This is a genomic window from Peribacillus sp. NPDC055009, assembly GCF_053608705.1.
Map to the genome: position 1 here is coordinate 405,655 of NZ_JBSGVZ010000001.1, position 115,343 is coordinate 520,997.

At 41.9% G+C, this 115,343-nt stretch carries 110 protein-coding genes, 2 pseudogenes, 2 riboswitches and 1 other annotated feature (1 of these 115 running past the window's edge); of the genes and pseudogenes, 85 read left to right on the forward strand and 27 right to left on the reverse strand.

The window, feature by feature from the left end:
* Positions 1-336: 336 nt before the first annotated feature.
* A complete protein-coding gene (locus ACWF5P_RS02060; protein ID WP_452444536.1) occupies positions 337-1,095 on the reverse strand; it encodes a DeoR/GlpR family DNA-binding transcription regulator in 759 nt (252 codons plus the stop codon).
* A gap of 228 nt (positions 1,096-1,323) precedes the next feature.
* Between ACWF5P_RS02060 and ACWF5P_RS02065 the strand changes: the two genes are divergently transcribed.
* Genes ACWF5P_RS02065 through phnX form a run of 5 tightly spaced genes read left to right on the forward strand, consistent with a single transcriptional unit; the run spans position 1,324 to position 6,623 of the window.
* Complete coding sequence (locus tag ACWF5P_RS02065) at positions 1,324-2,076, forward strand: ABC transporter ATP-binding protein (protein WP_101223028.1); 753 nt, start codon at positions 1,324-1,326, stop codon at positions 2,074-2,076.
* The gene (locus tag ACWF5P_RS02070; protein ID WP_452444537.1) at positions 2,069-3,685 is read left to right on the forward strand and encodes an ABC transporter permease subunit; all 1,617 of its coding nucleotides are present in this window, start codon (positions 2,069-2,071) and stop codon (positions 3,683-3,685) included. The genes ACWF5P_RS02065 and ACWF5P_RS02070 overlap by 8 nt, the downstream gene beginning before the upstream one ends.
* 13 nt (positions 3,686-3,698) lie before the next feature.
* Entirely contained in the window at positions 3,699-4,691 is a 993-nt protein-coding gene (locus ACWF5P_RS02075) for an extracellular solute-binding protein (protein WP_452444538.1), read from the forward strand.
* 25 nt (positions 4,692-4,716) lie between these two features.
* Complete coding sequence (gene phnW / locus ACWF5P_RS02080; RefSeq protein ID WP_452444539.1) at positions 4,717-5,811, forward strand: 2-aminoethylphosphonate--pyruvate transaminase; 1,095 nt, start codon at positions 4,717-4,719, stop codon at positions 5,809-5,811.
* Complete coding sequence (gene phnX / locus ACWF5P_RS02085) at positions 5,808-6,623, forward strand: phosphonoacetaldehyde hydrolase (protein WP_434167588.1); 816 nt, start codon at positions 5,808-5,810, stop codon at positions 6,621-6,623. Before phnW ends, phnX begins: the two co-directional genes overlap by 4 nt.
* A 250-nt stretch (positions 6,624-6,873) precedes the next feature.
* Here the strand turns inward: phnX and ACWF5P_RS02090 are convergent, their stop codons facing one another.
* Positions 6,874-8,229 (reverse strand): amino acid permease, encoded by a 1,356-nt coding sequence (locus ACWF5P_RS02090; protein ID WP_434167587.1) that lies wholly within the window; start codon positions 8,227-8,229, stop codon positions 6,874-6,876.
* A 343-nt stretch (positions 8,230-8,572) separates the two neighbouring features.
* Positions 8,573-9,694, reverse strand: a complete 1,122-nt coding sequence (locus ACWF5P_RS02095) for an NAD(P)-dependent oxidoreductase (RefSeq protein ID WP_434167586.1) — start codon at positions 9,692-9,694, stop codon at positions 8,573-8,575.
* A 437-nt stretch (positions 9,695-10,131) separates the two neighbouring features.
* Here ACWF5P_RS02095 and ACWF5P_RS02100 point away from each other — a divergent pair, with 437 nt between their 5' ends.
* Positions 10,132-11,772, forward strand: a complete 1,641-nt coding sequence (locus ACWF5P_RS02100) for a PucR family transcriptional regulator ligand-binding domain-containing protein (protein WP_434167585.1) — start codon at positions 10,132-10,134, stop codon at positions 11,770-11,772.
* Positions 11,773-12,081: 309 nt separating this feature from the next.
* The gene (locus ACWF5P_RS02105; protein WP_434167584.1) at positions 12,082-13,146 is read left to right on the forward strand and encodes an FAD-dependent oxidoreductase; all 1,065 of its coding nucleotides are present in this window, start codon (positions 12,082-12,084) and stop codon (positions 13,144-13,146) included.
* A 51-nt stretch (positions 13,147-13,197) separates the two neighbouring features.
* On the opposite strand, the gene ACWF5P_RS02110 is transcribed toward ACWF5P_RS02105, so the two are convergent.
* The 4 genes from ACWF5P_RS02110 to ACWF5P_RS02125 form a co-directional block, all read right to left on the reverse strand.
* Positions 13,198-15,144: an FtsX-like permease family protein gene (locus tag ACWF5P_RS02110; protein WP_434167583.1), complete on the reverse strand. Its 1,947-nt coding sequence runs from the start codon at positions 15,142-15,144 to the stop codon at positions 13,198-13,200.
* Positions 15,134-15,895 (reverse strand): ABC transporter ATP-binding protein, encoded by a 762-nt coding sequence (locus ACWF5P_RS02115; protein WP_101223495.1) that lies wholly within the window; start codon positions 15,893-15,895, stop codon positions 15,134-15,136. Before ACWF5P_RS02115 ends, ACWF5P_RS02110 begins: the two co-directional genes overlap by 11 nt.
* Positions 15,896-15,995: 100 nt before the next feature.
* Positions 15,996-17,000, reverse strand: a complete 1,005-nt coding sequence (locus tag ACWF5P_RS02120) for a sensor histidine kinase (protein WP_101223018.1) — start codon at positions 16,998-17,000, stop codon at positions 15,996-15,998.
* On the reverse strand, positions 16,997-17,686 hold the full coding sequence (locus ACWF5P_RS02125; RefSeq protein WP_054400643.1) for a response regulator transcription factor: 690 nt from the start codon (positions 17,684-17,686) through the stop codon (positions 16,997-16,999). Before ACWF5P_RS02125 ends, ACWF5P_RS02120 begins: the two co-directional genes overlap by 4 nt.
* Positions 17,687-17,842: 156 nt before the next feature.
* Between ACWF5P_RS02125 and ACWF5P_RS02130 the strand changes: the two genes are divergently transcribed.
* Complete coding sequence (locus ACWF5P_RS02130) at positions 17,843-18,184, forward strand: zinc ribbon domain-containing protein YjdM (protein WP_101223017.1); 342 nt, start codon at positions 17,843-17,845, stop codon at positions 18,182-18,184.
* A gap of 51 nt (positions 18,185-18,235) precedes the next feature.
* On the opposite strand, the gene guaC is transcribed toward ACWF5P_RS02130, so the two are convergent.
* The gene (gene guaC / locus ACWF5P_RS02135; protein ID WP_434167582.1) at positions 18,236-19,219 is read right to left on the reverse strand and encodes a GMP reductase; all 984 of its coding nucleotides are present in this window, start codon (positions 19,217-19,219) and stop codon (positions 18,236-18,238) included.
* Between the two features lie 1,119 nt (positions 19,220-20,338).
* Here guaC and ACWF5P_RS02140 point away from each other — a divergent pair.
* The 13 genes from ACWF5P_RS02140 (at position 20,339) to ACWF5P_RS02200 (ending at position 31,845) form a co-directional block, all read left to right on the forward strand.
* Positions 20,339-21,196: a PHP domain-containing protein gene (locus ACWF5P_RS02140; protein WP_434167581.1), complete on the forward strand. Its 858-nt coding sequence runs from the start codon at positions 20,339-20,341 to the stop codon at positions 21,194-21,196.
* 228 nt (positions 21,197-21,424) lie between these two features.
* Complete coding sequence (locus ACWF5P_RS02145) at positions 21,425-22,126, forward strand: UTRA domain-containing protein (protein ID WP_434167580.1); 702 nt, start codon at positions 21,425-21,427, stop codon at positions 22,124-22,126.
* Between the two features lie 279 nt (positions 22,127-22,405).
* Positions 22,406-22,831, forward strand: a complete 426-nt coding sequence (phnG, locus tag ACWF5P_RS02150) for a phosphonate C-P lyase system protein PhnG (RefSeq protein WP_434167579.1) — start codon at positions 22,406-22,408, stop codon at positions 22,829-22,831.
* Positions 22,832-22,845: 14 nt separating this feature from the next.
* Positions 22,846-23,463, forward strand: coding sequence for a phosphonate C-P lyase system protein PhnH (phnH, locus tag ACWF5P_RS02155; RefSeq protein WP_434167578.1), 618 nt, complete (start codon positions 22,846-22,848; stop codon positions 23,461-23,463).
* Positions 23,445-24,581: a carbon-phosphorus lyase complex subunit PhnI gene (locus tag ACWF5P_RS02160; protein ID WP_434167577.1), complete on the forward strand. Its 1,137-nt coding sequence runs from the start codon at positions 23,445-23,447 to the stop codon at positions 24,579-24,581. The genes phnH and ACWF5P_RS02160 overlap by 19 nt, the downstream gene beginning before the upstream one ends.
* Positions 24,574-25,428: an alpha-D-ribose 1-methylphosphonate 5-phosphate C-P-lyase PhnJ gene (locus tag ACWF5P_RS02165; RefSeq protein ID WP_101223008.1), complete on the forward strand. Its 855-nt coding sequence runs from the start codon at positions 24,574-24,576 to the stop codon at positions 25,426-25,428. Before ACWF5P_RS02160 ends, ACWF5P_RS02165 begins: the two co-directional genes overlap by 8 nt.
* Positions 25,429-26,274 (forward strand): ATP-binding cassette domain-containing protein, encoded by an 846-nt coding sequence (locus tag ACWF5P_RS02170; protein WP_434167576.1) that lies wholly within the window; start codon positions 25,429-25,431, stop codon positions 26,272-26,274.
* A gap of 30 nt (positions 26,275-26,304) precedes the next feature.
* Positions 26,305-27,483, forward strand: coding sequence for a phosphonate metabolism protein PhnM (phnM, locus tag ACWF5P_RS02175; RefSeq protein WP_434167575.1), 1,179 nt, complete (start codon positions 26,305-26,307; stop codon positions 27,481-27,483).
* Between the two features lie 22 nt (positions 27,484-27,505).
* Positions 27,506-28,219: a phosphonate C-P lyase system protein PhnL gene (locus tag ACWF5P_RS02180; protein ID WP_434167574.1), complete on the forward strand. Its 714-nt coding sequence runs from the start codon at positions 27,506-27,508 to the stop codon at positions 28,217-28,219.
* A 128-nt stretch (positions 28,220-28,347) separates the two neighbouring features.
* A complete protein-coding gene (gene phnD / locus ACWF5P_RS02185; RefSeq protein ID WP_452444540.1) occupies positions 28,348-29,382 on the forward strand; it encodes a phosphate/phosphite/phosphonate ABC transporter substrate-binding protein in 1,035 nt (344 codons plus the stop codon).
* A 27-nt stretch (positions 29,383-29,409) separates the two neighbouring features.
* Positions 29,410-30,198: a phosphonate ABC transporter ATP-binding protein gene (gene phnC / locus ACWF5P_RS02190; RefSeq protein ID WP_101223003.1), complete on the forward strand. Its 789-nt coding sequence runs from the start codon at positions 29,410-29,412 to the stop codon at positions 30,196-30,198.
* A complete protein-coding gene (locus ACWF5P_RS02195) occupies positions 30,188-30,973 on the forward strand; it encodes a PhnE/PtxC family ABC transporter permease (protein ID WP_452444541.1) in 786 nt (261 codons plus the stop codon). Before phnC ends, ACWF5P_RS02195 begins: the two co-directional genes overlap by 11 nt.
* Positions 30,974-31,032: 59 nt before the next feature.
* Positions 31,033-31,845, forward strand: coding sequence for an ABC transporter permease subunit (locus tag ACWF5P_RS02200; RefSeq protein WP_434169710.1), 813 nt, complete (start codon positions 31,033-31,035; stop codon positions 31,843-31,845).
* Between the two features lie 177 nt (positions 31,846-32,022).
* Here the strand turns inward: ACWF5P_RS02200 and ACWF5P_RS02205 are convergent, their stop codons facing one another.
* Positions 32,023-32,526 (reverse strand): DinB family protein, encoded by a 504-nt coding sequence (locus ACWF5P_RS02205; protein ID WP_137018093.1) that lies wholly within the window; start codon positions 32,524-32,526, stop codon positions 32,023-32,025.
* Between the two features lie 357 nt (positions 32,527-32,883).
* A complete protein-coding gene (locus tag ACWF5P_RS02210) occupies positions 32,884-33,480 on the reverse strand; it encodes a TetR/AcrR family transcriptional regulator (protein ID WP_157831023.1) in 597 nt (198 codons plus the stop codon).
* Positions 33,481-33,850: 370 nt separating this feature from the next.
* Between ACWF5P_RS02210 and ACWF5P_RS02215 the strand changes: the two genes are divergently transcribed.
* From ACWF5P_RS02215 to ACWF5P_RS02235, 5 genes are all read left to right on the forward strand, one after another.
* Positions 33,851-34,606: an SDR family NAD(P)-dependent oxidoreductase gene (locus ACWF5P_RS02215; RefSeq protein ID WP_101222999.1), complete on the forward strand. Its 756-nt coding sequence runs from the start codon at positions 33,851-33,853 to the stop codon at positions 34,604-34,606.
* 161 nt (positions 34,607-34,767) lie between these two features.
* Entirely contained in the window at positions 34,768-36,030 is a 1,263-nt protein-coding gene (locus ACWF5P_RS02220; RefSeq protein WP_452444542.1) for an MFS transporter, read from the forward strand.
* A gap of 147 nt (positions 36,031-36,177) precedes the next feature.
* Positions 36,178-36,846: a YdeI/OmpD-associated family protein gene (locus ACWF5P_RS02225; protein ID WP_452444543.1), complete on the forward strand. Its 669-nt coding sequence runs from the start codon at positions 36,178-36,180 to the stop codon at positions 36,844-36,846.
* 116 nt (positions 36,847-36,962) lie between these two features.
* Positions 36,963-37,973 carry a permease gene (locus tag ACWF5P_RS02230; RefSeq protein WP_452444544.1) on the forward strand — a complete coding sequence of 337 codons (1,011 nt, stop codon included), beginning with the start codon at positions 36,963-36,965 and terminating at the stop codon, positions 37,971-37,973.
* Positions 37,973-38,737 carry a TIGR03943 family putative permease subunit gene (locus tag ACWF5P_RS02235; protein WP_434167569.1) on the forward strand — a complete coding sequence of 255 codons (765 nt, stop codon included), beginning with the start codon at positions 37,973-37,975 and terminating at the stop codon, positions 38,735-38,737. The genes ACWF5P_RS02230 and ACWF5P_RS02235 overlap by 1 nt, the downstream gene beginning before the upstream one ends.
* 62 nt (positions 38,738-38,799) lie before the next feature.
* On the opposite strand, the pseudogene ACWF5P_RS02240 reads toward ACWF5P_RS02235, so the two are convergent.
* Positions 38,800-38,898: pseudogene (locus tag ACWF5P_RS02240) on the reverse strand (hypothetical protein); the annotation flags it as partial.
* Positions 38,899-39,019: 121 nt separating this feature from the next.
* Between ACWF5P_RS02240 and ACWF5P_RS02245 the strand changes: the two are divergent.
* Positions 39,020-39,460: a ferritin-like domain-containing protein gene (locus tag ACWF5P_RS02245; RefSeq protein ID WP_230176719.1), complete on the forward strand. Its 441-nt coding sequence runs from the start codon at positions 39,020-39,022 to the stop codon at positions 39,458-39,460.
* 162 nt (positions 39,461-39,622) lie between these two features.
* On the opposite strand, the gene ACWF5P_RS02250 is transcribed toward ACWF5P_RS02245, so the two are convergent.
* On the reverse strand, positions 39,623-39,793 hold the full coding sequence (locus ACWF5P_RS02250) for a hypothetical protein (RefSeq protein ID WP_452444545.1): 171 nt from the start codon (positions 39,791-39,793) through the stop codon (positions 39,623-39,625).
* A 137-nt stretch (positions 39,794-39,930) separates the two neighbouring features.
* On the opposite strand from ACWF5P_RS02250, the gene ACWF5P_RS02255 reads away from it, so the two are divergent.
* The 11 genes from ACWF5P_RS02255 to ACWF5P_RS02305 all read left to right on the forward strand — a co-directional run bounded on the left by ACWF5P_RS02255 (position 39,931) and on the right by ACWF5P_RS02305 (position 49,442).
* Positions 39,931-40,386 (forward strand): RrF2 family transcriptional regulator, encoded by a 456-nt coding sequence (locus ACWF5P_RS02255; protein WP_101222993.1) that lies wholly within the window; start codon positions 39,931-39,933, stop codon positions 40,384-40,386.
* A 74-nt stretch (positions 40,387-40,460) separates the two neighbouring features.
* Complete coding sequence (locus ACWF5P_RS02260; protein ID WP_101222992.1) at positions 40,461-41,171, forward strand: DsbA family oxidoreductase; 711 nt, start codon at positions 40,461-40,463, stop codon at positions 41,169-41,171.
* A gap of 131 nt (positions 41,172-41,302) precedes the next feature.
* Complete coding sequence (locus tag ACWF5P_RS02265; RefSeq protein WP_452444546.1) at positions 41,303-41,584, forward strand: hypothetical protein; 282 nt, start codon at positions 41,303-41,305, stop codon at positions 41,582-41,584.
* A gap of 372 nt (positions 41,585-41,956) precedes the next feature.
* Positions 41,957-42,772 carry a uroporphyrinogen-III synthase gene (locus ACWF5P_RS02270; protein WP_101222990.1) on the forward strand — a complete coding sequence of 272 codons (816 nt, stop codon included), beginning with the start codon at positions 41,957-41,959 and terminating at the stop codon, positions 42,770-42,772.
* A 13-nt stretch (positions 42,773-42,785) separates the two neighbouring features.
* Positions 42,786-44,234 (forward strand): uroporphyrinogen-III C-methyltransferase, encoded by a 1,449-nt coding sequence (gene cobA, locus ACWF5P_RS02275; protein WP_452444547.1) that lies wholly within the window; start codon positions 42,786-42,788, stop codon positions 44,232-44,234.
* A gap of 205 nt (positions 44,235-44,439) precedes the next feature.
* Entirely contained in the window at positions 44,440-44,613 is a 174-nt protein-coding gene (locus tag ACWF5P_RS02280) for a hypothetical protein (protein ID WP_157831021.1), read from the forward strand.
* Positions 44,614-44,783: 170 nt separating this feature from the next.
* Positions 44,784-45,197, forward strand: coding sequence for a DUF4064 domain-containing protein (locus ACWF5P_RS02285; RefSeq protein WP_452444548.1), 414 nt, complete (start codon positions 44,784-44,786; stop codon positions 45,195-45,197).
* A gap of 180 nt (positions 45,198-45,377) precedes the next feature.
* Positions 45,378-47,258 carry an immunoglobulin-like domain-containing protein gene (locus ACWF5P_RS02290; protein ID WP_452444549.1) on the forward strand — a complete coding sequence of 627 codons (1,881 nt, stop codon included), beginning with the start codon at positions 45,378-45,380 and terminating at the stop codon, positions 47,256-47,258.
* 438 nt (positions 47,259-47,696) lie between these two features.
* Positions 47,697-48,080, forward strand: a complete 384-nt coding sequence (locus ACWF5P_RS02295) for a DnaJ family domain-containing protein (protein WP_101222986.1) — start codon at positions 47,697-47,699, stop codon at positions 48,078-48,080.
* A gap of 64 nt (positions 48,081-48,144) precedes the next feature.
* On the forward strand, positions 48,145-48,723 hold the full coding sequence (gene lepB, locus ACWF5P_RS02300; RefSeq protein ID WP_101222985.1) for a signal peptidase I: 579 nt from the start codon (positions 48,145-48,147) through the stop codon (positions 48,721-48,723).
* A 233-nt stretch (positions 48,724-48,956) separates the two neighbouring features.
* Positions 48,957-49,442, forward strand: coding sequence for a DedA family protein (locus ACWF5P_RS02305; RefSeq protein ID WP_402898525.1), 486 nt, complete (start codon positions 48,957-48,959; stop codon positions 49,440-49,442).
* A gap of 86 nt (positions 49,443-49,528) precedes the next feature.
* Here ACWF5P_RS02305 and ACWF5P_RS02310 read toward each other — a convergent pair whose 3' ends face one another.
* Positions 49,529-50,263: an SDR family NAD(P)-dependent oxidoreductase gene (locus tag ACWF5P_RS02310; RefSeq protein WP_101222983.1), complete on the reverse strand. Its 735-nt coding sequence runs from the start codon at positions 50,261-50,263 to the stop codon at positions 49,529-49,531.
* Positions 50,264-50,717: 454 nt separating this feature from the next.
* On the opposite strand from ACWF5P_RS02310, the gene ACWF5P_RS02315 reads away from it, so the two are divergent.
* The 8 genes from ACWF5P_RS02315 (at position 50,718) to ACWF5P_RS02350 (ending at position 60,164) form a co-directional block, all read left to right on the forward strand.
* Entirely contained in the window at positions 50,718-52,055 is a 1,338-nt protein-coding gene (locus tag ACWF5P_RS02315; protein WP_452444550.1) for an MATE family efflux transporter, read from the forward strand.
* 325 nt (positions 52,056-52,380) lie between these two features.
* A complete protein-coding gene (gene pepV / locus ACWF5P_RS02320) occupies positions 52,381-53,793 on the forward strand; it encodes a dipeptidase PepV (RefSeq protein ID WP_034309301.1) in 1,413 nt (470 codons plus the stop codon).
* Between the two features lie 20 nt (positions 53,794-53,813).
* Positions 53,814-54,668, forward strand: a complete 855-nt coding sequence (gene dat, locus ACWF5P_RS02325; RefSeq protein ID WP_452444551.1) for a D-amino-acid transaminase — start codon at positions 53,814-53,816, stop codon at positions 54,666-54,668.
* Positions 54,669-54,870: 202 nt separating this feature from the next.
* Positions 54,871-56,109, forward strand: a complete 1,239-nt coding sequence (locus tag ACWF5P_RS02330) for an Nramp family divalent metal transporter (RefSeq protein ID WP_452444552.1) — start codon at positions 54,871-54,873, stop codon at positions 56,107-56,109.
* 458 nt (positions 56,110-56,567) lie between these two features.
* Entirely contained in the window at positions 56,568-57,125 is a 558-nt protein-coding gene (gene thpR, locus ACWF5P_RS02335) for an RNA 2',3'-cyclic phosphodiesterase (RefSeq protein ID WP_230176851.1), read from the forward strand.
* A gap of 19 nt (positions 57,126-57,144) precedes the next feature.
* Complete coding sequence (locus ACWF5P_RS02340) at positions 57,145-58,146, forward strand: NERD domain-containing protein (RefSeq protein WP_434167558.1); 1,002 nt, start codon at positions 57,145-57,147, stop codon at positions 58,144-58,146.
* The gene (locus tag ACWF5P_RS02345) at positions 58,058-59,089 is read left to right on the forward strand and encodes a diacylglycerol/lipid kinase family protein (protein ID WP_452444553.1); all 1,032 of its coding nucleotides are present in this window, start codon (positions 58,058-58,060) and stop codon (positions 59,087-59,089) included. The genes ACWF5P_RS02340 and ACWF5P_RS02345 overlap by 89 nt, the downstream gene beginning before the upstream one ends.
* Positions 59,090-59,381: 292 nt before the next feature.
* The gene (locus ACWF5P_RS02350; protein ID WP_063232868.1) at positions 59,382-60,164 is read left to right on the forward strand and encodes a phosphotransferase family protein; all 783 of its coding nucleotides are present in this window, start codon (positions 59,382-59,384) and stop codon (positions 60,162-60,164) included.
* Here ACWF5P_RS02350 and ACWF5P_RS02355 read toward each other — a convergent pair whose 3' ends face one another.
* A complete protein-coding gene (locus ACWF5P_RS02355; RefSeq protein ID WP_101222975.1) occupies positions 60,165-60,440 on the reverse strand; it encodes a YtzH-like family protein in 276 nt (91 codons plus the stop codon). It lies immediately after the preceding gene.
* 253 nt (positions 60,441-60,693) lie between these two features.
* On the opposite strand from ACWF5P_RS02355, the gene trmB reads away from it, so the two are divergent.
* Entirely contained in the window at positions 60,694-61,332 is a 639-nt protein-coding gene (gene trmB, locus ACWF5P_RS02360; protein ID WP_101222974.1) for a tRNA (guanosine(46)-N7)-methyltransferase TrmB, read from the forward strand.
* Positions 61,333-61,474: 142 nt separating this feature from the next.
* The gene (locus ACWF5P_RS02365; RefSeq protein ID WP_427571704.1) at positions 61,475-62,320 is read left to right on the forward strand and encodes a YtnP family quorum-quenching lactonase; all 846 of its coding nucleotides are present in this window, start codon (positions 61,475-61,477) and stop codon (positions 62,318-62,320) included.
* Positions 62,321-62,362: 42 nt separating this feature from the next.
* Here ACWF5P_RS02365 and ACWF5P_RS02370 read toward each other — a convergent pair whose 3' ends face one another.
* Positions 62,363-62,680, reverse strand: a complete 318-nt coding sequence (locus tag ACWF5P_RS02370; RefSeq protein WP_101222972.1) for a PepSY domain-containing protein — start codon at positions 62,678-62,680, stop codon at positions 62,363-62,365.
* Positions 62,681-62,857: 177 nt separating this feature from the next.
* Here ACWF5P_RS02370 and ACWF5P_RS02375 point away from each other — a divergent pair, with 177 nt between their 5' ends.
* From ACWF5P_RS02375 to ACWF5P_RS02385, 3 genes are all read left to right on the forward strand, one after another.
* Positions 62,858-63,931 (forward strand): M42 family metallopeptidase, encoded by a 1,074-nt coding sequence (locus ACWF5P_RS02375; protein WP_053535952.1) that lies wholly within the window; start codon positions 62,858-62,860, stop codon positions 63,929-63,931.
* A gap of 82 nt (positions 63,932-64,013) precedes the next feature.
* A complete protein-coding gene (locus ACWF5P_RS02380) occupies positions 64,014-64,535 on the forward strand; it encodes a DUF84 family protein (RefSeq protein ID WP_434167556.1) in 522 nt (173 codons plus the stop codon).
* A 119-nt stretch (positions 64,536-64,654) separates the two neighbouring features.
* Complete coding sequence (locus tag ACWF5P_RS02385) at positions 64,655-65,524, forward strand: AraC family transcriptional regulator (RefSeq protein ID WP_452444554.1); 870 nt, start codon at positions 64,655-64,657, stop codon at positions 65,522-65,524.
* Between the two features lie 133 nt (positions 65,525-65,657).
* On the opposite strand, the gene ACWF5P_RS02390 is transcribed toward ACWF5P_RS02385, so the two are convergent.
* The gene (locus tag ACWF5P_RS02390; RefSeq protein WP_101222968.1) at positions 65,658-66,107 is read right to left on the reverse strand and encodes a YtoQ family protein; all 450 of its coding nucleotides are present in this window, start codon (positions 66,105-66,107) and stop codon (positions 65,658-65,660) included.
* A gap of 123 nt (positions 66,108-66,230) precedes the next feature.
* On the opposite strand from ACWF5P_RS02390, the gene ACWF5P_RS02395 reads away from it, so the two are divergent.
* The 6 genes from ACWF5P_RS02395 to murC all read left to right on the forward strand — a co-directional run bounded on the left by ACWF5P_RS02395 (position 66,231) and on the right by murC (position 74,518).
* A complete protein-coding gene (locus ACWF5P_RS02395; protein WP_101222967.1) occupies positions 66,231-66,737 on the forward strand; it encodes a hypothetical protein in 507 nt (168 codons plus the stop codon).
* Positions 66,738-66,846: 109 nt separating this feature from the next.
* Positions 66,847-67,158, forward strand: a complete 312-nt coding sequence (locus tag ACWF5P_RS02400) for a thioredoxin family protein (RefSeq protein WP_101222966.1) — start codon at positions 66,847-66,849, stop codon at positions 67,156-67,158.
* Positions 67,159-67,208: 50 nt separating this feature from the next.
* The gene (locus tag ACWF5P_RS02405) at positions 67,209-68,015 is read left to right on the forward strand and encodes a DUF1444 domain-containing protein (RefSeq protein WP_452444555.1); all 807 of its coding nucleotides are present in this window, start codon (positions 67,209-67,211) and stop codon (positions 68,013-68,015) included.
* Between the two features lie 237 nt (positions 68,016-68,252).
* Positions 68,253-68,359: riboswitch (glycine riboswitch) on the forward strand.
* 122 nt (positions 68,360-68,481) lie between these two features.
* On the forward strand, positions 68,482-69,669 hold the full coding sequence (locus ACWF5P_RS02410; RefSeq protein WP_452444624.1) for an amidohydrolase: 1,188 nt from the start codon (positions 68,482-68,484) through the stop codon (positions 69,667-69,669).
* Positions 69,670-70,087: 418 nt separating this feature from the next.
* Positions 70,088-72,928, forward strand: a complete 2,841-nt coding sequence (locus ACWF5P_RS02415) for a DNA translocase FtsK (protein WP_434167553.1) — start codon at positions 70,088-70,090, stop codon at positions 72,926-72,928.
* A 285-nt stretch (positions 72,929-73,213) separates the two neighbouring features.
* Positions 73,214-74,518, forward strand: coding sequence for a UDP-N-acetylmuramate--L-alanine ligase (gene murC, locus ACWF5P_RS02420; protein WP_101222964.1), 1,305 nt, complete (start codon positions 73,214-73,216; stop codon positions 74,516-74,518).
* Between the two features lie 52 nt (positions 74,519-74,570).
* Here the strand turns inward: murC and ACWF5P_RS02425 are convergent, their stop codons facing one another.
* Positions 74,571-75,683: an aminopeptidase gene (locus tag ACWF5P_RS02425; protein ID WP_260358334.1), complete on the reverse strand. Its 1,113-nt coding sequence runs from the start codon at positions 75,681-75,683 to the stop codon at positions 74,571-74,573.
* A gap of 228 nt (positions 75,684-75,911) precedes the next feature.
* Between ACWF5P_RS02425 and ACWF5P_RS02430 the strand changes: the two genes are divergently transcribed.
* The 5 genes from ACWF5P_RS02430 to ccpA all read left to right on the forward strand — a co-directional run bounded on the left by ACWF5P_RS02430 (position 75,912) and on the right by ccpA (position 80,481).
* Positions 75,912-76,421, forward strand: a complete 510-nt coding sequence (locus ACWF5P_RS02430) for a DUF948 domain-containing protein (protein ID WP_101222962.1) — start codon at positions 75,912-75,914, stop codon at positions 76,419-76,421.
* Positions 76,422-76,469: 48 nt separating this feature from the next.
* Positions 76,470-77,042, forward strand: a complete 573-nt coding sequence (locus tag ACWF5P_RS02435; RefSeq protein ID WP_434167552.1) for a YtxH domain-containing protein — start codon at positions 76,470-76,472, stop codon at positions 77,040-77,042.
* Between the two features lie 129 nt (positions 77,043-77,171).
* A complete protein-coding gene (gene ytxJ / locus ACWF5P_RS02440; protein ID WP_452444556.1) occupies positions 77,172-77,498 on the forward strand; it encodes a bacillithiol system redox-active protein YtxJ in 327 nt (108 codons plus the stop codon).
* A 519-nt stretch (positions 77,499-78,017) separates the two neighbouring features.
* On the forward strand, positions 78,018-79,094 hold the full coding sequence (locus ACWF5P_RS02445; RefSeq protein ID WP_101222960.1) for a bifunctional 3-deoxy-7-phosphoheptulonate synthase/chorismate mutase: 1,077 nt from the start codon (positions 78,018-78,020) through the stop codon (positions 79,092-79,094).
* Positions 79,095-79,476: 382 nt separating this feature from the next.
* Positions 79,477-80,481 carry a catabolite control protein A gene (gene ccpA / locus ACWF5P_RS02450; RefSeq protein ID WP_101222959.1) on the forward strand — a complete coding sequence of 335 codons (1,005 nt, stop codon included), beginning with the start codon at positions 79,477-79,479 and terminating at the stop codon, positions 80,479-80,481.
* A gap of 91 nt (positions 80,482-80,572) precedes the next feature.
* On the opposite strand, the gene ACWF5P_RS02455 is transcribed toward ccpA, so the two are convergent.
* The 3 genes from ACWF5P_RS02455 to ACWF5P_RS02465 are packed head-to-tail and all read right to left on the reverse strand — an operon-like array spanning position 80,573 to position 83,056.
* Entirely contained in the window at positions 80,573-81,754 is a 1,182-nt protein-coding gene (locus tag ACWF5P_RS02455) for an acetoin utilization protein AcuC (RefSeq protein ID WP_101222958.1), read from the reverse strand.
* Positions 81,747-82,397 (reverse strand): acetoin utilization AcuB family protein, encoded by a 651-nt coding sequence (locus ACWF5P_RS02460; protein WP_101222957.1) that lies wholly within the window; start codon positions 82,395-82,397, stop codon positions 81,747-81,749. The genes ACWF5P_RS02455 and ACWF5P_RS02460 overlap by 8 nt, the downstream gene beginning before the upstream one ends.
* 26 nt (positions 82,398-82,423) lie before the next feature.
* Positions 82,424-83,056: a GNAT family N-acetyltransferase gene (locus tag ACWF5P_RS02465; RefSeq protein ID WP_034309235.1), complete on the reverse strand. Its 633-nt coding sequence runs from the start codon at positions 83,054-83,056 to the stop codon at positions 82,424-82,426.
* 338 nt (positions 83,057-83,394) lie between these two features.
* Here ACWF5P_RS02465 and acsA point away from each other — a divergent pair, with 338 nt between their 5' ends.
* The gene (acsA, locus tag ACWF5P_RS02470) at positions 83,395-85,113 is read left to right on the forward strand and encodes an acetate--CoA ligase (protein WP_452444557.1); all 1,719 of its coding nucleotides are present in this window, start codon (positions 83,395-83,397) and stop codon (positions 85,111-85,113) included.
* 132 nt (positions 85,114-85,245) lie between these two features.
* Here the strand turns inward: acsA and ACWF5P_RS02475 are convergent, their stop codons facing one another.
* A complete protein-coding gene (locus ACWF5P_RS02475) occupies positions 85,246-88,272 on the reverse strand; it encodes a transglycosylase domain-containing protein (RefSeq protein WP_452444558.1) in 3,027 nt (1,008 codons plus the stop codon).
* Positions 88,273-88,420: 148 nt separating this feature from the next.
* Positions 88,421-88,637: a binding site (T-box leader), on the forward strand.
* Positions 88,638-88,702: 65 nt separating this feature from the next.
* Here ACWF5P_RS02475 and tyrS point away from each other — a divergent pair.
* The gene (tyrS, locus tag ACWF5P_RS02480) at positions 88,703-89,959 is read left to right on the forward strand and encodes a tyrosine--tRNA ligase (RefSeq protein WP_434167549.1); all 1,257 of its coding nucleotides are present in this window, start codon (positions 88,703-88,705) and stop codon (positions 89,957-89,959) included.
* A 97-nt stretch (positions 89,960-90,056) separates the two neighbouring features.
* On the opposite strand, the gene rpsD is transcribed toward tyrS, so the two are convergent.
* Together rpsD and ACWF5P_RS02490 are read right to left on the reverse strand one after the other, a co-directional pair.
* The gene (gene rpsD / locus ACWF5P_RS02485) at positions 90,057-90,659 is read right to left on the reverse strand and encodes a 30S ribosomal protein S4 (protein ID WP_098369938.1); all 603 of its coding nucleotides are present in this window, start codon (positions 90,657-90,659) and stop codon (positions 90,057-90,059) included.
* A 451-nt stretch (positions 90,660-91,110) separates the two neighbouring features.
* On the reverse strand, positions 91,111-91,590 hold the full coding sequence (locus ACWF5P_RS02490) for a GAF domain-containing protein (protein ID WP_101222953.1): 480 nt from the start codon (positions 91,588-91,590) through the stop codon (positions 91,111-91,113).
* 154 nt (positions 91,591-91,744) lie between these two features.
* Between ACWF5P_RS02490 and refZ the strand changes: the two genes are divergently transcribed.
* Complete coding sequence (gene refZ, locus ACWF5P_RS02495) at positions 91,745-92,383, forward strand: forespore capture DNA-binding protein RefZ (RefSeq protein ID WP_101222952.1); 639 nt, start codon at positions 91,745-91,747, stop codon at positions 92,381-92,383.
* 14 nt (positions 92,384-92,397) lie between these two features.
* Here refZ and hisJ read toward each other — a convergent pair whose 3' ends face one another.
* A complete protein-coding gene (gene hisJ, locus ACWF5P_RS02500) occupies positions 92,398-93,201 on the reverse strand; it encodes a histidinol-phosphatase HisJ (RefSeq protein ID WP_452444559.1) in 804 nt (267 codons plus the stop codon).
* Between the two features lie 168 nt (positions 93,202-93,369).
* Here hisJ and ezrA point away from each other — a divergent pair, with 168 nt between their 5' ends.
* The 7 genes from ezrA to rarD all read left to right on the forward strand — a co-directional run bounded on the left by ezrA (position 93,370) and on the right by rarD (position 103,168).
* On the forward strand, positions 93,370-95,064 hold the full coding sequence (ezrA, locus tag ACWF5P_RS02505) for a septation ring formation regulator EzrA (protein WP_434167547.1): 1,695 nt from the start codon (positions 93,370-93,372) through the stop codon (positions 95,062-95,064).
* A 232-nt stretch (positions 95,065-95,296) separates the two neighbouring features.
* Positions 95,297-96,445: an IscS subfamily cysteine desulfurase gene (locus ACWF5P_RS02510; protein WP_434167546.1), complete on the forward strand. Its 1,149-nt coding sequence runs from the start codon at positions 95,297-95,299 to the stop codon at positions 96,443-96,445.
* A complete protein-coding gene (gene thiI / locus ACWF5P_RS02515) occupies positions 96,442-97,653 on the forward strand; it encodes a tRNA uracil 4-sulfurtransferase ThiI (protein WP_427571727.1) in 1,212 nt (403 codons plus the stop codon). The genes ACWF5P_RS02510 and thiI overlap by 4 nt, the downstream gene beginning before the upstream one ends.
* 82 nt (positions 97,654-97,735) lie before the next feature.
* Positions 97,736-97,942, forward strand: a complete 207-nt coding sequence (locus ACWF5P_RS02520; RefSeq protein ID WP_034309203.1) for an alpha/beta-type small acid-soluble spore protein — start codon at positions 97,736-97,738, stop codon at positions 97,940-97,942.
* An 879-nt stretch (positions 97,943-98,821) separates the two neighbouring features.
* Positions 98,822-100,405 carry an acyl-CoA synthetase MbcS gene (mbcS, locus tag ACWF5P_RS02525; protein ID WP_427571729.1) on the forward strand — a complete coding sequence of 528 codons (1,584 nt, stop codon included), beginning with the start codon at positions 98,822-98,824 and terminating at the stop codon, positions 100,403-100,405.
* A gap of 150 nt (positions 100,406-100,555) precedes the next feature.
* Complete coding sequence (locus ACWF5P_RS02530; RefSeq protein ID WP_260358322.1) at positions 100,556-102,157, forward strand: amidohydrolase; 1,602 nt, start codon at positions 100,556-100,558, stop codon at positions 102,155-102,157.
* Between the two features lie 81 nt (positions 102,158-102,238).
* Positions 102,239-103,168: an EamA family transporter RarD gene (gene rarD / locus ACWF5P_RS02535; RefSeq protein WP_101222945.1), complete on the forward strand. Its 930-nt coding sequence runs from the start codon at positions 102,239-102,241 to the stop codon at positions 103,166-103,168.
* Between the two features lie 70 nt (positions 103,169-103,238).
* On the opposite strand, the gene ACWF5P_RS02540 is transcribed toward rarD, so the two are convergent.
* Positions 103,239-104,066: a protein-glutamine gamma-glutamyltransferase gene (locus tag ACWF5P_RS02540; RefSeq protein ID WP_452444560.1), complete on the reverse strand. Its 828-nt coding sequence runs from the start codon at positions 104,064-104,066 to the stop codon at positions 103,239-103,241.
* Positions 104,067-104,379: 313 nt separating this feature from the next.
* Positions 104,380-104,489: riboswitch (TPP riboswitch) on the forward strand.
* Positions 104,490-104,622: 133 nt separating this feature from the next.
* Here ACWF5P_RS02540 and ACWF5P_RS02545 point away from each other — a divergent pair.
* Genes ACWF5P_RS02545 through ACWF5P_RS02565 form a run of 5 tightly spaced genes read left to right on the forward strand, consistent with a single transcriptional unit; the run spans position 104,623 to position 108,209 of the window.
* Positions 104,623-105,618 carry an ABC transporter substrate-binding protein gene (locus ACWF5P_RS02545; protein WP_402898423.1) on the forward strand — a complete coding sequence of 332 codons (996 nt, stop codon included), beginning with the start codon at positions 104,623-104,625 and terminating at the stop codon, positions 105,616-105,618.
* 11 nt (positions 105,619-105,629) lie between these two features.
* Complete coding sequence (locus tag ACWF5P_RS02550; RefSeq protein ID WP_034309193.1) at positions 105,630-105,914, forward strand: thiamine-binding protein; 285 nt, start codon at positions 105,630-105,632, stop codon at positions 105,912-105,914.
* On the forward strand, positions 105,911-106,693 hold the full coding sequence (locus tag ACWF5P_RS02555; protein ID WP_434167541.1) for an ABC transporter permease subunit: 783 nt from the start codon (positions 105,911-105,913) through the stop codon (positions 106,691-106,693). Before ACWF5P_RS02550 ends, ACWF5P_RS02555 begins: the two co-directional genes overlap by 4 nt.
* Complete coding sequence (locus ACWF5P_RS02560; protein WP_434167540.1) at positions 106,677-107,420, forward strand: ATP-binding cassette domain-containing protein; 744 nt, start codon at positions 106,677-106,679, stop codon at positions 107,418-107,420. Before ACWF5P_RS02555 ends, ACWF5P_RS02560 begins: the two co-directional genes overlap by 17 nt.
* A gap of 18 nt (positions 107,421-107,438) precedes the next feature.
* Entirely contained in the window at positions 107,439-108,209 is a 771-nt protein-coding gene (locus ACWF5P_RS02565; protein ID WP_434167539.1) for a TatD family hydrolase, read from the forward strand.
* A 38-nt stretch (positions 108,210-108,247) separates the two neighbouring features.
* Here ACWF5P_RS02565 and ACWF5P_RS02570 read toward each other — a convergent pair whose 3' ends face one another.
* The gene (locus ACWF5P_RS02570) at positions 108,248-109,048 is read right to left on the reverse strand and encodes an NAD kinase (protein WP_101222940.1); all 801 of its coding nucleotides are present in this window, start codon (positions 109,046-109,048) and stop codon (positions 108,248-108,250) included.
* A gap of 152 nt (positions 109,049-109,200) precedes the next feature.
* Between ACWF5P_RS02570 and ACWF5P_RS02575 the strand changes: the two are divergent.
* The 6 genes and pseudogenes from ACWF5P_RS02575 to tpx all read left to right on the forward strand — a co-directional run.
* Positions 109,201-109,374: pseudogene (locus ACWF5P_RS02575) on the forward strand (4-hydroxythreonine-4-phosphate dehydrogenase PdxA); the annotation flags it as partial.
* Between the two features lie 274 nt (positions 109,375-109,648).
* Positions 109,649-110,650 carry a signal peptide peptidase SppA gene (sppA, locus tag ACWF5P_RS02580; RefSeq protein ID WP_350299709.1) on the forward strand — a complete coding sequence of 334 codons (1,002 nt, stop codon included), beginning with the start codon at positions 109,649-109,651 and terminating at the stop codon, positions 110,648-110,650.
* Between the two features lie 132 nt (positions 110,651-110,782).
* Positions 110,783-111,202 carry an RDD family protein gene (locus ACWF5P_RS02585; protein ID WP_402940135.1) on the forward strand — a complete coding sequence of 140 codons (420 nt, stop codon included), beginning with the start codon at positions 110,783-110,785 and terminating at the stop codon, positions 111,200-111,202.
* Between the two features lie 100 nt (positions 111,203-111,302).
* Positions 111,303-111,995 (forward strand): DUF2953 domain-containing protein, encoded by a 693-nt coding sequence (locus ACWF5P_RS02590; protein WP_452444561.1) that lies wholly within the window; start codon positions 111,303-111,305, stop codon positions 111,993-111,995.
* Positions 111,996-112,011: 16 nt separating this feature from the next.
* Positions 112,012-112,494, forward strand: coding sequence for a GerW family sporulation protein (gene ytfJ, locus ACWF5P_RS02595; protein WP_137018154.1), 483 nt, complete (start codon positions 112,012-112,014; stop codon positions 112,492-112,494).
* A gap of 176 nt (positions 112,495-112,670) precedes the next feature.
* Entirely contained in the window at positions 112,671-113,171 is a 501-nt protein-coding gene (tpx, locus tag ACWF5P_RS02600) for a thiol peroxidase (protein WP_101222931.1), read from the forward strand.
* A 207-nt stretch (positions 113,172-113,378) separates the two neighbouring features.
* Here the strand turns inward: tpx and ACWF5P_RS02605 are convergent, their stop codons facing one another.
* A complete protein-coding gene (locus ACWF5P_RS02605; RefSeq protein ID WP_101222930.1) occupies positions 113,379-113,690 on the reverse strand; it encodes a hypothetical protein in 312 nt (103 codons plus the stop codon).
* A 404-nt stretch (positions 113,691-114,094) separates the two neighbouring features.
* On the opposite strand from ACWF5P_RS02605, the gene ACWF5P_RS02610 reads away from it, so the two are divergent.
* Both ACWF5P_RS02610 and ACWF5P_RS02615 read left to right on the forward strand, forming a co-directional pair.
* Positions 114,095-115,081, forward strand: a complete 987-nt coding sequence (locus ACWF5P_RS02610; protein WP_101222929.1) for a class I SAM-dependent methyltransferase — start codon at positions 114,095-114,097, stop codon at positions 115,079-115,081.
* A 177-nt stretch (positions 115,082-115,258) separates the two neighbouring features.
* Positions 115,259-115,343, forward strand: the 5' end (the start) of a protein-coding gene (locus ACWF5P_RS02615; protein ID WP_434167537.1) for an acetate/propionate family kinase. The gene runs 1,121 nt beyond the window's last position; 85 of the gene's 1,206 nt are visible here — the first part of the coding sequence; the start codon lies at positions 115,259-115,261; the stop codon falls past the right edge of the window.

Below are 115,343 nucleotides of genomic sequence, written 5' to 3' on the forward strand. Positions count from 1 at the left end.
TCAGGCACTCGCTTTCCGCGGGCGGTCCGGGAGCCTCCTCGGCGCACTTGCGCCTGTGGGGTCTCCCTTGGACTCGCTATTCCCGCAGGAGTCTCGCACCTTCCGTTCCAAACAACTTTTATTTTGAAATTCAGATACAAATCAACGTAGTGATGAAGGTGATGCTTTGGGCTAATAGGTCCCTGAACATCATTTAGTCCGGCAGTTATTGATTTCCCGAGGGTGATCGCTAAAATTAGACTGGTTAAACGTCCATTATTACGAATACACTTGGCATTCACCGAAACTGAAAAACGGGAATTATACTTTTGTATAGTTCCCGTTTTTTTCTTGCTTTTAAGAAAGAATCAAATGTGTGTCGTTCTCTTTAAACGAAGAGATGAAATCTTTATGTAAATGATCGTCGGTTATGATGTAATCGATTTTATCCAGTGAAGATATCCCGATGGTCACGTCTTTCCCAAACTTTGTGCTGTCAGCGGCAACATAGACTTCTTGGGATAGATCTATGATTTTTTTTCGTGTGTTCGCTTCTTCTAAATTATAGTCGGATATGCCTTTTTCAACGGTTATGCCGCTCGCACAAATGAATGCTTTTGTAATATTCAATTCACTAAAGTTGAATAAGTAGTCAAATGCAACGATGGATTGTTCATTTCGCCTGACTTTCCCGCCAATGATCAATATCTCGATGTCGCTATGAATGAGCTCATTTACAACGGGGATCGAACTGGTTATCACGGTCAGTTTCTTTTTCTGTTTTATATATTTAGCGATTTGATAGGTTGTCGAACCACTATCGATATAAATGCAATCACCATCGTCGATATACTCACTGCATTTTTGAGCGATGGATTCCTTTTCTTCTAATTGACTGAACATCCGTTCATCTATCGTCGACTCTCCAAACTTCGATTGAACCAGCTTAACGCCGCCATAGATCTTTTCTATTTTTCCTTGCCCTGTAAGAAGGTTTATATCCCTTCTGATGGTTTCGATGGAAACTTGCATTTCTTCAGTAAGCTCGGCAATCTTCATAACTTTTCTAATCGTTAATAACTCGATGATCTTCTTTTGCCTTTCAAGAGGAAGCATAAGTTACACCCGCCTATTCTTCATATCTATCTTCCTGATATTCAGTTTAAGTGTACTGTTTACCGCGAACATATTCAACATATAGATGATAAAAATATCACTAGTTGGTCAAAAGTTAGTATTAAGTTAGTAATAAAGTGTTCAATATTTACAGAGTATTTACAAAAATCTCAAATTCGTTTTACAAATGGCTTTTATACTAAGGGTGTATTAAAGGAGGTGAACGGTTTGCTAAAATTACAAAATATTAGCAAGCAATTCGATGGAAAATCAGTTTTGGATAATATAAATCTTGAAATAAAAACGGGGGAGATCGTTTCACTATTAGGACCAAGTGGAAGCGGCAAAACTACTTTATTACATATAATTTTGGGCTTGACGGGTATCAATCATGGAAAAATCATTTTCAATGATACCGATTTGAGTAACGTGCCCATGAAAGACCGGGGATTTAATATCGTTTTCCAGGATTACGCTCTTTTCCCGCATTTGAATGCCTATGAAAATATCGTTTATGGATTGAGGAACAGGAAGGGATCCGTTTCCAAGGAAGAGCTTCAAGAATACATAGATTTCCTGGAATTAACACCGCATTTAAAAAAAAGGATCAGCGAATTATCCGGGGGTCAGAAGCAAAGGGTTTCGATCGCAAGGACTCTTGTAATGAAACCGAAAATCCTATTACTTGATGAGCCGCTGAGTGCTTTGGATGGTGTGATCAAGGAATCGATAAAGGAACGCATCAAATCCATTGCCCGAGAATTTAAGCTCACGACGATCATAGTGACACATGACCCGGAAGAGGCTTTGACGATGTCCGATAAGATTTTGATCATTAATCAAGGGAATATTTCTCAATTTGGATCGCCTCAAGAAATCATCAATCAGCCAGCCAATGATTTTGTGAAGGAATTCATTCTTAAACAACTGGAGATCAAGAGAGAAAATATTTACAACTTATTCGGTGAAAAGTATGCCTGATGTAAAACCGGCAATGAGAGTCATTTATATACCTATCTTACTGCTATTTGCCGCTTTTCTTTTCTTGCCGCTTGGGATATTGTTCGTCCGTTCTTTTGAAACGGCTGATGGAATCAATCTCTCGAATTATCTAACGGTCCTTTCAAATGCAGAGCTGATGATGTCATTTGGAAACAGCGTGAAAATCTCAGGGCTCACAGCCGTCATTACGACCGTTTTAGCCTTTTTCCTGGCCTATTCCATCCATTGCACCCGATTATATAGGCCGTTAAAAAGTGTAATTAAAACAGGGATCCTTATTCCGATGCTGCTTCCGACGATAACTTTCGGGTTTGCAATCATCTACTCTTTCGGCAATCAAGGAATCATAACGAAGATTTTTGGAAGGAATCTATTCGATATATACGGATTTAATGGATTATTGATAGGTTATGTGATTTATACATTGCCATCAGCTTTTCTGCTCATTAATAATTCCTTCAAGTACATGGATAAAAAGTTCATCATCGTTTCAAAATTAATGGGTGACGGAACGATAAGAAGTTTCATGAATACGATCATACGGCCATTATCGGGAACTTTGGGAGGAGCCTTTGTACTTTCATTCATCTTGAGCTTCACCGATTTTGGGATACCGGCTTCAGTCGGCGGGACCTACTCCGTCGTTGCGACGCAGCTGTATCAAGTCATGCTAGGTTCAATCCCTGATTTCAATAACGGTGCAGTGATTGCCATTCTCATGCTCATTCCGGTAGTATTCAGTGTTTTTCTATTAAACTATCTCGAAAAACTTAATTTTCAATATGACAAGTTCAGCGATATCGAATTGACGAAGCACATAGGAAGGGATATATGTTTTGGGGGAATCTCGCTGCTGGTCTTGATAGGGATGTTTTCTGTATTTGCGGTCATGTTCATTGCACCATTTTTAACTAGTTTCCCTTACGATCTCTCGTTCACCATAAAGCACTTTATCGACACATTCCAATCAAGCGATTTAACGGCAGTTTATAAAAACTCCTTATTCGTTGCCTTGATGACGGCTGTAATGGGAACGTTCATCGCCTTTAGCTCTGCGGTTTTGAATGTCCGGACGCCCCTTAAGGGGAAATCGTCAATGGATGTCATTTCGATGCTGACGAATACAGTACCGGGAATGGTGTTGGGCTTATCGTATTTGCTGCTGTTCAACGGCAGCAGCTGGAAGGGAACCTTTGCCATCATCATTCTATGTAACATTGTCCACTTCTTTACAACACCCTATTTAATGGCGAAGAACTCTTTATCCAAAATGAACCCTGGTTGGGAAACCACCGGGAATCTATTGGGGGATAGCTGGATCAGGACAATCTATCGTGTCATTCTGCCAAATTCGGCATCTACGGTGATCGAGATGTTCAGCTACTATTTCATCAATAGTATGGTGACGATCAGCGGAATCATCTTTTTGGTCACGGCCCAAACCACATTAGTGGCCAGTAAAATTAAAGAGCTTCAGCATTTTGCCAAATTCAATGAAATATTCATCCTGTCTTTACTTATCTTTTTTACAAATCTAGTCGTGAAGCTGCTTTGTGATCATTATCAAAAAAGACAATTCAAACATTAATGAGGGGGATATTATGTCTAAAACATTGAAGATAGCCTTACTTTCTTTAGTTGCTTTAAGTTTGGTATTTGTATTGTTCGACCGTAACAGCGGCAAAGCGGATGAGGAAAAGGTGGTCATTTATACGAATGGAGATGAAGAAGCCACTGCAGCAATGGAGACTTCCCTGAAAGATGCCGGATACGAAGGGAAATACGTCCTTCAATCATTAGGCACATCTGAATTAGGAGGGAAACTGCTCGCAGAAGGCGCTGAAATCGAGGCCGATGTCGTGACGATGAGTTCCTATTTCATTGAAAGTGCCCAAGATCAGCACTCCATGTTCAAGGACCTGTCATTCAGTGCAAAAGCTTTGGAAAAAAATCCAGCCTATTACACGCCGATTTTGGCAAATACCGGTTCCATTTTTGTAAATACGGAAGTGCTTAAACAAAAAGGCCTGCCGATGCCTACCTCGATTAAGGATTTGACAAAGCCGGAATATAAAGGGTTCGTTTCAATTCCTAATATCCTGGACTCTTCAACAGGGTGGCTTTTAGTTCAAGCAATAATCAGTCAATACGGTGACGCAGAGGGGAAAAAGGTTCTCCATGACTTAATAGCTAATAGCGGTCCGCATCTTGAAAGCTCAGGTTCAGGTCCAATCAATAAAGTTCAAGCAGGGGAAGTGGCTGCCGGTTTTGGTTTACGCTACCAAGCCGTGATGGCTAAAGAGTCGGGCTTACCGATCAAGTTCGTCGATCCGGTTGAGGGGAATTTCTCCTACACGGAATCTGTGGCTGTCGTGAATAAAGATAATGAAGGTAAAACAAGTTTAGCAATGAAAATGGCAGAAACAATCAGTAAAGATGCTAGAGAAGAATTGCTGAAACATTACCCGGTCGCACTTTATGAAGGTGAAAAGGTAACGGAAAAGAACAAAACGGCCCATCCTAAGAAATACAAGCAGCCCCTAACGGTTGAATTATTAAAACAGCATCAAGAGTTCTTTAAATCAGCACAATGATAAATACAGTGAGGAGTGAAGTAAAATGAATACCTATAAACTATTAACGCCTGGACCGCTGACCACTACAAGTACGGTGAAACAGGAAATGCTTGTTGACCGCTGTACGTGGGAAAATGATTATAAAGAAATTACACAAAAAATCAGATCCCAGCTTCTTGAATTGGCGTATGCTGCAAACGGAGAATATACGGCTGTACTTATGCAGGGAAGCGGCTCGTTTGTTGTAGAATCTGTGCTGACGACTGCACTTTCAAAATCCGATAAAGTGATGATCATAACGAATGGTGCATATGGGAAACGGATTGTGAAAATGGCGGAGTGCATCGGGCTGAATCATGTGGAATATGGCGTTGAGTACAATGAGTTTCCAAATGAAGCTGAAATCCGGAACATTTTACTGGATGATCGTGACATCACACATATAGCAATGGTTCATTGTGAAACGACGACAGGGATTTTAAATCCGATAGAGATGGTTTCGAAGATATCAAAGGAACAAGGGAAAACCTTGATTATTGATGCGATGAGCAGCTTTGGCGGAGTGGAGATTAATGTGCTTGAACTAGGGATTGATTATTTGATCAGCAGTGCGAATAAATGCATTCAAGGAATCCCCGGTTTTGGTTTTGTCATCGTAAAGCTTGAGAAATTATTGGCTTGTGAAGGCAATGCCCGCAGTTTGTCCTTGGATTTATATGATCAGTGGAAAGAGATGGACAAGGATGGGAAATGGCGTTTCACTTCACCAACACATGTAGTGGCCGCGTTTGCTAAAGCGTTGGAAGAATTAACGGAAGAAGGCGGCATCCCAGCTAGATTCTCCCGCTATAAAAATAATAATGACAGGCTGAGGGAGCTGATGGGAAAATTGGGCATTCATGCATATATCTCACCTGATAAACAATCGCCTATCATTACAACTTTCCTTTTTCCAACTGAAGCCTTTGATTTTGAGGACTTCTATAATTTTATCAAAGAGAGGGGATACGTAATATACCCTGGAAAGCTTACTGACATAGATACATTCCGAATTGGCAATATTGGCGAAATCCATGAAGAAGATATCGAGGAACTTGGAAGGATCGTAGAAAAATATATGAAAGTGGTGACAGTATGAATAAGGTAGAAGGAATCATTTTGGATTGGGCAGGAACAGCTGTGGATTTTGGATGTTTTGCACCAGTGAATGTTTTTGTGGATATTTTTAAGAATGCTGGACTGGACGTGACGATGGAGGAAGCCAGAGCTCCGATGGGCATGCTGAAAATCGACCATATTCGTGCGATGCTGACCATGCCAAGGATATCTTCGTTATGGGAGGAACAATACGGAAGGCCATTCAATGAGGAAGACGTTGAAAAACTATATGCTGAATTCGAACCGGCACTGATGATGTCATTGGCGGATTATACAGATCCCATTCCAGGGGTTATTGAGACGGTGGAAGCATTAAGGAATCGGGGCTTGAAGATTGGGTCGACAACGGGATATACGGATACAATGATGGAGGTCGTCGTAGCAAACGCTTTGCAAAAAGGGTATCGACCGGATTTCCATGTAACCCCGGATCAAACCGATTCGATTGGAAGGCCTAACCCTTACATGATCTATCGGAATATGGAAAAATTGAAGTTAGCGGCTTCATGGAAGGTAGTGAAGGTGGGCGATACCATTTCCGATATGCAAGAGGCGGTGAATGCTGGAGTATGGTCGGTCGGAATCATTGTCGGAAGCTCCGAGATGGGATTGAGTTTGGATGAGTATACGAGTTTACCAGAACGAGATAAACAAAACCTCATCTCTAAAACGGCAGACACATTTATGCAAAACGGCGCAGACTTCACCATCAAAACGATGGAGGAACTGCCTGAACTCATAGATACCATCAACCTTCTAATAGCGGATGGGAAAAGACCTCGTTCAAACTAACATTCAGTGCGAAGAAAGTGCAGCATATCCTTCATTCTCGATAGGGAATGAGATATGTCTGCACTTTTTCACTTTTGGACTGATTGTTATCTCTATATTCTTTATTTTTTTTACAAGGTGGAAGACTTACGACATCAATCTTTTCGTTAGATAACCATTCGATAGATAATCCAGTAATGAACTGTAGGTCCCATACCGACAATAGTTTATGTCTAAACCGTTTTTCATCTTTTTTATAAACAGCGTGACTTTATTTTAAATCCACACTATAATTTTCTTCGATTTTCAATACTGGTGGCTGTTTTTTAAGTCCTTTTGTCAATACAAGTAAATAAATGAAGCCTATTATTAACCAACTTACTCCAAGTACTTTTGAGTGCGCATCAAGATTCACAAGAAGTAAAATATCAAGGGCAGCTCCAATAATAGGAACAAATAAATATAAGACAGTTCCTTTAACCGAACGTTCTCTATTTCTAATATAATAATGAGCAATTACGGAAATATTAACACAAGTGTACGCAAGAAACGCCCCGAAATTAATAAATGATGCTACAAGATCTAAACTTAAAAATAAAGCAAGCAAAGAGACAAAACTAATGATCAGTATATTATTTACGGGTGTTCTATATCTCGGATGCAGGCTGCCAAAGAACTTTTTAGGAAACTGTCCATCTCGCCCCATCGTATAGAGGACTCGTGATGCACTTGCCTGGGACGACATGGCACTACCCAATACAGCTAATGCATAAAGCGCAAGATATACTGAGTACATCGCCTTTCCACCAACAAGTTTAATAATTTCGTAGGCAGCCGAATCAGGATTATTAAATGTGTTATACTCTGGCCATACAAGATACGAGAAATATGAAACACTTGTAAAGATTAAACCACCACCAAGAGTAATTAAAATAACAGCTCGGGGAATTGTTTTCTTAGGGTTCACTGTCTCTTCCGCAAACGCTGTAACTGATTCAAACCCAAGGAAACAAAAGCATAATAAAGCTGCTCCAGCTATTGTATAAGAAAAGGGTTCTTTCGAATTATAGAATGGCTCAAGAGATAAAAGAGTTGCCGTGCTTTCTCCCATAGAAATTTCCTTAATGGAAAAACCTATAAAGATAACGATAAAAAGAAAAGCAAAAATCGTTATGAATGCGTTTACATTTGTAGCAATCTTCAATCCTTTAATATTAATAAAAGTGACGAGAATCAGCATACCTAAAATCCAGATGTAACTTGGAATTGTAGGAAAGGCTGCTGAGAAAAAAATACCAAATACTAAATAATTCACCATGGGCATAAATAAATAATCCATTAAGATCACCCATCCGACAAGAAATCCAACAGAGGGATTGAGCGATTTTTGCGTATAAACATATGCAGAACCTGAAGATGGAAACGCAATTGCCATTTTCCCATAACTGTAAGCAGTAAACATCATTACCACTAGAGCAACTATCATTGCTCCCGGAACCGTACCGTGGGAAATATTGGCCGCAATACCATACGTAGTAAAAGCTGTGGTTAACCCCATAAATGAAAAACCAAACAATACAACTGGAATGAGTGTCAGTGTTCTATCCGTTTTACTTAAATTTGACATGTAAAATACTCTCCTCTTTTACCTGATTTAACTTTTTACAAGAAATAGGATCAATATTATTACATCTTTTTTAATGCGTGGTTTTCTAGAAATTATAAAAAAGTCAGAAAGATGCTAGGGAGCCTACTTTGAATTATCCATGAATTTGTTGTCTCGTTTCCCCATTCCTCGTAAGGAATTCCGTCTGCAGAATAACAAAGATAATTCCTGCAAAAATCTTCTCGCCGGCATCTTTACTGACTCCTGGAATTTCTTTAGTAGCGACTTGTTCAATAACGTGTACACTGATTTCTAATCAATCGAAATGAAACGTAGGATATGAGATGACCCTAAGGACGCTTTATTATTTTGACAATAGTAACTCCGTTTTTATATCTGTATAAGGCATGTCATGATTGATCCCAACTTCGTGATGAACAATTTCACCGTTCAAAGTGCTGATACAATTTCTTACTATTACATCATTTTCTACAACCTCTTTCAAACCATTATTCGCAATGTTCATAATATATGGGCCGGTTGTCATCAGCATCATGTTTGTCGAGGTTTGTGGACATAGAGCCGGCATATTCGGGACACAGTAATGTAGGACTTCTTGTTCGTAGTAAACTGGATCCTCTAAAGTCGTATAACGTGAGGTTTCAATTATACCCGTTCCTGCAATATCAATAATAATAGAATTAGGTTTCATCTTACTGACCATCTCTCGTGTAATGAGAGGCTCGGTTACCCCTGGCATCGGATAAATTGTATTAATTAAAACATCACTTTGAATAAGTTCTTCAAACATCATATCTTTATCCCAACCCAAAATGTCCACCTGTGGCAACTGGTTGTTCAAATAATCAATGCGTTTCATTGATGCTTCCATGATTGTTACATTCAATCCAAGACCCACAGCAACTTGCGCAGTATTGAGTCCAGCATTGCCACCACCAAGTATGAGTATATTACTCGACGGTAAACCGGCCAGTTTCCGGAGAAGTATACCTTTTCCGCCATAACCATATTGAGCATATTTGACTGCTTCAAGCATTGCTAATGTTCCGGCAATTTCACTCATTGGTTTAATCGTAGGTCTTGTCCCGTCAGGTAAAACGATTAATTCCATTGATAATGAAATTGCTTTTTTATCTAGTAATGCCTGTGTCATTTCATGATTTACATCTTCCGCCAAATGAAACCATGCCATTATCATTTGATCTTCTTTAAGAAGGCCGTATTCATAGGGTTGAAGTTCCTTCACTTTAACAACAAATTCTGCCTTCTCATAAATTTCGTCAATCGTGTTTACTATTTTTGCTCCAGCCAAAACATATTTCTCGTCACAAAAACCACTAGCTTCACCTGCCATGCTTTGTATTAGTACTTCATGACCGTAAGCTGTTAATTTTTTTACCCATGTTGGATTTAATCCCACTCTAGTCTCTGCAGTTTTTAATTCTTTAGGAACTCCTACTATCATTGTTCATTCTCCTTTTTAATTGCATTTAATTTATTGAACATTCTAAAATCTTACAGGGAAATGATATCCCTTTCATTAGACACGGGGTTAAATTTATATTAGTTTTTTTTTAACCAAGGCCATTTTGTACTTTTATGAATATAGCATTGGTGAAAAGTGATGATTTTTCCATTGATTATCGAATGTTTTGGACGTTTAAAGTTTCAGTACTCCACCGTTCATGCACACATATAACTGATGAATAATGGTGAGAATTATGATAGATTATCAGGTTGATTAAGGTTTTCAACAAAGCACGTAAAAGAACTTACTTATAGACATTGGTCGTATTACTTGGGGTTAAACAGAGATAGGGTACCATATTTTATGGGCTTAGACTTTCTAGTATAGTTATAATAAGATGATACAGCTAACCATTATTAAATGAGGAGGTACATATGCTTACAGTACAAGATGTTCTTAAGCGCCCACTCTTTTCAAAGACGGAGGTAGTTGCGGGGGCAAGCGGGTTGCACCGTCAAGTCAAATGGACACATGTCCTTGAAATTCCGTTTTTTGATGATACCATCTTTCAGGGAGGGGAACTGATACTCTCCACCGGATTTGGGTTTGAATGGAGAGACTCCTCTAATACTTCATTTTTGTTAAATCTTATCGAACGCAACGCCTCATGTTTATGTATAGAACTTGGACACCACTTCGACAAGGTCCCTAAAGAAATGATCGAGATGGCAAATGAGTATAACTTTCCGATTATTATTTTCAAAGAATTCATAAATTTCGTCGAAATAGCACAGGATCTACATTCGTTTATCATTAATGCTCATCATGAGAAGTTGGTTACATTAGATTCTATTTCCAGGAAGTTCCATTCATTGTCACTCACTACTCATGGGTTATCAAATATTTTAAAGTTGTTGCAACAGAAGACAGAAGCACCAATAATCTATCTTCCTATAGAAGGAACACCTTTTTCGATTCCAGGATTGAAAAATGAATTTATGGAAAAGCTACTTCACACGATTTATGAAGATAAAGAACACTGGCATGACCGAATTACAAATGATTCGCCCGTTGAATGGAAGGCATTAAACCATACTATTCTTCTCCAACCGATCGGAGCAATGGATCAAATCTGGGCGTACCTTGTTATGGTTTTAGATCGTGAATCGGATGAATTTGATTTCCTAATCCTTGATCGTGCTTCTCTAGCAATCTCACAAGACTTATTGCGCAAACATTATTTGGATGAAAAACGATTACGTTTAGAATCTACATGGCTAAATGATTTACTTAATAGACGCATCAATAATGAGGAACAGGCAAGGGGATTTATTTCTTTAAAATCGAAGCGCGCTTCTATACATTATCGAATTGCAATCATTGATATCGAAGATGTTTTTCATCCGTCTTCATTAGGTTTATCGGATGAAGAAAATGAATCAGCTATTTATCATTATTCTTTAAAAATTCGGTCTGGGTTCGCAAAATATTCTTTTACACCCTATATCACATCTGTAAGAAATCAGATTATTGTATTAGCTATTGATCTTGGAACTGCCGATACCTCTAAGGCACGCTTCTTGAAAGTGATCAATGCCTTGCTATATGTTAAAGAAGGTGAATCTAGCCAAATCCGTATAGGCGTTGGGCGACAATACCAGTTACTTTTGGATGCTCATACTGGTTATCGAGAAGCGCAGTTAGCTTTAAGTTATCGTATGTTTTCGACAAGTGCCTTTTACGAAGACCTTGGCATCTTTCGATTGATACAATTAATTCAGCATGATCAAGATACAGCACATTTTATTGAAGACTATCTCTCTCCTTTAATATCCTATGATAAGGAGTATGGAACGGAATTGCTTCTGACTTTAGCAAAATACTTTGAGCTTGATCGCTCAAAGAAGCTTACTGCTCAAAAATTACATGTTGTAAGACAAACACTCTATCATCGGCTGGAAAAGATAAAAAAGATTCTTGATCTTGATTTTGATATGCCGGAGAACAGATTAAACGTTGAAATGGCTTTGAAAGCATATCAACTCATACAGCAAGTGGAAGTACCTACGAAGTAGTTATCAACCGCCAACCACGGGGCGATGTTAAGACCGAGGATAAAAATAATTTAGCAATAATATTCATTGACGTCCCATACCCTTACTCCATTTTTAACCTAATTTTACATTCTAATTGTAATACTCCACTTATCATTCATACGTACTAAATGAATGGTAAGTTTTTAGTGATTGGAATTAAAAAACTCTGTTGATTTTTAAAATGAACAGAGTTTTTTAATAAATCCATATTGTAAAAAGTGAGAAAAGAGTGTACGATTAAATGAGAATGATAATCAATCACATTTGATTACCGGGGAGTGGACGTAAATGGAACAGCAAGATTTATTTGATGTAACGGTTATTGGGGGAGGGCCAGCAGGGCTTTACTCCACTTTTTATAGCGGACTTAGAGAAATGAAAGTTAAACTGATTGAATACCAGCCACGGCTAGGCGGGAAAATTCATGTCTATCCAGAGAAAATGATTTGGGATGTAGGAGGGCTGACACCCACTACTGGGGAAAAATTAATTGAGCAGTTAGTGGAGCAAGGTTTAACATTCAATCCAACAGTCGTCTTGAATGAAAAAGTGGAATCAATCATACGTAATGAAGAAGGTATCTTCGTTTTACATACCGCTTCAGGGCAAATGCACTTTTCCAAAACGATCATTGTCGCGGTTGGCGGCGGAATTCTGAATCCGCAAAAGTTGGAAATAGACGGGGCTGAAAGGTTTGAAGTCTCCAATTTAAACTATACTGTTAAGTCTTTCAATCGATTCAAGGATAAGACGGTGATCATTTCAGGCGGCGGGAATTCTGCAATAGACTGGGCAAATGAATTGGAGCCCATCGCCAAAAAGGTGTATCTGACATACAGGAAAGATAGTCTGGCAGGTCATGAATCACAAGCAAGGCAATTGATGGAAAGCTCTGCTGTTTGTTTCTTGAATACGACGATTACAAAACTGATCGCCTGCGCTGATCATGAATCAATTGAACATGTTGAACTGACGAATCTCGCAACGGGGGAGGTTTCTTACTTGCCGATCGATGAGGTCATCATCAATCATGGTTATGAGCGTGATACATCGCTGCTTCGAAATAGTAAAGTGGATATTGCCATAGCCGACAATTATTATATTGAAGGTACTCCTTCAAGTGAATCCTCGATGGATGGAATATACGCTGCCGGTGATATCTTAAGTCATGAAGGTAAATTGAACCTGATAGCAGGTACTTTTCAAGATGCAGCAAATGCCGTAAATAAGGCAAAGCAATATATCCAGCCTGACGCTCACGGAGTGGGAATGGTTTCTTCCCATAATGAAATCTTTAAAAAGCGCAACAGGGAATTGATCAAGGAAATGATGAAACCGGCTGGGGTACTTTAAAGGAAACGGAAAAAGCTCCAGGGCCTCATGGGCCCTGGAGCTTTTAGCAGTTTATAGAGATTCTTTAATGACCTTCTTGTAATGAAATACGGATAGGATTCCGAAGATCGAATACAATGCCGTGTATAATGCCATAACGATGATCATCGGTGTCCAAACTTCGGTCCCGAATAAGAACCATCCTGATTGGACTGCGAAATAACTGTGAAGCAGTCCGACGACTAAAGGAATGCCGAAATTGAAAACTTGTTTTGCTTGGATTCCTCTTAGTAAGTCACCACGCGTGAATCCCAGTTTTCTTAAGATGGTATAATTGGATTTTTCACCTTCACTTTCATCCATTTGTTTGAAATACAGGATACAACCGGATGTGATGAGGAAGGTTAATCCCAAGAATCCGACGATGAACATGATAAGACCCATATTCTTCTTCTGGGTGTTGAACATTTCAAATTGGGAATCATTCACATGTTCTTCTTTAAAACTCATTTTATTAAATAGATCATTCGCTTTTTCAAGTTCAGCTTCATCCTTCACATCAATGCCGATATTAACGGATGATACTTTTTGGATTTTCGGGTCGACGTCCTTTTTCAAACGGTCGAATATCGTTTGGTCTACAATGGCAACGGGCAATCCGCCGTTCGTGAAGTAATAGGACAAGAAGGTATCATCATTCAATCCCATATATGTTTGCGGAATGACTTCGTGTTTGCCCTTCAGTTCAATCTTTCCGGAATCCTTCAAGGACATGACCTTCTCCATCATATTACTGTATCCGCTGAAAAGGGTCTCATCTTCAGCGAGGTTGATTCCTTTAACGGATTCATCACTGATGACGGGAACGGTCATGATGTCGGGATCAAAGTTCACTCCTTCGAGGCTAGTCTCCATAATTTCCTTTACATTGACATCCACTTGAATGACATCGATCACCTTTTCGTCATAATCAATTTTACTGTCGGATAAAGCTTTTTTGAATGTATTCGCATCTCCCTTATCCGTCATCGAAAAATCGGTGGGGATACTGCTTTGTGCCATTTTCTCCGCTGAGTAGTAGGAGATATAGCTTAATGATAATAACCCGATCGCCAAAGCGGAAACGGTCGTGATGATCGTCAATAATATCGCATTCGATTTCATCCGGAACATGATGGATGAAAGGGACAATACTTCATTAATGTTCAAATAGCCATTTTTCTTTTTACGGATGATATTAAAGATGAAGCTTACGGATCCTTTATAGAACAGATAGGTACCGATGATGACGGTTGCCAAAATGAATATCATGGCCATAAAAAGCTCGGTCATCTCTGTAAAAGCTCCATCGAATAATTTGGATGAAACGACATAGCCAGCAATGATCAGGATGATTCCGAATATCCCGAGGATCATTTCGAACATCGAAACCTTTTTCACTTTTCCTTCCGTCATTGAAGTCACTCTAAATAATGATAGAATGGTTTGCCTTTTAATGAAGGTATAATTCATCAACATGATTAAAAGATAGATGGCGCTAAAAACGAGCAAGGTTTGCACTAGCGGCTGTAAAGAAAATTTAAGAGTCGCGATCGCCTGGACACCCATTATTTTAAATAGTATCATGATGATCAATTTTGAAGCGGCAAACCCTACAAAGATTCCGAGGAATACGGAACAGAAATATAGGATCAGGTTTTCCACACTCAGGATACGGAATATCCTGTTCTTCGTCATGCCTATCAATTGGAATAAGCCAATTTCTTTACTGCGTCTTTTTATGAAAATGCTATTGGCATATAAAAGGAATATGGAAACAATCGCAACAAGCAGGATCGATGCAGCCTTGATGGAGGCGGCCCCTTTCACCGTACCCTCCGCTTCATCCAGCGATGGGTCATATTGCAAGGTGACAAAAGCAAAGTAAAGGGAAGCGCTGAAGACCAGGGCAAACACATACAGATAATAGTTCTTCAGATTTTTCTTCAGATTTCGCAAGATGAGTTGATTAATGCTCATTTTGAACCCCTCCCAATACACCTTGTGTTTTCATGATGTCCTTGAAGAAGGTTTGTCTGGATTCTTCACCTTTATTCAATTGTGTATATATTTGACCATCTTTAATGAAAATGACTCGGCTGCAATAACTGGCCGCCACTGGATCATGGGTTACCATGATGATGGTCGCTTTGCGCTTTTTATTCATTTCGCTCAGTTTGTTCAGTAAATCGGAAGCTGATTTTGAATCAAGCGCCCCAGTCGGTTCATCGGCAAATATGATGCTTGGATCATGGATGAAAGCCCGTGCTGCAGACGTACGCTGTTTTTGACCACCGGAAATTTCATTTGGGTATTTATCCTTCACTTCATATATGCCCAGTTCCTTCGCCACGCTATCAAACTTTTGTGCCGCTTCATTAGCGGGCGTTTTTGTAATGGATAAGGGCAAAAGGATATTTTCTTTGACAGTCAGTGTGTCCAATAGGTTATATTCCTGGAAGATGAAGCCTAGATGGTTTTTCCGGAATTCGGCCAAATTCTTTTCTTTCATCCCTGAAATCTCTTTTCCATCGATCGTAATGGTGCCGTTGCTGATTTTATCGATCGAGGAAAGGACATTCAGCAAAGTCGTTTTTCCTGAACCGGAAGCACCCATGATACTTACGAACTCACCTTCTTGTATGCTTATATCGAGACCCTTTAAGACTTCTTGTTTATTGAATTTATTACCATAGCTTTTATGGATTTTTTTCGCTTCTAATATATTCATTTGGATACACTCCTTTTTTTCTATATCCTCATTATAAAAGGCCATGTATTTCTTTTCCTTCGTTTGGACGAACAAAGAATAAAAGCATGTGACACTTTTGTCACATGCTTGTGATATTCACGAAATCATTTCTTTTTGGGAAGGTCAAGGTAACGGTCGTCCCGGTTCCAAGCTCTGATTTAACATCAATGGAGATGAATAGGGACTCGGCCGCATTCTTGGTTAAATACAACCCCATGCCGGTTGCCGCATTGTCATGATGGTTTGTCGTGGAGGTAAATCCTTTATCAAATATGCGGGATAAATCCTTTGGGTCAATGCCCCGTCCGGAATCCTGGACTTCAAGAACCGTTTGTCCGGCTTGTTCATGGCTATATATCGTGATATCTGAGTTTTCACTGTATTTAATGGAGTTGGTCAAGAGCTGTCTCATGATGAAGGCCAGCCATTTGGCATCAGTAAGCACTTCGGTTACATCCAATTGTATGTCGAAGCCGATCCCTTTTTGAATGCACCATGATTGCAGCGTTTTAATCTCATCAAAGATTATTGTTTCCAAATCGGTTTTCTCTATATACAAATCATTTTCGATGAAAGGCATGCGCCTTTGATGGAGCTGCTGATCAAGAAGAAGGTGAATGCGCAGCCACTCATAAGTCAAATGCGATTTCAGCAATTCATCATCCAAGCGGTCAATCATTAAATGCATTGCTGTCAATGGTGTCTTCACTTCATGAATCCAAGATAATAATTCATCCTTCTCCTGCTCTAAAGTCATTCGGCCAATTGCTGCGGATTGCTTCAATACTTCGGTTTGGTTAATGATGCTGTTTTCTATGATTTTTTCGAAAGGGCTCTCTGGTTCGGCTATATTCGTTATATCCAGGTTGTCTTCCCGCGCTTCTAGACTTTTATAAAAGGAAGTTTCTTTTTTATAGCGGAAAATCAAAAAGATACTGAACATGAGCAATGATAAAAAGGCAATATACAGTATTGGCTTTAACGGAATAGCCGAATCAAGATAAGCGACAAAGATAATGAATAGATGAAGAATTATGTAGAATGTGATCCAGCTGAACCTTTCCATGAGATATTTTCTGATCATGCATTTGCCTCTTCTACGGCGATATAGCCCTGTCCGACCTTCGTTTCGATAAAATGTCCTAAACCCAGTTCATCCAACCTCTTTCGTAAACGGTTCACATTCACTGTAAGGGTGTTATCGCTTATGAAACGTTTGTCATCCCATAAGCTGTTGATCAACTCTTCGCGGCTTACGATCTTATTTTTCTGTTCAATGAGCTTTTTCAAGATGAAAATTTCATTTTTCGTCAATTCGATTGTACCAGTCTCGGCCGATACCGTGTTCTTCTCATAATCCACAGTTGCGCCGCACCAGGTTTTCAATTCGATTTTTTCGGTATTGTAATTATATACCCGGCGGAGGGTGGCCTGTATTTTTGCGATGAGTACATCGAAATGAAAAGGCTTCTGGATAAAATCATCAGCTCCAAGCTGCATGGACATCACCATGTCGGTCGGATGATCGCGTGATGATAAAAAGATGATGGGAACATTGGAATGGGCCCGGATCATTCTGCACCAATGAAATCCATCAAACTTCGGCAACTGTATATCAATGATGACCAAATCAGGTTTTATGTCCGTGAATTCCTGAACGACTTTACTAAAATCGCCAATTCCGTAAATATCATAAGACCATTGCGCCAATCTATCTTTAATTTCATTGAATAACGTCGTATCATCCTCTATCAATAGAAGTTTAAACAATGGATTCACCGCACTTTCCAGCTTTTTCTTAAAAGTATATAGTAAAACCTTTATAGGTTCTAGAGGAAGGGGGGAACAGGAGCAGTATAGCCTACTGGTTGTATGTAAACCAGTATTATATTAAAATTGGGAATAACGAATGGAGGAAGTGAAATTATGTCTGATTTTCCTAATTGCCCTGCATGTGATTCAGAATATACATACGAAGACGGAAGTCTTTTTGTTTGCCCGGAATGCGCTCATGAGTGGACGGTGGAAGCGGAAACGGAAAATGGTGATCAAAAGAAGGTTATCAAAGATGCTAATGGAAATGCCTTGAACGATGGTGATACCGTTACGGTAATCAAGGATCTTAAAGTGAAAGGGAGCTCATCCGTTTTAAAAATGGGCACTAAAGTCAAAAGCATCCGTCTAGTTGATGGTGATCATGATATTGATTGCAAGATTGATGGTTTTGGTGCAATGAAATTAAAATCCCAATTTGTTAAAAAGGTATAATTAAAAAACGGCCTAATCCATTGATTAGGCCGTTTTTTTTAACGTTACTTCTTAATAAACTTTGTCACCGTTAAAGATTGAATTCTTAACGACCACATAATCCACATTCCTGATGGCTTCCAACTTGGTACCACCTGCATATGAAATGGAAGACTGAAGATCTTGTTCCATTTCCTTCAACGTATCTTCCAAAGATCCTTTGTGCTCGACAAACATCTTTTTGCCTTCAACGTTTTTCTTTTCACCTTTTTGGAATTCTGAAGCTGAACCAAAGTATTCTTTAAAGGCCTTTCCATCTTTCTCGATCGTTTGACCTGGAGATTCCTCATGTCCGGCAAATAGTGAACCGATCATAACCATCGAAGCGCCAAATCTAACTGATTTAGCAATATCACCGTTCGTGCGAATGCCGCCGTCAGCTATAATTGGCTTGCTTGCCGCTTTTGCACACCAGCGAAGTGCAGCTAATTGCCAGCCGCCCGTTCCAAATCCAGTCTTGATTTTAGTGATGCATACTTTACCTGGTCCAATGCCCACCTTTGTAGCATCGGCACCGGCATGTTCCAACTCCCGTACCGCTTCAGGAGTTCCCACATTTCCTGCAATGACAAAACTTTCGGGTAAATGTTTTTTAATATGCTGTATCATCTTTATCACGGCATTGGAATGTCCGTGTGCAATATCTATCGTAATGTATTCAGGCACAATGTTGTCATTCGATAACTGTTCGATGAAACCGTATTCTTCTTCTTTAACGCCGACGCTGATGGAAGCGATCAATTCTCGTGAATGCATGTCTTTAATGAAAGTCACTCGTTTTTCTGGCTCAAAACGATGCATTACATAAAAGTAACCGTTTTCAGCCAAGTACATGGCTATCTTTTCATCAATGATCGTTTGCATATTGGCAGGTACTACAGGTAACTTGAATGTATGCTTACCCAAAGTAACGGATGTATCACACTCAGAACGGCTATTTACTACACATTTTGCAGGAATTAATTGAATATCTTCATAATCAAACACGTTTTCCATGTTATGCACCTCTATATACGAATATTTTTGTCTTTTTTAATAAAAATTGTTCGCCCATTAGGTAATGTACATCATTTTTGACAGTAAGTCAAAATTTTTATTGGTTTTATTCTGATTTTATTTCAACTTGATGGGAAATCCGTAACAGGGTAGGGAGCTGAAAAGGACGAATGAACATGTTACTTTGGAACGTTGATTTCCACTTCAGGCACTCGCTTTCCGCGGGCGGGCGGGAGCCTCCTCGGCGCGCGCCTGCGGGGTCTCCCATGCCACGCTTTTCCCGCAGGAGTCTCGCGCCTTACGTTCCAATCAACTTTGTTTTATTTAGATAGACCTTTTTGTTCACAAATTAGATAATAATTATTTGCCGACAGCTTTTTTGTAGGTTTGTAAAATGGGAACGTTGATTTCCTCTCCAGGCACTCGCTTTCCGCGGGCGGTCCGGGAGCCTCCCCGGCGCCTTGCGCCTGTGGGGTCTCCCCTGGACTCGCTTTTCCCGCAGGAGTCTCGTACCTTCCGTTCCAATCAACTTTGTGTTTTAAAAGAAAAAACTGCTGGCTCTTCTTATTCCGAATCCTATTTAAGACTAGTTTATCCTTCATGTTTTTTTCCTGTAATCCTTAATGGATGGAAGAAATTTGCGACACTCCTGCCGAATAATTGGCTGGCCGAGACCCCGGAGACGTTTGCGTCGAGGAGGCTTGGCAGACAGTCGGCGGAAAGGGAGCGGGTTTCTGAAATCAACTGGAGTTTTTAAAAGAAAAAACTGCTGGCTCGTCTTATTCCAGACCCTATTTAAGACTAGTTTATCCTTCATGTTTTTTTCCTGTAATCCTTAATGGATGGAAGAAATTTGCGACACTCCTGCCGAATAACTGGCTAGCCGAGACCCCGGAGACGTTTAAGTCGAGGAGGCTTGGCAGACAGTCGGCGGAAAGGGAGCGGATTTCTGAAATCAACTAGAACATATTTATTTATCTACAGCCTGAAATACTTAAGTATTTTCACCAATTTGTATGACTTTTACACCTTTACGTTTTTTTACATCATCTTAACGTTGACCGACATGGCACTAAGTTAAAATGATAATGGGTAACGAAAAAGAATGGGGGGATTGGCATGAAGGTTGAATTACATTGTCATACGAACATTTCAGATGGTTCCAGTTCTTTTGAAGAACTATTGGAGGTTGCAAAAAGGGAGAGCATTGGTCATTTAGCCATTACGAATCACGATACAACGATAAGATTGCAAGAGATGGTGGAACGGGGAAAGGAAATAGGAATTGAAATCATCCCTGGTATAGAAGTGTCTGGTTATGACTTTGCAAGAGGCAGGCGTGTACATATTCTGGGCTATTTTGTTGAGCCTGGTCATAAGGCACTTGAGGAGCTTTGTAATCCATTGATTGAAAAAAGGAATGCAGCTTCTGAAAAAATGGTGGAACGACTAATTCATGCAGGCTATCGAATAACTTGGGATCAGGTATCTAAATTCAGGGGAGGAACCGGTGTTTATAAACAGCATATTATGCTGGCGCTTCGGGAATCGGGGTATACGGATTCCATCTATGGTGATTTGTATAAGAAAATCTTCAGCCGCGGCCAAAATGGAGAAGTGCCAGGCATTGCCTTTATTCCTATGGAGTATGTGGATGCCATTCTGGCTGTAAAGGCGATTCGAGCTGCCGGAGGCGTCCCGGTCCTTGCTCACCCTGGACAATACGGGAGCTTTGAAATTATTCCTGAGCTTGTAAAAGCAGGGCTTGAAGGGATTGAAGTTCTTCACCCGCATCATGGGCATGCAGAAGAGGAAAGAGCGATTTCATATGCAGATCAATATAATCTCATTAAGACAGGAGGTTCGGATTTTCATGGGGATTATGGGGAGAAGCCGATTCGTCTTGGCAGTATGAGCCCAGGAAAGGAATGTGTGGCTGCTTTGAAATCAAGGAAAAAAAGCATGGCCATTAAATGATGTTCATTAAACCAGGAATTTTGCTGTGAAAGCGGCCTGCTCATTTGCTGGATTAGGAATTTGAAAGACTGAACATGATGTTGTATTGAGAAAAATCCATAAAATAAGCATTCCTTTCGTTCTGGTAATTGACCAGGACTTTTTTTTTACAAGAAAATCATGGTAGCTTCATATTTTCTCATTACACTGACAGTAACAAAGAAAAATATATGTAAAGGGGGATTTTTGTTGGCGGAAAAAAACTTTTTAGTTGATCATTTGATATCTGAAATTAAGAGTGGAACCTTTCAATCGGATAAAAAGTTACCTTCAGAGCATATACTCGCCGATCAATTTAATGTACCAAGAATGGTTGTCAGGAAGGCATATGAGCAGCTTCAAGATTTAGGCTTTATCTATTCAAAGCAAGGTAAAGGAAGTTATGTCCAGGAAACAAAAAAACAAATTCCGTTAATTCTATCCGGAGATGTTAGTTTCACCGAGAAAATGAAAGAATTTCAGTTTTCCTTTCAAACGAGTACTATTTTTTGCGAAGAAATTTCTTATGATCAGAAGATCTTTCAAAGACTCGGGTTGGAAAGTGATGACAAGGTCTTTAAAATTGGCAGGCTTAGGTTAATGGACGATTTCCCGATTGCTCTTCATACATCTTTTGTAGCAAAATCAACATTTCCTGAAATAGAAAAGGACGGTCCGGATATAACCTCCATGTTTCAATATTATCGGCAGCGTGGCTTTGTAGAATTCGGATCCAGCAGCAGCACGTTGAATGTGATTTTTCCTACTTTATTCGAACGGGATATTTTGCAGTGTTCAAGTTTAATTCCACTTTTGCAAGTGGAATCAGTATGCCAGGATAAGCGAAGTAATCAAGTCCTTGAGCACACGGTCATAATCTATCGGAGCGATTGTTTCACATATGTTATATAAAAACTTCCATTCCAGATATCGGTCGAATTCACTAGTAAATGCCCTGAATTCACGAGTAAAAGTAAGAAACTCACGAGTAAATGTCCCGAATTCACGAGTAAAAGTACGGAGATCACGAGTAAATGCTCCGAATTCACGAGTGAAGCACGAAATTTGAATAATGTAGGTCCGGCTTTAACAAATTCCATACAAGATTTACTCTTTCTTAACGTACGTTCACTTGGCAACAAGATACATTGAAGATGTTAGCTTGAAACTAAAACATTGGAGGCCAATGGAATGAGAAGAAGGGAAAGAACCGAGATTTTGATACAAGGCTCTGAGGACATTGCAAAGGAATTTGCCAAGGAAATAACAATGAAATATAAAGTTACCGTCATTCAAAAGCCAGAAAGTGCCCTCGTGTTGCTAAAGACAAGGGAAACGGCAAAAAAGAGCTTGTTTTATCTAGGGGAAATGCTGGTGACAGAATGCACGGTCCAAATCCAGGATTCAATCGGGATTGGTATCGTTAAGGGACATCGGGAAGAGCTGGCACAAAGTTTAGCGATCATTGATGCTGCTTATCAGGCTGATCTTGGAGAAACAAGATTATGGTCACATGCTTTAGAAAATGAGAAGAAGAATATACAGAAAAATCTTCAAGAGCTGAATCGATCAATCTTAAGAACCAAAGTTAATTTTGAAACTATGGATGTTCAATAAGAGGGGGGAAAGCAATGAATTTGGATGTAGTTCATGATATACAAACTGTTTATAGAAAGCTTGTAACGGCGACTTCAAGACCTGGAAATTTAGTGGTTTTGGAGAGGGAAGCCAAGACATTGGATGTTCAAATGGAATGCTTATCTTCTACTATTCTGCTTGCACTTACTGTACTTGACCCTGAAGTGACTTTTAATGTCATTGCAAAGGAGGGGGAGGCGGTGTCAAGAATGATCAATCAGCTTACTTATTCGAAGCCTGTCGATTTGCCGGAAGCGGATTTTATTTTTATTTTACATGATGCCTCCGAGGAGCAAATGAAGGAAGCGATAAATAAAGCAAAGATAGGAAATCTGTTGAATCCCCATGAATCGGCAATGATCATTCTAGAAGTGCCGGATATAACGAAAGGGGATTCAATGATCCTTTCAGGACCGGGAATTCAAGAGGAATCATTCATAAGCCTCCCGAATGTCTCCGCCTGGCTTGGTGCAAGGAACGAAAAAAACATAGAATTCCCGTTAGGAATCGATATGTATTTTGTGGATCAAAAAGATCGTTTAATAGCTTTACCGAGAACGACTCAAATCAAAGAAAATGGGGGTGAGATTATATGGGATATGTTGCAGTAAAGGGAGGAACAAAGGCGATTGAGGAATCCATCAAACGCTTAAAGTATGAACGGGTCAAAAAAGGGACGGCTATAGAGCTGCATAAGATTGAAGCTGGGATGAGAGGGTTGATTGATCAGGTTATGTCAGAAAGCAGTTTGTATGATCAATCACTGGCTGCACTTGCTATTAAACAGGCTGAAGGCAATCCGGAAGAAGCTGTTTTCCTCTTGAGAGCTTATCGATCCACTTTGCCGCGAAAGCATGTTTCAAGAGTGATCAGTTCTGAAAATATGAAGGTGGAAAGGCGAATTTCAGCTAGTTTTAAGGATGTACCTGGCGGGCAGATTTTAGGTGCAACAACCGATTATACACATAGGTTGCTAGATTCGGAGCTGGAAAATGAATCGGATATAAGCATTCAAGGCTGGTTACGGGCTTTTCAAGAAGAAAATCGTTCAACGGAATATCAGAGCCAAATGGATGATTTAAATTCTCTGCCTAAAGTTTTGGAATACCTAAGAAGTGAAGGCTTATTAGCAAGCTGTGAAAACAATGATTTGCAGCCTGGGGATGTGACAAGGAAAAGTCTGGAGTTTCCTTCAATGCGGAGTGAACGCCTTCAAATTTTAACAAGAGGCCAAACCGGTGCAGTGACATCGCTTGCTTATGCAGTCATTCGAGGATATGGTGCACTGCACCCCACAGTAGGGGAGTTGCGCGTAGGCCAGCTGCCAGTTCATCTCGATCACCCGTTGCTGGACGACGGGCAAGAGGAAGATAGCTATTATATTGGGGATTTCACAGCAACTGAGACAGAGATGCTCATTCCGCTTACGGTAGAGAAAGAGCAAGGCAAAAAAGAAATAGAGTTTGAAGTTGGCTATGGCATGTGCATGGGACAAAATGAAACGAAAGCAATCGCAATGGGCATCTTGGATAATTGCCTGGAAAAACCCAACAAGGAGTTTCCAAGTCACAACGAGGAATTCGTTCTATATCATATAGATTCAGTGGAATCAACGGGTTTCATCTCCCATTTGAAGATGCCTCATTATGTTACGTTCCAGTCCAAGCTTGATAGCATTCGGAAGTCGAAAGATAAGACCACAGAGCAGGAGGTTGGATTGTATGAATAAGACCTATAATTTTGCATTTTTTGATGAAGGGTCGAAACGGGAGATTAGAAGGGCGACACTGAAGGCGATTGCCATTCCGGGTTATCAAGTCCCATTCGCTTCAAGGGAAATGCCGATTGGGCGTGGTTGGGGCACAGGCGGCCTGCAGTTGACATTGTCATTGATTGGAAAGGATGACGTCCTTAAGGTAATCGACCAAGGTTCGGATGAATCCGTTAATGCCGTTAACATAAAAAAACTCGTATCTGATACTACTGGGGTAAGGACAACGGATAGCACAAAAGAAGCCTCTTTAATCCAGTCTAGACACAGGGTGCCGGAAGTGCCGCTGCAACGAGACCAGATTTTAATTCTTCAAGTTCCGTTACCGGAACCTTTACGGAATTTTGAACCGAGCGAACATGAAACGAAAAAGCTGCATGCTGAGAGAGAGTATAGCGGAGCATGGCTTATGTTATTTGAACAAATTATGAAGTACGGAATAATGGCGACTGATGCAGACCATCCGGTGATGGTTCGCGACAGGTATGTCATGGCACCAAGTCCTATACCAAGGTTCGATAATGCCAAGCTGGACGATAATGAAGCGCTCATTTTGCTAGGTGCAGGCAGGGAAAAAAAGGTATATGCAGTACCTCCATATACAAATGTATCATCTTTGGCATTTGATGATTATGAATTTCAAATCGAGTCTTTTGCAAATCATGCTTGCATTCTCTGCGGGTCCAACGATGTGTTTTTGGATGAACTTGTTGATGAGCAGTCAGGTGAAACGTATTTCCAATGCAATGATACAAGCAATTGCCTTGAAATGGTCAATCAAAAACAATCATTGGGAGTGAATTAAATGTCTGTGCTTGAGGTGCCCGTATTATCAGTTAAAAAAATGAACAAACAGTATGGTGACGGATGCTCGATATGCAAACATATGAAATCAGGAAAAGTGACGAAAAACTATTGTCACGAATGCGGGACGGTTTATGCCTGCAGAGATCTGACATTTGATTTGTATCAAGGTGAAGTTCTCGGAATAGTAGGGGAAAGCGGCAGCGGCAAATCCACTTTAATGAAAAGTTTGTATTTTGACGAAGAAGTGAAAGAGGGAGAACTGTATGTGGCTGGCTTTGAGGATGGAAAAAAGAACTTATTCATGGAGTCTGCCCAGAAAAAAAGATACGTTCGGAACCACCTGATGGGAAAGGTTTATCAAAACCCGATTCTAGGGTTGAAAATGGATTTCTCCTCGATAGGCAATATTGCCGAGAAGTTAATTTCAGCTGGGAACAGACATGTTGGCAGCATGGAATCAAGAGGCGCCGAGCTCCTGGAAGCAGTCAATATTCCCATTCATCGAATGAAAGAGGAACCAAGGAATTTCTCAGGCGGAATGCAGCAACGGGTCCAGATAGCCAAAGCATTGTCCAACAATCCACCCATACTGCTATTGGATGAGGTCACCACAGGTTTGGATTTATCAGTTCAAGCAAGTGTATTGGATTTAATTAAAGGCCTTCAAAGAGATTTGAATATTAGCATTGTATTGGTTTCCCATGATTTGGGCGTAATCCGAATGCTTGCAGACCGTACTCTCGTTATGCTGGAGGGTAAAGTAATCGAACAAGGTTTAACAGATCAAATACTCGAAGATCCACAGCATCCTTATACCCAGCAATTGGTACACTCGCTGCTGTAAAAGAAACTAAAGAAAATGGGGGAAGAGACATTGTTGCTGATTAAAAATGGAAAGATAATAACGGAAGACTCGATCCTGGTGGACCATGATCTCTTAATTAAGGATGATAGAATTTGCCGGATTGCACCTGTGGGAGAAATCGAAAGAAGTCCTGGGATGGAAGTGCTGGACGCTATGGGCGGATATGTTTCACCCGGTTTTATTGATCTCCATTCCGATTATATTGAACATATGACTGCGCCGCGCCCGACTTCTTTAATGAATTTTAATTTGAGCTTAAGAGAAACGGAAAAGGAACTGATTACGCACGGGATCACGACCATGTTCCACTCACTGTCGCTCTATAAATCCACTGAATACGCATATAAGCCAATTCGGGAGCCTGAGAATGTTAGGAAGCTTATTGACTTAATTGATCAAACACATAAGATGAAGCACCTAGTACGTCATCGGTTTCATGCCCGTTATGAAATCGATAATTTGGAAGATATTGATAGTCTAAGAGAATATGTTACGGAAAAGAAAGTGCATCTGGTTTCATTCATGGACCACACTCCAGGACAAGGGCAGTATCGGCATCTAGAGATTTATCGAAACACTTTAAGAGGGTATAACGATTATAGTGATGAAGCCATTGATGTCATGATCCGGACTCATCAAGTGAAGGAAAAGCTGACGATTGAAAGAATGAAGGAAATCGCACTGCTGGCAAGGGAAAACAATATTGCAGTTGCCTCACATGATGATGATTCAATAGAGAAGCTTGAATTGGTTCACAGCTTTGGAACGAGTATAAGTGAATTTCCAATCACACTTGAGATTGCCCGTAAGGCCCATGATATGGGGATGTATACTATAGCCGGTGCACCAAATGTGCTTTTGGGAGGTTCTCACAGCGGGAACTTAAGTGCCACTGAAGCCATTCAGGATGGAAGCATAGACATATTATGCAGTGATTATTACCCTGCAGCCCTTCTGCATTCAATGTTTGAATTAGTCGAAAACCATGGAATGGATCTTGTCGATATGTTTAAGCTAGTTACGTTAAATCCTGCAAAGGCAGTCAAGATGGAGGACGAAATTGGATCGATTCACGAAGGGAAAAAGGCTGACATACTTATTATTGAAAAAATTTCTGGTGATTTCCCTGTGATAACAACCGTGATTGTAGATGGAAAATTGATTCAAAAAACGAATTACAGGATATAAATTCTAGAAAGCGGGTGGCAAAGTGGAGAACATATTGGAGATCAATAATTTATCCAAGTCTTTTATTTTACATAATCAACGCAAGAATATCCATGCGGTCAGCAACATTACGATCAAAGTGAAAAAAGGCGAATTCATTGGCATTACAGGCAAGAGCGGCAGCGGCAAATCAACAATCCTAAAATCGGTTTACGGTACTTATCGGGTTCAAGTGGGAGACATCTGGTATGATTCTTCCCACTATGGTGCGATCAATCTGGCAAAAGCAACGGAAAGGGAAATGATTTACATGCGTAAGCATGAGATAGGTTATGTATCCCAATTTTTAAATGTCATGCCAAGAACGACAGCAAGGCAGCTCGTTACCGGGGCCATCCTTGAAATGGGACAAACCAGGGAAATGGCCAATACCGAAACAGAAAAAATCTTTAATCACTTTGAAATAGGAAAAGAGCTTTGGGACAGTTACCCTGCTACTTTTTCAGGAGGAGAGAAGCTAAGGTTAAATATAGCAAGAGCGATGGTGAAAAGGCCGCGGCTCCTTCTGTTGGATGAACCGACTGCAAGTTTGGATCACGATTCTAAAGTGAAGGTGAAAACCCTCCTTGAACAGCTAATGAACGAAGGAACGACAATGCTGGGCATTTTTCATGACTTGGAGTTCATGAATCGGTTAGTAACTAAGGAATATAGCATGCAGGATGGATGTTTTAATCATGCTATTCAAAAAGTTTAATGATGAATTCACACAAATTTTACTGAATATTCAGCCTCCTTAACGGCAGGTTAGTATTGTACCGGTATTGTTATATGGGAAGTGACTGAAATAAGAAAAGACTGTATAAAATGGAGGGGAGATTTAACGTGAAAAAATCGATGATGTCCATATTGATGTTAGTTAGTTTGCTGGTATTCACAGGCTGCTCTTCTAGTAGTTCAACAGGTGCAAATGAAGATGATACATTAACCATAGCATGGCTGCCAAATGAATCAGGGGAAGATTTAGGGGAAGCCCGCGATGAAATCGGGAAGATCTTAGAAGATGCCACAGGAAAGAAAGTCGAACATAAGACCACTACGGATTATAACATTGCAATCGAGGCAATTGCTAATGGAAACGCAGATATGGCATTCCTGGGAGCACAAGGATATATTGAAGCAAACAACAAAAATGATAGTGTTCAACCTCTAGTTGTTCCAAGCGGTGAATCAGGTACGTTGGATGATGCAGTCTATAATAGCTGGCTGGCTGTTCAAAATGCAGATGACTATAAAACTAACGACGAATATAAGATAGACGGTATCCAAGGGAAAAAGTTCTCTTTCGTATCAAATAGCTCTACATCTGGCTTCAAAGTTCCTTCCACAGGAATCGTTGATTATTTCTCGAAGCAAGATAAGTTTAAGGAATTAAAGGCCGAGGATTTATTGGAAGGCGGGAAAGATAAATTCTTCAGTGAAGTGCTTTATGGCGGTTCACACCAAGGATCCGCTGTAAATCTTTTGACCGGGAAAGCGGACGTGGCAGCTTTTTGTGACACATGTGTCAATAATTATGTGGAGCTGGCTGATGGGGAAGAGAATAAAGCAGGTGCCGTGTATAAGGTAAAGAAGGGTGCAGCTGAACCCTTTAACACAGTTGTAGATAAGACATTCTCACTCATTTCAGTGACACCAGTTTTGAATGCACCTTTCGTTGTTAACACGGAATTAGTCAGTGAGGAAACACGTGAAAAAATCCTTGAAACGTTGATTTCTGATGAAATGGAAAATAACGAGAAAGTTTTTATACCAGAAGACTCTAAGTTATCAGGGCTATTTAAAAGGGTGAGCGGAAAAGAAAGATTGGTAGAAGTTGAGGATGACTGGTTCAATCCAATTCGGGAATTATCTAAATAAAGGCAATACAATGTGGGAGGATCATACATGAAAACATTATTGGAAGTGAAAAATGTCTCAAAACATTTTGGAAATGGTACAAAGGCGTTATCCAATATTGACTTCACTGTGAAAGAAGGAGAGTTCGTTTCGATTATAGGGCCATCCGGTGCAGGGAAATCAACTCTCCTTCGATGCATCAATAGAATGATCGATGCTTCCAGCGGAGAAATCATTTTTGATAATGATCATGTATACAAGGTGAATAAAAGGGAGTTAAAGAAAGTACGCAGGAAAATAGGGATGGTTTTTCAACATTACAATCTTGTAAATAGATTAAGTGTGATTGAAAATACCCTCCATGGACGTTTAGGCTATAAATCTACACTGGCTGGAATCCTTGGCCTTTATAGTGAAGAGGAGAAACTTCAGGCTGCTAAAGTTCTCCAAATTCTCGGTCTGGAAGATCTAATCTATAAAAGGTCCGATCAGTTGAGCGGAGGCCAAAAACAACGGGTTGGTATAGCGCGGGCGCTTATCCAAAATCCTAAATTGCTATTGTGCGATGAACCGATTGCCTCTCTTGACCCGAATTCTTCCAAGGTGATCATGGATCATTTAAGGAATATCTGCTCTTCCATGGGAATCACAGTTGTTGTCAACCTGCATCAAGTCGATGTGGCCCTGAAATATTCGGATCGAATTATCGGTGTGAATGGCGGCAAAGTTGTTTTCAATGGCACAACTCAAAATATAACCTCAAATGATATCCATCAGATTTATGGATCGGATGAAGGAAAGTTGATTTTTGATTTGGGAGGTTCCCATGTCGGCTGATGTTTTTGCAAAAAAGAGAAGAAATTCACTTGTATTGTTTTTGCTCATTGGGGTTGCGACGGCTGTTTCCATCATCATTACCGAATTCAGCATCGCAAAAGGGGTTACTTCCGTTCCTAAGGCCATACAATGGTCGTTATCGAATTTTTATCCAACAAAGGATTCCCTTACCAAACTCCCGGACATTTTGATAAAGCTGAAAGAAACACTTTTAATATCCGTTGCTGCAACCACATTAGCGGGAATATTGGCCTTTGTATTTGCGATATTGGGTTCCAATACGACAAGGGTGAATGCCTTTTTCGGAGGTTTTAGCCGTGGGATAGCAGTTTTATTTAGGAATATTGATGTCTCAATATGGGCGTTGGTTCTGTTATTTTCATTTGGACAAAGTTCCTTGACCGGTTATTTTGCCTTGTTTTTCGGATCTTTCGGTTTTTTAACAAGGGCTTTTATTGAAACGATCGATGAAGTGAGCTGCAGTTCCGTAGAGGCTTTGCAGACAACCGGCGCAAGTTATCTAACCGTCATTTCGCAGTCTGTTATACCTTCAACCATTCCGCAAATGATCAGCTGGGTACTTTTTATGATTGAAACGAATATCAGGAATGCAACATTGGTCGGACTGCTTACAGGATCGGGTATTGGTTTTACGTTTAATCTTTATTATAAAAACTTGAGTTATGACATTGCCGGTCTTGTCGTCATTACGATCATCATTTCGATATTATCTATTGAATTGATCTCAAATTATGTGAGGAGGGTGATTTTATAATGCAGGCAGAGGGTCCAATCAAACCATTTCCTTCTCCTACTGGCCAGGATTTAGATAAAATGCTACTTGAACGGCTATCCAAAAAGCCCTTCTCGAAATCTTCAATCGCCATTAGGTTGTGTGTGCTGCTACTAGCAGTTTTGACCATATACGCTTTTGCCAGTTTTGATTATAAGGATGTTAAACTGTGGGACGCGCTATTATTGACCGTCGACAATTTGAAGACCATGTTTTTTGAGCCGCATCTGAAGCACTTTACCTTTACTCAAGCGCTTTATCAGGTGTCGATTACATTAGGTTTAGCCTTCTTGACGACAATATTTGGTGCAATCATTGCCCTGATGTTGGGACTTTTAGCGGCTGGAAATATCTCGTCCAAGCCATTATCGGTGATCATAAAGGGATCGGTTGCCCTGATTAGAGCCGTACCTACCGTGTTATGGGTCCTCATCTTTGCAGTCGCAGCAGGGTTGGGCAGTGTAGCGGCAGTTATAGGGATGACGTTTCACTCCATAAGTTACCTTGTAAAGGCCTACTCGGAATCCTTCGAGGAAATTGATAAAGGTGCTATAGAAGCCCTGCAAGCAAGCGGTGCGAATTGGTGGCAGATCGTGTTTCAAGTCATCATTCCATCTTCGATCACTTATATCATTTCCTGGACCTTCATGCGCTTTGAAATCAATTTTGCAGTGGCGGTTGCAATGGGCGCAGCGGCAGGCGCAGGAGGAATCGGCTTCGATATGTTCATGGCAAGTGGATTTTACTTTGACTTGAGTGAAATTGGAGCAATCACTTATTTTATCCTGATAATTGCAATCTGTCTTGAAATCTTCGCAACACAAATCAAAAGGAAACTAAAAGTATCATCTTGATATCGGAATGGTTAAATATGGGTTATGCCTATCAAACAATTTGGTGCAGCCCCTGACAGTCACGTTCGTTTCATAGTAAGCATGAAAGAAGACCACAAAATGAAGTGGTCTCTTTATTTATTGGAAATCGACTTAAATGCTGTACCCGGCTGATTACTAATGGAGTCATTGAATGGCTTATATAAGGGAGGACTTTATTTCTTGTATCTGTTTGATATGCCTTTGTTCATGTAAGGATAATAATTCTATCCATTGATCCAATGAGAGGTCCCCGAACAGGGGATGCTTGGCTTTCTTTCTGTTCAACAAGATATCTGAATCCATATCATAAAGAACCTGTAATAATCGATCTCTTGATTCTGCCAGCAAATCCATAAGGCTCGATAATTGAAAAGGGGTTGAAGAGGGTGAAATGACCTCAGGGGATGAGAATTTCCTTGTTCTATCAGTAACGAAGTAAATGTTTTTTTGAATGATATTATTAAAATCCCTTTCCCGAATGCCATTTGCTATAACTTCTGTAAAAACCTGTTCCGTAAGATATAAATGATGGCAAATTTGGGCGATGTTCCATACTTCAGGCACAGGCCTATGGTGGAGCATTTTTTCATCCAACTCCGTAATTTCCTCTATTAACTGTTTTCTTGATTCAAATAGCAAATCATACTCGATAAAATTCATGAGAACTCCCCTTTTGTGACACCCCCATATGAAAGCATCACTGAATTTTTTGATATAAGAAAAAACAAAGGGATATCTGATTGCATAAAGAATGCATAAAAACTACGGAAAAAACACCTGATTTAAAGTGGATTCATGATGATTGAAGGAGTGTGAGACTATGCTTTTAAGCAGGTTTTCTATTTTAAAAAGAGTGTTAAAAGATTTCTTATAGTACAACGAAAAGACATTGTTTATCGGTATTTATAATGTTTTGATTTGAGGTAGAAATACAGATCAAAAGTCAGGTCTGCATTTCTATGAGAATCATTTTTTCAGGAGTGTTGATACCCTAATGCCTATGCACATTACTTAAGTTTATGCCTGTAATTGACGCATTACTTGGTTAACGGAAACCTTAATGGGATGGATATCTTTTGAATTCCATAATAAAAGTCCTTGATTAAGTGAAATGAAGTAAATGGCCAGTTCCAACGGGTCACCATCCACAAAAATTCCATCCTGCTGTCCTTTACTGATAATACGGGCAATCCCTCTCATGGCTGTGGCGTATTTTTGATTCAATTCTTGTTTAATCTCATCAGGGAGCGTGTCGGAATGTTGGGCTTCAATAACAAGAACACGGCGGTCCAAGGCTTCCTCTGGTGAACCGGAAAAAGTAAGTTCAGTGAACCAAACCAGTTGATCCCAAGGTGTGCCTTTTCTATTTTCCGCTTCATTCACTGTTTCAATAAACATATCCATTACGTTCATGATAATGGAAACATAAATATTCTCTTTAGATTTGAAGTAATGGTAAAACAGTCCATGACTTAAATTCACGGATGAAGTAATATCACTGATTTTTGTTGCAGCAAAGCCCTTGCGTGCGAAAATCTTCAGTGCAGCACTGCTGATTTCTTCATAGCGTTGATCTCGGATTATCTTAAATTGTTCATCATTTTTTGGAGCCATCGTTGATTCCTCACTTGCTGAATAATATTTCATCGCTGATGCACATGGGTAATTTTAAAAAAACGACCGGTAGGAAATTTTTCTGTCCATAAACACTCTACCATATAAGTTTATCAAAAAAAATAGTGATGGGGCTTTTTAACATTCACTAACATATTCGATAGAAAAGGGAGGTTATCCTCGTTTTTCAGCGAATACTTTTTTGATTGACTCATCAGTCAACTTTTTGATTGACTTACAAGTCAACGTTTTATATTATTGGTTCATGCTAATGTGCATATTCACGATACTGATATAAAAGCTTGATATATGCATAGAGAAGCAGTTCATTGCATTTCAAAAAATACATGTATTAAAAGGGGATAGAAAAATGAGTAGACTTCAAGGGAAAACCGCTATCATCACTGGGGCAGCTGGCGGTATTGGTAAAGGTATGGCCATGGCTTTCGTTAAAGAAGGAGCAAAAGTGGCGATCATCGATTTAAATGAAGAGCTTGGGAACCAAACCATAAAAGAATTACAAGAATATCAACCGGAATCCATTTTCATTCAAGCTAATCTTGCAGAGCATGACAAATTGGCTTCGATCGTTAAAGAAGTGGCTGATAAATTCGGGAAAATTGATATCTTGGTAAATAATGCACACGCTTCAAGAATGGCTTCCATTGCTGACACAACACAAAAAGAATTGGATTTATCCTTTAATACCGGATTCTATCCAACCTTCTACTTCATGCAAGCTGCATTGCCATACTTAAAAGAAACACAGGGTAAAATCATTAACTTTGCATCAGGTGCCGGGATTAATGGTGATGTCAATCAAGGTACGTATGCAGCAGCAAAAGAAGCAATCCGTGGAATTACCCGTGTTGCAGCAAATGAATTCGGTCCATTCGGCATCAATGTAAATATCATTGCCCCGATTGCCAAATCACCAGGCATGCTTCAATGGGCAGAGGAGCAGCCAGAATATTATCAAAACATGCTTGCGAAAATTCCGCTAAGAAGACTTGGTGAGCTTGAAAGTGACATCGGACGTACAGCTGTATTCTTGGCAAGTGAGGATTCTGATTATATTACTGGTCAAACAATCATGGTGGATGGCGGTTCCATTAAACTACGTTAAGCGGATGCTAGCTGGGTGTTTTTGATGAATAAACAATAATTGGATATATGGAGTTAAGATAATGTCCATTAATAACCAGTAGTGTTATTTCAAATCGATGACGCTACTGGCTTTTACTGCGGGGATTTTGATGCAATACGAGAGCTTAGGGGGAAACATCAATGAGTGAAAAGAAAAAAATTCACTTTGCTTGGTGGCTATTAGCTGGATTGGCTATTATGGTCGGTATTGCCAAAGGCGGCATTATGACTGCAGGCGGATTGTTTTTGACACCTGTGTCAGAGGATTTGGGCATCGGGATGGGAAGCTTATCCTTGTACTTCAGCATTTCATCAATCGTCACCATGATTTTTCTGCCGATTGCAGGGAAAATGATGGCGAAATATGATATTAGAACAATATTGGTAATAGGAGTTATTTTACAAGCAGGATCATTTGCTATGTTTGGTTTAATGAATTCCGTATGGGGCTGGTACTTGTTCTGTATCCCTATGTCAATTGGATCAATTTTTGTCTGCCAAATGGCTGGGCCAGTATTGATCAATAATTGGTTTAAAAAGCATAATGGCCTGGCGATGGGAATCATGGTGGCTTCAGGCGGGTTATTCGGGGCAATCCTTCAACCAATGGCAGGTAATTTAATAGATAGCCAAGGCTGGAGAAATACGTATATCATTTTAGGTGTATTGGTGATGGCAATCGTAATACCAATCGTACTTTTAACGATCAGGATGGCCCCACAGCAAAAAGGTATGCAGCGGCTTGGGGAAGACGAATCTGAAAGTGATGAAAAGGCAATTCCTAAAGCAGTTACTAATAAAGGGGTTACAGCAGCAGTAGCAAGAAAATCCTCTGCATTTTATGCATTGCTCCTATTTTTCTTCTTTATAACGGCAATAGGAAGCTTTGGTCAGCATGTTGCACCATTTGCGATGGGCTTGGGCTATGATGTTACATTTGCGGGTAATGCAATGGGAGGCTGGTCGGTTGGTGTGTTATTAGGTGCTTTAGCCTTCGGTGTTCTTTCGGATAAAATTGGAGCGAAAAACACAGCACTCTTTGCGATGATAATAGGTTTGGTTCCAATTGTAATCCTTTTAGCCGTTCCGGAAAATTCAGCAATGTTTACATTGGCCATTGCTATCTATGGATTTGTAGTTGCATCTATCGGCACATTAGGACCGCTGCTGACAACTGCTTTGTTCGGCAATAAAGAATACAGTGAAATCTATGCTTCTGCTGTGGTAGGTTTAGCTGTCGCTGGTATTGTCGCTTTACCGGGATACGGTTATATCTTTGAATTCACAGGTAGCTATACATCCGTACTCTATGCGATCGCTATCATGTTAATCATCAATTTAGCTTTGATTATCCTTGCTTTCAAAGGAAAAAGGAAACTCGAGGTAGCTGGGCACTGGAATTGATTTTTTTCTAAGGGCATGAGCCAATATATTTAAAAAGGGCGGGAGCATTATTTCCCGTCCTTTTTCTCTTGAATAAGGAAAGTTGCTAACGCAATGGGGTGCTTATAAACTGAAGAGAGACAAAATGAACTGGGATGGTGAATGCCAATGGGCAAAACAATAGTCGAAAAACTGAATTTACATAAATATGAACGGGTAGCAGTCTTGAATCTGCCAGCCGGGGCGGATTATTTAAAAGAGCTGCCGGATTACGATACAGAGCTTAATGAAAGTGCCTATGATCTTATATTTGCCTTTGTATTGGATATGGGTTCTTTAAAAGGAATCGTGGATAAGGTAATCGAGAAGAATCATTTGAGTAAAAACGGCTATATTTATTTGGCGTACCCCAAGAAGGGGAATAAGGGTTATGCTACATATATTCATCGTGATGATCTGATGCAAGGCCTTGGTGCGGATGATGAAGGTTATGTTGGCTCGAGTGACCTGAAGTTTGCACGTATGGTTGGGTTGGATGATGTTTTTACGGTAGTCGGACTGAAAGAAGATTCGAAAAATAGAAACCGTCCATCTACCAAAGCAAGCCAATCAGTAGATGATTATATCGAAATGATTTCTGAAATTGAGAAAGATTTACACGATTCTCCTGATTTGCTTGCGTTCTATCAATCACTTACCCCAGGGTATCGCAAGGATTGGGCCCGTTACGTGTATAGTGCAAAACAAGAGTCGACCCAAGTGAAACGGCGCCAGGAAATGAAAATGATTTTAGGAGAGGGTTACAAGAGCAGGGATTTATATCGAAGAAATAAATGAGGGTGGGGAATGTCTACCATTCTCTTTTTTCTTGTTCTGATCATCCTATCAAAAGCATATACTAGACCGAATCCAAACTTAAATCGTAATAATTATGATTTGCGAGGTGGTTAAATATGCTTTTGAAACGCTACACGGGAAATTTGCTGTTAGTGATACTGCTGTTTTTGCTGCTGGCATTCTTTTTTCTAGGAGATGTATTCATTCCCAAAGCGATTGATTTCTCGGGCTACCCGATGCTTCACTCTGTATTCGTCGTGTTTTTGGGATTGTTTTTAGAATCGATTCCTTTCCTGTTCCTCGGGGCCATTGCTTCATCGTTCATCCAGCTGTTCATCAGTGAAGAAATCATTCAGCGGATGATACCAAAAAGACCCCTGACCGCCATTTTTGCATCGATAGCGGCGGCGCTTATCATTCCGGTTTGCGAATGTGCAATCATCCCGGTTGTCCGGAGATTGATTCAAAAAGGTGTCCCGGTCCATGCAGGTGTGGTCTTGCTCGTAACAGCCCCAATATTGAATGTCATCGTGTTCGGCTCAACTTATTATGCGTTCCAAAATAATCCTTCCATTCTATATGGAAGAATCATTCTTTGTGTCCTGACGGCCATAATCGCAGGTTTATTTATTCATTTATTCAGCACTAAAGATGTGGTGAAAGAGGACAAGCTGGAACTGGTACATGGGCATGAACATGATAGTCAGTCTCGTAAATGGACAAGCTTTATTGATCATACTTCACAGGAATTTTTTATGGTCGGAAGATACTTTATCATCGGGGCCTTGTTTGCCAGTGTATTTCAAGTGTTCATGGATCGATCTGTAATGGCCGATATTGGTCAAGCGCCAATAAAAGGCACGGCGTTGATGATGGGAATTGCATTTGTGCTTTCACTCTGTTCATCAGCAGATGCATTCGTTGCGGCCTCCTTTTCCCATAGTTTTCTGCCAGGCTCGATACTGGGTTTCCTTGTATTTGGCCCCATGCTGGATTTGAAAAATGTTTTGATCATGATGTCCTGTTTTAAACGGAGCTTCGTCTTCACGTATGTCTTGCTTGTTTTCGCAGTCGTCTTCAGCCTGTGCCTGATTGCAGGCGGATTGATCAGTAAGGGGGGCTTCTGATGAAACGTTTTTTTATCCAAAGACTTGAAGGATTGCTGCTGCTTGGACTTGGCCTCATGATCTTTAAATTGTATGTTTCAGGATATTTAACGAAATTGATTGCACCCAAAATGGTTCCATATGCATTGGCAGCGCTTTTTGCTTTTTTAGTGATCAGCCTTCTCCGAATGAAAAAACAAAAACAGGGTGAACAACATTGTGAGTGCGGATCGAATGGGGAGTCTTCCTCGTCCGCACTGGTCCTGAAATATAGTTTGTTCTTCATTCCGATTCTTCTTGGTTTCACCTTGACCGATTTTACATTAAGCGGGGAAGTGCTGGCGAAAAGAGGGATGGCGAAGCAGCAGGCACAGATGGTAAGTTCTTATGATTCAGGGAAACATGCGAATGGGGAGAAAATCTCCGTAACCGATGATAATTATTTTGAAGTGCTGGATGATTTACTGAACAACCTCGATACGATAGAGGGTAAGGAAATAGAGATTTCGGGGTTCATATACCGTGAGGATACATTTACGAAAAAACAAATGGCCATCTCCCGCCTCTCCATGTCCTGCTGTGTGGTCGATGCGACGTTATACGGATATATGGTAAACGGGAATGTGGAAGGAATGAAGACGAATGATTGGTATACGATTACAGGAACATTAAAAAAAGGAAGTTATAAAGGGGAACCCGTACCGGTGATCGATTTAAAAGAGTCGAATAAAATAAAGGCACCCGAAGAAGCTTATTTATATGAAAATGTACAAATCATTCAGTAGAAGTTGAAAACCCGGCAAAAGGATGTTTGCCGGATTTTCAACTGGTGTCGAAAGGGGTGTTTTGCCTGTACGAAGACACCCTTTTCATGTAAAAAGGCCTTAAAGCCATATATTCCATCATAAGATCCCATTCCTCTTTTATTTACACAGCCAAATGGCAGAAAACGTGGGCGGCGAGAGTTATCTTCAAATTCATTTTTTGAAGGCAAACATTTATTTGGTGGGCACCTGGTTCTCTGTTATTCATACTATATGGGATAAAGAACAGAGAGGGGTTATGCCATGTATGGGCATGATATGTATGAAGGTGATTGGAACAGACAGCAGGATATGTTGATTCAGCTTGAAAAGGCGATAAATGGCGAGTACAGTGCCATCCAGTGTTATGAGAAATTGGCAGCATTAGCGCCGGATGAAAAGCAGAGGAAACAAATCATTGAAATAAGGGAAGATGAAATAAAACATTTTCAAGCATTCACCCGGATATACAACAGCTTGACCGGGATGCAGCCACAGCCTAAAGTGACGGAACCATGCCCGGACTCCTATGCAGCTGGATTGGAATTTGCCGTTCAAGATGAACAGGAAACAGTAGATTTTTATCAGGATGTCGCAGATGGTGCGGCTGATAGAACCATTAGAAAGGCGTTCCGGCGTGCTGCCGCGGATGAACAAAACCATGCCGTCTGGTTTTTGTTTTACTTAGTAAAACTCAAAGGCTGATTCAATAGTAAGTAAAGTGAAAAAAAGCCAGGAGATTATCCTGACTTTTTTTCACTTTAGGACAGCTCCTGGTTCATCAATGTCCCCATGTAATGGATCGGGGTCGGATTGCTCTTATGCGGAATCATCTCTTTGACGATTCACCTGGGCTACGAAAAAATCCTAACTAACCAGTTTGTATACCGTATATGAAGCTCCGGCCCCCAGCGCAAGCAGCGCACCACCTATTGCAATGGGATGGGCTCCATCGGGGGCGAATGACTGGGCCGTTCCGGTCGTTCCCCAAAGCATTGCCCCAAGGATGACGAGTAAATAGGGGTATTTTTCCTTCATGGAAGTTATCCTGTAATAAAGAACTACTATTCAGACTATATGTTTGTGCCTATTAATTCAAAGGGGCCTATTTGTTCGAGAGAACGTAACATAGTATAATGGCCTTACAATGGATAAGAGTATAAGGGGGGATAATCTTGTCTTCAGGTAATCGAAACAATCAAATTGGGCCGCCGCGGTTCGCTATTGCCATTCACTCTCTGGTTTGGCTCGCACAAAGCGAAAAGCTCCTGACAAGTTCGGCAATCGCTTTAAAGGTGAAGTCACATGCCACTTTTTTAAGAAGGGTGATGGCTCAGCTTGCAGCTGAGGGGATCGTCGAAACAAAGGAAGGGCGGGAAGGCGGATACAGCTTGAAGGTGCCTGCCTCTCAGCTGACTTTGGCCGATGTGTATCAAGCGGTACGGCCGGAATGTCTTGTTTGTATGGAAACGAGCGAATGCGGTGAAGTCGGGAAACAGCTGGATACGGCTTTGGAGGAGATCATGAACGAAGCCGAAAAGGAAACATTGCGCCTGCTAAAGGGCTATACATTGGAAGAATTCATGAAAAAAGTCGACTTTACCAATTTTGAAAATGAGTGTCTAGGGTAATATCCTTGCAAGAGGATACCTAGGAATATATAATGTGCTTAATGCGATTGCATTTGAAATAAGGAGGTATTTACATGAAGGTGGAAATTTGGTCGGATTATCAATGTCCGTTCTGTTATATAGGAAAGCGTCGATTCGAAGAGGCGTTAAAGCAGTTTGAAAATAAAGAACAGGTAGAGGTTTCATTTCGGAGTTTTGAGTTGAACCCAGAAGCTGAACGGGATATCAATATGACTCAAAATGAAATGCTGGCCAAGAAATACGGCATGTCTCAAGCACAGGTGGAAGCAAACAGCCAAAACCTGACTCAACAGGCCAAAGAATTGGGACTCGATTATCATTTGGACAAAGTGGTCTTAACGAATTCGTTCGATGCCCACCGCTTGATGCATTTTGCTGAATCAAAAGGTAAAGAGAAAGAAATGAATGAACGCCTATTTAAAGCTTACTTTACGGAAGGCAAACATATTGGCGATCACGCTACATTGGCTAGTTTGGCTGAAGAGGTTGGCCTTGAAAAGTCCGAGACGGAGGCCATGCTGGCAGGAACGGCATTCACGGCTGAGGTTAGGGGAAATGAGCAAGAAGGAAGCCTGCTTGGTATTACAGGAGTGCCATTCTTCGTCATTAACCGCAAGTATGGAATTTCTGGTGCCCAGCCAACAGAAGCGTTCCTGGATACGCTAAAAAAAGTATGGGCTGAGGAAAATCCACTTACGATCGTGAATGATCCAGCAACAGGCGACGCTTGTACGGACGATTCATGTAACGTGCCGGAAAAATAATGAAGATATGAAGAAGGAGACCCGAAACTGGGGTCTCCTTTTTTACTTAAAAAGGAAATGTTATATATGGCAAAGAATATAGTGTACAGGATGGCTTTTCAAAAAAGTCCGAAATGAAAGGGAGCTAAATGGTGTATATAATGATTGGAATACTAGTCTTCGTGATTGCATGTGCAGTAACTGCCAAACTAATTTCCTATAAATATTGGACATGTATTTATTCAGCATTCGGGAATGAAAATTATTTTAAGGCGGTTGCGAAATTGGAAAGGGAAGGGATACAATTCAAAACGAAAACGCCTATGAATTTAGGCTCTGAAAGCTTTCAAAATCGCTATGAAACCACTCAATATGATGTTTTTGTGAAAAAAGAACAGAAACATATTGCCCAAAGGGCACTAAACAAGAATTAACAAAAGTAAATCGCTGTCCTGATGGCAGCTTTTTTATTGCCGGTGTTCAGGCAAACTATATCCCCTTACATAATTATTTTTAAATGATGAACACAGTATACAACCTGGAGTGAACTCCAGATTAGTTTTACTTTCTTGGAAAACTCACGAGTATTTGCTCCAAACTCACGAGTAAAAGCCCGAAACTTACGAGGGTGGGACTTAAAAAAAGCAAGGTGCTGCTAATTCATCTTTCGATTGATTTCATATAGGATAAAAGAAAGAAAAAGCGTTGATTTTGATATGGAATTGGTTTTTTATAGTTTCAAAGACTGAAAATTTGTATAATGGGTGAGATGGATTTAATTGAATGTACATATAGGAGGGGCATGGATGAGTAAGCTTAATGGCAGGACCGTTGCTTTATTGGGAGCAAGGAAGACGGAAGAACTTAGTAAAATCGTTCAAAATCTTGGGGGAGTCCCGCTCGTTCGCCCGGCACAGGGGACGGTATTCCTTGATGATTCCCATTTGGAAGAGGATGTCACCCGGTTGATGGAAGGGGAGTTCGATTGGATTATCCTCACGACGGGAGTGGGGACGGAATTATTATATAAAACGGCCGTGAAGATGGAAGCGGGAGATCGTTTCGTAGAAGCCTTGCAGTCTATGAAAATTGCAGCTAGGGGCTATAAAACGGTGAATATGCTGAAAAAGCTTGGCCTGCAGCCATTAATCCGTGATGATGATGGCAGTACGGCAGGGCTTGTTCGCAATCTGGAAGGCCATCTGCCAGGAGGTGTAAAGGTCGCTTTGCAGCTTCACGGCGATCCGGCGCCACTTTTGATGAACTGGTTGGATGAACAAAAAGTGGAGCATAAAGAAATCCTGCCATATGAACATATACCGCCCGAAAAGGAAACGATGCAGCAGCTGATCCAAGAACTCCTTGAAGGCAAAATCGATTCGGTTGTGTTCACGAGTGCACCGCAGCCGCGAAATTTAATGAGATTTGTCCGTGAACAAGGTGTGGAGGATAAGATAGCCGACCTGTTTGCATCAGATGTAATTGCTCTTGCGGTCGGAAAGGTAACGGCGCAGGTGGTAATCGATGAAGGGATCGAGCGGGTCATTTATCCTGAAGATCAACGGATGGGCAGTGCAATGGTGGAGCTGGTGAAATATTATCAGGGAATAGCAAGCAGATAGGGGTGAGTTCAGCATGGCCAATGGCAAGGTCTATTTTGTGGGTGCAGGTCCGGGTGATATGGGCCTGATTACCGTAAAGGGTCAAAAAGCGATTGAAAAAGCGGACGTCATTTTGTATGACAGATTGCTAAATCCCAAACTGTTGGAGGCTGCCACCCTCAAGTGTGAATTGATATATTGTGGCAAGACACCTTATACTACTGGCATCAGTCAAGGGGAAATCAATGAGCTGCTTGTTTCCAAAGCACAGGCAGGGCAGCGGGTCGTCCGTTTGAAAGGCGGTGACCCTGCCGTTTTTGGAAGAGTCGGGGAGGAAGCGGAATCGTTGAAGGATGAGGGAATCCCATTCGAAGTCATTCCGGGGGTTACGTCCAGCATTGCTGCATCGATATACGCAGGAGTACCCGTCACACATCGGGATTTCGGACGCTCCTTTGCGATGGTGACGGGCCATGACCGAACGAAGAAGGATATAGATTGGAACGGGCTTGTGAAAAGTATAGATACGGTCGCCTTTTATATGGGTGTGGCCAATCTTCCTTATATCCGTGAAAATTTGATCAATCATGGAAAGCCGGGGAACACGCCGGCACTCGTCATCCAATGGGGCACATATGGAAGTCAGGAAAGTGTCGAGGGGACCTTGGCTGATATCGTCGAAAGGGTAAGTGAAAGGTCGCTTGGCAATCCTGCGATCACCTTGGTCGGGGATATCATTTCACTAAGGGGCAAACTGCAATGGTTCGAAAAGAAGCCACTATATGGACAGCGGTTTTTAGTGGCCCGGACCGGAACGGCAAAGAGTTCCTTGGCAGAAGCCCTGCATGAACTTGGCGGCGAAGTCATCGAGTTTCCTAAATGGAATGTGGCAAAAGTGAAAATGGAAGAAAGTCAGCTGCTCTCTTTTCTTTCGTATGATCGAATACTCTTCACTTCCCCCGAAAGTGTCCATGGATTCTTGGATTCACTCACTGAACATGCTATTGATTTCCGACGGATTTCTTCGAAACTTTATGTGTTATCAAGGAAATCAAAAAAGGCTTTACAGCAACGGGGACTGATGGCAGAACTCAAATCCGAGATGGCGGAAGCCGGAACACTGTTGGTTGTCGGAGATCGAAACAGAGATCAAAGAGATCCGGACCATGGGGACGGAGACTATTTTCAATCAATCGATAAATTCGTCGATGAAAGATTCCTTGAAATACTTCCGAGAATGCTGGACGGGAAAGCTGTCGGAACGGTGCTTTTTTCGAATCGGCATTCTGTTGATATGCTGATGCAATATGGGAACAAGGCAGACGTGGATGTTGAAGGGCTGCTAAATCAAGCCTCCATTGGGGTAATCGGGGAAAGTACCGGAAATAGACTTAAAGACTATGGATTTACATTGGATATGATGCCCAATGAACCGTCTGTCGAACAATTGGTGGAGTTAATCGTGAATAGGTATGTTTTTTAGGCTCTGATAATAACAGAGTCTATTTCCTTTGGAGGGGCTTCGTTAATCATTCCTGCAGAACTGTTGTTTGCATTCAGTGTTATGGTCTATCGTGTTATCATTTAATTACGGGACATAACAAAATGCGGAAAGTTTAAAAAGGCATCACTTACTGCTTTTATTGGCCAGAATTGATGTTTACCATTCATAGACAGGGGGTGACTTAATGTTTAATATTGTTGATATTTTATGGCAATTATTCTACCTTGCCCTGCTAGTTCTGCTATTCGTAATGGTTGTGAAGTCGATCCGTTTCTTTATAAAACATATGACAAAAATGAATAACCTTGAAAATAAAAGAGATGAATTAAATGAACGATTGAAAAAGAAGGATGAGTGACGGCCGTATCTCCGGGTCGGTTTCCTGTTTGCGAGTTATGGCAGGGGTAGATTGGATTAGCCTTGCCAAATGGACGCTCGTAAGATTTTAAGAAGTAAAGAATAAAAGTCTTTTATTCCTTCCCGGATTGGGTATTATATATAAGTGACTTTTCCAGGGAGGCGAAGCAAATGAAACGGACATGGGAATACGTATTAAGTATCATAGGCGTGAGCATCGCTGCAATTTTTTTAATCGTGACGATCATAACGGCCGTTTATCTCAACAGTATCGATTTGAAAGAAATGGTGGACTACTCATTAATGACAGATTCTCAGGAGTTTTCTTCATCTGAGATAGATATGTCAGTCAAATTTTTTATGGGCTTATTATGGGCTGGAATCATATCGCTGTTCATTGCCTTGGCAGGCGGTTTGATCGCTATCTTTCTATTAAAAGGCGGCAAAGCGAAGGGAGCCGGAATCTTATTGATCATTACGGGCATTCTGACGATCTTTTATGTTTGGCCGCTTATCTTCTTCATCGTACCGGGAATCATGTGCCTTGTAAGGAAGCCGAGGGAAACGGTGGAAGTGATCGTATAATACGACACCATACATAGTTCTGTGATTTGAAAATAAAGGAGCTGGCCCGAAAATGCGGGTAAGCTCCTTTATTTGCTGTAAGGATATTATAGGAGTATATACCTTTTTATACCTGCAATAACCAGTCTATCATGTTACTATTATTATAGATTTAAATATAAATAGACTGGAGTTCGATCAATGAAAATACCATTATTGAAGGTTGGGGCACTGACCTGTTTAACACTCGGTTTGTTCAATGGACAGGCTTTTGCGGAGTCTGGTATAACCAATGCGTGTTCATCATTCGGTGAGATTCAACCCAATGAAAATCCTTCCCATAAGCAGATTAACTGCTTACTGACGAATGCAGCAATAGAGGCTGAAATCCCCCCTGAAGTGGTAAAAGCGGTGGCTACACAGGAAAACGGAGATTGGAGGCAATTTAATGAGGACGGTAAACCGATTAAATCCGACGATGGCGGTATCGGTCTAATGCAGCTTACCAATAAAACTGGATATGATCAGAAAAAGCTGGAAAATGATATAGTCTACAATATCGAGGCAGGCGTCGAGGTCCTGAGTGGCATGTATTCAAGAAGTGATTTGCCGAAGATCAAAGGTGCAGGACGCAGGGTCATCGAAAATTGGTATTTCCCTGTCATGGCATACAATGGGACAAAACCGGTGAACAGTCCTCTTTACCAGGAAAACGGACAAAGAAATGCGAGTGCCTACCAAGAGGAAGTTTTTGCTGAGATAGAAAAACAAAGTTATTTGGATGGCACAAAACTGGCCAAATATCCATTCAAAACAACGGACTTTCAATATGACCGGGAAAGCACCGAAAATATCATCTTTAAAAATCTTGAATACACACTGACAGATCAAACGCATGACTCCGTTTATTGGTTCAAGGCAGGAGACAAAGTTGTGACGACATCCAGTGCGAATATCAGGAAAGAAATAAGCACTACGGCAGGTGCAGTACGTGTGCCACCAAATACAAGCATGATCATCACAGGGAATTTTGATTATCACGAATCTACGGGAAATAAATTTGTCTTTTACCCCGTACAAACGGAAGACAACAGTATTAAGGGGTATGTTTCATCGGCTTACATCTCCAATGGGCCATCGATTGTCAAGGATACGGATATGCCTGTGATTTCAGGAGCTGCCGGTAAATCGATACCATTCAACTCAACCTTCAATCCTAAAACCGGCATAAAGGCGAAGGATGATAAAGATGGTGACTTAACGAGTGTCATACGTGTCGAAGGTAAGGTGGATACCAAGAAAGTGGGCACCTATAATTTGACTTATACGGTAGCCGACAAGGCTGGGAATGTTGCCAAGGTCACAAGGAAAATAACTGTTTATGATCAAGTCAAGCCAGTGATTTCAGGTGCCGGGAATAAAACCATCAAACTTAATTCTTCATTCAGTCCAAAAACGAACGTGAGTGCCAAGGATAATGCCGATGGCAACTTGACTAGTAAAATCAAAGTGACGGGTACAGTCAATACGAAGAAAAAGGGGACCTATACATTGAAGTATACGGTCACCGATTCATCGAAAAATGCAGCGACAGTTACAAGGAAGATCACGATTGATGGCACCAAGCCGGTCATCTCGGGAGCCAATAGTAAAACAGTTGCCTATTATTCGACATTCAACCCTAAATCAGGTGTTTCTGCGAAAGATAACCTTGATGGCAACTTGACTAGTAAAATCAAAGTGACAGGTACGGTGAATACGAAGAAAAAGGGAACGTATACATTAAAGTATACAATCACTGATTCATCGAAAAATACTGCGACAGTCACAAGAAAGATTACGGTAGACAGCACCAAGCCGGTCATTTCCGGTACCAAAAGCAAAACCATTGCCTATAACTCGACATTCAATCCTAAATCAGGTGTATCTGCGAAAGATAATCTTGATGGAAGTTTAACAAGTAAGATCAAAATAACAGGGACTGTGAATACGAAGAAAAAAGGTAACTATACATTGACTTACACAGTTACGGATAAATCGAAGAACAAGGCAGAAGTAAAAAGGAAAATCACAGTTAAATAGATGGCAAAAAAGGATTCCCGCAATAGGGGGAATCCTTGAATTTGTAGGCAAGGGTTTATCTGAATTTCAAAAAAAGTTGATTGGAGCGGGTGTGCGAGACTCCTGCTGGATAAGCGAGTCGAGGGTAGACCCACAGGCGCAAAGCGCCGAGGAGGCTAACGGACCGCCCGCGGAAAGCGAGTGCCCTACGTTTCAATCGACATCCTTAGATTTTACAAACCCTCATAAAAACTGTAGATAAACTTGATTTTCAACGGGTTTGTTTACAGTCTGTAGGATTCCCGTCATAGGGAATCCTTTTTTGATGTCTAAATGTATTTGGCTGAAAGGTATGCATATATAATAGTAGAAAGTGTCTTTCAGGGTGGAGTGGATATTGATAAAAATGTTATAATTGTAAATAGATGTAACATAAAGTGATCTGAAGGGGGATTGTTTATGGGCAAAGAACACGGGCATGTAAACTGGATGGATCAGATTTTTAAGGAATATGAACGTGACGGCGGGTTGAAGAATAATCCTGGCTTTGGAAAACCGCTTCCGGAGTCGGCGTTATCGGGAAATATATATGACAATTTCTTGGCAAAGGCCAAGGATGCCGGCTACCTTCCGCTTTGGATAAAATGGCAAAAAGAAATTCGGGAAGAGTTATCCGGATTGGTTCGATTGAAAAAAATGAATGGACCTGAATCTGAAATAATGAAACGAATTGATGAAATAAATGAGAAAGTACGTACATATAATGCGATTTGTCCAGCCAAAATGCAGCGCAGGGAAATAGAGTTGGAAAGCATCGATATCCAATATGAAAAATGGAAGTAATTGACAATGTGTAAAATGTGGGTATTTGTATGACGTGATCATTAAAGGATTATGATATAATGGCATGAATAAAAAACAGAGAGAGGGACTTCGATTGGAAAATAGAAAAGAAGTTTTTTCATGGATAAAAGCGATATTGATTGCAGTCATTCTAGCTTTTTTAATTCGAACGTATATTTTTGCACCGATTGTCGTGGACGGTGAGTCAATGATGCCGACTCTGCAAGACCACGAGAGAATTGTTCTTACCAAGTTTGGAACGAGTATCGATAATATCGACCGGTTTGATATTGTCGTTTTTCATGCAACGGTAGATAAAGATTATATAAAAAGGGTTATCGGTCTGCCAGGAGACCATATTGAATATAAAGATGATACGCTTTATATTAATGGGAAAGCTTATGAAGAACCATACTTGGACAAATATAAGAATCAGATGGCAGGGGTGCCGCTGACTGAATCCTTCAAGCTCGAAGATATTACAGGCAGCATGACTGTGCCGGAAGGTCAGCTGTTCCTTATGGGGGACAATCGCCAAAATAGTTTGGATAGCCGTGAAATCGGCACGATTTCCGTCGATGAAATTGTAGGCAAGGCGAATCTAGTGTATTGGCCGATCAATGAAATAAAGATTGTGAAATAAGAAGAAGCGGACTCAGGTTTAGAGTCCGCTTTATTGTTGCGTTTTACATTCCATTGTCATACAGGTTTTTCAACAAAAAACGTGTCAATTCTACTTTTTTTATCTTTTTTTATGAAAATCAACTCATTTGGGTTAAATTAGGTTATCCTATTAAAAAGAAGTAATCACGTTACCCAGGCCCGCATAAGAAATTGGATTACTTTAAAAAAGGGTGCTGAGATGGAGTACTATAGATGGATATAGTAAAGGATTTAATATCAAACTATGGTTATTTCGCGATATATGGGCTGTTGGCCATTGGGATTATCGGCTTGCCGGTTCCTGATGAGTTCATGATGACTTTTGTCGGCTATTTGTCATCCATTTCCGTTTTGAATGTCCAGGGAGCATTCCTTGTCAGTTTCCTTGGATCGATATCCGGGATGCTTTTCAGTTATTTCATCGGGAAAAAGGTAGGGAAGCCTTTTTTGAGGAAGTATGGTAAGTGGATCAAAATGACCCCCGCGAGGTTGGAAAAATTGGAGAAATGGTTCAATAAATACGGTCCTTGGACCATTATCATAGCCTATTTCATCCCAGGAGTCCGTCACTTCGCCAGTTACATTTCCGGTATGAATGGAATGGGGAAACGAAAGTACTTTATCTTTGCCGGAGCAGGTGCTTTCAGCTGGTGTTTGGTATTTACGACTTTTGGCTATTTCATTGGTGTGTTAACTTAAATCATTTCAACTTCAAAATTTCTTTATTGAATCAGAAAAACCCGTTTCTGGATTCCAGAAACGGGTTTTTCCATTTCTGCCTATAATTATTGAGCTGAGTATCCACCGTCGATGACAAGCTCGGCACCAGTTACGTATGAAGCGTCATCGGAAGCAAGATAAAGCACGGCATTTGCAATATCCGCCGGCTGACCCAAGCGTTGTAATGGTGTTGCCTTGATCATTTGGTTCACTAACTCTTTTGACTCTTCTAATTTTTGAGTCATCGGTGTTTCGATGATACCAGGGAATACAGCGTTGACACGGACACCCATGCGGCCATATTGCGTTGCGGCAGCCTTGGAAATAGCACGAACAGCACCTTTTGAAGCAGAATAAGAGTTTAAGCCCATTCCGATTTGAGCAGTAAAGGAAGAAATGTTCACGACTGCGCCTTTACCTTCTTTAGCCATGTAAGGAACAACGTGTTTCATTCCAAGGAATGGTCCAAATCCATTGATGCTTAACATTAGCTGCCAATCGGCCAATGACGTATCGTTAATGCCTTTTTCCGTTGAGATACCGGCATTGTTAACCAAAATGTCGATCTTGCCAAATTTAGCGATAACTTCATCCGTCACTTTTTTCCAGCTTTCGTCTGAAGATACATCAAGTACAGCTCCATGGACGTTATCCAATTCATTCACAACAGCTACAGCTTTTTCATTGATATCAGCAGCAATGACTTGTGCTCCTTCTTTTGTGAATAGGTCAACCATTTCCCTACCCATACCAGATGCTCCGCCAGTGATAATGGCTACTTTATTAGTCAATCTTCCCATCATGATCACTCCTAATTGGTTGTTATAACGATGAATATATGTTCAAGCATAGTTCAAAAGTTATATTATCAACGAGCAATACTATAACTCCTTTTAAAATCCGTCAAGCTTTTTATTTTTTCGCTTGCGATTTTGCTTTTTCTTGCTGGGTAAAAAAATTCATGTACGTTTGTGGAAAAAGGAATTCCCATGTTGAGAGCGTTATCAATCTTTTAATCTACAAATTTGATACCGTAGATCATCAATATCTAAAATAGCTTAATCCGTTCTATTTGAACCGATTAACAAGTAATCTTGTAGAGGCATCGTATGCATGTTGGGGAGCACCATATGTTCAATTCTAGTGATTAAAATGGAATACTGCAAACTTTTTGTACTTTGGATACAAATTTTTATAACATCATTCCAATTCTAACTTTTCAGAACTTTTCTGTACATTGGAGGTCATCATTTTATGAATAACAGAATGTATCTTTCCTTGGCCATCCCGCTTACGATTTCGACGATGAGTACGCCCTTGCTTGGTGCGGTCGATACGGCTGTGGTTGGAAAGTTGAGCGATCCCGCCTATATTGGCGGAGTGGCTGTCGGAACCATTATTTTTAATACGATGTATTGGCTTTTTGGTTTTCTTCGGGTCAGTACATCTGCCTTCGCTGCACAAGCGGAGGGGGCAAGGGATGAGAAGCAAAGCCTGATGGCCTTGGTTCGGCCATTTTTCATAGCAGCGATCATCGGTCTTCTTTTTATCGTGATCCAGAAGCCCATTTTGAATGTTTCGTTAGGCGCAATCGGTCCGGAATCGGACGTTTCCACCTTTGCCGCAGACTATTTCGGCATCCGGATATGGGGGGCACCTTTTGCATTATTGAACTATGTCATCTTAGGCTGGTTAATCGGGAAATCCAGGATAAAAACATCTTTGTTCATTCAAGTTTTCATGAACGTGATCAATATAGTCTTATGCCTCGTTTTTGTAAATGGCTTTTCATGGTCTGTATCAGGGGTTGCTGCCGCTTCATTGATATCAGAGATTGCCGCGTTTTTCCTGGGCTTGTGGGTGATCCGGAAAGCGGTCAACGTACCGGATTCATTTTCATTCCGGGAGGGGTTCGATCGGGCTTCCCTGAAAAAAATGATGGTGGTCAACAGGGATTTATTCATCAGGACCATTTGCCTGATCACGGTTTTCAATCTTTTTACGGCCAAGGGAGCCACTTTCGGGACAGAGACACTGGCGGCAAACGCCGTACTCATTCAAATCCATTACCTGATGGCCTATTGCTTTGATGGCTTCGCGAATGCATCGAGTCTTCTGGTCGGGAAGGCGATTGGTTCAAGAGATATAAACCTTTATAAAAAAACACTCTCACTATCGGCACGGTGGGGCTTGTATGCTTCGTTCATACTTGCCGCATCTTACTATCTATTCAGTGATGAGGTCATTCTCTTATTCACGGATATTCCCGGCGTCATCGAATTGGCCCATGAATATGGACTTTGGATAGTCCTATTCCCATTCAGTGCCTTTATCGGACTCATTTTTTATGGAGTGTTCACCGGTGCGACTGAAGCCGTTCCAGTAAGGAACTCGATGCTCCTTGCACTAATGGCTTTTCTAATAGTCCAATTCGCAGCAGTCAGCAATCATGGCAATCATGGATTATGGCTTGCATTCCTGGCTTTCAGTTTAGGACGTTCTTTGTTTTTAGCATTATACATCCCAAGGCTAAACCGAAAAGTTACAAAGCTTATGGATGCCGATAGTTTAATGAAATCATCCTCTTTTTAATAAAAGAGGGTGTTTTTTTTGTAGACAAAAGGAAGTCTATCTAAATTTTTGTTGATGGAACAGGTGTGCGAGACTCTTACGGGAAAAGCGCGTCCAAGGGAGACCCCGGCGGCGTATAGTGCCGAGGAGGCTCCCGGAACGCCCGCGGAAAGCAAGTGCCTGGAGAGGAAATCAACGGGGTGTTTTTTATTTATGTAAGGGCTTTTATCGGTAGTTTGACGGTAGCGATAATACGGGAATACGAAGAATAGGTAGCAACGCTTGGCGAATCAGGTAGTAAAAGTGATAAAATGAAAAATATATATAAAAGAGGAGTTGTCGTATTTTGAGTGAATTGAATTGGCGAGAAGAAGTTGAAAAACGGAAAATGGACTTATTACTGGATACTCAAAACTTATTGAAAATAAAAAGTGTACTTGATGAAGAACACCCGACAGAGGAGGCCCCACTCGGTAAAGGGGTGAAGGAAGCGCTTGATTTCATGCTTCAATTAGGCGAAAAAGACGGTTTTACTGTGAAAAATGTCGATAATGTCGCTGGTCATATCGAAATGGGGGAAGGCGAGGAGTTAATCGGGATTTTATGCCATGTCGACGTGGTACCAGAGGGAGATGGCTGGAGTTCGGATCCGTTTGGCGCTGAAATCCGCAATGGCCGCATATATGCTCGCGGTGCAATCGATGATAAAGGGCCGACGATGGCTGCCTATCATGCGATGAAGCTGGTCCGGGAGCTAGGAGAACCTTTGAACAAACGTGTGAGGATGATCATTGGAACCGATGAAGAATCGAATTGGCGCTGCGTTGACCGGTACTTTGAAGTGGAGGAAATGCCCTCGATAGGCTTCGCACCAGATGCTGACTTCCCGATCATCAGTGCGGAAAAAGGAATCTGGGATTTCTCGGTTATCCATCCTGCCGATGCAGGAAATGGCACGAACTCAGACGTGAATGTCATCGAGTTTTCTTCAGGTCGAAGGACGAATATGGTACCGGATTTTGCGACGGCTATTGTGGAAACGGACAACACTGCTGAAGTGGCGGCAAACTATCAGGATTATTTGCAAAAGTACTCATTGGAGGGGCAAGCCGTTCCGCAAAAAAATCAAGTGCTGCTTGAAATGAATGGTGTCTCGGCACACGCGATGGAACCGAACAATGGAAGAAATGCAGGTCTACATTTAGCTGTATTTTTAGCTGATCTCACTCTTGATCCGCATGCGAAAGCCTACTTCACTTTCATCAAGGATCGTTTGTTCGAAGATTCCCGCGGAAATAATTTAGGTGTGGCTTATTCGGATGAGCAAACAGGAGAATTGACGATCAATGCCGGCGTTTTCAATTATTCTAAACAAGGCGACAGCTCGATCGGTTTCAGCATGCGTTATCCGGTCACGTTTGAGTGGGAACAGCAAAAGGCGGCGCTGGAAGAAAGGCTTGCGGCATATAATTTGAAAGTGAAGACTAATTCGCATTCAACTCCACATTATGTGGACAGTGAAAGCTTCTTGATCAAGACCTTGCAGGAAGTGTATGAAGCGGAGACAGGTGATAAAGCCGAGCTTCTTTCGATTGGCGGCGGCACATATGCCCGTTCATTGAAAGAAGGCGTTGCATTTGGCCCGCTTTTCCCAGGCAGCGAAGACATTGCGCATCAGAAAGATGAATATATTGATATTGAGGATATGCTTAAGGCTACGTCCATTTATGCACGTGCCATTCATGAATTGGCTAAATAAGAGGTAAAGAGGGAGAAGACATGGGAAAAATCATTTTTAACGGCGACCTTAAAAGCAGGTCCGAAGTAAAGGTAGATATTGAAGACCGGGGATATCAATTCGGTGATGGCGTCTATGAAGTCATCCGGGTTTATAATGGTGAATTATTTACAGGGGATATGCATTTGAACCGTCTGATCGACAGTGCGAAGTTGATACAGATGAAGGTTCCCTTTACCATAGCGGAAATCAAAACCCGCATGAAAAAGCTGATCGCTGAAAATCAACTGAAGGACGGTATCGTCTATATGCAGCTGACAAGAGGAGTATCTGCGCGTACACACTCTTTTCCAAATGCAGAGGTGGAACCGGTCTTTGTCGCCTATACAAAGGAAATGCCTTATACAGGCAAAATGAAGCCAGGGGTCAATGCTGTTACCACCGACGATATACGCTGGCTGCGCTGTAATATCAAGAGTTTAAATCTACTTGGTAATATAATGGCTAAACAGCAAGCGATCGAAGCAGGCTGTGATGAAGCGATCCAGCATCGTGATGGTACGGTGACGGAGGGTAGTTCGTCAAATGTATCAATCGTGGTGGATGGGCAACTTAAAACGCATCCGGCCACAAACTTGATCCTGAATGGAATTACTCGTCAGGTGATGCTGAAACTTTGCGCGGATCATGTGATTCCCTATGTCGAAGAAGCCTTCACGGTCGAGGACATGATGGCAGCCGACGAAGTCCTTTATACAAGCACTAGCGTCGAAGTGACACCAATTATAAATATCGATGGCCAATCGATTGCAGCCGGGAAACCCGGTCCGATTACCCGAAGACTGCAGAAACTGTTTTCCGAGGAAATCGAAAAGCAATGCGGTTCCGTTAACTAGAAAAAAAACCCCTTTGCCACTATTGGCAAAGGGGTTTTTATATGTGTAGTCGGAAGCGAGATAGACATCTCCGAGTTAATTACTCCATATGCAATCCTCCCTTTTTGACATTTTCAAGAACCAGGAATATACTTGCTAATAACCTAAAAAGTTTACCTGTCGCAACAATTTAAGTTGCGTTTAAAAAGGAGTTGACATAGATATGTCCGATGCGTTGCATCAATCTTCTTCGAGAGGAATAAAAAAACTTCTTCCCTATCTAGGGCCTGCCTTTATAGCAGCTGTGGCCTATATTGATCCAGGGAATTATGCGACCAATATTACAGCCGGATCAAAATATGGCTATACGCTATTATGGGTTATCTTCGCATCCAATTTAATGGCTGTGCTAATACAATCACTATCAGCTAAATTGGGAATAGCCACTGGAAAGAACCTTCCAGAGTTATGCAGGGAAAGATTTTCGAAAAAAACATCTTTCTTCTTATGGATTCAGGCCGAAGCCGTTATAATGGCAACCGACCTGGCTGAATTCATAGGAGCTGCACTAGGGATTTATTTGCTATTTGACTTACCGCTTATCACATCGGCAATAATTGCAGCGATTGGTTCCTTTGCCATTTTGGAAATCCAGCGCAGGGGTTATCGAACATTCGAAGCTCTGATCACTGTCATGATATTTGTAGTTGTGATAGCATTTGGTGCTCAAGTTTTTTATGCAAAACCTGATACATCAGCCGTTGTTTTAGGACTCTTCACTCCAAAGTTTGAGGGAGTGGACAGTATTTTACTTTCAGCCGGTATGCTTGGAGCCACCGTTATGCCACATGCGATATACCTTCATTCATCTTTGACGCAAAGAAGAATAGTCGGAGTAAACGATTTGGAAAGAAAAAGGATTTATCGTTTTGAGCTCATTGACATTGTCATCGCCATGTTGATTGCAGGTGCGATCAATGCCGCCATGGTCATCGTTTCAGCTGCCCTATTTCATAAGAATGGAGCACTGGTTGAGGACTTGGATGTTGCCTACCAACAGTTCGGGGCCATGCTTGGACCATCAGTCGCGATGTTTTTTGGAATAGGACTTTTATTTGCCGGCTTATCCAGCTCATCCGTTGGTGTAATGACCGGTGATGTAGTCATGCAGGGATTCATTAAAAGACATATACCCATTTATTTGAGAAGGATCATTACAACCGTTCCGCCCCTGCTCATAATATTATGGGGAGTGAATCCATCCAAAGCACTTGTGATGAGCCAAGTTGTACTCTCGTTTGGCATCGCGTTTGCCCTAGTGCCCTTGATCTTGTTTACAAGTAATAAAAAAATCATGGGCAGCCTGGTCAACCATAAAATCACCTCGAGCGTAGCTTGGCTTATAGCTGTCCTTATCATTGGACTGAACTTGTTCCTGCTTTACGAAACAGTTTTTAGTTAAAAGAAGCAGGGAAGGACCAATCTTTGGTCCTTTTTTGTTTGGATTTTTGCTGTGTGTTTCGTTAATCCGACCTAGCGGGTTGATCATTCGAGCTAGCTCGGAGATAATCCGACCTAGCTCGGGTATAATCCGACCTAGCGGGTTGATCATTCGACCTTGTGCGCGGATAATCCGGCCCAGCGGGTTGATCATTCGACCTAGCTCGGAGATAATCCGACCTAGCTCGGGTATAATCCGACCCAGCTCGGGTATAATCCGACCCAGCTCGGATATAATCCGACCCAGCTGGGTGATAATCCGACCAAGCCCGAAAAAATCCTTCCTGGACCGTGTTCATAGTAAGTATGATTTGGAATATTCCTGATGGAGGGAATATTTATTAGGAAGCCCAAGAAAAGGTATATGCAATGGGAATTATGGTAAAATTAAAGGGAAAATAGGAAGGAATGAACGTGACCATGAATACTCATTTTTTCTTTGCTTTAGTATTGCCTGATGATATTAAGGCTTATTTAAATGCCGTTACGGAACGACTGAAGCCAGAATTTCCATTTAAGAAATGGCTGCATCCAGCCGATTATCATATTACGATGGCATTTTTGGGCAATGCTCCCGATACATTGAAAGAGGATGCCATGGGGCGTGTGGAAAGCGAGCTTTCCAATGAGGCTTCATTCGGTTTGGAACTCGGCGATATCGGCGGTTTTGGCAGGAGTGACAGTCCAAGGATCCTTTGGGCAGGCGTCAAGCAGCAAGATAGGCTATTTGCCATCCAAAGGAAAGTCTATAATTCTTGTATCGAAGCGGGTTTTGAACTTGATAAAAAGCCGTTTAAGCCTCATATAACGCTGGCAAGAAAATTCGAGGGTGAAAGTCCCTTTTCGTTGGAGAGCGTCCGCCAGATAGCGAATATGAAGGATAAGCATTTTGAAGCAGATCAGGTTGCGTTATATCAAACACATCTTGGAGCGTCCCCTTCATACGAGAAGGTTTTCACGATAAACCTTCAAAAATAGAGAGATGGGTGGTGGTCAAATGGCACAGCTCATAAAGATGCAGGATTATATTTCCCGGTATGAGCAGGATATTTATCGTTATCCAACGCAATTTGCACGTTTGAAAAAACAGCAATGGGATAAATTGAAAGCTGCTTATAATGCGGGCGAGCTAGATCGGTTGTATAGCGAGCATACTGAAACACAAGTCAAATTCGATCCGCCTCAGGAAGAGTCGAAGGGCCTGTTAAAAAAGGTTAAAGGCATCTTCCACCGGACAGGTAAACAGGAGGCAGAAGCAGAAGAACTGCCAATACCGGCACAGAATGAAGATGCTAATGTTTTTTCATTAAGATTTCCGTTCCGTCCGGCCAGTCTGGATGAATTAAAGCAAAATTATTTAAATCAATTACTCCGCTTTCAAATGAAGTGGGGTAGTTCGACGCTTCATGAAAAGTCATTTGTGGACCAATCATTCATTTTGGATGAGAGGCTCCGCTTTTTTCTGCAGCGTTTTCCGGATACGTTTCTCGTATTATATAAACCTATCTTTCTATTGAAAAATGCGCCTGTTGAAGTCGAAGTCATTTTATTGACCCCTGTTGATGCTTGGTGCATCACTTTTCTGGAAGCGGAAGAAGACGCTGCATTCATCGGTTCGAATGATCGGTTCTGGGTCCGCAGGCATCATAAGCATCCAGATAAAAAAGTGCTCAATCCTTTGTTGGGCGCAAATCGGATGACGAACATCGTTTCCCAGTTATTTGAGCTATATGAAGTGAACATGCCGATAAAAAAGGTGATTTTATCCCGGAATGGATATGTCGATTATCCAGAAGCCCCTTATGATATTACGATATTGGATAAACGGACCTTCCCGGAATGGTTTGAAAGGATGCGGGCAATATCGTCTCCTCTTAAGGCACAGCAGTTAAAAGGGGCGCAGGCATTGCTTGAATATTGCCAAACTACATCCAGCCTGCGACCTGAATGGGAAGCCGAATATAACCAACCAGAAGGAAATGAGTATGCCGCACCTTAATGAAACGGTGTATTTCATTGTCAATCCAGTGGCTGGAAATGAAGAGAGTTTAAAGATTTGGAAAAAAGCCGAGGAAATACTGAAATCAAAAGCTGTTCCCCATGAGGTGTTTTTCACACGGGAAAAGGGGCATGCGCTAAGATTGACGAAGGAAATACTATCAGGGACTAATCAGGATACCCGGGTGATTGCTGTTGGGGGAGATGGCACGATAAATGAAACGATAAATGGCGCCATTGGTTTCCCTCACGCAATCATCGGCTCCCTTGCGGCTGGGTCCGGCAATGATTATGTAAGGGGCATTCAAAAAACTGAGAGTATGGAAGAAGCCCTTTCCTTATTTCAGGATAATGCCTTTAATACCATTGATATTGGACAGTTCGAGACGAATGGCAAGGTGGGTTATTTTGTGAACAGCCTGGGAATGGGCATTGATGCTGAAATTTCCGATGAAGCAAACCGTGCCCCCCTGAAAAAATGGTTTAATTTTGTCAGAGCGGGTAAATTAATTTATCTGTTGATTTTTATAAAAATGTTATTTTCTTACAAGCCCAGCTGCATGGAATTGATCATTGATGGAAAACGGCATCTTTTGAAAAAGGTATGGTTCATCGTTATTGCGAACCAGCCCTACTTTGGAGGTGGAATGAAAATTTCACCATTTTCGAAGGTGGATGATGGCAGGTTGAACGTGATTGCAGTCCATGATATTACTTTGTTGAAATTATTGACCGTCTTCATCACCGTTTTATGGGGCGGTCACCTCAACATTAAAAATGTTGATTCTTTTTCTGGTAAAATGATAAAAATGAAGAATCAAGGTTCAGTAAAAATCCAGTCTGACGGGGAAATTGTTGGTAGGAACGAAGTAGCTGCAGTGGTTCTGAAAGAGAAATTGCGCGTCATGTTCAAGGGTGATAACCGATACAAAAATATGAAATGATTTATTTGTTTTTGTTTTATGCGTATAATCGTTTTATAGTACTTGACGAAGAAACCGTTTTTCAACTAAAATTTAATTTATGGCTATTGTTTAATTGCTCAATAGCTATTTTTTTATTTCTCTAAAATGAGGATGTTTTTAATTGCGGGTATCATCCCGATGCAAGTATATATGCAGCTTCGCCAGCAGGCGGATTTTTTATAAAACATGGACTCAAAGTAGTGGTAATACATACACTAGGTGAACGTACCCACATTTGTATGATTAAGCGAGGAAATCGAAGGTGAACCAGTTGGAACATTTATTAGGTCAGGAGTGGGATATATCCCCTGCTGGAGGAGCTACGGGAGAAGCCTTTATTGCCGAGAAAGAGGGGCAGAAGCTCTTCCTTAAACGAAATTCATCGCCATTTTTAGCTGTTCTTTCAGCTGAGGGCATTGTTCCAAAGTTAATGTGGACAAAACGCCTGGAAAACGGGGATGTAATTACGGCCCAGCATTGGATGGAAGGCAGGGAGCTATCTCAGCAGGAAATGAACAATATAAGAGTCGCAAAGCTGCTTCAAAAAATTCATCAATCCGATCCTTTGTTAAGCATGCTCAAAAGGCTTGGGAAATCCCCTTTACGACCTGAAAGTATACTTACAGACATAGAAACCGGGTTATCTTCGGATGTTACGGATATTCCGATTATCAAGCAGGCCATCCATTTTTTACAGAATAATCTCCTGTTGATTGAATGCGACGAAAAAGTCGTCTGTCATTGTGATGTGAACCATAATAATTGGCTCATGACCGAAACCGACGGATTGTTCCTGATTGATTGGGACGGAGCGGTCATTGGCGATCCGGCCATTGACCTCGGCATACTCCTGTATTCATATGTCCCAAGGGAAGAATGGAATCAATGGCTTGCCCGCTACGGCAAGAAGCTAGACGCAGGCCTGGAGATGAGGATGAAATGGCACACGGTTTCACAACTTGTGCTTTCCATCCAATGGCATCATCGCAGAAAGCGGTACGAGGAAAGAAATGAATTACTGCAAAAACTGGAAGCATTATTGATGGTTGGCTGATCAGAATTGATCTATATCATCCACCCACTGGGACAAGTCGTTCTGGTGGGTTGAAATATGTGCATCTAAATCGGCGGTACCGATGCCAGTCTGGCTGTATTCGTAAATCTCCGTCAGTACCGTTTTTACATTGCTGTCTATATCCATATTGATCATTAAGGATTTGACGAGCCTTTCAACCTGTTCACATTCAGAAACGGATCCGCAGCAGTCTGATTGATGATTGGTCAATATATCTTTCAATAGTGACATTTGATGTTCATGGGAAAGCGGCATATAATACCTCTCCTTTCTTAAATATGGATTCAAGGGATTCTCAGGTGGTTCTTGCCTGCCCTTCACTTATTTATGGTGTGTTTTGCGGAAAGTTTTATACATGAAAACTACAGAGACTGTCGCCTGGATGGCCGGCAGTTTTTTTATTTGTTAAGTCGGTGCATGCAGGATTTTTCCTGAAAAAATCAACTTGCAGGAATCCATCCACTCGTGGTATGGTTTGAACGATTATATTATAAATAGGGGTGTCATCATGCGTTTAAGAAATAAACCTTGGGCTGAAGACCGTTTGAATGATTTTCCACAATATGTAATTCAGCAGCCAGTGAGCCATAAAGGTAAATGGCATGAAGTTTTCGGTAACGATAATCCGTTATATATTGAAGTGGGTACGGGCAAAGGCCGATTCATCACAGAAATGGCAAAAGCCCATCCTGATGTGAATTTCATTGGAATTGAAGTATATGGAAGCGTCATTGTAGCTGCATTGGACTTGCTGATTGAAGCGGATGTTCCAAATCTAAAGCTGTTGAATGTTGACGCAGCGAACTTGGGGGATTATTTTGCAAAAGGTGACGTGGATCGCGTCTACTTGAACTTCTCTGATCCGTGGCCGAAATCACGTCATGCAAAACGTCGGTTAACGTATAAGACCTTCCTCGAAGTATATGAAGGCATCCTGCCAGACAATGGCGAGATCCACTTCAAGACGGATAACCAAGGGTTATTCGAATCTTCCTTGAAGAGTATTTCCGAATACGGCATGCTCTTGAAATATGTAAGCCTTGATCTGCATAACAGCAATTTTGAAGGCAATATCATGACTGAATATGAAGAAAAGTTCTCGAGTAAAGGCAACCGGATATACAGATTGGAAGCAATGTTCCAATAATCATAAACAGATAAAAAACCAGGTGCACAGCATCTGGTTTTTTATCGTTTATCGGGTGTATTTCTATCACAAGGATGACTTGATCGTTATCAATTTCAATATATGGAAGTGGGTGTTAAACTATAGGAAGAGGAGGGGTATAATGGAAAAGATGCAAATAGGGGAAATTAAATTAACATGGTTGAATGGCGGTGTGACTCACTTGGATGGCGGTGCGATGTTCGGTGTTGTACCGAAGCCGCTTTGGTCTAAGAAGTATCCTGTTAACGAAAATAACCAAATCGAACTAAGAACGGATCCGATTTTGGTGCAGGCTAATGGATTGAACATGCTTATAGATTCCGGTATTGGCAATGGAAAGCTGAATGACAAGCAGAAACGGAATTTTGGGGTGACGGAGGAATCCAATCTTGTCGAAGATCTTGGCAGACTTGGGCTTCAGCCAAATGATATCGATTACATTTTAATGACCCATCTACATTTCGACCATGCCTGCGGTTTGACGAAACGTGATGGTGAAACTTGGGTGCCTGTTTTCGAGCGTGCAGAAATCATTACGACCCAAACTGAATGGGATGAAATGAAAAACCCGAATATTCGATCAAAAAGTACATATTGGGCAGAAAACTGGGAGGCTGTCGCTTCTCTAGTACGTCCTTTTGAAGGTGAGCAGGAAATTACGGACGGTATTAAAATGATCCATACTGGGGGACATAGTGATGGACATGCGATCATCATCATTGAGGATGCCGGGGATAGATTGATTCACATGGCAGATATTATGCCGACGCATGCCCATGCGAATGTCCTCTGGGTCCTCGCATATGATGATTATCCGATGACTTCCATCGAAGCGAAGGAAAAGTGGATGAAATCCGGACTGGAAAATGGGTCTTGGTACAGCTTTTACCATGATGCACAATACTGTGCCATCAAATGGGATGGAACGGGTAAGGAGATAATAGACGAATTGAAACGGAAGCGGTAAAGCAAAAGGAGGACGTCATTTTGACGACCCTCCTTTTATGTTTCAATCATTTTGCGCATTAAGCTCCAATATCGTTCCTGTTGAGGCATCTGCAACAAATTCGAATTGCTCGCGTTTACCCTCTGTGTTTCTGGTGATCCCGCCTTTGTACACTTCATAGTCCAAATCATTTTTTGAATAGTTTTCCGGCTTCATCAAGATCCATGAGCCATATATATTTCCATCTTTTTTGACTGTTTCCTTCACTTGGGCCAAGACTTTATCGGGAGAAGGTTTACTAGATTGATCCAATAGTTGTTTTGTCGCATAGCCCGCAGCAAACCCTGCTGCAGTACCCAGTAAAAACGTTTTCCAATTCATTGATTTCTCCTCCATTGCATTTATTAAAATCACTTCTTCCAGTATACAGAAGAACGCTTTATTTGACTAATAATTTGAAATTTTACCCATTAACTGATAAATTAGAACTTTCTAGTGTAACACGATGCTAAGTTCTGTAAAATAGTAAGAAACAATACATAGGTTAGGGGTAGAAAAATGAATCATGAGACTTTGGAGCTTTTTAAAACATTGACGGAATTACCGGGAGCCTCGGGAAATGAACATGCAGTTCGGAGTTTCATGAAAAGTGAGCTGGAAAAGTATTCCGATGAAATCGTCCAAGATCGCCTTGGCGGAATATTTGGCGTAAAAAGAGGCAATGAGGATGGTCCGACTGTACTAGTTGCTGGGCACATGGATGAAGTGGGATTCATGGTTACCTCCGTAACGGAAAATGGAATGATCCGCTTTCAGACCCTAGGAGGCTGGTGGAGTCAAGTGCTTTTGGCCCAAAGAGTCGAAATCATAACTGATAACGGTCCGGTCATTGGTGTCATCGGTTCGATTCCGCCTCATTTGCTTGATGAGTCGCAACGCTCAAAACCAATGGATATCAAAAATATGCTGATTGATATCGGGGCGGATGATAAGGAAGATGTTAAGAGGATCGGTATTAAGCCAGGTCAGCAGATTGTACCGATTTGTCCATTCACGCCGATGGCCAATGAGAAGAAAATTCTCGCAAAAGCGTGGGATAATCGTTACGGCTGCGGACTTGCGATTGAATTGTTAAAAGATTTAAAAGGTGAAACGTTACCGAATGTCTTATATTCCGGGGCAACTGTCCAGGAGGAAGTGGGATTACGGGGCGCTCAAACTGCAGCTCATATGATCAAACCGGATCTTTTCTTCGCTTTGGATGCAAGTCCGGCGAACGATATGTCCGGCAGTAAAAGTGAATTTGGTCAGCTTGGAAAAGGGGCACTGCTACGCATTTTCGATCGTTCGATGGTAACGCATCGCGGCATGAGGGAATTCATCCTTGATACGGCAGAGTCGAATGAAATTCCGTATCAATATTTCGTTTCCCAAGGCGGCACGGATGCAGGGCAAGTCCATATTGCAAACGAAGGCATTCCAAGCGGGGTGATTGGCATTTGTTCCCGCTATATTCATACACATGCATCCATGATTCATATTGATGATTATGCCGCTGCACGAGAACTGATTGGTAAATTGGTTCGTTCCTGTGATAAAACGACATTCGAGACCTTGATAAAAAACGGTTGATGGAGGAAGCTGAAATGGAAAGGGATGCTGTCATGAATCCTTTTCCATCAGCTTTTTTTTACATAGAAGGAAGGTAATTATATTGAAAATAGCAGTAGGCAGTAAGAATCCGGCGAAAATAAGTGCCGTGCTTGGTGTATATGAAGATGCTAAAATCATTTCGCTTCAAGTGGAGAGCGGGGTCCCGGAACAGCCTTTTTCAGACGAGGAAACGATGGAGGGGGCAATGACACGTGCCCGGAATTGCTTGATTCACAGTGATGCCGATATGGGTATCGGACTTGAAGGCGGTGTCGTGAAAATGGGACAAGCCCTGTTTCTGTGCAATTGGGGTGCAATGGCCACGAGGGACGGCGAGGTCTTTGTAGCTGCCGGAGCGAGAATCCCGGTACCGGGAATTGTTGCCGGGAAGCTGCTGGACGGTGAAGAGTTGGGCCCGGTGATGGATGCCTTCACAAGGCAAGAGAATATAAGTAAAAAGGAAGGAGCGATCGGCGTATTTACAAATGAGCGAATCACTAGGGGCGAAATGTTCCTTCATATCATGAGGATGTTAGCCGGTCAATACGAATATAAGCTGAAAATGAAAAAGCAGGATTTTTGAATCACTGCCATGGAAAGGCGGGCTTCGAATGATGGAAACGAACACTGCCAAAACAGAGCAGAATAAGACAGGGTTTTATTGAGCGGCTTTGCTAATATAGTGACAAGGGGTGAGCGGATATGGGGTGGGTTGAATCAATCCAAAAGGCCATCGACTATATCGAAGAGCACTTATTGGAGGACCTGACAATCGAGAGCATTTCCAGGCAGGCGAATGCTTCAGCTTTTCATTTTCAACGGACATTCACCATTTTAACGGATATTTCCATTGGTGAATATATCCGGCGTCGAAGACTGACCTTGGCGGCCCAGGAGATTTCATCCACAAATGGCAAGGTCATTGATTTAGCCTACAAGTACGGCTATGACAACCCCGAGGCATTCTCAAAGGCTTTTCGAAGGCAGCATGGGGTATCTCCAAGCGAAGCCCGAAAGTATATGGGGAAGCTGAAATTCTATGAACGCCTGATGATACAGGTTATTCTGAAAGGGGCAAAACCGATGAAATACAATATCTTTGAAAGAGATTCCTTTCAATTGATTGGAATCAAGCAAGAGTTTTCCTTGGTCAATGAAGAGAATTTGATCGGGATTCCAAAGTTGTGGGAGAAAGTCAATTCGGATGGAACAGGAGATAGGTTAGCGAAGCTGAACAATGGCCAAATAAATGGCTTGCTTGGTGTATGTATCGATAAGCGGGCTGTGGAAAAAAATGAAACGATGGATTATTGGATAGGTGCAGAGTATGCCGGGGAAGCGCCTGAAGAGTTTTCGACCCTTACGATACCGGCTTCCAAGTGGGTTGTATTTGAAGTTCACGGACCTATGCCTGATAGCATCCAACATGCTTGGAAGCGAATTTTTTCCGAATGGTTTCCTACCAGCGGTCATGAACATGCGGGCACTCCCGAATTGGAAGTATACACGAATGACGACGCTTCAAACCCAGACTATTACTCCGAAATTTGGATTCCCATTAAAAAGAAATAGTGTTCAACCATCAAAATTTATTCGTTTTTCGCTTGCAGGTGAGGTTAGGAATCTAACTTTCTCCTGCAAGCTTTTTATTTGGGTAAACAAAAATCCTTCATACTTGAGCTGGAAGGTTAAGGGACAGGGAGATTTACAGCCCTTCTTCAAAAATATAAGAAAGCACCTTCATGGCTTGGTTCACGGATTCGACCGTGACACTCGCCTTTTCCGATAATTCCTTTAAAGCATGGTGATGGGATTCCGGGCGAATCAAAATAAGCGGTTTACCCAGGGAAACGGCGGTGCTTGCGTCCATGGCAGTATTCCACTGTTTATATTTCTCACCAAACAGGGCGACGACAAGATCGGCTTTTTTCATCAAAAGACCTGTCCGTAAATTATTGATTTGGGAAGCGGCCGCATCCTTCAGGATAGGATTCGGCTGTTCCCCGAGGATATCTTCACCGATATTATCGGAGCGTTCATGATTTTCCATCGGGCCGACGAATTCTAAAGGAAGCTTCAGTGCAGCGGCCTTATCTCTCAACTCGCTTCTCCAATTTGAATGGATCTCCCCAGCAAGATACACGATTAACTTCATTGTTTTCCTCCTCGATAATAAAATTGCTTTCATTGTACCATGTTTTTTAGAAAATGGATGAATTCCGTAAATAAGGATAATATTATCCATATGGTAGTAAAAGAGACGGCTGGAGGAATGACGATGGCTTTATCGAATAAGAATTTTCTTGTTTTCCTGTTGATAAGCAGCTTGATCGTGGGCTGCTCAGGTATCGAAAGACAAACCGAAAAGGCAATGAAGGCTGCTGAAGTGGCTTTTCGTGACGATGAAAAACAGCCTAATCAAGAGGCAGGCCTAATTCAGGTCTATCTGCCAAACGATTTTAAAGTAGTGGAAGAACATGATAATAATTTGATTTTACAAAAAGGTGATAAGATTTATATATTATTTGTCAATCCGAATGAAAAAGAAGACAGCTCCGTGTTATATTTGGCCATAAAGGAACAAGAGGATCAATTTGAAGTACTGCATTCTTTTCAAACCGATGATAAATTCGGCTTTATTTCGATTAAAGAGATACCGAAAGAAAAGTATGAGCTTGCAGTGGGGATCGGCGGAGTGAAGCTGACAACCGAAACGGATAAAGACCAATTAAAAACCGATGCAAAACAAATGATGGAAATCGTTTCATCCGTGCCCCAGAAATAAGAGGACCAGTGACTTTCAACCGATCCGTATTAATGGTTGATTCCTGGAGACTCTGGTATGATGGGATTATAAAAAATAAGGTGTCATTTAGAGCAGGAGGAATATACAAATGGAAAAATTACAAACAGTAGAGCAATATGATGCATTTAAAAATGAAGGCAAACATATCTTTCTTTTTTCAGCAACATGGTGTGGAGATTGCCGTGTAATCGAACCGATAATGCCGGAGATTGAAACGAAATTTCCTGACTTTACATTCATTTATGTGGACCGTGATGAATTCATCGATGTGTGTGCGGCTAATGATGTATTCGGTATACCAAGTTTCATTGCGTATGATAATGGCAAGGAGCTAGGCAGATTTGTGAGCAAGGATCGCAAAACGCAAGAACAAATTGAGGAATTCATTCAATCACTATAATCAATTTCCCCTTCTCGCTGGGGATTTTTCAATGAAGAGGAGGGTCCGTCATGAAAATGGACAGCACGAAGCTGAAAAATATCTTGAAGGAGCGTTTAAAAGATGAGAATCGCTCATTCAAATTCGATAGCCAGCAAGATACGTTACGGGTGGAAAATGTGAAGACCGGGAAGGGGATTACCATCGAGTTGCCTCCTGTGCTTGCTAACTATGAAAACGTACAGGAAAAGGCCATCGATGAAATTACCTATTACGTGGAAGAGGCCCTGAATGTGATGGGGGAAGAACACAGTATGGAAGGCAAGGAGAAATTCATTTTCCCAGTCATCCGCTCGACCTCCTTTCCAATGGAATCCGAAGAAGGAAATCCGTTTTTATTCGATGAGCATACGGCTGAAACCCGGGTTTTTTATGCCCTTGATTTAGGGAAAACCTACCGTCTTATAGATGAAAAGATGATTCAACGGGAAAATTGGCAGGGTGACAGGATCCGTGAAATTGCCCTATTCAATGCCCGTTCCCTCACCACTGAAATGAAGTCGGATATCGTTGCAGGTAATGCATTTTATTTTTTGAACACGAATGATGGATATGATGCCAGCAGGATTTTAAATGAATCATGGCTTCGGGAAATGAAGGACAAGATCGAGGGAACCATGGCTGTGGCCATTCCCCATCAGGATGTCATCATCATTGCCGATGTGAAGAATGATACGGGCTATGATATTCTTGCGCAAATGGCGATGAGCTTCTTTGCCAGCGGTCATGTTCCGATAACGGCTCTATCATTCCTTTACGAAGAAAATGAGTTGGAGCCCATCTTCATTATGGGTAAAAACAAAAAGCCTGAACAATAATGAATCACAAAAGGACCGTGTCAGCATCTGGCAGCGGTCCTTTTAAAGTTTAATAGAGTTTATAACTCAGAGTTGATATTTATTTTTTAATCGGCGATAATATAATTGGAATATTTTGAGAATATAAAAAGAACAAGCGGATGAACGTTGTGGGAGAGTGCAGCATTGAGCCACTGAAGGAGCAAGTCCCAAAAAGATCCCTTGGAGCAAATCTCTCAGGTAAATGGAACCGCAGCTGGACGCAGCTCTGGAGAGTGCGCAGGAAGCAGTATGCCACCAAAGGGGAAATCTCCATGACCAAAAATGGAGCTAAACTCTCAGGTGAAAAGGACAGAGAAGGGGAGCGGTAAGTTTACGCAATCCTTCTCTGCCCTTTTTTAATTGGCACTTTGCATCGGAAGGCATGCAGCGAACATGGAACTACTAATATGCTCAACTTGAAATAAGGGGGAGAATAAACGTGAACGTGAAAAGCAAATTAATGAACATGCTGGAAGCCCGTAAAGGGGAAATGGTTCAAATCCGCCGTCATTTACACGAGAACCCGGAACTATCCTTCAAAGAAGAGAAAACGGCACAATATATCATTGATTTTTATAAGGGTAAGGATATGTCGATTCAAACGAATGTAGGAAATGGATTAGGGATCATCGTAACGATCGAAGGCGGAAAACCTGGGAAAACGATAGGTCTCCGTGCGGATTTCGATGCGTTGCCGATTAAAGAAGAAGCGGATGTCCCGTTCCGTTCAAAAAATGAAGGTGTCATGCATGCCTGCGGACATGATGGGCATACCGCTTATTTATTGGTTCTGGCAGACTGCATCAATGAGCTTAAAGATTCCCTATCCGGTACGATTAAAATAATCCATCAACATGCAGAAGAAACACCCCCAGGTGGAGCAAAGAGCATTATGGAATCAGGGTTTTTGGATGAACTTGATGCCGTTTTTGGAATCCACTTATTTCCGTCCCATCCTGCAGGGGTTGCCGGGTATCACGGCGGCTATTCGATGGCTGGACGGACCTATTTCAAGCTGGCGATTAAGGGTGTAGGCGGCCATGGTTCGTCCCCGCATATGGCCAATGATGCCATTGTGGCAGGCGCCCATTTCGTGACAGCCGTACAAACCGTGATCAGCCGCCGCTTGAACCCTTTTGATATGGGCGTGGTCACAATCGGCTCCTTCGATGGAAAAGGAAGCTTTAATGTCATTAAAGATCGTATAGAAATTGAAGGGGATGTTCGTTATATGACAGCAGAGACCCAACAGCTGATCGATAGGGAAATCCACCGCATCGTTAAAGGGATAGAAACGGAATTTGATGTTCAGTGCGAACTAACATATGTGCCTGATTATCCTCCGTTATATAATGACCCTGAATTGACTGGATTCGTGAAAAATAGTCTGGAAAGCATGAAAGACAAAGATATTAAAAAGGTTATGGAATTTCCGGTTTTCTCTGGTTCAGAGGATTTTTCGTATTATGCAGAAAAGATTCCTGGCTGCTTCTTTTACATTGGCTGCAAACCAAAAGGGGTGGAGAAGGCATATTTCAATCACCATCCCAAATTCGACATTGATGAAGATGCCCTTTTGATCGCATCCAAATCAGTGGCCCAAGTTGTATGCGATTTTTATGAATGGGAATAGTTCCATTGGTATATTTGTTTGCAAAAAAGTGCAGAAACCCACAAAACACCGTTCGGTATTAACGAACGGTGTTTTATGGGTTTCAGGATGCCACCGGAGGTTTCGTGAAGGATGCTTCAATGAATTGACCAGTCTGCTTCTTGCGCGGCATGAAAACTTAATCTCTTTGTAAACGCGATTTAACAGCGGTGTTTTATTTAAATAGTAGACTAAGGGCTAATGTTATTTCACGAAGTGCAGGTTTAAACTCATACCAGAAGGGGTTTAATAGGGTAGGAGTTCTGCGAAATACGTTAAGTTAGTAAGAGTGCGATAAAAAAATAGATACTAATCCCAATTTAGCTTAAATTTTCTCGATATTTTTAAAATAACTGGTAGAATTAGTTACATAACTACAGATGTAGAAAGAGTGATAGTTTTGAAATGGCTAAATAAGATGAAAAAATGGTTCCAAGCAGAGGAAATTATTGAAATTGAAGAGATTATTATAGATGAACCGCTTGATGAAGAGACATTAAGGAAAATGGATTTTTCAAAGCTTGCAAAGTCAAAGGAAGAAGAAATAAAGGTTTACAATCAAAAAGTGGAAAAAATGTCGCAGACGCCAGACCCTGATACGAAAATCCTGTTTCAATATCCAAAAGGGCAGTTCAAGTTTCCGCTCATTCCAGATCGTGAACAGAGCAAAAGAAAGCCTAGGGAAAGAAACAGGGAAGATCATGAACCAAAAAAGGGGAGCGCGGCCAAAGAAACAAGAAGGCCTGTGAGGGATCCTGAACCAAAACGGAGAAACTTCGAACGGGAGGAAGTCTCAAAAATAGTCCCTTCAAATACTCCATTCCGTCCGACGGAAATCCCTTCACCCATTTATGGGTTCCGTCGTCCGGAAAAAAAAACAGTCGTTTCTGAAGAAATTGTCGAATATGAATTAGAAAGCAAAATGCCCGTCCTAAAAAAGGAAGAACCCGATATCGGGATTCCAGCATCGATTCCTGAAATCCCAAAAGAAGTGTCACATGAGGAATTGACGACAGAACCATCCGTTCTTATACCGGAACAAGCGGAAGAAAAACTGGAAGATTCAGAGATACCCGCTTTCTTTCGCAGGAATTCCATTGAGACACTGCCAGAACAAGCAGTAATCGAGCCCAACATAATTGAGCCTGCGGTGGAAAAAGAGGCTATTGAACAGGACGAAGTAGAATTTGGACGCGAAGTCGCTGTATCCATCATGGAACAGACGGACGACACACCGCCTGAAGCGATATCGGTTCCTGGGGAGATTGCTGTGCAATCAAATCAACCATCCGTTAGTCAAGGGACAATGCCTGAAGACCCATCTGAGGCAATACCTGAAGTGCAGCACAAACGTCCGAAAAAACACATCCCATTTAATGTGATGATGCTTAAGCAAGATCGGAAAAAAAATGACTTCATGAATAAAATGATGCCGGAAAAAAAAAGCCTTAATTCGGAAAGGGCAGTAGTATCACCTGATAAGCGGCCAATGGATGATGCTGCCCAAACAGAGGCAGGACAAGCGAAACCAACCGCCATTCCTGAACGGAAACAGGAGGAAGGCAGAGTTATTCCGAAAGAGCAGACTCCGGCCATACCACTTACCTTTTCGGACGCTAAGGTTGGTTCCGAAACCGTCGCTGCTGTGCCTGAAAATACAGTCGAATCCAACATCGGTTCCAACCCTAAGCCGCTCTTGGAACAGGAATCCCCGATTTCTGGACACGGGTATCAAGAAGCATTATATACAGAGGAAGCGGCAGAAGGCAGTAAGGGCGAAATCCCGGCAGTTTTTGGCTCTGTCGAAGCGGATGAAAATGAAAATCCATACTATGTGTTTCCTAATATCGAATTGCTGACACCTCCCACTTATGCTGTGCATGATGATGTGTGGCTCGAGGAACAGACTTTATTACTTGATGAGACATTGAAAAATTTCAATGTCCGTGCAAAGGTCGTCAATGTCACTCAAGGACCGGCAGTAACCCGTTTCGAGGTGCATCCGGAACCGGGAGTGAAGGTGAATAAAGTGACGAACCTGATGGATGACATCAAACTAAGCCTTGCTGCTCAAGATATGCGGATGGAAGCGCCTATTCCGGGTAAACATACAATTGGCATCGAGATTCCGAACAGGAAAAGCAAACCGGTATTTTTGCGGGAGGTTTTGGAAAGTACTGAGTTTCAAGAGCATGAATCACCGCTTGCTGTGGCCTTAGGGCTCGATATATCCGGTCAGCCAATCATCACCGATTTGAGAAAGATGCCGCATGGATTGATAGCCGGGCAAACGGGGTCGGGGAAAAGTGTCTGTATCAACACCATGCTGGTAAGCTTGCTTTATAAAGCGACACCGCAGGAGTTGAAATTGCTGTTGATCGATCCGAAAATGGTTGAGCTCGCCCCATATAACCGGATCCCGCATTTGGTCAGTCCAGTCATAACCGATGTAAAAGCCGCTACGGCTGCGTTGAAGTGGGCTGTAGAGGAGATGGAACGGCGTTATGAATTGTTTGTACATGCCGGTGTCCGTGATATCACCCGCTTTAATGACCAAGCGGAAAAAGCCGGTCAATATTCAAGCAAGCTGCCTTATATCCTGGTGATCATCGATGAGCTTGCGGATCTAATGATGATGTCCCCGGCTGATGTAGAGGAAGCAATTTGCCGGATTGCTCAAAAGGCCCGTGCCTGCGGCATCCATTTGATTGTAGCCACTCAAAGACCTTCAGTCGATGTCATAACTGGATTGATCAAGGCAAATATCCCGACAAGGATCGCTTTTTCGGTTTCTTCACAAGTCGACTCCCGTACGATCATCGATAGCGGCGGTGCAGAAAAATTATTGGGAAGAGGAGATATGTTATTCGCTGAAAACGGCTCTTCAAAAACGGTGCGCCTGCAAGGGACTTTTGTTAGTGATGAAGAAATCGACCAGGTCGTTAACCATGTTAAACTGGAGCAGCAGCCAAAATACCTGTTCGAGCAGGAAGACTTGCTGAACAGGGCCCAAGTCACGGAAGAAGCGGATGAACTGTTTTTCGAGGCCTGTGAATTTGTCGTGAGCCAGCAGGCTGCATCTGCTTCTAGTGTCCAAAGGCGCTTCCGTGTCGGTTATAACCGTGCATCGCGCCTAATAGAAATGATGGAGCAACATGGAGTAGTTTCCGAATCCAGGGGTTCAAGGCCCAGGGATGTATTGATTACGGAAGAAGAACTGGAATTTTTACATGTTAATTAAGAGAACCTAATAAAAGGAAAATGTATATAATGTGAAGGGGTGAAAACCCTTTTTTATCACTTTAATTAAGGGAAAAGCCAATGATTTGATAAATTGGCATCTGCCTGACATGGATGAATGAATAAAAAAGTGATATAATAGTTTTTTGTTGATGAATGATTGAAAATATAAGCTTGAAAAACCTATGAAGAAATTGCGTTACTAACAAGTCTCGTAATGAAAAAACAAATAAAAGATGACGTCATATACTGTCATACAGGTAGACGATTGGTGGAGGTTCGCTTTATGACTGCTTACCATTTTGTGGGAATTAAAGGGTCGGGTATGAGTGCTCTTGCACAAATACTGCATGATATGAATATTGAAGTGCAGGGTTCCGATTACGAAAAAGAATTTTTTACACAATTGGCATTAGAAAAAGCCGGGATTAAAATCCTTCCTTTCAACGAGGAAAATATTCAACCTGGAATGACCATCATTGCAGGAAATGCGTTTCCGGATAGTCATCCGGAAATCGTGAAGGCAAAAGAACTTGATTTGCCGATCATCCGTTATCACCGTTTCCTAGGTGATTTCATGAAAAACTTCATCAGCGTGGCGGTTACGGGAGCGCATGGTAAAACATCGACGACCGGCTTACTTGCCCATGTGATGGGGGGCGCTAAACCGACATCCTTCTTGATTGGGGATGGAACGGGTAAAGGAATCGTGAATTCTGATTACTTCGTATTCGAAGCATGTGAATATCGCCGTCATTTCCTTTCCTATTATCCGGATTATGCAATCATGACGAATATCGATTTTGATCATCCTGATTATTATGCCAATGTCGAAGACGTGTTCGAGGCTTTCCAAACGATGGCCCTTCAAGTCAACAAAGGCATCATTGCGTGCGGGGATGATGAACATTTACCACATATTCAGGCGAAAGTACCGGTTATTTTTTACGGATTTGCAGAAGGAAATGATTTTCAAGCGAAAAATGTTTCCGTCACTCCGGATGGCACGACTTTTGATGTGCATGTAAGGAACAATTACTATGATACATTCACTATTCCTACTTTTGGAAAGCATAATGTGTTGAATGCACTTGGTGTCATTGCACTTTGTAAATATGAAAACTTGGATACGGAAGCTGTGAAAGCCCAATTGCGGACTTTTGGCGGAGTTAAACGCCGGTTCTCAGAAAAGGAAATCGGAAGTCAGATCATTATTGATGATTATGCACATCATCCGACCGAGATCTCGGCAACTGTCGACTCGGCGCGTCAGAAATATCCAGAGCGTGAAGTTGTTGCGGTATTCCAGCCGCATACTTTCTCGAGAACTCAGGCTTTCCTTGATGAATTCGCCGACAGCTTGAATTTGGCCGACAAAGTATACTTATGTGAAATTTTTGGATCTGCTCGTGAACATCAAGGGAAGTTATCGATTGAAGACCTTCAAGATAAGATTCCCGGAGCCGAGCTGATTACGGAGAACACAACATCAATATTGCAAAATCATGAAAACAGTGTCGTGTTATTCATGGGTGCGGGGGACATTCAAAAGTTCCAAGCAGCCTATGAGCATTCACTGCAGGTAAAATAAAAAAACGATCGTCCCGTTAGAGCGGGTCGGTCGTTTTTTATTGGTTTTTACGTTATTTTAAATTTTCTGGATTTAAATTTTCCAGTTCCGGTAAAACGAAGCGTCCGTCCTTACGTATCAAGACGTCATCAAAATGGATTTCCCCGCCGCCATATTCAGGTCGCTGAATATTGACCAGGTCCCAGTGAATGTCTGAATGGTTTCCGTTAAAGGCATCATCATAGCATTGTCCGGGAGTGAAATGAAAACTTCCATCAATTTTTTCATCAAAGAGGATATCTTGCATCGGGTGTAGAATATAAGGATTTACACCAATTGCAAATTCACCGACATATCGTGCGCCTTCATCAGTATCAAAAATTTTGTTGATGCGTTCCGTATCATTCGCAACCGCTTCAACGATTTTTCCATCCTTGAATGTTAACTTCACGTTTTCAAAAGTAAAACCCTGATAAGGGGACGGAGTATTATACGAAATAACTCCATTGATGGAATCTTTAACCGGAGCCGTATATACTTCACCGTCAGGAATGTTCAGCTCACCCGCACATTTGATGGCTTTAATGTCTTTGATGGAGAAAGTTAGGTCCGTACCGGGCCCAGTTAAGCGGACCTTATCCGTTTTATCCATCAATTCAACAAGGTTGTCCATCGCTGCGCTCATTTTGCCATAGTCGAGGTTGCAGACTTCGAAATAAAAGTCTTCGAATGCTTCTGTGCTCATTTTGGCTAATTGGGCCATGGAATTTGTCGGGTAGCGAAGCACGACCCATTTTGTTTTTGGCACGCGGATATTTCTATGTACTTTACCGACTGTCTGTCCATGAATCGCCATCTTCTCTGAAGGGACATCGGAATGTTCATTGATATTATCCCCGGCACGAAGCCCGATATAGGCATCCATCTGGTTCATTACGTTTGCTTCAAACTCACCCATCATCTTGTACTGTTCTTCTTTGGCACCCATCAGCAAGGCACGATCCACTTGGTGATCCTTTAAAAGGACGAATGGGTAACCACCTGCTGCATAGGCTTCATTCACAAGTGCGTTAACAAGCTCACGCTGCAAACCAAAGTTTTCGATCAAGATTTTTTCACCTTTTTGAAGCTTCACGGAATAATTGATTAAGTTTTTGGCCAATGTTTCAATTCTGGGATCTTTCATAAAAAATACCTCCATTGTTTAAATTCGGCTTATCTTTTCTATCATACCCGATTTCCTGCCATAAGTGTGACCCATGAACTTACGGAGGAACTGGATGCAGACAACAATATTTCCAGATTAGGGTTTGATAGGGTATATTGAAAAAATAAATACGTTTATAATATTAGGGAAGGGGTAATTAATATCTAACAGCTATTAAATAAGTCGATTTTTTTCGGAGGTGTTCCAATGGAGATTATTTTATACGTAAGTGCTGCTGTTGCAGCGATAGCTTTTTTGGTACTTGTTATTTTCCTAACAAAGGTACTGACATCACTTCAAACTACCCTGGACAGTGTGGCCCGGACGCTGACAGGACTAGAGAGCCAAATGCAGGGCATAACGCTCGAAACTACTCAGTTATTACATAAAACGAATACGTTGGCTGAAGATTTGCAGCACAAGTCAGAAAACCTGAACACGGTGGTGGATGCGGTGAAGGATGTAGGCACATCCATCTCCAGCTTCAATTCTTCCATCCAAAAGGTTTCCCATAAAGTGCAGGCTGAGATTGATAATAATCAAGACCGAATCTCACAAATTGTACAATGGAGCAATGTTGCCATGGAGATCAGAGACAAGTGGAAGGCCAGAAGCAAACAGGCTGCCCCGACTCCAACCGAAAGGGCGGAGTTAGAAAGGGAAGCGCTTGAAACAGATAACCTGCCTAAAAAAAGGTTTTTACGTTCTAGATCCTAAAATCTAGTTAAATAAAAAATGAACTGAAAATTGAAAGGGGAATGTATTATGACTCAAAAAGAATTTGCGGCAAAGGACTATCAGAAATCTTATGAGGACGAACGCGACTCGATCAATTCGAAGGACTTTATGATTGGCGCCTTGATCGGCGGGATGATCGGAGCGGCTACAGCTTTGTTCATGGCTCCGAAAACAGGCAAGGAATTAAGGAATGACTTCAATGAACAAGCTAGAAACATTTCCGAGAAAACAGAAAGATTAAGACAAACGGCAATGGAAAAAGGTACAGTCCTTGCTGATACTGCAAAAGAAAAAACAAGCTCCGTCACGGAAATCGTTTCCAATAAATCTTCGAATATCGTCAACAAAGTGAAGAGCCTGAAAACAGGAAAAGAAAACGGCGACGCAGCTGATGATACGACGAATTCAAGCAATAAGGATATTGATGTAACCGGAACTACCGATGCTCCTATCGTATCCGTCGAAACGAACTTTGCTAACGGCAATGATTCGGAAAATAATCCAGCAGATCCTACAAGCGGAAACAAGAATGCGGCAAAATTAAAACTTGATGAAGCGAAAAAGGCATTTGATGAAACGGAGAGTAAACTAAAGAATTAAACTCCCTGGCTTCCTTTAATGGGAATGAAGAGTCATTAAGGGACGAAGAATAAGGCGGTGAAGTGCTTCAATGGCTTCATCGCCTTTTTGATGGTAAAATTTATATGTACAAGGAAAGGAGACTGTATTATGGTCATGAGCAAAATCGAAACAGAAGAACAATTCACTGAGCTTCTAAAAGAGGATACATTCCTGCTTTTCAAGCATAGCGTAACATGCCCTGTCAGCGCTGAAGCATTTGAACAATATGAGAGGTACATCTTAGGGAACGAACAACTTAAAACGGCCTATTTGGCCGTCCAGGAAGCTCGTCCACTATCCAATTATGTAGCAGAAACCTTTGAGGTCAAACATCAATCACCTCAGGCCATCCTTTTTAAAAGTGGAAAACCTGTCTGGAATGAATCTCATTGGCGGATTACATATGATTCATTGAGCAAGGCCATTACAGAATGAATGGAAGGCTGGATCCCTTTGGTAAGGGGTCCGGCCTTTTATTATTCCATTGATTGGCGGGCCTAAGAATGTTAATCCTGGGGAAACCTTTTCTAGGAAGGCCTTTCCGTAAAGCCTCTTTAAACATTTCTCGGCTTCGGACAAGTGGCAGAAGATTTAAACTTTTCTATGCTCTTGTGAAAAATGATCAATTAAATGATAGCTTTCCTGTTCTATTTCCAATATAATTCCTACAACGGATCGTGTTTCAATATTCTGTGTAATCGTTTTTCTGGCATGAGCGGCACCTAGTTTTATGCATTTATAACTTTAATGCTTAAAAGCGTTTAATTATTAAAGAAAAATATAGTGACATTTATGGACACTTCATTTATAATTGATTTAATCATACATGAAATATTCTAAATTTTTCATTGATAAAACAATCGGGGTGGATGTTCGAGGATCCGGATGGGATTTTTTTTAGTTTGAGTCCGCTGAACCGATTTCTATTTTAAAAAACGAAGGGATGGATTTGTAATGAGCAACAAAGAGCTTGATGGACTTCGTAATCAACTGGATGATGTGAACCTTCAGTTATTACATCTTATTAATCAACGTGCTGAACTTGTACAGGAAATTGGTCGCGTTAAAGAAAAACAAGGTGTAAACCGTTACGATCCGGTCCGTGAAAGAACAATGCTGGATCTTATCGAAGCCAATAATCAAGGACCGCTTGATCTTGGTTCGATTAAACATATTTTCAAAGAAATCTTTAAATTGGGCTTGGAGCTGCAAAAAGATGATCAGAAGAAAACGCTTCTTGTATCGAGAAAACAAAAGGCTGAAGACACGATCATCGACATTAAGGGTGAATTGGTCGGTAACGGGATCCCTAGCTTCGTTTTCGGACCATGTGCCGTTGAATCTTATGAACAGACAGCTGCGGTGGCGGAAGTCATTAAAGCTAAAGGTTTGAAATTGATGCGCGGCGGTGCATTTAAGCCACGTACATCTCCATATGACTTCCAAGGGCTTGGTTTGGAAGGATTACAAATACTTAAACGTGTTGCTGATGAATACGGCTTGGCTGTAATCAGTGAAATCGTGAGTGCCAACGATATCGAAGCGGCAATCGATCATATCGATGTCATCCAAATCGGGGCGCGCAACATGCAAAACTTCGACTTGCTAAAAGCGGCAGGTGCTGTAAATAAACCTGTTCTTTTAAAACGTGGACTGGCGGCAACGATTGAAGAGTTCATTCATGCAGCGGAATACATCATGTCGCAGGGCAATGGCAACATCATCCTTTGTGAGCGCGGTATCCGTACTTACGAAAAAGCAACAAGAAATACACTTGATATCTCTGCTGTACCGATTTTAAAACAAGAAACTCATTTACCGGTCATGGTTGATGTAACGCATTCAACTGGACGTCGCGATCTTCTGCTTCCTACGGCTAAGGCGGCTCTTGCAATCGGTGCTGACGGTGTTATGGCTGAAGTGCATCCAGATCCTTCCGTTGCTTTATCGGATTCTGCACAGCAAATGGACTTCAAACAATTTGATGAATTCTACGAAGAAATTAAACGTTTGAACTGGGTAACTGTATAAGCTAAGAAATTCTTTAAATGATCTATTTACGGCCCTTACCAACTTGGCAAGGGCTTTTTTTAATGGTAAAATACTTGTTTTTGCAGAAAAAGCTTCGAAATGAGCACTATTGGATTGCAGGAAAGATTCGACTATCGTATGATAAATAACAAGAATGAGAACTGTTCGGAAGATTGAGTCATACATAAAGTGATATCTATGTGAATTTTATACTTGAATAGGGTATTGAATATTTGACTGAGAAGAGAGTAGGACTGCATTTTTTGTTAGGCAGATCGTTCCTAAAATAATCTTCCTTATAGAGAAAAACGCATAAAAGATTATTTTCCGAAATAATTCGGGTCTTTTATGGGGAAAATGAAAGAAATGGAGGAATGGATAAATGAATAATATAACCATTTATGATGTGGCGCGTGAGGCGAATGTTTCCATGGCCACCGTTTCCCGCGTAGTTAACGGGAATCCAAATGTAAAGCCTGCAACAAGGAAGAAAGTTTCAGATGTAATTGAGAAGTTAGGGTACCGTCCCAATGCAGTGGCAAGGGGACTTGCCTCAAAGAAAACGACTACAGTCGGGGTCATCATCCCGGATATCTCAAGCATCTTTTTTGCAGAATTGGCACGGGGCATAGAAGATATAGCCACCATGTATAAATACAATATCATTCTAAGCAGTTCTGATGAGAATATAGATAAGGAATTCCATTTGCTGAATACGATGCTTGGAAAACAAGTGGATGGTATCGTATTCATGGGCGGCAACATTTCTGATGAGCATGTCAAAGAGTTTAAGAATTCACCTGTTCCAATCGTTCTGGCAGGCTCGGTGGATGAAAGCGGACAAGTTCCATCGGTCAATATTGATTATGAGGCGGCGGCATTCGACGCAGTGACCTTCTTCGCTAAAAAAGGCCACAAGCATATCGCTTTTGTAAGCGGAAACCCTTCGGCGTTGATTAATGAAATGAAATTGACTGGTTATAAACGAGGATTGAAAGAAGCTGGGCTTCCATTTGATGAAAGTTATGTCGTTGAAGGTGATTATACATATGATTCAGGAATTGAATCTTTTGAAAAGTACCTGGAAGCTGAAGACAGACCGACAGCATTCATAGCCGGTGCTGATGAAATGGCGCTTGGAATTGTCCATGCTGCTCAGGACAAAGGGTTTAATGTACCGGAAGACTTTGAAGTGATCAGCTTCGATAACACGAGATTGACCTTGATGGTGCGTCCGCAAATCACGACGATCGTTCAACCTTTATATGATATTGGTGCGGTTGCGATGAGGCTTCTTACAAAGTTGATGAATAAAGAACAAGTGGAGGAAGGTCTTGAAAAAGTGATCCTGCCACATCGGATTGAAAACCGTCAATCAACGAAATAAACTGGTTTGGAGAGTGTCCCGAGGGCGCTCTCTTTTTGTTTCTCAAATGTTTGCCCCGAACAAAAAAGATCGTTTTTCAACGATCTTTTGGTTAACTTTGTTCATTGCTTTTCGTTGTTTGCCTGGAAGACCTGATGGGATAAAGGACCTTTTCAAGCGTCAGGGCATTCTTCTCGGTAATTTCAGGCTTCCTCGGAATGGGTTCATATATGTCCTCCATGTCATCCCATTCATTCGGCAGGGGAACAGGGGACTCAGGCTGCCAGCAATCGAGCCATTCCTTTGATAGGGGACCTGATATATCATTATTCGTCATTTCAAGCCAGACCCTCGCCCAAGCCCTCGGGACGACGCGCCATATATCATATCCACCGCCGCCCACTGCAATCCACCGTCCTTCACAATACTTATGGGCCATTTCGTGGGCCAGCTTTGGTATTTCCCTATAAATTTTCATGGTGGCTGATAAATGGGTGAGCGGATCGTAATAATGGGAGTCGGCTCCGTTTTGCGTTAATATGACATCCGGTTTGAAGAATTCAATGACTTCTTTAAAGGAAGCCATGTAGCAATCGAGCCATGATTCATCTTCAGTGAACGCATCGACCGGGATGTTGAATGAATAGCCGTAGCCTTTTCCCTGGCCTCGCTCGTTAATATTGCCGGTGCCGGGAAATAAGTAGCGGCCCGTTTCATGGATGGATAGTGTACAAACATCCGGGTCATCATAAAATGACCATTGGACTCCATCACCATGATGTGCATCGGTATCGACATACAAGACACGCGCCCCATATTTTTTTTGCAGGTATTTAATCGCGACCGAACTATCGTTGTAAATGCAAAAGCCCGAGGCTTTTCCGCGGAAACCGTGATGCAGGCCACCGCCAAGATTAAGTGCGTGCAGGGACTGGCCGGTCATGACGGCATCCACAGCCGTCAAGGTACCGCCTACAAGCAATGCACTTGCTTCGTGCATTTTGGGGAAGATGGGGGTATCCTCCGTTCCTAGCCCATAATTCACAGCCTTTTCAGGGGGGAGCTTTCCCTGGCCTGCCAACCTGACAGCGTTTACATAATGGTGATCATGAATCAGTTCCAATTCTGCATCGGTTGCCATTCTGGGCTTGATAATTTGATCATCATTGATTGCATGGTGTTTTTTTAATAAATCAAGCGTGAGTTTAAGCCGTTTTTGATTGAATGGATGCTCATCGTTGAATTTGTAGGTAAGGAGTTCATCCGAATATACGAAAAGGGATGTATCATTCATGTGAAAACCCCGGTAGGCTAGGCCATAAAACGGTATAGCCTTCTTTCTTCAAATCCTCCACCACCATAAATGGATTCATCGTCTGTACACGAATTACAAGAATTTTATAGTCGGTTCCATTTTTTTCAGGATAAACGAGGGTGCTCAGGATATTCGTATTGCGCCTTTTGAAAATATGGGCAATATCATGAAGGGAACCTGCCTTATCCGGGATTCTGATTTCGATTTGGGAACCGGGCTGATTGACTCCAGTCAACTCAACGTATGAATGAAGTAAATCAGAACCGGTTATGATTCCCACTAACTTCCTTCCCTTTACGATTGGAAGGCAGCTGATATTGTTATCACAGAAAACAGCCCCGATTTCTTCCACGAAATCCAGCGGGTGCCCTGTGATTATTTCCGTTTTCATGATGCTTGATAGTGGTTTTTGTAAATCATTTTTGTATTCTTCGGTACGGAATATAGAAGGGGCAGCATCCCGAATATCACGGTCGCTGACTAATCCCACAAGTTGAAAGCTGTCATCGACAATGGGGATATGGCGAATTCGCTTCTCCTTGATGATCAAGACAGCGCTATGGATTGTATCGGTTGGAGTGAGGGTGATAATATCCTCATTCATTATTGTTTCAACAATCATTTTCCTTCCTCCTCTTACTCGCCTCTTTAATACATAAACCGATTCATAAAACGCAATTGGTCGAATTTCTGGATGGATTCCGGCGGGACCCTTTTGCCAATACGGGCCATCAGACAGTTGGCCGGGTGGGAACTGATTTCAGGGTCATCTGTTGCAAAGTAGACCAAACCACCGGCACTCATCATTTTTTCCATGACCTTGCGATAGTCCCAAATATTCAGACCTGTCCCTTTCAAATCCCAATGCCAATAGTATTCAGTGGTGATGATGATGAAGTCTTCAACCGAATCGTCTTCCATGGAAAGGCGGATTAGGTTTTTCCCGACGGAGGCACCCCGGTATTTAGGGATGACCTCGATTGCACCAAGCTCAATCAGGTCCTCCATCTTGATTTCAGACCAGCGCTCCAAGGGATCGGGATATAAGTAAGTTACATAACCCACGATTGTTTCATTTTCACGGGCGATAAAGATCCTGCCCTCAGGCAAGTCTGCAATCTCTATTAACGCTTTATGCTGCAAAGCAGGCGGGCGAAAGGCGACCAAGTCTTCGTGAAACTCATAAGCGGACATTTTTTCGCCGCTTAGCGGCCCCTCGATGATGAGCGTTCCGCTTAATGTCTGCAGTTCCTTAGTGTAAAAGGTCTTACTATATTCCATTCTTTCACCACCCTTGTTATATAGTAATCTTACACTCTCGCATTCCGGAGTATACGAAGCATTGCTTTTAAAAACTGACCGAATGGAAAGCTTACATAAATTATACATGAAAACGAGGGGCATAATTCAGAAAGTTCAAGGCGCTTTTGTTACAGTGCTTCGTCTTTCACGGCCATCATATGGATTCGCCTTAACCATAACAATATACCAGCTGCTTTCAAAATTCACCAAGAAGGGATTTCCCTTATATGGAAGTATTAAATATTTTAAAAATTGAGATAATTCGATTCTTATACTATAATAAAAATATAGAGCCGAATGAAGGGGGAGTTTGTCGTATGAATGTGAAAGCGTTACCAGTAGTGGAAGGTAATTTTAATTTAAAGAATTATGATGAAAAATACAATAAGTTTGACTGGTCTGAGACGGAAAATGAATTCTCCTGGTCTGAAACCGGTAAAGTGAATCTTGCGTATGAAGCCATTGACCGCCATGTCGAAACATACAAAAAGAATAAAGTGGCCCTTTATTACAAAGATGATAAAAGAAATGAAAAGTATACATTCAAGGAAATGAAAGATTATACGAATCAAGCGGCCAATGTGTTCAAGAACATTGCCAATGTGGAAAAAGGAGATCGTGTTTTCATCTTCATGCCTCGCTCCCCGGAGCTTTATTTTGCATTGTTGGGTGCGATTAAAACGGGAGCGGTCGTAGGGCCGTTGTTCGAAGCCTTCATGGAAGGCGCCATAAGGGACCGTCTTGAGGATAGTGAGGCAAGTGTGATAGTGACGACACCTGAACTTTTGCCGCGTGTCCCGGTGGATGAATTACCCCATTTAAAGCATATTTTCTTGGTGGGGGAAAATATAAAAGAAGAAGGAAATTACCATAACTTCAATAAAAAATTAAAAGAAGCCGACAAAAAATTCGAAATTGAATGGGTGGATCGGAATGACGGTCTGATTCTTCACTACACCTCAGGTTCCACAGGCAAACCAAAAGGAGTGCTGCACGTTCATAATGCGATGATCCAGCATTATCAAACGGCAAGGTGGGTCCTTGATTTGCAGGATGAGGACGTGTATTGGTGCACAGCGGACCCTGGATGGGTGACAGGGACGTCTTATGGGATATTTGGACCTTGGCTGACAGGGACCTCGAATGTCATTGTAGGCGGGCGGTTCAAGCCTGAATCCTGGTACAAGACCTTGGAGGACTTTGGTGTCACGGTATGGTATAGTGCCCCGACTGCCTTCAGGATGCTGATGGGCGCAGGTGACGAAATCGTTAAGCGGTTCGATTTGAGTTCTCTCCGCCATATATTAAGTGTGGGTGAACCGTTGAACCCGGAAGTGGTGCGCTGGGGAATGAAGGTATTCAATCACCGTATCCATGATACATGGTGGATGACGGAGACCGGGGCACAGGTCATCTGCAATTATCCTTGCCTGGAAATCAAACCTGGCTCGATGGGCAAACCGATTCCAGGTGTGAAGGCGGCAATAGTGGATGATCAAGGCAACGAGCTTCCGCCGCATAGAATGGGGAACCTTGCCATCAAGAAAGGCTGGCCTTCGATGATGAAGACAGTCTGGAAGAATGAAGCTAAATATGAATCTTACTTTATGCCAGGTGATTGGTATGTTTCAGGAGATTCCGCATATATGGATGAAGATGGTTATTTCTGGTTCCAAGGCCGTGTTGATGATGTCATCATGACGGCAGGGGAGAGGGTAGGTCCTTTCGAAGTGGAAAGCAAATTGGTCGAGCATCCAGCCGTAGCCGAAGCGGGGGTCATCGGTAAGCCGGATCCGGTTCGGGGGGAAATTATCAAAGCGTTCATCGCACTTCGTGACGGATACGAGGCAAACGATGAATTGATTGAGGAAATTCGTACATTTGTAAAGCATGGTCTAGCAGCACATGCGGCACCTCGTGAAATTGAATTCAGGGATAAACTTCCTAAAACAAGAAGCGGTAAAATCATGCGCCGTGTCTTGAAAGCTTGGGAACTTGATCTGCCAACTGGTGATTTATCATCGATGGAGGATTGAAAACTTAGTCTTACTGATTATTGAGAAGGAAAAGGCATCCATGGTCACTTCCATGGATGCCTTTTTGGGGAGAGTATAAGGAAACAGGCTGTCGGGGTAACCGACAGCCTGTTTTTAGTTCAAGAAAGAGTGTCATTCTTCCTCTTCTTCAGCTTTATCCGTGTCTTGCTCTTTATCATTGACGGTGTCTTGCTCTTTGTCGGTCTCTTGATTTTCCTGATCTGTATTCTCTTTGTTTTGATCTTTGTCTTGAGCTGGCTCTTTATTATTATCCGTTTGCGTTTCTTTTTCTGGTTCTTTATCTTTATCTTTATCTGAACCGTTCTCTTCTTTTGAGTCTGTTTTTTTATCTTCGTTAGCTATTTTATCTTTTCCACGATCATCTTTAGTTTTTGTGGAATCTTCTTTTGAACCGGTCTTTTTAGCGCCGCTTTCAACACGTTGAGAAGGGGCTGATTCTTTGCCGACTATGTCTACGGCCGTTACATAATAGGAACCGCCTGAGCCGACTTTATAAACAAGGCTCTCCCCAGCATTGATGCTTGCCACTTTCTTGCCGTCTTTATAGACACGATAACCGACGACATCTCCTTCATCATGCAAGCCCCATGTAATTTTATCGTTACCGATCGTTATGGATAGGGGATCTGGTGCCTTGCCATTATCATTCAATTTCGCTGTCGCCCCGACGACATTTCCTGATTTTTCGGCTCCAGGAATCACGGAGCCCGGGTCAACGACATATCTCAATCCGATATCTGCAAATGAATCTGGATTCAACATGAACCCGCCGCTTGTGAATTCGCCAGGCGTTTGCGGAAGGGCTGCGTAGCGTTTGCTGCCGACTGATACATATTGTCCATCTATGAAGCTATCATCCGCCCTGGATGGAGCATATTTCGCGATGAATAAATCCGATTTGACAAGCCCGGCCTTTTGGCATGAGCTTGAAGGAAGCAGTCCTGAAACGCCACAGAAGGAACGGCTGACAATTCCGCCCGGCATTTCAAATCTCTTATCGGGGTCGATGAGTTTAGGGTCGACTTTATATGCGGCATTGATCAGATCTGCCCAATAATACATATTACGTTTATTATATTCAAGACCATTATAGGTCCCTTGCAAGGATTTCGGTGTATCATATCCCAGCCATGTACCGAATGATACATTGGGATTCGTAGCGACGAACCAAGCGTCCCAATAGTTTTGTGAAGTACCGGTCTTACCTGCCCAATCGCTTGAGAAGGCAAGTCGGTTCCTGACCGAGGACGCCGTCCCGCTGTTTACGACATCTCGCATCATATCAAGCGTCAAGTAAGCGGCTTGCGGAGAGAAAACATCCACTGGTTTCACTTTATGCTGATAGATGACTTTGCCATCTTTCGAAACGATCTTATCGATCATATAAGCATCGATGAATTCTCCTGAATTGGCAAATGTACCAAATGCATTGACGTTTTCTTCAACGGTTACACCTTTTTCCATCGCACCTAATGACAAGGCAAGATTGGAGTAATCCCCTTTCGTCACGGTGGAGAAGCCCATTTTTTCCAAATACGAAGCGGGGCTCAGGTTGATTATTTTCTTGTAAAAGAGCGCTGCCGGGATATTGTAGGAATTCTTCAGGGCCTCGCGGGCAGTCGATACTCCCGTATAGCTGCCGCCGCCATAGTTTCCTGGACTCCACGGTTTGCCGCCTGTTGGAATGGAGATCGGCACATTAGCCGATACGCTGCCAGGCGAGATCTTGCCTAGCTCGATGCCTGGGCCATATATCACCAGGGGCTTCATCGTTGATCCGTTCGATCGCAATGATGCGGTGGCGTGGTTCGTCTGTTCCCGCTTGAAATCACGGCCGCCTACGAAACTGATGATTTTTCCTGTTTTATTTTCGATGAGAATGGCCCCGGCTTCAACGGGCTCACTCACCGTTTTCATTTCCTTCGTATCTGGATCGACGACTTGTGCCGTTTTATCGTATCCATAATTCGGATAGTTTTTCGTAACTTCCTGCATCTTGTCATAAATCTTTTTATCGATTGTCGTATAAATCTGATAGCCGTTTTGCCGCAGCTTACGATCGGCAAGTGCTAGATATTGAGCTTTTAAATCATCATTCTTTAAATCTTTCTCTTCATATCCATCTTCTTTTGCCAGACTGACAGATAGGATTTCGATGGAGCGTTTTTCGATTTCATAGGTGAGCCATGGATATTTCTCCGACGGCATCTCCGTTTTACCGATAAAGTCTTTTGTAATGTCGTATGCGTTTGCTTTATCATATTCTGCTTTTGTTATGTATCCGTTACTATACATCCGCTTTAAAACGGTTTTCATCCGGTTGATGCCGGGCTCTTGATTTTCCTTCAATTTTCCTTTCTGGGTATAAGGTGTATATCCGAAAGGGCTTTGCGGCAATCCAGCGATAAAGGCTGATTGGGGCAGTGTCAGATCTTTGGCCTCCACGCCAAAAATACCTTCAGCGGCGGACTCGACCCCGGCGATGTTGCGGCCTGAAGAGTTTCGTCCCAAAGTGGAGACGTTTAAGTACGTTTCCAAAATCTCTTCCTTTTCAAAGAATTTTTCGACCCGGAGCGCAAGCAGGATTTCTTTTGCTTTCCGTTCAAACGATACTTCGTTGGTCAGGACCTGGTTTTTAATGAGCTGCTGTGTTAATGTACTTCCTCCCGATTGGACGGTTGCATTCGAAAATTCCTGGTAAATCGCACGCAGGATAGCTTTTGGAACAACCCCGTCATGCTCATAAAAATACTCATCTTCAGTAGCGATGACTGCATTTTTTAGATGCTCGGAAACTTTATCGATGGACACTTCTTCACGCTCAAGGTCACTCTTAAGCTTGCCCAAGTATACTTCATCAGCAAAGTATACCTCAGAGGTCTCTTCATAATTGTAAATGTCTTTTTTCAAATCTTCTTTTGAGCGTACCGGCTCATCATTGACGAGGGCAGCGAAATAGCCGGCTCCGACGCCGCCGGCGAATGAGAATCCTAGAATCCCGACAATAATGAAAATCAGCGTTAAATTCCAAATGACTTGGTATGTAACCCGCGCGTTCTTATGTGTTTTTTCATTTTGAAAAAAACGGGTCAGCTGCTTCCAGACTGTTAGAAATCTATCTTTTTGATTATTATTCATCGTATCATACCCCCTGAAATCACATATATTATAGCATACAACAGGTAGGGGAAAGGGCATCTTTCTTATTTTTCTATAATCTGTAAGGGTATGTTGACAAGGAATCTTATGTATGATAAAAGTTTATTAACAACAATAAAATGATTAAATGATCGCGATGATAGGACCCAGTAGTCAGACTATCCCTGTTTCAGAGAGCCGGTGGTTAGTGGAAATCGGTACAAATAGTATGATGAATTACTTCCTGGAGCATTTGCTGTGAAATGATTAGTAGCAGGAAACGGTTGACGACCGTTATTCGTCTTGAGCGGAGGGCATAGTATGTCCTCAAGTTGGGTGGTACCGCGAATTCATTCGTCCCTTCATATTTATGAAGGGGCGTTTTTGTGTGCTTTTTGCGGTTTTTTTCTAAGATGAGGAGGAATATTAAATGGAATTGCTTAAAGACCTCGAATGGAGAGGGATTATTTATCAACAAACGGATGAAGAGGGGTTTAAGAACCTTTTAGAAAAAGAGAAAATTTCTTTATACTGTGGTGTCGATCCAACTGCGGATAGTATGCATATCGGACATCTATTGCCATTCTTGACATTGCGCCGTTTCCAGCAGCATGGCCATCGTCCCATTGTATTAGTGGGTGGTGCGACTGGACTTATCGGTGATCCAAGCGGTAAAAAAGAGGAACGCCAGCTGCAAACGCTGGAAAAAGTGCTCTATAATGCCGACTGCATAAAAGGGCAGCTATCCCACATCTTTGAATTCGAAGGTGAAAATGGTGCGATCATGGTCAATAACTATGACTGGATAGGTAAAATCGATATGGTCACGTTCTTGCGTGATTACGGGAAATACATCGGCATTAACTACATGCTGGCAAAAGATACGGTTGCTTCCCGCTTGGATACGGGAATTTCCTTTACTGAATTCGCGTACACGATCTTACAAGGAATTGATTTCGGCCATTTATACAGCAATTACGACTGTAAATTGCAAATTGGCGGCAGTGATCAATGGGGCAACATTACGACCGGCCTTGAAATGATCAGGAAATCCAATGATGAGAATGCTAAAGCATTCGGTATGACGATCCCGCTCGTAACGAAAGCGGATGGAACGAAATTCGGTAAGACGGAAGGCGGAGCGATTTGGCTTGACCCGGAAAAGACGACTCCGTATGAATTTTACCAATTCTGGATCAATACTGCCGATGCTGATGTCGTGAAATACCTGAAATTCTTCACATTCCTATCTCGTGAGGCGATTGAAGAGTTAGAGCAATCCGTACAGTCCGAACCGCATTTGCGTAAAGCGCAAAAAGCATTAGGGGAAGAAATGACCCGTTTGATTCATGGTCAGGAAGCTCTTGACCAAGCAATCAAAATCTCTGCCGCCCTATTCAGCGGTGAGGTGAAGAATTTAAGTGCGGCGGAAATCAAATTGGGCTTTAAAGATGTCCCTAGCTTCGAACGTGAGAGCAAAGAAGATATCGGTTTGGTCGATTTAATCGTTGAAGCGAAAATTTCGCCATCAAAGCGTCAAGCACGTGAAGATATTCAGAATGGGGCAATCTCCATTAATGGGGAGAAAGTGACTGATCTGCAATATGTAGTGACGGAAGCTGCCAAGATTGAAGGGGAGTTCATCCTCGTTCGTCGCGGCAAGAAGAAATACACATTAGTGAAATGATTGTTCAAGGCCCGGCTGAATCCCAGCCGGGCTTTGTCATGCAAGTGTGTTTAGGTGCAAAAAAAACCCCATCCAAGGATGAGGTTTTTTGAAGTTATTAACGAGAGTAGAACTCAACGATAAGAGCTTCGTTAATTTCAGCAGGCAATTCAGAACGTTCTGGTAAACGAGTGAAAGTACCTTCTAATTTCTCAGCATCGAAAGTAAGGAAATCAGGAACGAAGTTAGTTGCTTCAACTGATTCTTTGATGATTGAGAAGTTGCGTGATTTTTCACGAACTGAGATTGTTTGTCCAAGAGACACTTTGTAAGATGGAATGTCTACGCGGCTTCCGTCTACAGTGATGTGACCGTGGTTAACAAGTTGACGTGCTTGACGACGTGTACGAGCTAAACCAAGACGGTAAACTAGGTTGTCAAGACGTGATTCAAGAAGAATCATGAAGTTTTCACCATGAACACCTTTAAGTTTGCCAGCGCGGTCGAACATTGAACGGAATTGACGTTCAGTGATTCCGTACATGTGACGAAGTTTTTGTTTCTCTTGCAGTTGCATTCCGTATTCAGAAATTTTTCTGCGTTGGTTAGGACCATGTTGTCCTGGAGCATAAGGGCGTTTTTCTAATTCTTTACCAGTACCTGTTAGGGAAATTCCTAAACGACGGGATAGTTTCCAGCTTGGGCCAGTATAACGAGCCATAGGATGACTCCTCCTTTAAATGTTTTTATTTTGGTAAAATAAAAACCGTGTGAATGTACGATCATGACCATTTTGTTTTCATGTACCTTCGCCCTAGCAGCAGAGGGTTACGAGATACACCTCTGTATTGAGGAACAAAATGAGAACATAAAGGCTGTCACATAGGCTGCAATATTTTACACAAAGAGTATTGTATAATATTTGGCTCAATGAGTCAAGGCCAGTTGTGATTAATTAAAAGGCGTAGATAAAGAGAATCGCAGCAGGTAAATTTAAAAACTGCAATTTTTTAGTGAGGTTTTTTCAATGTAAGCGTGATAATGAATGGAGAAAAATATCAAATGGGCCGATGAGGCGTTATATATTGTGAGAATTCAGGAAGGACCGGGTACATGTACATGGGGCCTTTAATGGAAAAGGGAGCAGGCAAGGATTGCCGCTCCATTTAACTTTATAGATGCCTGGAAAGGATTTCAGCGAACTTCTCCAGTCCTTGCTGATCCATTTCGTCAAAACGGTCCGTGACCGGACTGTCGATATCGAGGACACCGATCAATTTGCCATCCTTCATGAGCGGTATGACAATTTCAGATCTTGATGCCGCATCACAGGCGATATGTCCAGGGAATTGGTGGACATCCTCTATGCGAAGGGTTTTTTCAGTCGCCGCTGAAGTCCCGCAAACGCCCCTGCCCATTGGAATGCGGACACAGGCTGGAAGGCCCTGGAAGGGTCCCAAAATTAATTGGCCTTCTTCGTATAAATAGAAGCCGACCCAGTTAATCTCATCAAGAAACTGATTAAGTAAAGCTGCCGCATTGCTTAAATTGGCTATCCGGTTCGTTTCATCTTCAATTAAGGCAAGAAGCTGCTTTTGGACCAGATCATAGTTATTTTCTTTTTTTCCTTGATACATTTCGACATTAAACAAAAGCGTTCACCTGTCTTCCGCATATTTTTACAGCACTTTCTAATCATGTTGCTTTATTGTTGGGAAATTGTCGAGAACTTACTAAAGGATTCAGGCTCTTCCGTGAAGAAATAGTCCACAAGACTTGTCTCAAAGAAAGCGAGGGATTGCCTGAATGAATCGCCAGACGCCAACGAAACAAGCCATTGTGGAAGCTGCATTGCATTTATTTCATTTAAAAGGCTATCATGCTACATCCATACGGGATATTGCGAATAAAGCCAAAGTGAACGCTGCGAATATTGCCTACTATTTCAAGAATAAGCAGGGGTTGCTGGAATTCTGTTTCACTTCCTATTTAGAAGAGTATATCCTGGTCCTTGAGACGAACATGACACTGCTGGAACTAAAAGGTCCGCAGCATTGCTTGATGAATCTTGTAAAGGATATTCTCGCTTTCCAGAGGGAAAACTTCCTTGCTGCACGGTTCATATATGGGGAATCTTCACTCGATTCCAATTTAAATCGTGAAATTCATTCGACTTATTTTACAAAGGAAAAGTCTTATTTTCAATATATTTTGGAACAGGGGATCAAGAGCAGGAGTTTCCAGCAGGTCTCGGTTCCCATGTATATGCTGCAATTGAAGGGTTTATTGACGGCCCCTGTCCTGCATACCCATTATGCGATGGATGTGCTTCATGTGTTCCCGCAGGAAGCCTACTACACGAATATATATGCCAATGAAGTCGGACGTTTTTTGCAGGATACCCTTTTCATCGACCTACAGCCACTGTTAGCCGGGCGGAGCTGAAGTGTATACATGAGTTACCCATTGAACCCTTCAATCAGTGCCTGATGGCCCTGACCCAAATCCTTAGCCTGATGTGCATCGGAACCGTAAATAAGCGGAATGCCGAGATCGAAAGCACGCTTTGCAAACCGTTCAGGAGGGTATGGTTCACGGCATAGCGGCTTTACCTGCCCGGCTCCATTATAATCTAGTTCGTACCTTTGTTCTTTGATCATGTCGAGCACCTTGTAAACCCGCTCGTCAAAACTAGAAGCCGGCGGATATCGATGCTGGAATTTATGGACAAGCGTAATATGCCCGATCCGTTTTGGTTTATAAATGCCTAAATCAGTTGTTATTGATTTTTCCAGAGTATCGTAATATTTGGCATACACCGATTCAACTGAACCTAGTTCATTGGCAATCTCACCAAACCCATTTTCGCTGAAATCGATGCAGTGCCAACTGCTTTGATGCTTGATGAAGTGGACGGAAAGTATACTATCATCAAGGAATTCTCCGATTTCGTCGAGGAATTCTTTTGTTTCTTTTTCATAACCCTCTATAAAGTCAACCTCCAGACCTGTTTTGATCAGGATTTTGTCTTTATGGCGTTCTTTAAGTACGCGGAGCTCTTGAAAGTAATCCAGGAGCAGGGCAGCGTCCATGCCGCTGTCTTTTTCAGGCGTAGGATCTTGAAAATTTCGTGGCAATGGAGCATGTTCCGTAAATGTGATTTCCTTTAATCCTAGTTCGATTCCCCGCGTAATATATTCATCGAATTTATCCGTAGAGCCGTGAGGGCAAAACGGAGTGTGCACATGACCGTCAGCTTTCATGGTCCTTCCCTCCCAAAAAACAGGTATTTGTAGCAATTTTCTACAAAAAAAACATTTTTCTCGTCAAAAATTATTGCTAACATGGTATCATAAAAGCATTAAATTTAACATTTTTAAAATTGATATATAAACGGGCAAGACTGTAAGGATTAGAACAGGGGGCTTACCATGGATTACATAATTGGGGTAATTGTATTAATTTTGATTTTCATCATTTGGGGTTATTTTTTCAAAAAGAGATATTTTAAAGAAATCGATCGACTGGAATCCTGGAAAATAAGCATCATGCACCGCCCCGTGCTGGAAGAGCTTTCTAAAGTCAAACAATTGAACATGACAGGTGAAACAGAGGAAATGTTCGAAAACTGGCGCATTGAATGGGACGCCATCATTACTGATCATATGCCCGAAGTCGAAGAGCTTTTATTCGATGCCGAGGAATTCGTCGATAAATACCGTTTCAGCCGATCAAAAGAAGTACAGCGCAAAATTACAGTCAAGCTGAATGAAATCGAGGAAATGATCAAAAAGATCTTATACGAACTGAATGAACTCGTAGGCAGTGAGGAAAAAAACCGATTGGAAATTGAGGATATCAAGGAATCCTACCGTCAATTGAAGAAATCCCTGCTTGCACACAGGCATAATTACGGGAAAGCTGCTGATAAGCTGGAAAGTACCTTGGATGAAGTATTGCAGATCCTTCAAAAGTATGACGAAGAGACCGTGAATGGCAATTATTTGAATGCGAGGGAGCTTGTTCTATCCATTAAGGAAAAATTGGCGGTTCTGTCGGTTAAAATGGAAATGCTCCCGAAATTATTGGTAGATAGCCAATCCGAGCTGCGTTCCCAACTTCAAGAATTGAAGGATGGTTATGAGGAGATGTCAGGACAGGGGTATCTGTTGAGCCATATCCAATTCGAGCAGGAAATATCCCGGCTTGAGGAAGAGCTGGAACTATATAAAACACAATTGGAAAATGCCGAAACGGAAGCAGTGGATAAAGGCATTAAAGATATGCGCGAAAGCATTGAGGTGCTTTATGACCTTTTGGAAAAAGAAGTACTTTCAAAACAGTATATCTTGAAAAATGATGAAGTTCTCAGGAAAACGATTAGTGACCTTGAATATGAAAACGATAAACTTAAAGTTGAAACCATACATGTTCAACACACATATCATCTGACGGAAAATGAGCTCGATGCACAAAGGAAAATGGAAAAGCAGATTGCCCAGATTTCGAAACGCCATCAATTGCTTGTATTGAAAATGGAGGATAATGTGATGGCAAGCTCCCTTATCAGCGAAGAGATGCAGGGGCTGGCTGTACAGTTGAAGGAATTACAGGAAAATCAGAAAGACTTCACCATTAAATTACAGGCTTTACGGAAAGATGAAATGGATGCCAGGGATTCACTGGCTGAATTGAAACGTAAAATGGTCGATACTGGACGATTAATTGCAAAAAGCAATATTCCGGGTCTTCCGGAAGAGTATAAATTGGTGCTATCTGATGCCAAAGAAAGCATGGATGATGTCCAGGGGAAACTTGAAGAAAAGCCGCTTGACATGGCAGCTGTTTATATTTATTTGGAAAAAGCGGTTCAACAGGTGAATAGGGTCCACGAAAAAGCCCAAGAAATAATCGAACATATGTATTTGGCCGAAAAGGTGATCCAATTCGGAAATCGCTATCGAAGCAGTCACGATATGGTTGCCGAGAGCCTTAGGGAAGCCGAGGCGAAATTCCGAAGCTATGAATATCAAGCAGCGTTGGAAACGGCAGCAACGGCCATAGAAAAGGTCGACCCAGGCAGTTTACGAAAAATCGGGGCGAACATAGAAGAAGTCCTTTCCTAAAAACCCGCCAAGGCGGGTTTTTTTCTTTTACCGGATGGACCGTGAATAGACAGGTGGGAAGTTTAAATCATTCTGAGGAATAAAAAAAGCAATTCTCCTATCATTCATGGACCAGTGTTTTACATTCTCTTTCAAATTCAATTATGTTAATATTAGATGTTGCAACAGCAACATTGAAACTTATATTTAGTAGAGTGACCATCATAGATACAAAAACATGGAAGGTGAGCCCATGATTTATTTTGATAATAGTGCAACAACAAAACCATATCCCGAAGTAATCGAATCATTCATGAAGGTTACTTCGGACTATTTCGGGAACCCCTCTTCACTTCATGGACTTGGGGTGCAATCCGAAAAACTGCTTTCCGCTGCAAGAAAGCAAATCGCTGATTTATTAAAGGTGAAGAGTTCGGAAATATATTTCACTTCCGGGGGGACGGAAGGAAATAATCTTGCCATTAAAGGAACCGCACACTTTCAGGGAAATCGCGGCAAACACATAATCACGACAGTGATTGAACATCCTTCTGTAGAAGATGCATGCCAATCATTGACGAAAATGGGTTATGAGATCACATATCTTCCCGTTAATGAATTTGGGCAAATTGATGTAATGGACCTAAAGGATGCATTGAGGGAGGATACCATTCTGGTTTCCGTCATGCATGTTAATAATGAAGTTGGCTCGATACAGCCGATTGCTGAAATCGGCAAATTGATAAAACAATACCCAAACGTGCTCTTTCATGTCGATAATGTGCAGGGAGCAGGCAAAGTTTCTTTATCATTGCGTGATGCCAATGTGGATTTATGTACAATTTCCGGCCACAAGGTCCACGGCTTGAAGGGGACGGGCATCCTTTATGTTCGTGAAGGCGTTCGGATCGATCCGCTTTTCCATGGCGGCAATCAAGAAACGAAAATCAGGAGCGGCACCGAAAATGTTGCGGGAATCGTCGCCCTATCGAAGGCTTTGCGTATTAGTATGAACAATCAATTGCTGTATCATGATAAGCTGCAGCAAATCAAAACTTATTTATATAAAGGTTTGAAGGAAATGGACGGGGTATTGGTTAACAGTCCTGAAGAAGGGGCACCACATATTGTGAATTTTTCCGTTCCCGGACTTAAATCCGAGGTATTGCTGCATGCACTAGAATCGGAAGGAATATATGTTTCGACAACTAGTGCCTGTTCTTCGAAAAAAAGGACGATAAGCAAAACGGTGGATGCAATGTTCCATAATTCGGCTCGTTCCGAAAGCGTCATCCGAATCAGTACTACCTATGGCAATGAAATCGAAGAAGCAAAGCAAGTTCTGGCGGCGATACAGAAAATAGTCGCTAATTTAGAAAAAATAATGAGGGTTGCAAAATGAAATTTGATCATATAATTATCCGTTATGGAGAAATCTCCACGAAAAAAAGAAACCGTAAAGGCTTTGTAGACAAAATGAAGGCACATATTCGCTGGAGTTTAAAAGATATTGAAGGTGTAGTGCTTACAGCCAACCGGGAGCGGATGTACGTACTCCTGAACGGTGCTGACCATAAGCCTGTCATTGAACGATTGAAAGGCATTTTTGGAATTCAGTCATTAAGCCCTGCGATAAAAATAGAGCGTGATCTGGAAGTGATGAAAACGGCAGCATTGTATTACCTGAATCATACTCTTGAAGAGGTAAAAACGTTCAAGATCACGACAAAACGCGCGGATAAGGATTTTCCATATAATACCGATGAAATTAACAGGGCAATCGGCGGGCATTTGCTTCGAAATACAGAGGATTTAAAAGTGGATGTAAAGAACCCTGATTTGAACCTGTTAGTGGAAGTGAGACGCGAAGCCGTGTATTTGACAGGTGAAATCATCCAGGGGGCAGGCGGTCTTCCATTCGGGTCAAGCGGAAAGGCGATGCTGATGCTTTCAGGCGGGATTGATAGCCCTGTTGCGGGATTCCTTTCGATGAAACGGGGATTGGACGTGGAAGCTATCCATTTCTACAGCCCACCGTTCACGAGCGAACGTTCACGTCAAAAGGTCATTGATTTGGCGGGCAAGCTTGCCGAAATAAATGGAAGCATGAAAGTGCATATCGTTCCATTTACGGAAATCCAATTATTAGTTCAAAAACAAATCCCGGAAAACTACTCAATGACTACTACCCGTCGTTTAATGATGCGGGTCGCCGATCGAATTCGTGAAAAGGAAGAAGCCATGGCACTGATTACCGGTGAAAGCCTTGGGCAGGTTGCGAGCCAGACGATGAGCAGCATGTTCGCCATCAATGAGGTGACGAATACACCGATCCTGCGCCCCCTGATTACCATGGATAAAACGGAAATCATCAAAATTGCAAGAGAGCTTGATACTTTTGAAATATCCAATCTGCCATACGAAGATTGCTGTACGGTCTTTACGCCGGCAAGCCCAAAAACGAAACCGAAACGTGAAAAAGTCAATTACTATGAAAGCTTCGTCGACTTTGATTCCTTGATTGAAAAAGCAGTCTCCGAAACAGAAGTATTGACAGTTAAACCTGGTCAGACTTTCGATAAGGAAGAAGCGATGGAAGACTTATTTTAATATCCTGTAATTACCAATAAAATAGTGCGAATGAAGCCATGTGTTTTAACACACTCTATAATCACAAGGAGGTGAAAAACACATGGCAAACAACAACAGCTCAAACGAATTATTGGTACCTGGAGTGGAACAAGCTCTACAACAAATGAAATATGAAATCGCTACAGAATTCGGCGTACAACTTGGTGCCGACACAACATCTCGCGCTAACGGTTCAGTTGGTGGAGAAATCACAAAACGCCTTGTTCAAATGGCTGAACAACAATTAGGCGGAGGCTTCAACAGATAATTTAATAAATATGGCTACAGAGAGCGGGTTTTAACACCCGCTCTCTTTCGTTTGTGGACTGAATTCGTGGACGGCTGAATAATTAACGATTTAATAAATTCCTTAGTTTTACTACATAATTGTTTACTGTTTTATATAATATGAAACCTTATTGGATGGAAGAGATTTGCGACACTCCTGCCGAATAACTGGCTAGCCAAAACCCCGCAGGCGCTTGTGCCGAGGAGGCTTGGCAGACAGTCGGCGGAAAGGGAGCGGATTTCCGAAAGGGGGTATGTGTAATGATTTCCACTCCAGGCACTCGCTTTCCGCGGGCGGTCCGGGAGCCTCCTCGGCGCTCGCCTGCGGGGTCTCCCTTGGCCACGCTTTTCCCGCAGGAGTCTCGTACCTTACGTTCCAATCACTGGAACTTCTATTTTAAGAAATATTGTAGGGAAACTGGCTAATCTTCTCCAATTCGTCTACAGTCTGGCGGTTCCATCAATTTTCCGGCAAAAGGAGTTCCGAATTGCTCTCGCCCCGAACCAAAATTTTAAAAGTAAACTAGATTATCCTTCATAGTTTTTTACAGTATTTCTTAAAGGATGGAAGAAATTTGCGACACTCCTGCCGAATAACTGGCTAGCCAAGACCCCACAGGCGCTTGCGCCAAGGAGGCTTGGCAGACAGTCAGCGGAAAGGGAGCAGGTTTCTGAAATCAGCGGAATTTTTAAAAAGAAAAACTGCAGACAAACTCACTTTAAGAGTTGTCAAAAGGCTATAAGAGAGTGGATTCCTAAACCCGCTCTCTTTATTTATTTGTAAAAATAAATAGAAATATTAGAGAAGTATCTTGTATAATGAGTAGGTACTAAGAGTTCATAATTGGAGGGGAAGAATATGAAGCGTGAAGACTTATTGGCTCCGGAACATTACAACTTAGTGAGTGAAATGGAACGTTATGCAAAAGATCCAGAAAAAGTTGCCGTACTCTGGGAGAACGAAACCGGAGATAAAAAACAACTTACATATGAGAATTTATTAAAAAGTGCAAATAAAATTGGAAATGCCTTAAAGAAAAAAGGACTGGGTAAAGGTGATACGGTCCTTATCATAATTCCTCGTTTGGTGGAAGCATATCAAGTGTATTTAGCCGCATTGAAAATTGGCATGATTGTCATACCTTGTTCGGAAATGCTTCGTGCGAAAGACTTGCAGTATCGAGTCAACCATGGTGATGTTAAAGGAATCATCAGTTATCATGAATATACTCATGAATTGAATGAAATAGAAGGAGCGGAAAGCCTTCTGAAATTCTCAATCGGAAAACGAATCGAAAATTGGCTGGATTTGAATGAGCTTGCCGGCAAAGAATCCGATCAGCTGACAATGGCCGACACGAAGAGTGGGGATATGGCGTTCTTATCGTATACTTCCGGAACGACAGGAAATCCAAAAGGGGTCGTCCATACACATGGCTGGGCTTATGCACATTTGAAAACGTCTGCTGCAAACTGGCTCGGCATCAGCGAAACGGATGTGGTTTGGGCAACTGCGGGTCCAGGGTGGCAAAAGTGGATTTGGAGTCCTTTCCTGGCGGTTCTAGGAACGGGAGCGACCGGTCTTGCTTACCATGGGAAGTTCGAGGCGAAAAAGTATCTACAGTTGCTTCAGGACTACAAAGTGAATGCATTATGCTGCACACCAACCGAGTATCGATTGATTGCAAAGGTGGAAAACCTTGATGACTATGATTTATCCCATCTTCATAGTGCTGTATCAGCGGGAGAGCCTTTAAATCAAAAAGTGTTCGAGGTCTTTAAAAACCATTTCCATATTGAAGTGCGTGATGGATATGGACAGACCGAAAATACCCTGTTGGTAGGTGTAACAAAAGGAATGGAAATTAAATTGGGCTCCATGGGCAAACCGACACCGGGCAACCATGTGGATATCATTGATGATTCCGGTAAGCCCTGTTCTCCTGGTGTAGTGGGTGATATTGCCGTACATGTCGATACACCTGCACTCTTTAAAGAATATTTTAAAGATCCCGAGCGGACATCGCAGCAATTCCGTGGGGATTATTATATCACTGGCGATCAGGCGAAAAAGGATGAGGATGGTTACTTCTGGTTTGAGGGTCGTTCCGATGATATCATCATCAGCTCGGGGTATACGATTGGACCGTTTGAAGTGGAAGATGCACTCGTTAAGCATCCATATGTTAAAGAGTGTGCCGTTATAGCAAGTCCTGATGAAATAAGGGGAAATGTGGTCAAGGCGTATGTCGTCTTGATGGATGATATCGATCCGAACAGCCAGGACTTGATCAAGACGCTTCAATCGCACGTGAAAGAATTGACTGCCCCATATAAATATCCAAGGAAAATCGAATTTTTAGAAGAGCTGCCCAAAACGACATCAGGTAAAATCAAACGGGTGGATTTACGGAAAAGGGAAGAAGCACTCCTTAACAATTGATCGAAATGCATGACCGTCAGCCTCCAAGGCTGGCGTTTTTTATTGACAGGGGCTTGGATAAAAGCATAAATATGGGAATTCGTGATATGAGATGGTACACTTACTGCATATCTGCACAGTAACAATCATTTAATAAGGAGTGTAAAGCCGGTGGGAACGTTATGGTTCAATGGGTCGATTTATACGATGATTAAAGAAAATGATCAAGTGGAGGCAGTCTACACTGAAAAGGGGGTAATTGTTGATACCGGCAGCCAGGGCTATTTGAAAAATGAGTATGCTGGCAATATTTCCAGGGAAATCGACTTAAAAGGACAAACGATGCTGCCGGGGTTAGTGGATAGTCACCTTCATTTGGTCGGGCATGGTGAAAGGCTGCTTCGTTTAGACCTTTCTTTGATGGATAGCAGGGAGTCGATCATGAAATCCTTGAAGGAAAAGTGCTCAAAGACCCCGGCTGGAAAGTGGATCGTTGCCGAAGGGTGGAATGAAAACGAATGGCCGAGTCCTGAATTGATATTACGGGATGAGCTCGATGTGATATCGACGGAACATCCCATCGTATTGAAAAGGATTTGCCGTCATGCCTTGGTGGTCAATTCCCGCGCCCTTTTGGAAGCGGATATTAAAGAAGATATTAAAGAACCTTCAGGCGGGGTGATTTGCCGTTATCCTGACGGACGTTTAAATGGTTTATTTAAAGAAAGTCAGGCACAGAACCTTATTTTAGACAGTCTTCCCGGCATTGATCAAGAGTATATCGAAAACGCACTCACAGAGGCCATAGAAGACGCATATAAGCTAGGTTTGACTGGCGGACATACTGAGGACCTCCATTACTATAATGGCTTCATGCCGACATATCAGGCGTTTAAATCGGTAATCGAGGACCGGGAAATGGCCTTTCGCGCGAACTTGCTTGTCCATCATGAAGCGTTTGAAGAAATGCTGGCAGCAGGAGGCGGTTATCAGAAAGGTACGCGATATATTAAATTCGACAGCATGAAGATATTTACGGATGGCTCCTTAGGGGGACGAACAGCCCTGTTGAGCGAGCCTTATGTAGATCAAAAGAATACGAATGGAGTCGCGATATTTACTGAAAACGAGCTTCAGGAATGGGTGAAAAAAGCAAGGGCTGCCGGAATGCCGATTGCTGTCCATGCGATTGGCGATCTCGCTTTTGAATACGTCTTGAATGCAATTGAGGCACTCCCCCCGCAAGAGGGACAGAGGGACCGGCTCATCCATGCACAGATCGTCCGGCCGGAGCTGTTGCAGCGGGCGGCAAAGCTGCCGTTAATCTTTGATATCCAACCGGGCTTCGTCCCGTCCGATTTTCCGTGGGTGGAAGAAAAGGTTCCAGCCAATCTGTTGGAATCCTCATATGCCTGGAAAACCTATTTGAATTTGGGCATCATTTGTGCGGGTGGGTCGGATGCACCCATTGAGCCATTAAATCCAATTTTGGGCATTCATGCAGCTGTCACAAGGATGAAAATCAATAGTGAGGACCATACCGTATATGGCTTGTCTGAAAGGCTTTCCGTTTACGAGGCTTTCGCATTGTATACCAAAGGGAGTGCTGCAGCAATCGGCCAGGAAAAACGCCGCGGTGTGATCAATAAAGGGTACGATGCCGATTTTACCGTGTTTAATCTGGATGTCTTTGCTGTTGCGCCGGATGACCTCCTAAAAGCTGAGGCGGTCATGACGGTCATCGATGATAAAATCATGTATGATAAAAATTAACAGTTGCAAAAAAAGAAATGATAAATACAAAATTGTTAGATGGAATTAGATAAAGGAATGTAAATGGAAAGAAGGCTTGTTATGAAAGTGGATGAACAAAAAGAAGGGGCGATTTATGCAGCCCTTTCTTACATGATGTGGGGAATCGTGCCGATTTACTGGAAGTTCCTTCAGGGAGTCGGTGCAATAGAAATTTTAGCTCAGAGGGTATTATGGTCTTTCGTGTTCATGCTGGTTTTATTGATGTTCATGAAAAAATGGCAGGCGTTTCTTGTCTATGTCAAAAACATATTGGGAAATCCCAAACTTTTTGTGGCATTACTTACGGCGTCACTGCTTGTTACAGCTAATTGGGGAGTGTTCATCTGGGCCGTTAATACAGGACGGATCCTCGACACGAGCCTTGGATATTATATCAATCCGCTAGTCAGTGTACTATTGGGAGTGATAGTCTTAAAAGAAAAATTGAGCGGGGCCCAAATCATTTCATTCCTGCTTGCAGGAATCGGAGTCTTGATCCTGGGCATTCATTTCGGCACGATCCCGTGGATCTCTCTTGTTTTGGCCATGACCTTTGGATTATACGGTCTGGCAAAAAAAATGATCAAGGCTGAAGCGGCGATCGGGCTGACTCTTGAAACAATGATGGTAACGCCTCTGGCCCTAGGTTACCTGATTTACTTGATGAACCAATCAGAAATGCAGTTCTTTACAGCGGGAAGCACAAGCTTGCTGCTGGTGGGCGGCGGGATTGCCACGGCCTTGCCTCTTTTATATTTTGCGAAAGGGGCGGAGAAGATCCCGTTATCGATGCTTGGCATTTTTCAGTATATCGCTCCGACCTTATCTTTATTAATAGGCGTATTCATCTATCATGAAAGTTTTACCAAAGCACATCTTTTAGCCTTTTTGTTCATATGGTCAGCCTTGGCCGTTTATACACTATCCATAACGAAATGGGGTCAGGCGAATGCCCGCAGGCTTAAAGGCAAAGGGAATATTGGTGCATGAATAAGAAAAAATGCTTGGGAGGAGATCTCTCCCCAAGCATTTTTTTATGCGGGTATATAAAACAAAGAGGTCATGAAAGGTAAATCTTCGAACCTATTTCAGAAACAATACAATTGGAAAGGCTGGCAGGACAGTGATCGGGCTTTGCTCGGGGGATATTTAGTTGGAATTGTCTATAGAAGGAACTATCCAGGAAAATGATATGCGTTGTCAGGAATGCTGATATGGTTGCGTACGGCTTTCTATTGCTATTTAATTCATCGATGATTCCCTGTGACGTCGTTATCCCGATCCCGTGGCCATAAAAGAGGTTATTCCCTAATAATATGGCATTTTCACCTTGCCATTCAGGAGTTGTCTCGTCATGATCAGGGTTTATGAAGTAAACACAATCGCCTGGTAAATAATCCCTCCCTTTGTGAATATTAAGTTCCATGTTCTGTGGAGGGCGCCAGTCATATAAAAATAGGTTTGAAAAAAGGTAATCGAAATTCCTAGGGCCGATTGAATCCAAAATGGCCTTTAAAAAAGTGACGACGATTGCTGTCCCGCATTCGAAGGCATAAAGCCTTCCATTCATGAAAATGTCAACGAGTGCAGCATGAGGGAGAATCCCTGGCTGAAGGGTAAAGGTGCCATCCTTTGAAAGGTGCCAATATTGTTGATTGGATTGAGATTCCTCAAGTGTGGAAAATTCTGGACCGCTTTTATCCAACGCAATAGCTGCTTCTATGACTCGGTTCCTCAGCTGTATATCGAAATTAAAATCTCCAAAGTTCCGGTATTCAAAAACGTTAGAATCTTCACCCAGCAATTGGAGAATTTCAAGCGACTCAGCAGATGCTATTCCTGGTTGGATGTGACTGACATCTAACCATCTGTGATTAATCTTTATCATGATCATATCCACCTTTTGCTTATTAAATTAACGGTTTATAAAACCAGTAAACATAAATGTCTACAGATAATGCTCATTATATGAATGCCTGCAAAGAAATGACTATTTAGAAATTGTCAGCCACCTCTGCAGTCAAGAATGATTGGAATGAAAAGAGGCAGAATTACATTGATTTCAATGATTTTCGTTCCAAAAGATGTTTTGCTAGATATCCTTAAGAGTAAGGAATACCTTTCCAATTAGTGATAAGAAGCAAATTAGTATTCCCTTTTCCATATGAATTGATATAATGAGAGAGAAAAGTTCATATGTGCGAGAAATGTAGGGGGGCCAGTACTGCTGGCTGAGATTGCATCCTTTAGATGCTGACTCTTTGAACCTGATCTGGGTGATGCCAGCGGAGGGAACATATTATTACTGACTTTCTGTTTTGTATGTTAACGTCCGAATTCATCTTCGGGCGTTTTTTGCTTTTTATCCAGTATTTGAATAGACCCTGGAGCCCCATTATGGTTCCGGCATATGGATCTTATATGATGTGTAGGAGGATAATAACTTGAATAAATTCTTACCACTGTTAACTTCGTTGTTCCTTTTGGCTGGATGTGGTGCAGGCGGAACTAATGAAAAAGAAGAAGCATCTAAAAATGAAGAATTAAAAAAGGTATCGGTCGTGCTCGATTGGACACCGAATACAAACCATACAGGATTGTATGTTGCCAAGGAAAAAGGTTATTTTAAAGAGCAAGGTCTTGATGTGGAAATTATCATGCCAGGTGAAGCTGGAGCGGATAAGCTTGTCGCTTCAGGAAAATCTGAATTTGGCGTGAGCTACCAGGAGGGCATAACACAGGCCCGCGTGCAGGGCGTGCCAATTGTTTCGGTTGCTGCAGTCATCCAGCATAATACCTCTGGATTCGCTTCCCCTGAGGCAAAGAACATTAAAACTCCCAAGGATTTTGAAGGGAAAACGTATGGTGGCTGGGGTTCTCCGGTTGAAAAGGCCATTATTGATTCACTCATGAAAAAAGAAAATGCGGATGTAAATAAAGTGGATATAGTCAATACAGGAGACATGGATTTTTTCACTTCGGTTAAAAGGGATATAGATTTTGCCTGGATTTATTATGGATGGACAGGCATTGAGGCTGAGTTGCGAAATGAAAAGCTTAATATGGTTTACTTAACCGAATACTCTGATAAACTTGATTACTATACGCCTGTTTTAACTACAAATGAAAAGATGATAAAAGAAGATCCCGAAACTGTTAAAGCATTCGTTCATGCAGCATCAAAAGGGTACCAGTTTGCGATTAAGAATCCTGCTGATGCAGCAGACATGTTAATTAAGTCTGCGCCGGATCTTGATGCAAAACTAGTTAAGAAAAGCCAGGAGTGGCTTGCAGCCAAGTATCAGGATGATGCTCCGCGTTGGGGTGAACAAAAACTGGAAATCTGGAAGAATTACAGTGATTGGATGACAGAAAACAAGCTTCTTGAAGGTGATTTCGATCCTGAAAAGGCATTTACCAATGAATTTTTACCAAAATAGGAGGAAATACGATGGCCAATTCATTAATTAGTATACAAATTATTCCTAAAGGGGAAAATGTCATCCCTATGGTCGATGAAGCAATCAAGATCATTGAAGAATCAGGTGTCAAGTATGAGGTTCACCCGCTTGAAACGACAATGGAGGGGGAGCTTTCCGAACTTTTTGCCGTGATAGAAAAAATGAATGTAAGAATGATTGAAATAGGATCGCCGAATGTCATTTCCCAAGTGAAAATATTATATCAGCCAAGCGGGATTACGATGGATACGTTAACGGAGAAATATCGGGCATGATCGGAAGGGGAATTTGGAAGAAGGGGGCTCCCTTCTTTCTTTTATTATTGTTGCTGATAGTTTGGGAGTCAGTGACAGTCTTATTGAAGGTTGAACAATGGCTGCTTCCCGCTCCATCGGCCATTTTCATTGAAGGAATTGAGTCGTCGCGCAATCTTTACGGACACCTTATATCGACAACCGAGCTTGCGTTGTCGGGTTTTTTTATTGGAAGCTGCATCGGCTTATTGGTTGCTGCAACCTTACACCTATTTCCAGGTGTGAAGGACGCGGTTTATCCTCTGCTCATACTATCACAAAATATACCTATCATAGTTTTGGCCCCGCTATTGGTGATCTGGTTTGGCTTTGGCATGCTGCCTAAGCTAATAGTGATTTCGCTCGTATGTTTTTTTCCGGTTGCGGTTGCATCATTGGACGGTTTTCGCCAGACACCATACGAACTTAAGCATTATTTCAAGATGATGGGAGCGGGGAAAAACCAGTTATTTTGGAAGCTGGAATTTCCTCACTCAATCCCATTCATTTTCTCCGGCCTGAAAATTTCGGCAACCTATAGCGTAATGGGTGCGGTTATTTCAGAGTGGCTCGGGGCAAAATCGGGGATTGGTGTTTATATGACGCTCGCGTCCTCTGCGTTCAGGACAGACCGGGTGTTTGTTGCCATTTTCATCATTATGGGAATGAGCATGGTCTTTTTTGGAATCATCACCTTCCTGGAGAAATACTTAGTTTCTTGGAAGAGAAAGGAGGGCGGCAAGGATGAAGCTGGAAATTAAAGATGTCTCCTATTCTTTCGATGGTAAACAGAATATATTGGAGAACATGAATTTTCGTGTGGCTGATGGGGAATTTGTCACGATCCTTGGGCCATCGGGCAGCGGTAAAAGTACTTTGTTCCACTTGATCGGAGGTATTTTGAAGCCGGATCATGGCATCATTTCACTGGATGGTAAAAAGATAAATGGTTTAAAGGGCCATATCAGCTATATGCCGCAGCAGCCTTCCCTTTTACCTTGGAGAACGGTATTGGAAAATGTTTTGCTGGGAAGTGAACTTGCTGGGATCAGAGATAAAGAAAAGGCAAAAGCCCTATTGATGAAAGCTGGATTAGAAGAGTATGAGAAAGCATATCCGCATGAATTATCAGGAGGCATGAAGCAAAGGTCCGCATTCATCCGGAGTATCTTAAGTCCACAGGACTTGATGTGCCTGGACGAACCCTTTTCTGCCTTGGATGAACTGACAAGATTGCAAATGCAAAAATGGCTGTTGTCGGTTTGGGAGGAAAATCGGAGGTCGGTGCTTTTTGTTACGCATAGCATAGATGAAGCGGTTTTCCTATCCGATAGAATTTATGTGTTATCTGCAAAACCGGCTGCGGTCATCAAAGAAGTCAAAGTTCCGTTTCCAAGGCCAAGAAGTGAAGAACAGCTTCTTAGTGATGAATTTTTTCATTTGAAAAGAGAGTTATATGCAGCATTAATGCCAACTCTTTCTACTTAAGTAAGGAGGCTATTAAATTTGAGAATCATCGACAGCCATATCCATTTGGATAAATATGATGTTGTTAAGCGGAAGCAGATTCTGACTGACATGGAAAAGGTTCATTTGCAATCCTTGCTGACTGTTTCCATGAATTTGGCTTCTTCTATTAACAATTATCAGCTTTCACTGGAGGATTCCCGAGTTAAGCCAGCCTTTGGCTTTCATCCAGAGCAGCCCCTCCCGAGTGATGAAGAAGTGAACGAATTATTGAACTGGATGCGGGAACATCGTCAAGATATGGTTGCCATAGGTGAGGTTGGACTGCCCTATTATCTAAGGCAGGAAAATCCCGATATGGATAACTCAGCGTATATAGTGATATTGGAGAAGTTCCTGGCTTTTGCTAAAGAGATGGAAAAGCCGGTTATCCTTCATGCCGTCCATGAAGATGCACCTATCGTTTGCGACCTGTTGGATAAGCATCAAATCACAAAGGCGCACTTTCATTGGTTTAAAGGAGATATCCGCACAGTCGAAAGAATGGCCGAAAAGGGCTACCTCATTTCGATTACACCTGATGTTTGTTATGAGAGGGAAATACAGGAATTAGTTTCGGCATACCCACTTAAGCTGATGATGATTGAAACGGATGGCCCATGGCCGTTTGAAGGGGTTTTCGAAGGGAAATGGACCCATCCCGGCATGATGCATGACAGTGTGCGTCAAATTGCTTCGATTAAAGGATTGCCGATTGAGGATGTTTATGAAACCCTTTATCAAAATACGAAAGATTTTTATCATATTTAAAGGTACCGGCTATCATATCCGGTACCTTTTTAGTACGTTCAAAGGAAGGTCCTTTTAACCTTTTCCCAAAAGGAATTGTCTTTTAGCTTAACGGTCTTGATGACTTTACCGCTTAACCGGACCTTTACCTGTTCGACATGATTGATGCTTAAGGCTTCATTGTCCATTCCGATGATCGGATAGCTTGGTCCGTTTTGTTCAAGGTGGATGGTCAAAGTCCTATCACCGCTAAGAATGAATGAGGAACCTAAGGTCCGATAGGTATTATTATTGATGGAAGCAAGCTCGCTCACTTGAAAGCAAGGGAGAAGGGGATCGACAACCGCCCCATTGACCGATTTATTATAGGCGGTGCTTCCGGTCGGAGTAGCAATGATGATTCCGTCCCCACGAAAAGTTTCAAAATGGAGTCGATCAATGAAAATATCCATGATGAACGTTTTGGTGATGGAAGACCGGATACTGAGTTCATTAAGGGCATAAAAGGAGGGCTGATCATCCAATTGGATATCGATGGTTGGATATTTACGCACCTCGATTTGCTCTCTAGTCATGGCATCGATCATTTTATCCGTATCTTCCAAGTGGAAATCGCAATACATATTCAAGTTACCTGTGGTGGAAATGCCAGCATATAAACAGTCATCCCTGAACCCGGTTTTACGGGCTGCCTGCAGGAATGTGCCGTCATCACCGATGCTTACGATGATGTTTGCTTTTGTGAAATCCTGGATGACTTCATACGAATGTTGCTTCGCCAAGTCTGACAAGTATTCAATCTTGCTAAGCATCTCTGCATTCGGTGCATGGAAAAAATAAATATTCCTTCGAGTGTTCATCATGATCCCTCCTAGTATGTATGTTTATGAAAGGGCTTTCTTTTCTTTTGAGAAAGTAAAACCGCAGTACAAAATGCAGCTGCACATTTCGTACATTTTTATATGAAATAGTTTATCATGGAATGAAGCATTTTTGTTAAAGCGGTAACGAAAAGAAAGAGGGGATTGAGGCTGGGGTCAATATTACCGTAGGGCTCAAGGGCGGAATTGTCCGGACCTCCGTAGATCATGGCACAGCCTTTGATATCGCTGGAAAGAACATCGCTGATGAAAAAAGCATGCTTGCGGCCATTCAGTCAGCAATTGAATTAGCTCCAAAGCAATAAATAGAGAAGCTGCCGGGATGATCCCGGCAGCTTTTTAGTTGAGCTGATTTTCCGTTTACGGCATTTACTGCTCCGCTAAAAATTGAAACTTGGTAAAATTAATATATTAATGAAGATTGAAAAATAAATGGAGATTGTGCAAAATGCACCAATTCATTTCCAATTAGAGGATTATTTGCTACAATTTTATATGTCTTGGTTTATCATGGAATGAAACATTTTCGTCTTTAGTTCGTATGGTAAGAAGGATACATATATTTAAGGGGGAAAACAGATGAATGGAAAGCGTTGGGCGGCACTTGGAATTGCAGCCGTTTTATTTTTTGTTTCTATTGTTGTAGGCACGGCTACGACTATATTTACAGCGGATACGGAAAATATCATTGATGACTTATTTGCTTCTGAAAGTGCATTTTACGAGGAAGTCATAGAAGGCGATGATTTCTCTAATGTAATTGCCGTATTCGATGTAGAGGGCACGATTCAAGATACAGGAGAAGCCTCATTACTTAGTTCGGCAACATATAATCACCGTGCCTTCATGGATAAGCTGAAGATGGCTGAGGAAAATGATGATATCAAAGGAATCATCCTTCGGGTGAATTCTCCAGGCGGCGGTGTCGTCGAAAGTGCAGAGATATATGAAAAGATCCTTGATATCAAGAAAGTGAAAAAACCTGTTTATGTATCAATGGGGTCTATGGCAGCTTCAGGTGGGTATTATATTTCTGCACCAGCCGATAAGATTTATGCTAGTCCGGAAACGATGACGGGTTCACTTGGTGTCATCATGCAGGGGTATAATTACGAGAAGTTGGCCAAGAAGTATGGTGTTGAGTTCCAAACCATCAAAAGCGGACCACACAAAGATATTATGAGTCCGACCCGGGAAATGACTGGTGAAGAACGTGAAATACTCCAAGACATGATCGATAATTCTTATGACCAATTTGTAAAAATCATTGCAGATGGACGCGGTATGTCAGAGAAGGAAGTAAGGGAAATCGCAGATGGCCGCATTTATGATGGACGTCAGGCTAAAGAAAACCATCTAATCGATGATTTCGGCCATTTGGATGATGTAATTGCCGCGATGAAAACGGATATCGGTGAAAAGGATGCTCAAGTTATCCGTTATACAGATGAGGCAGGATTCGGTTCATTATTCAGTATGGGTGCGCAAAAAATGTTGGGAAATGATGTGGAAACGGCAGTCTTGACAAAAATCCTTTCCTCTTCAAATTCTCCACGCTTAATGTATTTGTATGCGGAATAGGGGGGCTGAAGGATGACGGAACGAAATGAAAATAATGAACAAATTGCTTCATCCAATCTAATGGCAGATCAAGAGGTTCCCGTTGAGCAGGGATTTACACCAGTCAGTAATGCCGTGGATGATGACGGAGTAATGAAAGTGCATTTTGCCGGTTTTTGGATGAGGTTTTGGGCCTATTTAGCCGACCTATTGGTTATCGGAAGTTTGAACAGGATTTTGATTCATCCCATCTTCAAGTTTTATGAAGGGACAGATGATCTCTGGTTTTCCGCAGAGGGATTTTTAACGGGGGTCGTATTCTTCTTATACTTTGTTTTGATGACCAAATTCTTGAACCAAACTCTTGGTAAAATGATTTTTGGACTGAAAGTCGTTGCATTGAAGGAAGAGAAAAGAAACATTTCATGGGGCACGATTTTGTTCAGGGAGCTGATTGGCCGTTATATTTCAAAGATCACTTGGATCGGCTATCTCTTGGCAGGCCTATTACCGAAGAAACAGGCTTTGCATGATATCTTTGCAGACACGGGCGTTGTGTTGATCAGAAGATGATTTCTTCCAGTCATAAATCTGTAAGAGCGTGATTTTCGCTTTTACAGGTTTATTTTTTTTTGCATATGCCGATAATGATAGGCTGAAGGGGTGTGGGTGCATGAAGTGGCTTTTTTTGATTATAGGTATCCTCATTTTGGTGTTGCTAATAGTTGTTTTCACTAAAGTAAGAGTGTCCATCGACTACAAACGTGTCCAAACGAATGACCTAATACATATTAAATTATCAGCTTGGTATGGGCTTTTTCACTATACATTCAAGGTTCCGGTCATCAAAATGGAAGATGACTCGACAACTGTAGTAGTAAACGAAGAGCAAGAAATGAACGGAAAAACAAAAAAGGAAGAAAAGAAAAAAATTACAGCCGAAGATATGCGTGACGGATTCGCAGACATTCTGGAGATGCTTCAGCATATAATCGGTTTCCATAAGATCGTCCGTCACTTCGCTGGGAAAGTCCAAGTCAAAAAATTCACTTGGCATAGTAAGGTCGGTACTAAAAACGCTGCACACACCGGTGTTTTAACTGGAGCATGCTGGGCACTCAAAGGTTCCATCATCGGTTTGCTGACAACCTATTTCAACTTCCGGATCATGCCCTCCTATTCCATTACACCCGACTTTCAGAGATGGCAGGCAAACACGTCGATTTCCTGCATATTACAATTTAGAATCGGGCAGGCTATGGTGACTGGAATAAAACTGCTTCGTTATTGGAAAGGCGGAAAGCCGCATTTCAAGTCGAGTAAATTAGCGAAGCTATCAGGTGATTCCAATAAACAATCGTTCTAGAGTGGAGGGAATTTAAATGTCAGATCATCCGATCCAAGGTTTAATGAAAGAAGCAATGGAAAATCTGAAAGAAATGGTCGATGTGAACACGATCATCGGAGATCCGGTGGAAACTCCGGATGGAAGTGTCATTTTAACCGTATCCAAAGTGGGATTTGGTTTTGCAGCCGGTGGCAGTGAATTTGTGATGGATGGAAACCATCAAGGACAGCAAGGTGGTTCCAAGCAGCCTTTTGGCGGCGGTAGCGGAGGCGGGGTTTCCATAACACCAATTGCCTTTTTGATTGTCGGTTCCCATGGGGTGAAAATGATCCATCTGGATGAAGGGACGCATCTTCTCGAAAAAATGATGGATTTAGCTCCTCAAGTCGTCGATAAGATTCAGTCCATGCTATCCAAGAAAGACAATAATCAAAAGCAGGGCAGTAATCAAAACCAAGGCGGCAGTCAACCAGCTGCAAAAAGGTACCAAGAACCTAAAATGGATATAGATTTCTAACTGCGACTCGGCATCCGCCGAGTTTTTATTTTTGCTGCAGTATATCATTACACATTCAAAAGCTTGGAAGTCATGTACAAGCGCCAATCACATTTCCCAATTCAATTAATTGCAAAATTCCGGCAAAACAAATATTATTATGCTTGTACATATAGCAGAAAAAGGAGGAATTTTTAATGGCTTCAGTTACATTTAAAAACAACCCGATCACTTTAGTGGGACCAGAACTAAAAGTTGGGGACAAAGCACCTGATTTTACAGTATTGGCTAATGACTTATCACCGGTTACTTTAAACGACTCCAAAGGTTCTGTCCGCATTATCAGCGTGGTGCCATCTGTGGATACAGGTGTTTGTGACGCACAGACACGTAAATTCAATGAAGAAGCGGCAAAATTGGATAATGTAAAAGTACTTACGATCAGTAACGATCTTCCTTTCGCGCAAAAACGCTGGTGTGCTGCAAGCGGCTTGGACAATGTTCAAGTTCTTTCCGATCACCGTGACCTTTCATTCGGTGAAGCATATGGTGTCGTCATGCAAGAACTTCGTCTATTGGCTCGCTCTGTATTCGTAGTGAACAGCTCTGATGAAATCACATATGTAGAATATGTAAGTGAAGGTACCAGCCATCCTAATTACGAAGGTGCAATCGAAGCGGCTAAAGCGGCAAAATAAGATGCAAATTTTAAAAAACCGGGCTCAATGTGCCCGGTTTTTTGTTTTAATGTTGATTTTCTTGTTGATAAACACCTTGTCGTTGAAGTGGACAGGTCCTTTTTAGGCTCTAATATTCATTTAAGTTGTAACTTATTATTAATTTCTGAGGTCGATCGATACAGTTCGTTTCTTTTGACGAGTTTCATTTATTATATGCTGGATCAGTTAAGGCTCGAAAGTCGGACCATTTTGTGGTAAAACAACCTTGCCAGACCACTCTTGACCATTAGGTGTTCCAACTTTTATGTCAATTTCATTAGGCCACGACGGCATTTGTCTTGGTCCTGGGAAAAACCCCTGTTGTTGCCCTGCTCGAAATCCTTCTCGATACCCTTGTCGATACCCTTGTCGAAATCCTTGTCGAAACCCTTGTTGAAACCCCTGTTGTTGCCTGTTTAATTCATCTGCTGACTGAATATCATGTTGCTGATTTATCGGATTAACCTGCCCATGATAGTTTTGATATTGATTATCCATATATAATCACCACCTCATGCATGGTATTCTGTTGGGGCATTCATTGAGCCTATCCAAGTAATAAAAAATACAGGGCAACAACACAATCCGTATTTGAGTTTTTAGACAAAAGAGTTTCTATCTGAAATTTTTATACAAAGTTGATTGGAGCGGATGTGCGAGACTCCTGCGGGAAAAGCGCGTCCAGGGGAGACCCCGCAGTCGCAAGCCGAGGGCAGACCGCCCGCGGAAAGCGAGTGCCTGAAGTGGAAATCAACGTCCGAATTTTACACCTTGTATTTAATAAATTCAAAACGGAAAACGGTACGTTAAACAGCCGAAGAATGATGAGCAGGACGTACGGCTTGTATCTCTTTCTTCTTACCTTTAAAATAGGGACAGAAGCAAACAGGAGGAATTAATAAGTGAAGTCTACCCCAGTTGAACAATTATTTTATGAATTTGATGAAACAGCCCAAATATTGCAAAGTGAACTATCATGTACGTATCTGGATGCCCTGGGTGAAACGGGCGAGAATTTCTTCGAAGGGAAAGTCCTGCAGGAGGAAATCAGTGAAGTATCTAAAAAAAGGTTAGTGAAGCATTATGCTTCATTTTCACCAGGGAAATATGAAAAAGAAGCAATCCGAAAAGCGTACCAGCTTGCCATTTTAAAAGGCATGCAGCAGAGCGTTCAGCCGAATCATCATATGACTCCTGATGCAGTCGGCATGTTCGTCAGTTATTTAGTCGGTAAGTTCACAAAGGATCAAAAAGAGATAGTCATGCTCGATCCAGCCATCGGAACGGGGAACTTACTATTTGCGATCTTGAATCAACTTACTGATAAAAACATCGCTTCATATGGTGTCGAGATTGATGAAACCTTGATCAGGCTTGCTTATGCAGGTGCCAACCTGCAAGAACACCCGCTGCAATTTTTCAACCAGGACAGCCTGGAGCCGCTTTTCATCGATCCTTCAGATGTTGTGGTCAGTGATTTGCCGATTGGTTATTATCCGAATGATGTGCGTGCAGCTGAATATGAATTGAAGGCCGATAAGGGACATTCGTATGCACACCATTTGTTTATTGAACAAGGTGTTAAACACGCGAAGGATGGCGGACATCTATTCTTCATTGTCCCGAATAACCTGTTCGTCTCGGAGGAAGCGCCGAAACTCAATGATTTCCTGAAGAAGCATACACATATTCAAGGGATGGTGCAATTGCCGCTTTCCATGTTTAAGAGTGAAGCGGCTGCGAAAAGCATCCTGATTCTTCAAAAGAAAAAAGAGGGTATCGAAGCACCGAAGAAGGCATTGCTCGTACAGCTTCCGAAGTTGTCGGATTTCGAAGCGACCAGGTCTGTCATGCAACAGATGGACGATTGGTTTAAAGAGGAAAAATAGTCAATGAAAGCTGATGCCCCGGGCATTGGCTTTCATTTTTTTATTTGAGAGTGATTATTTGCAATTGTCCATTAATATTTGGTTGAACCTGCTTGTCATGATAAGATTGTACAATACACTGCACGTTTCGTTGAGATAACATTGGAAGAACTAGCTTAGAGAAAAGGAGCAGGATGGATGTCAAAAATCATGGCTATTAATGCGGGCAGCTCTTCATTGAAGTTTCAGCTTTTTGAGATGCCTTGTGAAAAAGTAATTACAA

Bases quoted from the DNA above. Each gene is read 5' to 3' on its own strand.
- ACWF5P_RS02570 (WP_101222940.1), bottom strand. From the start codon at position 109,048: ATGAACACTCGAAGGAATATTTATTTTTTCCATGCACCGAATGCAGAG.
- ACWF5P_RS02205 (WP_137018093.1), bottom strand. From the start codon at position 32,526: ATGAATTTTATCGAGTATGATTTGCTATTTGAATCAAGAAAACAGTTA.
- ACWF5P_RS02170 (WP_434167576.1), top strand. From the start codon at position 25,429: ATGTCTGTGCTTGAGGTGCCCGTATTATCAGTTAAAAAAATGAACAAA.
- ACWF5P_RS02140 (WP_434167581.1), top strand. From the start codon at position 20,339: ATGAAGGTTGAATTACATTGTCATACGAACATTTCAGATGGTTCCAGT.
- lepB (WP_101222985.1), top strand. From the start codon at position 48,145: ATGAATAAAAAACAGAGAGAGGGACTTCGATTGGAAAATAGAAAAGAA.
- ACWF5P_RS02095 (WP_434167586.1), bottom strand. From the start codon at position 9,694: ATGATAGTAGGAGTTCCTAAAGAATTAAAAACTGCAGAGACTAGAGTG.
- ACWF5P_RS02235 (WP_434167569.1), top strand. From the start codon at position 37,973: ATGAAACGTTTTTTTATCCAAAGACTTGAAGGATTGCTGCTGCTTGGA.
- ACWF5P_RS02230 (WP_452444544.1), top strand. From the start codon at position 36,963: ATGCTTTTGAAACGCTACACGGGAAATTTGCTGTTAGTGATACTGCTG.
- ACWF5P_RS02295 (WP_101222986.1), top strand. From the start codon at position 47,697: ATGGGCAAAGAACACGGGCATGTAAACTGGATGGATCAGATTTTTAAG.
- ACWF5P_RS02120 (WP_101223018.1), bottom strand. From the start codon at position 17,000: ATGATCAGAAAATATCTCATGGAAAGGTTCAGCTGGATCACATTCTAC.
- ACWF5P_RS02330 (WP_452444552.1), top strand. From the start codon at position 54,871: ATGTCCGATGCGTTGCATCAATCTTCTTCGAGAGGAATAAAAAAACTT.
- ACWF5P_RS02465 (WP_034309235.1), bottom strand. From the start codon at position 83,056: ATGGAATATAGTAAGACCTTTTACACTAAGGAACTGCAGACATTAAGC.
- mbcS (WP_427571729.1), top strand. From the start codon at position 98,822: ATGAAGCGTGAAGACTTATTGGCTCCGGAACATTACAACTTAGTGAGT.
- ACWF5P_RS02425 (WP_260358334.1), bottom strand. From the start codon at position 75,683: ATGAAAGATCCCAGAATTGAAACATTGGCCAAAAACTTAATCAATTAT.
- ACWF5P_RS02460 (WP_101222957.1), bottom strand. From the start codon at position 82,397: ATGATTGTTGAAACAATAATGAATGAGGATATTATCACCCTCACTCCA.
- ACWF5P_RS02115 (WP_101223495.1), bottom strand. From the start codon at position 15,895: ATGAATATATTAGAAGCGAAAAAAATCCATAAAAGCTATGGTAATAAA.
- hisJ (WP_452444559.1), bottom strand. From the start codon at position 93,201: ATGAAAGCTGACGGTCATGTGCACACTCCGTTTTGCCCTCACGGCTCT.
- ACWF5P_RS02445 (WP_101222960.1), top strand. From the start codon at position 78,018: ATGAGCAACAAAGAGCTTGATGGACTTCGTAATCAACTGGATGATGTG.
- ccpA (WP_101222959.1), top strand. From the start codon at position 79,477: ATGAATAATATAACCATTTATGATGTGGCGCGTGAGGCGAATGTTTCC.
- ACWF5P_RS02475 (WP_452444558.1), bottom strand. From the start codon at position 88,272: ATGAATAATAATCAAAAAGATAGATTTCTAACAGTCTGGAAGCAGCTG.
- ACWF5P_RS02390 (WP_101222968.1), bottom strand. From the start codon at position 66,107: ATGAAGTTAATCGTGTATCTTGCTGGGGAGATCCATTCAAATTGGAGA.
- ACWF5P_RS02285 (WP_452444548.1), top strand. From the start codon at position 44,784: ATGAAACGGACATGGGAATACGTATTAAGTATCATAGGCGTGAGCATC.
- cobA (WP_452444547.1), top strand. From the start codon at position 42,786: ATGGCCAATGGCAAGGTCTATTTTGTGGGTGCAGGTCCGGGTGATATG.
- ACWF5P_RS02245 (WP_230176719.1), top strand. From the start codon at position 39,020: ATGTATGGGCATGATATGTATGAAGGTGATTGGAACAGACAGCAGGAT.
- ACWF5P_RS02435 (WP_434167552.1), top strand. From the start codon at position 76,470: ATGACTCAAAAAGAATTTGCGGCAAAGGACTATCAGAAATCTTATGAG.
- ezrA (WP_434167547.1), top strand. From the start codon at position 93,370: ATGGATTACATAATTGGGGTAATTGTATTAATTTTGATTTTCATCATT.
- ACWF5P_RS02100 (WP_434167585.1), top strand. From the start codon at position 10,132: ATGCTTACAGTACAAGATGTTCTTAAGCGCCCACTCTTTTCAAAGACG.
- trmB (WP_101222974.1), top strand. From the start codon at position 60,694: ATGCGTTTAAGAAATAAACCTTGGGCTGAAGACCGTTTGAATGATTTT.
- thpR (WP_230176851.1), top strand. From the start codon at position 56,568: ATGAATACTCATTTTTTCTTTGCTTTAGTATTGCCTGATGATATTAAG.
- ACWF5P_RS02555 (WP_434167541.1), top strand. From the start codon at position 105,911: ATGATCGGAAGGGGAATTTGGAAGAAGGGGGCTCCCTTCTTTCTTTTA.
- ACWF5P_RS02280 (WP_157831021.1), top strand. From the start codon at position 44,440: ATGTTTAATATTGTTGATATTTTATGGCAATTATTCTACCTTGCCCTG.
- ACWF5P_RS02340 (WP_434167558.1), top strand. From the start codon at position 57,145: ATGGCACAGCTCATAAAGATGCAGGATTATATTTCCCGGTATGAGCAG.
- ACWF5P_RS02430 (WP_101222962.1), top strand. From the start codon at position 75,912: ATGGAGATTATTTTATACGTAAGTGCTGCTGTTGCAGCGATAGCTTTT.
- ACWF5P_RS02220 (WP_452444542.1), top strand. From the start codon at position 34,768: ATGAGTGAAAAGAAAAAAATTCACTTTGCTTGGTGGCTATTAGCTGGA.
- ACWF5P_RS02590 (WP_452444561.1), top strand. From the start codon at position 111,303: ATGAAGTGGCTTTTTTTGATTATAGGTATCCTCATTTTGGTGTTGCTA.
- ACWF5P_RS02385 (WP_452444554.1), top strand. From the start codon at position 64,655: ATGGGGTGGGTTGAATCAATCCAAAAGGCCATCGACTATATCGAAGAG.
- sppA (WP_350299709.1), top strand. From the start codon at position 109,649: ATGAATGGAAAGCGTTGGGCGGCACTTGGAATTGCAGCCGTTTTATTT.
- ACWF5P_RS02060 (WP_452444536.1), bottom strand. From the start codon at position 1,095: ATGCTTCCTCTTGAAAGGCAAAAGAAGATCATCGAGTTATTAACGATT.
- rpsD (WP_098369938.1), bottom strand. From the start codon at position 90,659: ATGGCTCGTTATACTGGCCCAAGCTGGAAACTATCCCGTCGTTTAGGA.
- ACWF5P_RS02105 (WP_434167584.1), top strand. From the start codon at position 12,082: ATGGAACAGCAAGATTTATTTGATGTAACGGTTATTGGGGGAGGGCCA.
- ACWF5P_RS02200 (WP_434169710.1), top strand. From the start codon at position 31,033: ATGCTACTTGAACGGCTATCCAAAAAGCCCTTCTCGAAATCTTCAATC.
- ytfJ (WP_137018154.1), top strand. From the start codon at position 112,012: ATGTCAGATCATCCGATCCAAGGTTTAATGAAAGAAGCAATGGAAAAT.
- ACWF5P_RS02195 (WP_452444541.1), top strand. From the start codon at position 30,188: ATGTCGGCTGATGTTTTTGCAAAAAAGAGAAGAAATTCACTTGTATTG.
- murC (WP_101222964.1), top strand. From the start codon at position 73,214: ATGACTGCTTACCATTTTGTGGGAATTAAAGGGTCGGGTATGAGTGCT.
- ACWF5P_RS02605 (WP_101222930.1), bottom strand. From the start codon at position 113,690: ATGGATAATCAATATCAAAACTATCATGGGCAGGTTAATCCGATAAAT.
- ACWF5P_RS02560 (WP_434167540.1), top strand. From the start codon at position 106,677: ATGAAGCTGGAAATTAAAGATGTCTCCTATTCTTTCGATGGTAAACAG.
- acsA (WP_452444557.1), top strand. From the start codon at position 83,395: ATGAATGTGAAAGCGTTACCAGTAGTGGAAGGTAATTTTAATTTAAAG.
- ACWF5P_RS02455 (WP_101222958.1), bottom strand. From the start codon at position 81,754: ATGAATGATACATCCCTTTTCGTATATTCGGATGAACTCCTTACCTAC.
- dat (WP_452444551.1), top strand. From the start codon at position 53,814: ATGGGAAAAATCATTTTTAACGGCGACCTTAAAAGCAGGTCCGAAGTA.
- ACWF5P_RS02310 (WP_101222983.1), bottom strand. From the start codon at position 50,263: ATGGGAAGATTGACTAATAAAGTAGCCATTATCACTGGCGGAGCATCT.
- ACWF5P_RS02355 (WP_101222975.1), bottom strand. From the start codon at position 60,440: ATGCCGCTTTCCCATGAACATCAAATGTCACTATTGAAAGATATATTG.
- ACWF5P_RS02110 (WP_434167583.1), bottom strand. From the start codon at position 15,144: ATGAGCATTAATCAACTCATCTTGCGAAATCTGAAGAAAAATCTGAAG.
- ACWF5P_RS02540 (WP_452444560.1), bottom strand. From the start codon at position 104,066: ATGATAAAGATTAATCACAGATGGTTAGATGTCAGTCACATCCAACCA.
- ACWF5P_RS02075 (WP_452444538.1), top strand. From the start codon at position 3,699: ATGTCTAAAACATTGAAGATAGCCTTACTTTCTTTAGTTGCTTTAAGT.
- ACWF5P_RS02375 (WP_053535952.1), top strand. From the start codon at position 62,858: ATGAATCATGAGACTTTGGAGCTTTTTAAAACATTGACGGAATTACCG.
- thiI (WP_427571727.1), top strand. From the start codon at position 96,442: ATGAAATTTGATCATATAATTATCCGTTATGGAGAAATCTCCACGAAA.
- ACWF5P_RS02270 (WP_101222990.1), top strand. From the start codon at position 41,957: ATGAGTAAGCTTAATGGCAGGACCGTTGCTTTATTGGGAGCAAGGAAG.
- ACWF5P_RS02215 (WP_101222999.1), top strand. From the start codon at position 33,851: ATGAGTAGACTTCAAGGGAAAACCGCTATCATCACTGGGGCAGCTGGC.
- ACWF5P_RS02400 (WP_101222966.1), top strand. From the start codon at position 66,847: ATGGAAAAATTACAAACAGTAGAGCAATATGATGCATTTAAAAATGAA.
- ACWF5P_RS02365 (WP_427571704.1), top strand. From the start codon at position 61,475: ATGGAAAAGATGCAAATAGGGGAAATTAAATTAACATGGTTGAATGGC.
- ACWF5P_RS02520 (WP_034309203.1), top strand. From the start codon at position 97,736: ATGGCAAACAACAACAGCTCAAACGAATTATTGGTACCTGGAGTGGAA.
- ACWF5P_RS02160 (WP_434167577.1), top strand. From the start codon at position 23,445: ATGGGATATGTTGCAGTAAAGGGAGGAACAAAGGCGATTGAGGAATCC.
- phnW (WP_452444539.1), top strand. From the start codon at position 4,717: ATGAATACCTATAAACTATTAACGCCTGGACCGCTGACCACTACAAGT.
- phnC (WP_101223003.1), top strand. From the start codon at position 29,410: ATGAAAACATTATTGGAAGTGAAAAATGTCTCAAAACATTTTGGAAAT.
- refZ (WP_101222952.1), top strand. From the start codon at position 91,745: ATGAATCGCCAGACGCCAACGAAACAAGCCATTGTGGAAGCTGCATTG.
- ACWF5P_RS02210 (WP_157831023.1), bottom strand. From the start codon at position 33,480: ATGGCTCCAAAAAATGATGAACAATTTAAGATAATCCGAGATCAACGC.
- guaC (WP_434167582.1), bottom strand. From the start codon at position 19,219: ATGGAAAACGTGTTTGATTATGAAGATATTCAATTAATTCCTGCAAAA.
- tpx (WP_101222931.1), top strand. From the start codon at position 112,671: ATGGCTTCAGTTACATTTAAAAACAACCCGATCACTTTAGTGGGACCA.
- ACWF5P_RS02305 (WP_402898525.1), top strand. From the start codon at position 48,957: ATGGATATAGTAAAGGATTTAATATCAAACTATGGTTATTTCGCGATA.
- ACWF5P_RS02405 (WP_452444555.1), top strand. From the start codon at position 67,209: ATGAAAATGGACAGCACGAAGCTGAAAAATATCTTGAAGGAGCGTTTA.
- ACWF5P_RS02510 (WP_434167546.1), top strand. From the start codon at position 95,297: ATGATTTATTTTGATAATAGTGCAACAACAAAACCATATCCCGAAGTA.
- phnX (WP_434167588.1), top strand. From the start codon at position 5,808: ATGAATAAGGTAGAAGGAATCATTTTGGATTGGGCAGGAACAGCTGTG.
- ACWF5P_RS02585 (WP_402940135.1), top strand. From the start codon at position 110,783: ATGAAAGTGCATTTTGCCGGTTTTTGGATGAGGTTTTGGGCCTATTTA.
- ACWF5P_RS02370 (WP_101222972.1), bottom strand. From the start codon at position 62,680: ATGAATTGGAAAACGTTTTTACTGGGTACTGCAGCAGGGTTTGCTGCG.
- ACWF5P_RS02225 (WP_452444543.1), top strand. From the start codon at position 36,178: ATGGGCAAAACAATAGTCGAAAAACTGAATTTACATAAATATGAACGG.
- phnG (WP_434167579.1), top strand. From the start codon at position 22,406: ATGAGAAGAAGGGAAAGAACCGAGATTTTGATACAAGGCTCTGAGGAC.
- ACWF5P_RS02260 (WP_101222992.1), top strand. From the start codon at position 40,461: ATGAAGGTGGAAATTTGGTCGGATTATCAATGTCCGTTCTGTTATATA.
- ytxJ (WP_452444556.1), top strand. From the start codon at position 77,172: ATGGTCATGAGCAAAATCGAAACAGAAGAACAATTCACTGAGCTTCTA.
- ACWF5P_RS02250 (WP_452444545.1), bottom strand. From the start codon at position 39,793: ATGAAGGAAAAATACCCCTATTTACTCGTCATCCTTGGGGCAATGCTT.
- ACWF5P_RS02090 (WP_434167587.1), bottom strand. From the start codon at position 8,229: ATGTCAAATTTAAGTAAAACGGATAGAACACTGACACTCATTCCAGTT.
- ACWF5P_RS02165 (WP_101223008.1), top strand. From the start codon at position 24,574: ATGAATAAGACCTATAATTTTGCATTTTTTGATGAAGGGTCGAAACGG.
- ACWF5P_RS02290 (WP_452444549.1), top strand. From the start codon at position 45,378: ATGAAAATACCATTATTGAAGGTTGGGGCACTGACCTGTTTAACACTC.
- ACWF5P_RS02315 (WP_452444550.1), top strand. From the start codon at position 50,718: ATGAATAACAGAATGTATCTTTCCTTGGCCATCCCGCTTACGATTTCG.
- phnH (WP_434167578.1), top strand. From the start codon at position 22,846: ATGAATTTGGATGTAGTTCATGATATACAAACTGTTTATAGAAAGCTT.
- tyrS (WP_434167549.1), top strand. From the start codon at position 88,703: ATGGAATTGCTTAAAGACCTCGAATGGAGAGGGATTATTTATCAACAA.
- ACWF5P_RS02550 (WP_034309193.1), top strand. From the start codon at position 105,630: ATGGCCAATTCATTAATTAGTATACAAATTATTCCTAAAGGGGAAAAT.
- ACWF5P_RS02070 (WP_452444537.1), top strand. From the start codon at position 2,069: ATGCCTGATGTAAAACCGGCAATGAGAGTCATTTATATACCTATCTTA.
- ACWF5P_RS02130 (WP_101223017.1), top strand. From the start codon at position 17,843: ATGTCTGATTTTCCTAATTGCCCTGCATGTGATTCAGAATATACATAC.
- ACWF5P_RS02395 (WP_101222967.1), top strand. From the start codon at position 66,231: ATGGCTTTATCGAATAAGAATTTTCTTGTTTTCCTGTTGATAAGCAGC.
- rarD (WP_101222945.1), top strand. From the start codon at position 102,239: ATGAAAGTGGATGAACAAAAAGAAGGGGCGATTTATGCAGCCCTTTCT.